Source organism: Mesorhizobium sp. WSM3868, from assembly GCF_002294785.1.
GTDB lineage: Bacteria > Pseudomonadota > Alphaproteobacteria > Rhizobiales > Rhizobiaceae > Mesorhizobium.
Genome location: NZ_NSGB01000009.1, coordinates 112,622 through 226,311, shown reverse-complemented (window position 1 = coordinate 226,311; position 113,690 = coordinate 112,622). Strand labels below are relative to the sequence as shown.

The 113,690-nt window shown below is 62.8% G+C and carries 101 protein-coding genes, 1 tRNA gene and 1 riboswitch (2 of these 103 running past the window's edge); of the genes, 54 read left to right on the top strand and 48 right to left on the bottom strand.

Translation table 11 applies throughout. From position 1 onward, the window contains the following. From CK221_RS17010 to CK221_RS16995, 4 genes are all read left to right on the top strand, one after another. Positions 1 to 555 carry the 3' portion of an ABC transporter permease subunit gene (locus tag CK221_RS17010; protein ID WP_095778540.1) on the top strand. 294 nt of this gene lie to the left of the window's left edge, so 555 of the gene's 849 nt are visible here — the last part of the coding sequence; its start codon lies off the left edge, out of view; its stop codon occupies positions 553 to 555. A gap of 45 nt (positions 556 to 600) precedes the next feature. After that, positions 601 to 1,761, top strand: coding sequence for an FMNH2-dependent alkanesulfonate monooxygenase (ssuD, locus tag CK221_RS17005; RefSeq protein WP_095778539.1), 1,161 nt, complete (start codon positions 601 to 603; stop codon positions 1,759 to 1,761). Positions 1,762 to 1,862: 101 nt separating this feature from the next. Further along, positions 1,863 to 2,423 carry an FMN reductase gene (msuE, locus tag CK221_RS17000; protein ID WP_095778538.1) on the top strand — a complete coding sequence of 187 codons (561 nt, stop codon included), beginning with the start codon at positions 1,863 to 1,865 and terminating at the stop codon, positions 2,421 to 2,423. A gap of 1,057 nt (positions 2,424 to 3,480) precedes the next feature. Next, positions 3,481 to 3,551 (top strand) — tRNA-Thr (locus tag CK221_RS16995). 304 nt (positions 3,552 to 3,855) lie between these two features. On the opposite strand, the gene CK221_RS16990 is transcribed toward CK221_RS16995, so the two are convergent. The 3 genes from CK221_RS16990 to CK221_RS16970 all read right to left on the bottom strand — a co-directional run bounded on the left by CK221_RS16990 (position 3,856) and on the right by CK221_RS16970 (position 6,494). Next, positions 3,856 to 4,206, bottom strand: a complete 351-nt coding sequence (locus CK221_RS16990) for a hypothetical protein (protein WP_095778537.1) — start codon at positions 4,204 to 4,206, stop codon at positions 3,856 to 3,858. Between the two features lie 1,060 nt (positions 4,207 to 5,266). Further along, on the bottom strand, positions 5,267 to 6,082 hold the full coding sequence (locus CK221_RS16975) for a thermonuclease family protein (RefSeq protein ID WP_095778535.1): 816 nt from the start codon (positions 6,080 to 6,082) through the stop codon (positions 5,267 to 5,269). Positions 6,083 to 6,104: 22 nt separating this feature from the next. After that, on the bottom strand, positions 6,105 to 6,494 hold the full coding sequence (locus tag CK221_RS16970) for a calcium-binding protein (protein WP_095778534.1): 390 nt from the start codon (positions 6,492 to 6,494) through the stop codon (positions 6,105 to 6,107). 228 nt (positions 6,495 to 6,722) lie between these two features. Between CK221_RS16970 and CK221_RS16965 the strand changes: the two genes are divergently transcribed. From CK221_RS16965 to CK221_RS16945, 5 genes are all read left to right on the top strand, one after another. After that, complete coding sequence (locus tag CK221_RS16965; RefSeq protein ID WP_095778533.1) at positions 6,723 to 8,300, top strand: hypothetical protein; 1,578 nt, start codon at positions 6,723 to 6,725, stop codon at positions 8,298 to 8,300. After that, positions 8,284 to 9,465, top strand: a complete 1,182-nt coding sequence (locus CK221_RS16960) for a PAN domain-containing protein (RefSeq protein WP_095778532.1) — start codon at positions 8,284 to 8,286, stop codon at positions 9,463 to 9,465. The genes CK221_RS16965 and CK221_RS16960 overlap by 17 nt, the downstream gene beginning before the upstream one ends. A 475-nt stretch (positions 9,466 to 9,940) precedes the next feature. Next, positions 9,941 to 11,980: an AAA family ATPase gene (locus CK221_RS16955; protein WP_245430665.1), complete on the top strand. Its 2,040-nt coding sequence runs from the start codon at positions 9,941 to 9,943 to the stop codon at positions 11,978 to 11,980. After that, entirely contained in the window at positions 11,964 to 13,898 is a 1,935-nt protein-coding gene (locus CK221_RS16950) for a UvrD-helicase domain-containing protein (RefSeq protein ID WP_095778531.1), read from the top strand. The genes CK221_RS16955 and CK221_RS16950 overlap by 17 nt, the downstream gene beginning before the upstream one ends. Before the next feature lie 244 nt (positions 13,899 to 14,142). Next, complete coding sequence (locus tag CK221_RS16945) at positions 14,143 to 15,669, top strand: hypothetical protein (protein WP_179295157.1); 1,527 nt, start codon at positions 14,143 to 14,145, stop codon at positions 15,667 to 15,669. Positions 15,670 to 15,994: 325 nt separating this feature from the next. Here the strand turns inward: CK221_RS16945 and CK221_RS30300 are convergent, their stop codons facing one another. The 8 genes from CK221_RS30300 to CK221_RS16910 form a co-directional block, all read right to left on the bottom strand. Then, on the bottom strand, positions 15,995 to 16,171 hold the full coding sequence (locus CK221_RS30300) for a hypothetical protein (protein ID WP_179295156.1): 177 nt from the start codon (positions 16,169 to 16,171) through the stop codon (positions 15,995 to 15,997). Positions 16,172 to 16,629: 458 nt separating this feature from the next. Then, complete coding sequence (locus tag CK221_RS16940; RefSeq protein WP_095778530.1) at positions 16,630 to 19,314, bottom strand: phosphoenolpyruvate carboxylase; 2,685 nt, start codon at positions 19,312 to 19,314, stop codon at positions 16,630 to 16,632. Positions 19,315 to 19,380: 66 nt separating this feature from the next. Further along, positions 19,381 to 20,349 carry a D-glycerate dehydrogenase gene (locus tag CK221_RS16935; protein ID WP_095778529.1) on the bottom strand — a complete coding sequence of 323 codons (969 nt, stop codon included), beginning with the start codon at positions 20,347 to 20,349 and terminating at the stop codon, positions 19,381 to 19,383. 87 nt (positions 20,350 to 20,436) lie between these two features. Further along, positions 20,437 to 21,336, bottom strand: coding sequence for a succinate--CoA ligase subunit alpha (gene sucD, locus CK221_RS16930; RefSeq protein ID WP_067001220.1), 900 nt, complete (start codon positions 21,334 to 21,336; stop codon positions 20,437 to 20,439). 13 nt (positions 21,337 to 21,349) lie between these two features. Then, the gene (locus CK221_RS16925) at positions 21,350 to 22,537 is read right to left on the bottom strand and encodes a malate--CoA ligase subunit beta (protein WP_067001218.1); all 1,188 of its coding nucleotides are present in this window, start codon (positions 22,535 to 22,537) and stop codon (positions 21,350 to 21,352) included. Positions 22,538 to 22,554: 17 nt separating this feature from the next. After that, positions 22,555 to 23,517, bottom strand: coding sequence for a CoA ester lyase (locus CK221_RS16920; RefSeq protein ID WP_095778528.1), 963 nt, complete (start codon positions 23,515 to 23,517; stop codon positions 22,555 to 22,557). 10 nt (positions 23,518 to 23,527) lie between these two features. Continuing rightward, the gene (locus CK221_RS16915) at positions 23,528 to 24,718 is read right to left on the bottom strand and encodes an aminotransferase class V-fold PLP-dependent enzyme (RefSeq protein WP_095778527.1); all 1,191 of its coding nucleotides are present in this window, start codon (positions 24,716 to 24,718) and stop codon (positions 23,528 to 23,530) included. A gap of 121 nt (positions 24,719 to 24,839) precedes the next feature. After that, positions 24,840 to 25,511, bottom strand: coding sequence for a response regulator transcription factor (locus tag CK221_RS16910; RefSeq protein WP_245430664.1), 672 nt, complete (start codon positions 25,509 to 25,511; stop codon positions 24,840 to 24,842). 735 nt (positions 25,512 to 26,246) lie between these two features. Here CK221_RS16910 and CK221_RS16905 point away from each other — a divergent pair. The 6 genes from CK221_RS16905 (at position 26,247) to CK221_RS16880 (ending at position 31,028) form a co-directional block, all read left to right on the top strand. Next, the gene (locus CK221_RS16905; RefSeq protein ID WP_245430663.1) at positions 26,247 to 26,759 is read left to right on the top strand and encodes a nucleotide-binding protein; all 513 of its coding nucleotides are present in this window, start codon (positions 26,247 to 26,249) and stop codon (positions 26,757 to 26,759) included. A gap of 177 nt (positions 26,760 to 26,936) precedes the next feature. Continuing rightward, positions 26,937 to 27,233, top strand: coding sequence for a helix-turn-helix transcriptional regulator (locus CK221_RS16900; protein ID WP_095778526.1), 297 nt, complete (start codon positions 26,937 to 26,939; stop codon positions 27,231 to 27,233). Continuing rightward, complete coding sequence (locus CK221_RS16895) at positions 27,230 to 27,622, top strand: hypothetical protein (protein ID WP_095778525.1); 393 nt, start codon at positions 27,230 to 27,232, stop codon at positions 27,620 to 27,622. The genes CK221_RS16900 and CK221_RS16895 overlap by 4 nt, the downstream gene beginning before the upstream one ends. 563 nt (positions 27,623 to 28,185) lie before the next feature. Continuing rightward, positions 28,186 to 28,890, top strand: coding sequence for a hypothetical protein (locus CK221_RS16890; protein ID WP_095778524.1), 705 nt, complete (start codon positions 28,186 to 28,188; stop codon positions 28,888 to 28,890). A gap of 188 nt (positions 28,891 to 29,078) precedes the next feature. After that, positions 29,079 to 30,497 (top strand): magnesium transporter, encoded by a 1,419-nt coding sequence (gene mgtE / locus CK221_RS16885; protein ID WP_095778523.1) that lies wholly within the window; start codon positions 29,079 to 29,081, stop codon positions 30,495 to 30,497. Between the two features lie 144 nt (positions 30,498 to 30,641). Then, positions 30,642 to 31,028, top strand: a complete 387-nt coding sequence (locus tag CK221_RS16880) for a MerR family DNA-binding transcriptional regulator (RefSeq protein ID WP_040969921.1) — start codon at positions 30,642 to 30,644, stop codon at positions 31,026 to 31,028. A gap of 143 nt (positions 31,029 to 31,171) precedes the next feature. On the opposite strand, the gene CK221_RS16875 is transcribed toward CK221_RS16880, so the two are convergent. Both CK221_RS16875 and CK221_RS16870 read right to left on the bottom strand, forming a co-directional pair. Next, positions 31,172 to 31,651, bottom strand: coding sequence for an isoprenylcysteine carboxylmethyltransferase family protein (locus tag CK221_RS16875; protein WP_067329213.1), 480 nt, complete (start codon positions 31,649 to 31,651; stop codon positions 31,172 to 31,174). Beyond that, the gene (locus tag CK221_RS16870; RefSeq protein ID WP_095778522.1) at positions 31,648 to 32,649 is read right to left on the bottom strand and encodes a DUF1624 domain-containing protein; all 1,002 of its coding nucleotides are present in this window, start codon (positions 32,647 to 32,649) and stop codon (positions 31,648 to 31,650) included. Before CK221_RS16870 ends, CK221_RS16875 begins: the two co-directional genes overlap by 4 nt. Positions 32,650 to 32,875: 226 nt before the next feature. On the opposite strand from CK221_RS16870, the gene CK221_RS16865 reads away from it, so the two are divergent. Further along, positions 32,876 to 34,075 carry an MFS transporter gene (locus CK221_RS16865; RefSeq protein ID WP_095778521.1) on the top strand — a complete coding sequence of 400 codons (1,200 nt, stop codon included), beginning with the start codon at positions 32,876 to 32,878 and terminating at the stop codon, positions 34,073 to 34,075. On the opposite strand, the gene CK221_RS16860 is transcribed toward CK221_RS16865, so the two are convergent. Continuing rightward, positions 34,044 to 35,243, bottom strand: a complete 1,200-nt coding sequence (locus CK221_RS16860; protein ID WP_095778557.1) for an aromatic ring-hydroxylating dioxygenase subunit alpha — start codon at positions 35,241 to 35,243, stop codon at positions 34,044 to 34,046. The genes CK221_RS16865 and CK221_RS16860 overlap by 32 nt on opposite strands. 140 nt (positions 35,244 to 35,383) lie before the next feature. On the opposite strand from CK221_RS16860, the gene CK221_RS16855 reads away from it, so the two are divergent. The 5 genes from CK221_RS16855 to cobO all read left to right on the top strand — a co-directional run bounded on the left by CK221_RS16855 (position 35,384) and on the right by cobO (position 38,514). Then, positions 35,384 to 36,070: a gamma-glutamylcyclotransferase gene (locus CK221_RS16855; RefSeq protein WP_066999553.1), complete on the top strand. Its 687-nt coding sequence runs from the start codon at positions 35,384 to 35,386 to the stop codon at positions 36,068 to 36,070. Between the two features lie 70 nt (positions 36,071 to 36,140). Beyond that, a riboswitch (cobalamin riboswitch) is annotated at positions 36,141 to 36,339 on the top strand. A 36-nt stretch (positions 36,340 to 36,375) separates the two neighbouring features. Continuing rightward, entirely contained in the window at positions 36,376 to 36,555 is a 180-nt protein-coding gene (locus CK221_RS16850; RefSeq protein WP_066999556.1) for a CbtB domain-containing protein, read from the top strand. A 16-nt stretch (positions 36,556 to 36,571) separates the two neighbouring features. Further along, positions 36,572 to 37,369 (top strand): CbtA family protein, encoded by a 798-nt coding sequence (locus CK221_RS16845; RefSeq protein ID WP_095778520.1) that lies wholly within the window; start codon positions 36,572 to 36,574, stop codon positions 37,367 to 37,369. Next, entirely contained in the window at positions 37,362 to 37,883 is a 522-nt protein-coding gene (gene cobU / locus CK221_RS16840; RefSeq protein WP_095778519.1) for a bifunctional adenosylcobinamide kinase/adenosylcobinamide-phosphate guanylyltransferase, read from the top strand. Before CK221_RS16845 ends, cobU begins: the two co-directional genes overlap by 8 nt. A gap of 1 nt (position 37,884) precedes the next feature. Further along, entirely contained in the window at positions 37,885 to 38,514 is a 630-nt protein-coding gene (gene cobO, locus CK221_RS16835) for a cob(I)yrinic acid a,c-diamide adenosyltransferase (protein ID WP_095778518.1), read from the top strand. 6 nt (positions 38,515 to 38,520) lie between these two features. Here cobO and cbiB read toward each other — a convergent pair whose 3' ends face one another. After that, positions 38,521 to 39,510, bottom strand: a complete 990-nt coding sequence (gene cbiB / locus CK221_RS16830) for an adenosylcobinamide-phosphate synthase CbiB (protein WP_095778517.1) — start codon at positions 39,508 to 39,510, stop codon at positions 38,521 to 38,523. On the opposite strand from cbiB, the gene cobD reads away from it, so the two are divergent. Together cobD and CK221_RS16820 are read left to right on the top strand one after the other, a co-directional pair. Further along, positions 39,509 to 40,558 carry a threonine-phosphate decarboxylase CobD gene (gene cobD / locus CK221_RS16825; RefSeq protein WP_095778516.1) on the top strand — a complete coding sequence of 350 codons (1,050 nt, stop codon included), beginning with the start codon at positions 39,509 to 39,511 and terminating at the stop codon, positions 40,556 to 40,558. The two genes, cbiB and cobD, sit on opposite strands and share 2 nt — an antisense overlap. Before the next feature lie 2 nt (positions 40,559 to 40,560). Continuing rightward, positions 40,561 to 41,070, top strand: coding sequence for a tyrosine phosphatase family protein (locus CK221_RS16820; protein WP_095778515.1), 510 nt, complete (start codon positions 40,561 to 40,563; stop codon positions 41,068 to 41,070). Between the two features lie 15 nt (positions 41,071 to 41,085). Here the strand turns inward: CK221_RS16820 and CK221_RS16815 are convergent, their stop codons facing one another. Beyond that, on the bottom strand, positions 41,086 to 41,883 hold the full coding sequence (locus CK221_RS16815) for a creatininase family protein (protein WP_095778514.1): 798 nt from the start codon (positions 41,881 to 41,883) through the stop codon (positions 41,086 to 41,088). A gap of 66 nt (positions 41,884 to 41,949) precedes the next feature. Continuing rightward, positions 41,950 to 42,333 (bottom strand): RidA family protein, encoded by a 384-nt coding sequence (locus CK221_RS16810; protein WP_095778513.1) that lies wholly within the window; start codon positions 42,331 to 42,333, stop codon positions 41,950 to 41,952. Positions 42,334 to 42,586: 253 nt separating this feature from the next. Between CK221_RS16810 and CK221_RS16805 the strand changes: the two genes are divergently transcribed. The 7 genes from CK221_RS16805 to CK221_RS16775 all read left to right on the top strand — a co-directional run bounded on the left by CK221_RS16805 (position 42,587) and on the right by CK221_RS16775 (position 49,300). Then, positions 42,587 to 43,591 carry an ABC transporter substrate-binding protein gene (locus tag CK221_RS16805; protein WP_066999582.1) on the top strand — a complete coding sequence of 335 codons (1,005 nt, stop codon included), beginning with the start codon at positions 42,587 to 42,589 and terminating at the stop codon, positions 43,589 to 43,591. Between the two features lie 15 nt (positions 43,592 to 43,606). Beyond that, a complete protein-coding gene (locus CK221_RS16800; RefSeq protein ID WP_066999585.1) occupies positions 43,607 to 44,425 on the top strand; it encodes an ABC transporter ATP-binding protein in 819 nt (272 codons plus the stop codon). Continuing rightward, a complete protein-coding gene (locus CK221_RS16795) occupies positions 44,412 to 45,263 on the top strand; it encodes an ABC transporter permease (RefSeq protein WP_095778512.1) in 852 nt (283 codons plus the stop codon). Before CK221_RS16800 ends, CK221_RS16795 begins: the two co-directional genes overlap by 14 nt. Before the next feature lie 12 nt (positions 45,264 to 45,275). Next, positions 45,276 to 46,574 carry a cytosine deaminase gene (locus tag CK221_RS16790; protein ID WP_095778556.1) on the top strand — a complete coding sequence of 433 codons (1,299 nt, stop codon included), beginning with the start codon at positions 45,276 to 45,278 and terminating at the stop codon, positions 46,572 to 46,574. A gap of 2 nt (positions 46,575 to 46,576) precedes the next feature. After that, on the top strand, positions 46,577 to 47,974 hold the full coding sequence (locus CK221_RS16785) for an FAD-binding oxidoreductase (protein WP_095778511.1): 1,398 nt from the start codon (positions 46,577 to 46,579) through the stop codon (positions 47,972 to 47,974). A gap of 157 nt (positions 47,975 to 48,131) precedes the next feature. Next, on the top strand, positions 48,132 to 48,713 hold the full coding sequence (locus CK221_RS16780) for an NAD(P)H-dependent oxidoreductase (RefSeq protein ID WP_095778510.1): 582 nt from the start codon (positions 48,132 to 48,134) through the stop codon (positions 48,711 to 48,713). After that, positions 48,713 to 49,300 (top strand): NAD(P)H-dependent oxidoreductase, encoded by a 588-nt coding sequence (locus CK221_RS16775; protein ID WP_095778509.1) that lies wholly within the window; start codon positions 48,713 to 48,715, stop codon positions 49,298 to 49,300. Before CK221_RS16780 ends, CK221_RS16775 begins: the two co-directional genes overlap by 1 nt. Positions 49,301 to 49,445: 145 nt before the next feature. Here the strand turns inward: CK221_RS16775 and CK221_RS16770 are convergent, their stop codons facing one another. From CK221_RS16770 to CK221_RS16750, 5 genes are all read right to left on the bottom strand, one after another. After that, positions 49,446 to 51,893 carry an FAD-dependent oxidoreductase gene (locus tag CK221_RS16770; protein ID WP_095778508.1) on the bottom strand — a complete coding sequence of 816 codons (2,448 nt, stop codon included), beginning with the start codon at positions 51,891 to 51,893 and terminating at the stop codon, positions 49,446 to 49,448. Beyond that, positions 51,890 to 53,071: a pyridoxal phosphate-dependent aminotransferase gene (locus tag CK221_RS16765; RefSeq protein ID WP_095778507.1), complete on the bottom strand. Its 1,182-nt coding sequence runs from the start codon at positions 53,069 to 53,071 to the stop codon at positions 51,890 to 51,892. Before CK221_RS16765 ends, CK221_RS16770 begins: the two co-directional genes overlap by 4 nt. Further along, positions 53,071 to 53,970 (bottom strand): homocysteine S-methyltransferase family protein, encoded by a 900-nt coding sequence (locus CK221_RS16760; RefSeq protein ID WP_095778506.1) that lies wholly within the window; start codon positions 53,968 to 53,970, stop codon positions 53,071 to 53,073. The genes CK221_RS16765 and CK221_RS16760 overlap by 1 nt, the downstream gene beginning before the upstream one ends. Next, on the bottom strand, positions 53,967 to 56,420 hold the full coding sequence (locus tag CK221_RS16755) for an FAD-dependent oxidoreductase (protein WP_095778505.1): 2,454 nt from the start codon (positions 56,418 to 56,420) through the stop codon (positions 53,967 to 53,969). The genes CK221_RS16760 and CK221_RS16755 overlap by 4 nt, the downstream gene beginning before the upstream one ends. 107 nt (positions 56,421 to 56,527) lie before the next feature. Continuing rightward, positions 56,528 to 57,115, bottom strand: a complete 588-nt coding sequence (locus CK221_RS16750; RefSeq protein WP_179294566.1) for an XRE family transcriptional regulator — start codon at positions 57,113 to 57,115, stop codon at positions 56,528 to 56,530. 235 nt (positions 57,116 to 57,350) lie between these two features. Here CK221_RS16750 and CK221_RS16745 point away from each other — a divergent pair, with 235 nt between their 5' ends. Continuing rightward, the gene (locus tag CK221_RS16745; RefSeq protein WP_066999610.1) at positions 57,351 to 58,055 is read left to right on the top strand and encodes a nitroreductase; all 705 of its coding nucleotides are present in this window, start codon (positions 57,351 to 57,353) and stop codon (positions 58,053 to 58,055) included. Between the two features lie 29 nt (positions 58,056 to 58,084). Here the strand turns inward: CK221_RS16745 and CK221_RS16740 are convergent, their stop codons facing one another. The 5 genes from CK221_RS16740 to CK221_RS16720 form a co-directional block, all read right to left on the bottom strand. Then, on the bottom strand, positions 58,085 to 59,527 hold the full coding sequence (locus CK221_RS16740) for an MFS transporter (RefSeq protein WP_095778504.1): 1,443 nt from the start codon (positions 59,525 to 59,527) through the stop codon (positions 58,085 to 58,087). A 197-nt stretch (positions 59,528 to 59,724) separates the two neighbouring features. Continuing rightward, positions 59,725 to 60,312 carry a sarcosine oxidase subunit gamma gene (locus tag CK221_RS16735; RefSeq protein WP_095778555.1) on the bottom strand — a complete coding sequence of 196 codons (588 nt, stop codon included), beginning with the start codon at positions 60,310 to 60,312 and terminating at the stop codon, positions 59,725 to 59,727. 22 nt (positions 60,313 to 60,334) lie between these two features. Continuing rightward, positions 60,335 to 63,328, bottom strand: coding sequence for a sarcosine oxidase subunit alpha (locus CK221_RS16730; protein WP_095778503.1), 2,994 nt, complete (start codon positions 63,326 to 63,328; stop codon positions 60,335 to 60,337). Further along, positions 63,325 to 63,618, bottom strand: coding sequence for a sarcosine oxidase subunit delta (locus tag CK221_RS16725; protein WP_067329272.1), 294 nt, complete (start codon positions 63,616 to 63,618; stop codon positions 63,325 to 63,327). The genes CK221_RS16730 and CK221_RS16725 overlap by 4 nt, the downstream gene beginning before the upstream one ends. A gap of 12 nt (positions 63,619 to 63,630) precedes the next feature. Then, positions 63,631 to 64,890: a sarcosine oxidase subunit beta gene (locus CK221_RS16720; protein ID WP_066999623.1), complete on the bottom strand. Its 1,260-nt coding sequence runs from the start codon at positions 64,888 to 64,890 to the stop codon at positions 63,631 to 63,633. Positions 64,891 to 65,095: 205 nt separating this feature from the next. Between CK221_RS16720 and CK221_RS16715 the strand changes: the two genes are divergently transcribed. The 5 genes from CK221_RS16715 to CK221_RS16695 all read left to right on the top strand — a co-directional run bounded on the left by CK221_RS16715 (position 65,096) and on the right by CK221_RS16695 (position 72,271). Then, the gene (locus CK221_RS16715; protein WP_095778502.1) at positions 65,096 to 67,585 is read left to right on the top strand and encodes a mechanosensitive ion channel family protein; all 2,490 of its coding nucleotides are present in this window, start codon (positions 65,096 to 65,098) and stop codon (positions 67,583 to 67,585) included. Positions 67,586 to 67,727: 142 nt separating this feature from the next. Next, positions 67,728 to 67,991, top strand: coding sequence for a hypothetical protein (locus CK221_RS16710; protein ID WP_059187066.1), 264 nt, complete (start codon positions 67,728 to 67,730; stop codon positions 67,989 to 67,991). 321 nt (positions 67,992 to 68,312) lie between these two features. Next, positions 68,313 to 70,874 carry an FAD-dependent oxidoreductase gene (locus CK221_RS16705; RefSeq protein ID WP_095778500.1) on the top strand — a complete coding sequence of 854 codons (2,562 nt, stop codon included), beginning with the start codon at positions 68,313 to 68,315 and terminating at the stop codon, positions 70,872 to 70,874. 92 nt (positions 70,875 to 70,966) lie between these two features. Further along, on the top strand, positions 70,967 to 71,815 hold the full coding sequence (locus tag CK221_RS16700) for a DUF1194 domain-containing protein (RefSeq protein ID WP_067329284.1): 849 nt from the start codon (positions 70,967 to 70,969) through the stop codon (positions 71,813 to 71,815). Between the two features lie 114 nt (positions 71,816 to 71,929). Further along, the gene (locus CK221_RS16695) at positions 71,930 to 72,271 is read left to right on the top strand and encodes a peptidase inhibitor family I36 protein (RefSeq protein WP_095778554.1); all 342 of its coding nucleotides are present in this window, start codon (positions 71,930 to 71,932) and stop codon (positions 72,269 to 72,271) included. Between the two features lie 143 nt (positions 72,272 to 72,414). Here the strand turns inward: CK221_RS16695 and CK221_RS16690 are convergent, their stop codons facing one another. Further along, a complete protein-coding gene (locus CK221_RS16690) occupies positions 72,415 to 73,353 on the bottom strand; it encodes a GlxA family transcriptional regulator (protein WP_348626470.1) in 939 nt (312 codons plus the stop codon). 288 nt (positions 73,354 to 73,641) lie between these two features. Between CK221_RS16690 and CK221_RS30295 the strand changes: the two genes are divergently transcribed. Further along, positions 73,642 to 73,908, top strand: coding sequence for a hypothetical protein (locus CK221_RS30295; protein WP_170950188.1), 267 nt, complete (start codon positions 73,642 to 73,644; stop codon positions 73,906 to 73,908). Positions 73,909 to 74,163: 255 nt separating this feature from the next. Here the strand turns inward: CK221_RS30295 and CK221_RS16680 are convergent, their stop codons facing one another. After that, positions 74,164 to 74,349 (bottom strand): hypothetical protein, encoded by a 186-nt coding sequence (locus CK221_RS16680; RefSeq protein ID WP_066999640.1) that lies wholly within the window; start codon positions 74,347 to 74,349, stop codon positions 74,164 to 74,166. Between the two features lie 220 nt (positions 74,350 to 74,569). On the opposite strand from CK221_RS16680, the gene CK221_RS16675 reads away from it, so the two are divergent. Next, the gene (locus CK221_RS16675; protein WP_066999645.1) at positions 74,570 to 75,469 is read left to right on the top strand and encodes a LysR substrate-binding domain-containing protein; all 900 of its coding nucleotides are present in this window, start codon (positions 74,570 to 74,572) and stop codon (positions 75,467 to 75,469) included. A gap of 1 nt (position 75,470) precedes the next feature. Here CK221_RS16675 and CK221_RS16670 read toward each other — a convergent pair whose 3' ends face one another. The 3 genes from CK221_RS16670 to CK221_RS16660 form a co-directional block, all read right to left on the bottom strand. After that, entirely contained in the window at positions 75,471 to 76,430 is a 960-nt protein-coding gene (locus CK221_RS16670; protein ID WP_066999648.1) for an alpha/beta hydrolase, read from the bottom strand. 231 nt (positions 76,431 to 76,661) lie between these two features. Beyond that, complete coding sequence (locus CK221_RS16665; RefSeq protein WP_067329623.1) at positions 76,662 to 76,847, bottom strand: hypothetical protein; 186 nt, start codon at positions 76,845 to 76,847, stop codon at positions 76,662 to 76,664. 186 nt (positions 76,848 to 77,033) lie between these two features. Continuing rightward, a complete protein-coding gene (locus tag CK221_RS16660) occupies positions 77,034 to 79,103 on the bottom strand; it encodes an ASKHA domain-containing protein (RefSeq protein ID WP_095778499.1) in 2,070 nt (689 codons plus the stop codon). 89 nt (positions 79,104 to 79,192) lie between these two features. Here CK221_RS16660 and CK221_RS16655 point away from each other — a divergent pair, with 89 nt between their 5' ends. Continuing rightward, positions 79,193 to 79,435 (top strand): hypothetical protein, encoded by a 243-nt coding sequence (locus CK221_RS16655; protein ID WP_245299687.1) that lies wholly within the window; start codon positions 79,193 to 79,195, stop codon positions 79,433 to 79,435. A 79-nt stretch (positions 79,436 to 79,514) separates the two neighbouring features. On the opposite strand, the gene CK221_RS16650 is transcribed toward CK221_RS16655, so the two are convergent. The 7 genes from CK221_RS16650 to CK221_RS16620 form a co-directional block, all read right to left on the bottom strand. Then, a complete protein-coding gene (locus CK221_RS16650) occupies positions 79,515 to 80,492 on the bottom strand; it encodes a methyltetrahydrofolate cobalamin methyltransferase (protein ID WP_095778498.1) in 978 nt (325 codons plus the stop codon). Positions 80,493 to 80,630: 138 nt separating this feature from the next. Further along, complete coding sequence (locus CK221_RS16645) at positions 80,631 to 81,725, bottom strand: methylenetetrahydrofolate reductase (RefSeq protein WP_066999665.1); 1,095 nt, start codon at positions 81,723 to 81,725, stop codon at positions 80,631 to 80,633. After that, positions 81,722 to 82,321: a methylenetetrahydrofolate reductase C-terminal domain-containing protein gene (locus CK221_RS16640; RefSeq protein ID WP_066999668.1), complete on the bottom strand. Its 600-nt coding sequence runs from the start codon at positions 82,319 to 82,321 to the stop codon at positions 81,722 to 81,724. The genes CK221_RS16645 and CK221_RS16640 overlap by 4 nt, the downstream gene beginning before the upstream one ends. Next, complete coding sequence (locus tag CK221_RS16635) at positions 82,314 to 82,616, bottom strand: virulence factor (protein WP_066999671.1); 303 nt, start codon at positions 82,614 to 82,616, stop codon at positions 82,314 to 82,316. Before CK221_RS16635 ends, CK221_RS16640 begins: the two co-directional genes overlap by 8 nt. Positions 82,617 to 82,750: 134 nt before the next feature. Beyond that, positions 82,751 to 83,533, bottom strand: a complete 783-nt coding sequence (locus tag CK221_RS16630) for a formyl transferase (RefSeq protein ID WP_066999675.1) — start codon at positions 83,531 to 83,533, stop codon at positions 82,751 to 82,753. 105 nt (positions 83,534 to 83,638) lie between these two features. Beyond that, on the bottom strand, positions 83,639 to 84,214 hold the full coding sequence (locus CK221_RS16625) for a DUF4893 domain-containing protein (protein WP_066999678.1): 576 nt from the start codon (positions 84,212 to 84,214) through the stop codon (positions 83,639 to 83,641). 167 nt (positions 84,215 to 84,381) lie between these two features. Continuing rightward, positions 84,382 to 85,011: a DUF1638 domain-containing protein gene (locus CK221_RS16620; RefSeq protein WP_066999681.1), complete on the bottom strand. Its 630-nt coding sequence runs from the start codon at positions 85,009 to 85,011 to the stop codon at positions 84,382 to 84,384. A gap of 56 nt (positions 85,012 to 85,067) precedes the next feature. Here CK221_RS16620 and CK221_RS16615 point away from each other — a divergent pair, with 56 nt between their 5' ends. Next, positions 85,068 to 85,205, top strand: a complete 138-nt coding sequence (locus tag CK221_RS16615; RefSeq protein ID WP_095778497.1) for an EncA/B family entericidin — start codon at positions 85,068 to 85,070, stop codon at positions 85,203 to 85,205. A gap of 86 nt (positions 85,206 to 85,291) precedes the next feature. Here CK221_RS16615 and CK221_RS16610 read toward each other — a convergent pair whose 3' ends face one another. Beyond that, complete coding sequence (locus CK221_RS16610; protein WP_066999684.1) at positions 85,292 to 85,990, bottom strand: B12-binding domain-containing protein; 699 nt, start codon at positions 85,988 to 85,990, stop codon at positions 85,292 to 85,294. 281 nt (positions 85,991 to 86,271) lie between these two features. On the opposite strand from CK221_RS16610, the gene CK221_RS16605 reads away from it, so the two are divergent. From CK221_RS16605 to CK221_RS16580, 6 genes are all read left to right on the top strand, one after another. Further along, positions 86,272 to 87,846, top strand: coding sequence for a trimethylamine methyltransferase family protein (locus tag CK221_RS16605; RefSeq protein WP_095778496.1), 1,575 nt, complete (start codon positions 86,272 to 86,274; stop codon positions 87,844 to 87,846). Positions 87,847 to 87,935: 89 nt separating this feature from the next. After that, on the top strand, positions 87,936 to 88,625 hold the full coding sequence (locus CK221_RS16600) for a hypothetical protein (RefSeq protein ID WP_095778495.1): 690 nt from the start codon (positions 87,936 to 87,938) through the stop codon (positions 88,623 to 88,625). A 104-nt stretch (positions 88,626 to 88,729) separates the two neighbouring features. Continuing rightward, the gene (locus CK221_RS16595) at positions 88,730 to 89,461 is read left to right on the top strand and encodes a dienelactone hydrolase family protein (protein WP_095778494.1); all 732 of its coding nucleotides are present in this window, start codon (positions 88,730 to 88,732) and stop codon (positions 89,459 to 89,461) included. A 73-nt stretch (positions 89,462 to 89,534) separates the two neighbouring features. After that, a complete protein-coding gene (locus CK221_RS16590) occupies positions 89,535 to 90,098 on the top strand; it encodes an RNA polymerase sigma factor (RefSeq protein ID WP_067329326.1) in 564 nt (187 codons plus the stop codon). A 2-nt stretch (positions 90,099 to 90,100) separates the two neighbouring features. Further along, positions 90,101 to 92,269 (top strand): VWA domain-containing protein, encoded by a 2,169-nt coding sequence (locus tag CK221_RS16585; protein ID WP_095778493.1) that lies wholly within the window; start codon positions 90,101 to 90,103, stop codon positions 92,267 to 92,269. Between the two features lie 14 nt (positions 92,270 to 92,283). After that, positions 92,284 to 92,685 carry a hypothetical protein gene (locus CK221_RS16580; protein ID WP_245299688.1) on the top strand — a complete coding sequence of 134 codons (402 nt, stop codon included), beginning with the start codon at positions 92,284 to 92,286 and terminating at the stop codon, positions 92,683 to 92,685. A gap of 12 nt (positions 92,686 to 92,697) precedes the next feature. On the opposite strand, the gene bmt is transcribed toward CK221_RS16580, so the two are convergent. Together bmt and CK221_RS16570 are read right to left on the bottom strand one after the other, a co-directional pair. After that, positions 92,698 to 93,714 (bottom strand): betaine--homocysteine S-methyltransferase, encoded by a 1,017-nt coding sequence (gene bmt, locus CK221_RS16575; protein WP_095778491.1) that lies wholly within the window; start codon positions 93,712 to 93,714, stop codon positions 92,698 to 92,700. Between the two features lie 155 nt (positions 93,715 to 93,869). Then, the gene (locus tag CK221_RS16570; protein WP_095778490.1) at positions 93,870 to 94,727 is read right to left on the bottom strand and encodes a helix-turn-helix transcriptional regulator; all 858 of its coding nucleotides are present in this window, start codon (positions 94,725 to 94,727) and stop codon (positions 93,870 to 93,872) included. A 228-nt stretch (positions 94,728 to 94,955) separates the two neighbouring features. On the opposite strand from CK221_RS16570, the gene CK221_RS16565 reads away from it, so the two are divergent. Next, positions 94,956 to 95,966: a fatty acid desaturase gene (locus CK221_RS16565; RefSeq protein ID WP_066999712.1), complete on the top strand. Its 1,011-nt coding sequence runs from the start codon at positions 94,956 to 94,958 to the stop codon at positions 95,964 to 95,966. Positions 95,967 to 96,041: 75 nt separating this feature from the next. Further along, the gene (locus CK221_RS16560; protein ID WP_066999715.1) at positions 96,042 to 96,887 is read left to right on the top strand and encodes a PhnD/SsuA/transferrin family substrate-binding protein; all 846 of its coding nucleotides are present in this window, start codon (positions 96,042 to 96,044) and stop codon (positions 96,885 to 96,887) included. On the opposite strand, the gene CK221_RS16555 is transcribed toward CK221_RS16560, so the two are convergent. The 4 genes from CK221_RS16555 to CK221_RS16540 form a co-directional block, all read right to left on the bottom strand. After that, on the bottom strand, positions 96,849 to 98,195 hold the full coding sequence (locus CK221_RS16555) for a Xaa-Pro peptidase family protein (protein WP_095778489.1): 1,347 nt from the start codon (positions 98,193 to 98,195) through the stop codon (positions 96,849 to 96,851). The two genes, CK221_RS16560 and CK221_RS16555, sit on opposite strands and share 39 nt — an antisense overlap. A gap of 17 nt (positions 98,196 to 98,212) precedes the next feature. Next, positions 98,213 to 99,721 carry a glycosyltransferase family 39 protein gene (locus CK221_RS16550; RefSeq protein ID WP_179295155.1) on the bottom strand — a complete coding sequence of 503 codons (1,509 nt, stop codon included), beginning with the start codon at positions 99,719 to 99,721 and terminating at the stop codon, positions 98,213 to 98,215. 92 nt (positions 99,722 to 99,813) lie between these two features. Next, complete coding sequence (locus tag CK221_RS16545; protein WP_095778487.1) at positions 99,814 to 102,384, bottom strand: FAD-dependent oxidoreductase; 2,571 nt, start codon at positions 102,382 to 102,384, stop codon at positions 99,814 to 99,816. 53 nt (positions 102,385 to 102,437) lie between these two features. Next, positions 102,438 to 104,015, bottom strand: a complete 1,578-nt coding sequence (locus CK221_RS16540; protein WP_095778486.1) for a trimethylamine methyltransferase family protein — start codon at positions 104,013 to 104,015, stop codon at positions 102,438 to 102,440. A 255-nt stretch (positions 104,016 to 104,270) separates the two neighbouring features. On the opposite strand from CK221_RS16540, the gene CK221_RS16535 reads away from it, so the two are divergent. The 4 genes from CK221_RS16535 to CK221_RS16520 all read left to right on the top strand — a co-directional run bounded on the left by CK221_RS16535 (position 104,271) and on the right by CK221_RS16520 (position 109,175). Beyond that, positions 104,271 to 105,431: an MFS transporter gene (locus tag CK221_RS16535; protein ID WP_095778553.1), complete on the top strand. Its 1,161-nt coding sequence runs from the start codon at positions 104,271 to 104,273 to the stop codon at positions 105,429 to 105,431. 89 nt (positions 105,432 to 105,520) lie between these two features. Then, a complete protein-coding gene (locus CK221_RS16530) occupies positions 105,521 to 107,590 on the top strand; it encodes a prolyl oligopeptidase family protein (RefSeq protein WP_095778485.1) in 2,070 nt (689 codons plus the stop codon). 32 nt (positions 107,591 to 107,622) lie between these two features. Next, a complete protein-coding gene (locus CK221_RS16525; protein WP_066999731.1) occupies positions 107,623 to 107,745 on the top strand; it encodes a capsid protein in 123 nt (40 codons plus the stop codon). 50 nt (positions 107,746 to 107,795) lie between these two features. Then, positions 107,796 to 109,175: an aspartate aminotransferase family protein gene (locus CK221_RS16520; protein ID WP_066999742.1), complete on the top strand. Its 1,380-nt coding sequence runs from the start codon at positions 107,796 to 107,798 to the stop codon at positions 109,173 to 109,175. 321 nt (positions 109,176 to 109,496) lie between these two features. Here CK221_RS16520 and mmsB read toward each other — a convergent pair whose 3' ends face one another. Then, complete coding sequence (gene mmsB, locus CK221_RS16515) at positions 109,497 to 110,381, bottom strand: 3-hydroxyisobutyrate dehydrogenase (RefSeq protein ID WP_095778484.1); 885 nt, start codon at positions 110,379 to 110,381, stop codon at positions 109,497 to 109,499. Positions 110,382 to 110,405: 24 nt separating this feature from the next. After that, positions 110,406 to 111,572, bottom strand: a complete 1,167-nt coding sequence (locus CK221_RS16510; RefSeq protein ID WP_095778483.1) for an isobutyryl-CoA dehydrogenase — start codon at positions 111,570 to 111,572, stop codon at positions 110,406 to 110,408. A gap of 138 nt (positions 111,573 to 111,710) precedes the next feature. On the opposite strand from CK221_RS16510, the gene CK221_RS16505 reads away from it, so the two are divergent. Beyond that, the gene (locus CK221_RS16505; protein ID WP_066999751.1) at positions 111,711 to 112,316 is read left to right on the top strand and encodes a dimethylsulfonioproprionate lyase family protein; all 606 of its coding nucleotides are present in this window, start codon (positions 111,711 to 111,713) and stop codon (positions 112,314 to 112,316) included. After that, on the top strand, positions 112,316 to 113,690 hold the 5' portion of the coding sequence (locus CK221_RS16500; RefSeq protein ID WP_095778482.1) for a cobyric acid synthase. The gene runs 101 nt beyond the window's last position; only the first 1,375 of its 1,476 coding nucleotides appear in the window; the start codon lies at positions 112,316 to 112,318; the stop codon falls past the right edge of the window. The genes CK221_RS16505 and CK221_RS16500 overlap by 1 nt, the downstream gene beginning before the upstream one ends.

Below are 113,690 nucleotides of genomic sequence, written 5' to 3'. Positions count from 1 at the left end.
CTCGGCGTCGGCATTTTCGTCGGCATTCCGCTTGGCCTGCTCATGGGGCTCAATCGTTGGGTCAAGGGCATCTTCAGCGTGCCGATCGATCTCTATTGGGGCTTGCCGCCGCTGGCCTACCTGCCGCTGCTGATCATCTGGCTCGGTATCGGCGAAACCTCCAAGATCGTTCTGCTGTCGCTGTCGACGTTCGCCCCGATCTGCTTTGCGGCACAGGCGGGCGTGCGATCGGTGCCCGTCGAACGCCTCAACGCCGCGCTGTCCCTCGGCGCCAGCCGGCTGCAACTCTTCACCAGCATCATCCTGCCGTCCGCTCTGCCGGAAATCCTGACCGGCCTGAAGATCGCCATCGGCGCCGGACTGTCGACGCTGGTCGCGGCCGAGCTGATCGCAGCCCAGTCCGGGCTCGGCTACATGATCATGTCGGCGGCCAATTTCCTGGCGACCGACGTCGTGTTCGTCGGCCTCATCGTCATCGCCGTGCTCGCCTTCGCCTTCACCAGCGGCATGCGCTGGCTGGAACATCGCCTGATCCCCTGGAAAGGCAAGCTCTGAGGCTTGCCTCCCATAGATTCCACAATCATTGAAGGAAACAATCCGATGTCCGGCAACAGCACCCGCCCGCTCGATATCTACTGGTACCTGCCGACCCATGGCGACGGCCCCTATCTCGCCACCGACGAGCGTCACCGGCCGGCAACCTTCGGCTATCTCAAGGAGATCGCGCAGGCCGCCGACCGGCTTGGCTTCAAGGGCGTGCTCCTGCCAACCGGAACACGGTGTGAGGACGCCTGGATCGTGGCCGCCGGGCTGATCCCGCTCACCGAACGGCTGAAATTCCTGGTGGCGCTGCGGCCGGGCAGTGGGACGCCGGCACTGTTCGCGCGCCATGCCGCCACGCTGGACCGCATTTCCGGCGGCCGGGTGCTGCTCAACGTCGTCACCGGCGCTGATCCGGCCGACCTTGCCGGCGACGGCAACAAGCTCGGTCATGACGAGCGCTATGCCCAGACTGATGAATTCCTCACGATCTGGCGCCGTATCCTGTCCGGAGAGCCGGCCGACTTTGAGGGCAAGTATCTATCTGCTCACGGCACCGACATTTCTTTCCCGCCGGTCCAGCAACCCTATCCGCCACTTTGGTTCGGCGGGTCTTCGGAGGCGGGCATCGAGGTCGCCGCCAAACACACCGATGTCTATCTGAGTTGGGGTGAACCCGTCGAGCAGGTGAAGGAGAAGTTCGATAGAGTCAGGGCACGAGCGGCGGCTCAAGGTCGCAAAATCCGTTTTGGACTGCGCATAAATCTGATCGTGCGTGAAACGGAGGAGGAGGCCTGGGCGGCGGCGGATCGACTGATCAGCCGCGTCACTGACGACGTGATCGCTGAAGCCCAGCATCAATTTACCAAAGTTTCGGAGTCGGTCGGGCAAAAGCGCATCTCCGCTCTGCACCAGGGACGCCGCGACAAGCTGGTTATAGCCCCCAATCTATGGGCTGGGCTGGGTCTCGTCCGAGGAGGTGCCGGCACCGCGCTTGTCGGGAGTGCGGAAAGCGTTGCCACCCGTATCCGTGAATATCAGGAAATAGGCGTGGAGACGGTTATTGCCTCCGCCTATCCGCATCTGGAGGAAGCTTTCAATGTTGCCGAACTGCTGTTTCCGCGGCTCGGACTGCAGGGTGAATTGCCCCTCAAGGAACGCGGCTGGGATCTGGAGTTTGGGCGCGGCCGGGGCGCCGGTGTCCGAGTAGCGGCGTCTTAGGCAGGTCGATTTCTTGCCTAGAGGAGAGAAGTGGTCCACGCAGCATCGCTGGTGCCGTGCAAGCCCGCTTACGTCTGAGTTTGACCATCGGAGTTCGGCTTATGTCAAATCCATCAATCGTCGGTTTTTCGGGGAACTTCAGCCGACCCTCGAAGACCCGCGCTTTCGTCGACCTCGTCGTTCAGAACATCGCAGGCCGCCACCACCTTTCCCATCGAACCTATGATATCGAGGATGTTGGTCCGTCGCTGGGGGCCGCCAAATGGCAGCGCGACCTCGACGCGCAAGCCCAAACCGTAGTCGCAGATGTTGTCGCCGCGGACGTGCTCGTCGTCGGCTCTCCGACATACAAGGGTAGCTATACCGGACTGTTCAAGCACTTTTTCGACTTGCTTGATCCAACGGCCTTGAGAGGTAAGCCCGTGCTTCTCACAGCCACCGGGGGCGGCGAGCGCCATGCCCTTGTCGTTGAGCATCAACTCAGGCCGCTATTTGGCTTCTTCGAGGCTTTCGCGCTGCCCACAGCCGTGTACGCGACCGACAAAGACTTCACCGATGGTGTGCTTCGGTCCGAACTGATCCTGAAGCGAGCGGCGCAGGCGGTTGATGAAATCGCGGTTCTGCTAGCCAGTAAGTGCGCTCCAAGAATAGCCGCGGAATAATGCGGCGCTCCAGCGCAAGTCATGGTCCTAGCACGGGTCGCCGATGAACGGCGGTTGATCGACCTATCTTGGCCCGTTAGGGATCACGCACCCATTTCAAGAGGCGGGACCTGTGCCCGTGGATTCATAGCTGCAGGTCTTCGAGCAGGAAATTCCCGAACCGCTCGGCCTGAGCATCGCGCGCCGCCGCGGATTTGACTATCCTTCCGGCGAGGCCGCCTTGCGTCAGGCCCTTTATTGCCCGCGTTGTCGCGAGGCGGGCGGGACGACAAGAATCTTGGCTTCATCCGTCACACCTTGACCGACCCGGTCTCGAAATGGCCGCGCGAGCGGAATGACTATGCGAAGGCGAAGGGCGGCTGAAAGAGGCTACCAGTCGCGCGCATGGCGAGCGGCTGGCTTCCCCGTTCTCGGCCGCGCCAATGCTTCGCCACGCATGTCCGTGGCCACGTCAATCTGCAGCTGCTCCATGATGGCGTCGCGCGCCAAATTGGCGAGTTCATCGGTGACGCAGCGGATAAGTCCGGCCTCATCCTGGTGCCGGAAAATATGAACCGGAAAGCCCGGGCGAGGATCTTCTGGCTCGAAGATCGCGAGGACATCTGCTTAAACAGGCATATTGAAACCGCACCGCTGTCTTCATGCTCTCGCTCGATCGCCGCTGTCACGTGCTTGGAGCGCCAGGCGAGCCACTCGGGCAGCTTAGCGCCGCCATCGGTCATAGCGCAAAGTCGATTTCGGGGTCAGGCCCGAGGTCCGAACGGCATCCATTCGCCCCGGGGACAGGGCAAGGACGCGCGCGAAGGCCTTCGTAGGCAGTGAGTGAAGGACGGGGGTGCGAGAAACCTCTGTACGGGACTCTATTCCAATTCGCGTCCAGACTGGCAACGTTCCGGCAACAAAAACGGTGTAGCTCTCGCCAGACCGGTGTAGGCCGGGGCACGTGCCGAGCCAGTTTGTAATCACTTTGGCAACATCGAGCCAAAACGGCGCAGGGTGTTAAAGGCGGCCGCAACGCCTTGCAATTCAAGGCGGCAGCGGCTATTGAGGCGCGCGTCGCTGCGGTAGCTCAGTGGTAGAGCACTCCCTTGGTAAGGGAGAGGTCGAGGCTACAACTCTCTCGCGCATCATTGGCAGCCATTCGATCTTCGATCGCCGAGAAGCGAACGTCTAGAAAACGGCCCCTTTCCGGACAATGGGGATGGGGCGCAGTTTTTCAGCTCACGATGCGCCCTAGGCCGGATTGATTGTGATTGATGGTCGTCAGCCAAGTCACCCCAAGCGCAGTTCGCGATCGATCAATGCCAACTCAGCATGCAATTCGTGGAGAGACTTGGGCACGCTTGTTGTCAACGTCGTCCTCGAAGGATTGACGCAGCAAAGATATACTCCGCGGCCGGTGATCAAACTCGTCCTTGTTTTTTCAGAACCTCTACCGCATCAAACGCACCTTGCGCTCCTGGCCTTGGCACGAGAACAATTTCGGCCGCCACTGCCGCAGACCCAGCCCAGCGAACATGACAAAAACTACTTTGCCGGAATATCCGCGCAGGACCGTGTCGCATGCCTTTCTAGCGGCAATCATGCCAATCACAGACCCGATCACCATGGCGAAAAATGCGATGATGCCCGGGCGAACAACGGTAAGCAGAGTCTGGCTGAAATAGATCACCATGCATGCAATTGTGGCGACGACCATATAGACGACGAACGCTAGCACCATCGCCACAAGCGTCTGGAGCAAAAGCGAACCCTTGGAGTTGTTGGTCTGCGCTGCTTCCATTTTCAGCCTTCAGTCTTAGTAGCGCGGTATGCCGCGAAACCAAACAGGCAAGCAGCGGCGAGATTGAACACCGCCCAAATTTCCCTCGGCAGATGAACGGGAAGGAACGGATTGAAAGTCAACGCCGCCGCGAAAAGCGCCAACTGATTCGATGGTTCGGCCCCCGTAGAGCGAAGGAAAATTCCGCAGTAGATCCCTGCGAAAAAGACGATCACTCTCAGCAACTGGTAGTAGCCATATGGCCATGGCATCACGGCCAAAAGCGATAGTACAACTGCAGAAATACAGACCAACCGAAACACGCCGGCTGGCGTCGACACCATCGTCTAAGCAAGGGACCCCCTCCAGATTCGCAGGTATAAACAAACATCATTGATGGGGCGGTGCAAGCGGTAGCTGACTGGCTTTCACACGATGCGGTTAAGCATATTGAAAACCGCGTTCCAACTGCTATGCGGAACCGCCTGTGACGCTGTCCTCATCTATGCCCTGTTGCAACGGCAGAAAGGCATTTGCCACCAGCCACTCGCCGATTTTTTCCACCAGGTCCGGCTTGGCCTTCCCATCTCGGCCCCCGGGCTGGTCGGCTGGTCAGCGCCTCGTCGGTGCGCGGATCGGGATTCAGACCGCCGGCGTTCCCGATCGGCAATGCCGCCCGGCGCAGCTGCACCTGTAGATCAGCTCGGGATCCGTCAGCGATGTGGTCGGCGGTGCTTTCCAGTACGTGCACGAATTGGTGGCAGACATCAGGTGCTCCTCCAGCAATCGTTCGCCTCTCCGCGGTGCTCGAAGCAGAACCAACGTGGTGCCTGCTTGGGCTGGCGGAGTCCCAACCGGCGTCTTTGCTGCAGCCGTCGTGCTCACAGGAGTGATGCCTGAACGCCTGGCGGCGTGCGTATTCGGGTTTGGGCAATCTGATTTCGCCGCTCATGAGCAACAGTGAACGAAATGAGAGCACCAACCGGGGCAGGGCAGGCCTACAAGTAGCGCCGGTTCCGGCGTATAGCACTGTTGTTTCCTATGTAGGCCGCACAGCCGCGAAAAGTGGGCCGGCGAGGGCCTAGCAAGTGCCTTCGCACGGAATGCCGTCGTTATCTCGGTCCAATGCTCCTCCCCAAGAGCAGTTTTGCATGTACCAGTTTGCTTCCGCACACGATCTGATCTGCTTGCAATATCGCCTCGGCTGGCACGAATAACCCTCTGTCTGCGGCTGCGATGTAATGGCGGAGAATTGCTGCTTTTGTTGGATGCGCGCCTGCTCCTTCTCACGCCATAGGGATGGGATTTCGAACGTGCCGCTCCAGATGCCGCGCTTAGCTTTCTGAGCTTTGGATTGCAGGTCAGCATACGCACCACCGCTATATCGCGGCCAATCAAGTGCTAAGCCGCTGCTGACTAGCCAGGCGCCTAGATCGACCCCTTTTCGGCTCGTGCAACTCCCTACGTACCGTCCGTACTGATCCCACGAAACGAATTCGCAGCGAACGATCTTCGCGCTGTTCAGAAATTTTTGGAGCGCAGCGGTGATCTGCCATCCGCACGAGTACGTGAAGTTTTTCGCATCATCGCACTGCTGGTTGAATTCTGGAGCGTCGATGCCGTGAATCCGAACGCGTTTGCCGCTAACTTCAATGGTATCGCCATCCACGGCCTTTGCCGGTCCGTCAAGCGGTGTAGGTTCGCCGACAGGCGGTCTAGCAGTTCCCGGCTCAGCCACCTTCTGGTCGAGATGTGCTACAATCGGCTGCTCGGCCAGTGGCGCCGGTTCGACCTTGGGCGTTGGTAAGGGCGGTGCGTCGTGTTTGACGGGTCCATGCCAAGCCACAGCCGCGAGGATAGTGAGCCATGCTAAGCCTGCTGCGCGCCTTTTTGCCATCGATCCCCCCTAGGCTCTGGCTTCAGCTCTCACAGCCAATACCATTGTGGTTGCGATCGAGGCCGTTGGGGTCGGAAGGTCCTACTGCCACCGGTCCCTGAACAACCGGGTTGTCGCCTCTGCCACCTGCACAATCCAGGTCAACGTCACTTCTCGGAACTCTCCCAAGCGCTGCGGTGGGTGGGGCAACGCCCCGGTAGCGCTGGACCACTGCGGTCAATCGCTGTCCATCATCCTCGATATGGGTATTGTTGCTTTGCGGGTTGAATGGATCGATTGTCTGTAAAATACGATTGGTGTCGTTGGCATCGCCAGATGCCAAAGTCATCGTGTCGTAGTTGTTCAGGTAATCGGCAGCGCAGCCCGATACTGCGAGCGCCGCGCCGAGGTACAACAGTCTTAGCCGATACATTGCCCATCCCCGCAGTGACAATGACACGGAGCAACACGCTTATCAATTGCGAATAAGCTAGTCGTCACATTGAGCCAGAACAGAGGCATTCGACCGACTCCGAAAGTAACGATATTTGCAGATTGTGAGTTGGGGTCTTCCTGCCTCGAAAATTCTTGATGCAATCCCCTTAGCTAAATGGCAGGGTGAATTGGGGAAATAAGGCGGGGGTGCCTAGTGAATGCAAGCATGAGCCAAAAGCTGGCAAGCTACGGTCAATGGACGTACCGTGGCGCTTGGGCACTCGAGATCACAGCGTCAATCATCGGTCTGGCTACAGGCTTGATGCTGGGCGTGCAGGCATTCGAAGCAAGCCAGTCCGCCACCGCAATGGATCTGGTTCTGGCGAGCGCTCCGTTCTTCATCGTCTCGATCGCCGAGCTTACAAAAATCCCGATAGCGACCCTTTTGTATAGCGCCTCCTGGTTTTGGAAGCCGGTACTTCTGGTGTTCCTTTTGCTCCTTGCTGGGATCACTTTCGAAACTGTGTTGCTTGGGCTGGAGCGCGCCGGCACCCTTCGAGAGCTGCAGTACGAGGAGATAGCCGATCAAATCGATACGCTCACCCGCGAAAATGCAAAGCTGACTGCTTCGGACGAAGCGGCAAAGCAGACGGATCAGGTTGCCAAGGCGAAAGCTGATCTTGAAGAGGTTGGCGCCCTTGCCGACAAGGCACGCAAGGAAATTCAGGTCCGTATCGGGGATGTCGACGGGGAACTTCAGGCGACAACTGCTCTGACACCCGACGCATCCAAGGCGAGAGAACAACTGAAGGAACAGGACCAACGACGTGCCGACCTGGTTGCAGAAAGGGATAACAGGGTAAAACAAGCCGTTCAGGAATTCGAACGCCAGAGAAACAGCTACGTCGAGCGGATCAAAGATGCGCGGGAAGGCGGGGATGCCGCGTCCGCAAAGCGTTGGGAAGACGAGATTGGAAAACTTGCCAATCCACGTTCGAAAACTGAGGCAAAATACGACGCGCATCTCCAAGAGCTTGATCAGCAGATCGCGGCTGCCCGAGCTGAATTCGACCGCCTAAGGCTGCAAAGTCCAACAATGACGGATCAGCAGAGGCAGGTGCTGCAGAATCGACGCGCTGATCTTGAGAAATCACTGGATGAGGTTTCGGCCGATTGGGAACGGCGCCTCGCTCAGGCGCGAGAGGATCTATCGGAGGCCCAATCAGCTGAAGCGGCTGAGGGAAAGGTGATTTCGGCTAACCAATCCAGACGCGACGAGATAGCAAAGCAGCTCAGCGACCTCGAGAAAAAGCGAGTACCTCTGGCACGCACGGATCAGATCCGGCGAATTGCAGCCCGTTGGTATGGTGAAAAGCCGGAACAGGTAAGCGAGCCGGAGGCCGGGAAAGTAGCGGCAATCTGGTTCGGGTCACTGGCGGTTATCGCGGGGCTTGCCGGACCCATCACGGCAATGGTGGCATTAGGCTTGCAGCGAATCGCGGCCCAGGCGGAATCACGCTCGGAAAATCGATTGTCGCGACTGGTCCGACGTATGCTTTTGAGATGGCGCTGGCGTCGAGTACGAACAGTCAAGATGCCCGTAGAAGTGCCTGTGGATAGGGAGGTGGAAAAGCGGGTCGAGGTACCGGTCGAAAAGGTGGTGAAGGAAATCCTCTATGTTCCGGTCCTGACTGACGATCCCGATGCACTACGGAGGGCTCTGAGTGAGGACCTTCCTGCCGAAGTCGTCGATCTGGTTCAGGTAGCAGCCAAGGGCGGTCGCAAGCGTGCTGGTCCGGCATAACACAGCGCTTCTCGAAAAGGCGGTCGACCTCGTCGTTAAGCAAGCGGCTATTCCTACCCTGGAGGCTGAAGCCGCGGCCTATGACAGGATGGCCCGCGCAAATGCTTTTCGTAGGATAATGACGGGCCTGGCTGTGGCGGTCGCTGCAGTCGGCATCGGCTACGGGGCATCCTTGTTCTTTGGCAGAGAAGCCAAGCTGCCGCCTGTGTATGTGGACAAACCGCAGGACAAGCGCACAGACAGGATAGAACCGCCCGAAACGACGACCCAACCGAAGTCGGACAGGCCCGTTCCGATCCCGGAAGCAAAGCCAACCAATCCTCCGCCCGCTCCACTGCCTGGCGGCAATGACAAGACGACGGTGGATTTCAATAAGTTCCTGACGAAAGAAGTCGACTTCGAGGGCGCCCACTGGACGCTCACGTCTGGGCATTATTTCAGCCAAGAGAACGACCCTACTTGGGATCGGGCCTGGTGTTATACCCGTAAGCTCATGAATGGTGTCGATGTGAACGCTGACCTTGTGACCAGACCTACACCGACCGCTGTGCCACAGGCCCCCATTGCGTCGCCTGCGACGCTGGCGTCCGTTGGGTTGAATGAGAGTTCCGCGATGGAGCTCGCTTCGAAATGTGCCTGGCTTGACGGCAAAACGTTCAGCGCTACTGAGTATGAGGTGCCGGCCGGCAGAGCTGAAGCCGCCAAAAAGCTGATCGTCCAGGATGGCTGGGATGCGATGGGGTTTGATCTACCTGGAATGCCACTCATGAACATCTCATTCGACCAATGCCAAACCAGGTGCGAAGGCGACGATCAATGTCAGGCCATCACCTACGACAAGAAACATTCCGCCTGCTTTATGAAAGCCGATGCGTCGATTTTGGTAAGAGCTTCCGATGCCGCGGCGGGGGCAAAACCGTCGGTGGCCAGCAAAGTCCAGCTTTCCAGTCTCGTCTTTTATAAGAACTCTGTTGTTGTGGGAGACTCGTATTCGAACGAGCCAAGCAGCTATGCCAATTGCGTGTTGGCCTGTGCGGCCGATCAAAAATGCCAAGGCTTCAATTTCGATAGTCCAAACAACATGTGCTCTATGTTGGATCAGGTGTCCTCGTTGTCAGTCTTTAAGGGCGTGCTGTCCGGATCGAAAGCAACTGGAAACCAATGACCTATTGGTACGTACCCCTATGTCGGTCTTTGAGGATGCGTGGGACGATTTCGGCTGGAGATGCAGAGATTGCTACTCTGCACCATAGCAAGAAGATTTTGTCGATCTCAGCACCATACGTATTGCCGCAAGTGAGGGGGTTTTCGACGCAAAATCTGCCTGAAATGTCGAAAAGTTGCCCGCGAACGCTGGCTCTTAGGAGAGAGTATTGCTCATATCGGCGTGTCGGGCCGGCTGGACTTCGGCTATTGGGAACCGTCCCCAGCGTCGGTGTAAGCTGGACAAATCGGGTGCAGCGCGTGGAACACGCGCGTGGAGATCAGGACTTTCGGCCACTCTGGCCGCGCCATCTTAAGCGCCAGGGATCGTAACCCGCATGGGCCGAAAGCGCGAAACGCAAATTCGGTCGAGCATCTCGCGAGATAGAGCCCGGCCGGCTTGCCGGGGCGGATGAATGTATTTCCAGAATACAGTAATGAGCTTTGATCAGCGCGAAATCCGTGGCGCGATGCAAGCGTGGCGGGTAACCTCACCCCGAGGGGAGATCATGTTTTTATCCAATGTAGCGATCACGAATTTCCGACTGTTTCAGGATTTCACCGTCCGTCTGAACAGCGGAATCAATGTAATCGTGGGCGAGAATAACAGCGGAAAGACGTGCCTCGTGGATGCGCTGCGATACGCGCTGTCCGTCAACTCCGGAGAGTGGGTTCGTATTCAAGACCGCGATTTCCGCAAAGGGACAAACGCTTTCTCCATCCAGCTAAAGTTCGAGGACATCAATACCAGACAAGCTGGCGCCTTTGTTGAGCACTTGACGCATGAAAGGAAGGCGGACGGCACAGGTCGAACCCCCGTTCTCTATCTGAATCTTCTGGCTCAGCAGACCTCTCACTTGGTGCGCGGGACGAGACAGATTCGGACCGACATACGCTCGGGTGCAAATGCGGACGGACCGGCGATCGAACGCGAAGCGAGGGAATTTCTGGCGGCCACTTATCTGAGACCGCTACGCGACGCTGAGGCTGAACTGATGGGCGGAAGAGGCTCGCGGCTTGCTCAGATATTGGAGTCATCCGAGCAATTCAACGAGCCCGCCATCGCGCAACTTCTCGCCGCCATTGTCACGGCAAACCAGTCAATCATGGAGAATGAGGGCGTCCTGTCTTCCAAGGGACGCGTTCAGACGCAACTGCGAGATTTGGATTTCAAATCGAACACGTTGAGCCCGCTCATCAGCATTATGGGGGGAACCGATCTTGCGGAGCTAACAGGCGTTGAGCGCCGGCAGATGTTCCGCGCGATATTGGAAAGGCTTCAGCTTTTGATAGACGCTCAGGAGCGCCATCAGGGATTGGGATATAGCAATCTTCTTTTTATGGCGACCGAGTTGCTCCTTCTCGAACAGGAACAACAAGACTTTCCGCTCTTGCTTATCGAGGAGCCTGAAGCGCATCTTCACCCTCAACTCCAGATGAAATTCCTGAAGGCTTTGCGTGAAGGCTTCAGCGGGCGCAACGCATCGCTGCAGAGCATTCTCACGACCCACAGCCCCAACCTGGCTTCCAAGGCCCCCTTGGAGCACTTGATAATCATGTCGGGCGGGAAGGCGTTCTCCCTTCGCGCGAGCGAAACCCAGCTTGAGCCGGAGAACTACGTCTTCCTGGAAAAATTCTTGGACGTCACAAAATCCAATCTGTTCTTCGCGAAAGGCGTCCTACTGGTCGAAGGGGACGGCGAGAATATTCTGCTGCCTACGATTGCTGAGCTGCTAGGCGTGGCGTTCGAGGATTACGGCGTATCGGTGGTCAATGTCGGGAGTCTGGCGTTCGGGCATTTTGCACGCATATTTCAGCGCAAGGGAAAAGATGCGCTGCCGGCGGAATGGCTCAACACACGTGTCGCATGCGTGCGCGATCTCGACCTGCGGCCAGAGCGCGCGAAGATTGCAGAGGGAAACGTCTACGGTTTCAAAAAGGCGGTACCGCGCAACCGGGCCTATTGGGAATCCCACTACGCCGAGAATCCCGGTGGCAGGACCCAATGGATTACGACGCGAAAAAGTGCGGCCGGGCAGAATGTCAGGGTGGAGATTTCCGACCACTGGACGTTTGAGTACTCGCTTATTCGTGCCGGACTGTCAGCGGAAGTCTTTGAAGCGCTGAAAGGAAATAGCGAAGGCTACGACGCGCTTCCGAACGACGACGATGAGCTGCGCGCGATCGCAATCTTCAAAGACATCGCGGAATCTAGCGGTGGCAAGACGGAGGTCGCCTATAAGCTCTCCGCACTTCTCGCAAAGCGTTTCGGCCCGGTGGTTACGCAGCCACCAGCAGGCGAAAACGCCGAACATGCTGAAGCACGACGAAACGCCGATGCGGAAGCGACACTCGCTCGCCGCGATGCCCTGAAAGCAAAGCTGCCCACCTACATCGTGAACGCTTTGGAACATGTTACCGGCGTGACGCTCAATCCCCTCGCGCAGGAAGATGCAGAAAATGCTGCCGCAGCTTGATGATGCTGCAATCGAAGCCTTACTTGCAAGGCTCAATGGCGCTGGGCAGCACCAGCTTGTCCTCGACGAGGCGCGTCGCAGCGCGATCCGGAACTACCAAAGCGTGCACGCATGCCCTGGTGCCGGCAAGACGACGGTCATAGGTCTGAAGCTTATTCTGCTCGCAGAGAAATGGTCTGCGCGTCATCAAGGCATAAGCGTACTCACCCACACGAACACCGCCAAGAACGAAATTGTGGAGCGCATAGGCACCGACCCTGCGGGCCGGGTCCTGCTTTCTTATCCTCATTTCATAGGCACTATCCAGGATTTCACGCACACGTTCTTGGCGCTTCCTGCATGCCGTTCCAAAGGGGTCACTGTGCGCCGGATAGATGATACGGCTACGGCGAATTTTATGGAGGCCCGACTGTCTCCGCCGGCGCGCACATTTCTCGCGATGAGCCAACAGCGGAAGATTTCGGATCTTCGATACAAATTTGAACATGGCGCGCTGACGCTCACCATTCCCGGCAATCCGGGCGAACAAACAGACTCGTACAAAAGTATGGCAGCAGCCAAGAAGACCGCTATTAACAACGGCTTCCTTTTCTATTCCGAGATGTATGCGATTGCGGATCAACTGCTAGCGTCAAATCCGGCCGTGGCAGACGCGCTTAGGTATCGCTTTCCGGTCGTGCTGGTTGACGAGATGCAGGACACGTCGCGGTTTCAAGATGAGTTCTTAAGCCGTATTTTTCCCGCCGGTTCCGGCGTGAACTTTCAAAAGGTCGGCGACCCCGATCAGGCGATTTTCGATGGCATGGGCGACAAGCCGAACGATAGTTTTAACGGCGCGGCCGTCGAACTCCAGCCGATCGCGGACAGCGGACGATTTACCAACTCAATTGCCTCGAAGGTACGCGGCCTTAGCACCCGGCGCATAGATTTGACGGGCTCGCGCGAGGAGCTGGCCGCGGGACCGGCATGTTCGTTCATCGTTTTCGACAACGATACGATCGGCGATGTGCTGCCCAAATTTGCCGAGATTGTCGCAGGCCTCCCGGCTCAGCACCGGCGAACGATCAAGGTCGTAGGTGCAAGAGCGGATAGCGAGGGCGCGGCCAATGCGCTGACAATTCAAAATTATTGGCCGGCGTTCGATCGCGTGCACTCAAATCGTACCCATGTGCCAACGACATTTTGTGCCGGAGCACGGCGATGCACTGAATTGGCCGAAGGCTCTGTCCAGACTCACATCCACCTGCTTCGACAATGTGTCGTCGAGATGCTTCGGCTTGCGGGGAAGACGCATGTGGGACCGAACGGAAAGGAGGGTCCGATCACGCTCTCAAACCTCGCTAAGTACATTTCGGACCTTGGCCATGCCGTCCGTTTCAATCGCCTGATGGCTGAAGTTCTGATGTTGGATGGGTTGGCTGCTCCACGATGGGCTGACATTGCCAACGAGCTGGGAGAAGTCTGCGACGTAAATGTCGGCGTTGGTGATGTCGCTCCCTTTATGGCGTTTTCCGAAGTTGCGGCCGAGATGGACGATGAAGCCGTCCTGCCTGGCAACGTCTTTGCGGGGCCCAATGGCGTTCTCCTGGAGGTGTCGACAATTCACGGGGTGAAAGGAGAAACCCACGATGCGACCCTCGTCCTGGAGACAAAATACAGCACGCTTTTCGACGTCAGAGAGATGCTGCCGTTTCTGATTGACGATGGACTGGAAAGGCCCGTTTTCGACCCTGATCACCCAACCAACCACGCTTCAATCCGTGCAGGTTTCATGAAGAAGCTGTACGTGGGAACGAGCCGGGCAAAATACTTGGTTTGCATGGCAGTTCATAAGCACCGGCTCACAGAAGCCCATCGACAGGCTCTTGAGCAGAAGGGCTGGGCGTTCGTCGATCTTCAGCCAGCTCAGGCGCCCTAGATTTATCAGTTGCCAGACGGTTCGGCGGCTTCGAAACCGAGCCGGTGGTAGAGCGGATCAACCTGACGATGTCTCGACAATCCGGCGCGTGACGCGGTTGACTGTGACCGGCGCAAGAAAATTGCTCAAAAAAGACCGATTTTATCCTTTGGAATCAACGCGCTTTTGTCGCATGCAAAAAAGGAGCCCCGACCCATGTATTCATGGTATTAATAGCGCTGTGTGACATTGCAGAAAAGGGCCGATGGCTGACGCGATTGAGATGTTTCTGGAGCAACACGGTCCTTGCCTCACAAGCAAGGTAAGTGAGCATCTCGTCAAAGTACTGAGGCTATCCCCTACAACCGCGAGAAAAAGGGTTTCACGCGCCGGGGGCGAGGTGAAGCGTCTCGCCTATCTCACTTTTCCGCGCAAGGCGCGCTTCATCTATCTGCAGAATGATTTCGGATCGCCGCTCTATTGGGAGCGCCTCATAGAGGCGCTTCTAGAAACGAACTCGGCTTACGGGCTGACGATTGCCGCCATCAGGCAGCGCGGCGGGCTGATCCCGGCTGGGCATTTTCCAATCGCCTGCGGAGCACCCTTAAAGCAGTTGAAGCATCTCTCTCCTGCAACGATCTTTGAGCGCCTCGATCAGGCCAAGCTCCTGACCAAGGTCCAAGTGCCGGGGCTTGGTGAATGTATCACGCTCACGCAGGCGGAAGGCTATTTCGATGGCAGCACGCTCGACACAAAAGCGCGTCTCATAACCGAAGCAATACTGCTTGCCGCTGTTCGGGACTGGGTCCGCAATCTCGGGCTCGGAAGTTACGACCGTGTCGCCACGCGCGAAGGAAATGCGGTCCCGACCGTAGGCACATTCGCGTGGGATTTGACCGCACCATCATACCTGGGGCCGATGCTGAAATACGATAAAGCGGGCGCTGCCAAACCCGGCTTTATCGCCTGCGATGTTCTGCTCGGTGCCAGAATGAGCGAAGCAGGAATGCGCCCGTTCATCAACAAGTGCATTACCCTGCGCCGCCTACGGAATGTCGGTCCTTGCATACAGATTTTTGTGGCCAGTTCCTACGACGGGAAAGCATTCGAACTCGCCAAACGGCACGGCATTGTACCGGCGACTCCCAGCAATCTTTTCGGCCAGGACGTGGCCGAAGGTCTTAACGAGCTGACGTCGATCCTTCGCAACGCGGCTGGCTCCGTACTCAATGCCGATGCCTTCGACAGCCTGTTCAAGAAGCTAGGGAAGATTGAAGGCGCCTCGATCCAGTTGAGGGGGACTCTCTTTGAGTATCTCGCGGCGGACATCGCGCGCAAAACGATCTCGCCTGACGTGCGCAGGAACCGACTATTCAAAACGCCTGAGGGCCTGGAGGCAGAGGCCGATGTGATCGCGGTGAAGGGCCAATCATCGATCCATTTCGTCGAATGCAAGGGCTACAGCCCCTATGCTCTAATTCCCGACAAATACATGACCCGCTGGCTCACGCACAACGTGCCCGTGTTTTTCAAGGAGACAAAGAGACATCCGGATTGGCGAAATCTGGAGGTGAAGTTTGAGTTTTGGGCGACGGGTCAACTTTCCGAGCAAGCGTTCGATGAGTTTTACGCCGCGAAGGCCGCGATCAAAGCCTCGCGTTACACGATCGAGCTGCGCCAGTCCTCAGCGATCCTGGATTTGTGCGAGGAAACCAAAGACCAGGATTTGATCGGGATTTTCCGTAAGCACTATATGAGAACGTTAGGGGTCGGGCCTGCCGGTAAGCGGTAGGCTGTGACCGCAGCTAATGGTTTTCCGGATACGGCTTGCCAAATCTGCGGCTCATAAAGAAGTTCTCATGGTTCAAGACGGCTCGTTTGTGCGTGCCGGAGTGCTCGAACGTCATTCACCACGCTGGGATTGAGTCTTCCGGCCGCTGCGTCTGAAGGAACAGAAGGCGAACCGACGTTCCACAAGAGTATGGTTTATGGACGCCAAAAATCGGATGGCGCTCCCCAAAACCCAATCAATTCAATGGCCATGGAGTTCCGCGCGGGGCCTCCATAGCGCCCGACGCCTGCTATCTGCGATGGAACGCTTTGACGCTTGTGGCGTGCTACTTGCCAGCTTCTGCCCGCGCGACAATCGCTTCAAGCGTCGCAATCATCCTGAGATTGTCAGCGAAAATCTCGTCGGCTAGTTCGTGCGGATGGGTTCGCTCGAATTCGACCTCTTCGCTCAGCCGCACAATCTCGGCCTTGTGGTTCGCAATGAGCTTGCCGCGCCTATCCATGCCCGGCAGTCTAGGCACAATTCCTCCAAGGTCTAGCGCCGTGGCGTCCTATTGACGTGGCGACGATCTTCTATGCCGCGATTTTGAGGCGCCGGCATAGGCAAGTGCTGACAAAAGCTCCGTTGGCCGGCGAGCCTTGCGCACCGGTTTGGACTGATCGCACGTGGAAAAGAAGCTACTATTGAAGCTGGATCTCGTCGATGGGGGTGCGGGCACGGAAAGGAATTCCGTAAAGATCGTAATGGGCCTTTCGCCAGGTGCGGGCGGCTAAGTGCTTATGCCATCAGGGGTTGGCACTATTCTCGACCGCACCATTCTCCCCCAAAAAGGCATTGCTTTGACGAGCCCGTGAGGCGGCGCGCTCGACGTTCTGCGGGCCAAACAAAAGCCGCGCCAGATCCTGAGGACCGCGCCGCCGCTTTGGGTTTCAAGCCCTTCAGTTCTGAAAAAAACCGGGCCTATCCCGTCCAGCCAAGGCCGGCCGAGATGCAATTGATCGAGACGAGCAGAGCGTCGGCCGTCCGCCTTCGATCCGCCGTGCCGGGACTGGTCCGAACCTCGCGCAGCAGATCGACCTGCAGGCGGTGGATGTCGTCCATCTGTCGCCGCAGATTGTCGAAGCGCCGCTTGAACATCGGAAAGCGCGCGGAAAGATCGCCGCCGGTGAGGTCACCGATCAGGCGTCGCGTCAGCTCGTATTCGGCTCCGATGCGGCCGTAGATTCGCCAAGCTGCATCGGCGTCGGCTACCAGGCCGGCGTAGAGCTGCGCGATCTCCATGTCGGACTGGTAGAGCGTCTTCTCGGCCTCGTCGACGATCAGACGGAAGAAGCGCGAGCGCTCGAACATGCGGGCCAGAAGCTCGCGCCCGGCCTCGCCGCGCACCGTGACAAAGGCGTTCAGCGCGCTGCCGATGCCATACCAGCCGGTCAACAGATGACGGTTCTGGCTCCAGGCGAACACCCATGGAATGGCGCGCAGGTCGGCAATGCCGCTGGCGCCGAAACGGCGATCCGGCCGTGAGCCCATCTTCAGCAGCGCCAGTTCCGCAACGGGGCTCGCCTGGTTGAAATAATCGAGGAAGCCGGGCTCGGCCATCAACCGGGCATAGGATGCCTGCGACATGCCCGCCAGAGCCTCGAGCGCTTCGTCGAACTCCGGCGTTTCCTTCGGCCCGACATCAGCGGGCGATCCGACACTGTGGGCCAGAACGCCGGCGGCGAGAACCTCGAGCTGGTTGAGGCCGGTGCCGCGATTGGCGAATTTCGAAGAAACGACCTCGCCCTGCTCGGTTACCCGCATCCTGCCGGCGACAGTGCCCGCCGGCTGCGCCGCGATCGCCCGGCCGGTCGGCGCGCCGCCACGGCTGACGGAGCCGCCGCGACCGTGAAAGAAACTGATCCTGACCTTGTGCTTGCGCCCGATTGCGGCAAGGCGCTTTTGTGCTTTCGCCAGTTCCCAATTGGAGGCGAGGAAGCCGCCGTCCTTGTTGGAATCCGAATAGCCAAGCATGATTTCCTGGCGCGCGCCAAAATCGCGCACAGTCCGCCGCACCAGCGAAACACCGAGCAAATCATTCAGGACGGCAGGAGCGGCCTGCAGATCGGCGATGGTCTCGAACAATGGCACGATGCGCAGCCTGATCGTGCCGCTACTACCAGGGGCGGTCGAAAGTCCGCAATATTGCGCCAGCAGATAGACCGCGAGCAGGTCGTCGGCCGAGCGGGTCATGCTGAGCACGAACGAGCCAACGGCGTCGGCATCCGCGCCCGAATTGTGCCTGGCGATGACAGAGAATGTCGAAAGCAGTTCGGCCGCCTCAGGCGACAGCCGGCCTGCGTCGATCTCCGGTTGCTCGCCCTGGCTGAGGCTTGAGCGGAGGTGCGCCGACCATCGCGGCGTGCCGGGTGAGACCGGGTCGGCCGGATCTGTCAGCGCAAACAGCTCGGCCAGCACCCGGTTGACGACCGCGGAGTTCTGCCGGATGTCGAGCGAGACCGTACGGAAGCCGAAGCTTCCGGCTTGCCAGATGAGAGGCTGGACGAAGCGCCTGGCGACCGCGCGCCCACCGATCGATTCGAGAACGGAAGACAGTGCGTTGAGATCGGCACGAAACGCTTCCGCCGAGAGATATGCCGCCGTGCCGCCGTCGCGCGTCGCCGCCAGCCGGGCAAGCATGGCCGAAGCGAATTGGCGAAGCGGTTCATCGGGGTTGCGGGCGGCAATCGCTTGCGCCTGCCCGCTTTTGTCAAGCGCGGCTTGCAGCACCGGCTTGAAGCTCGGCGGCAGGTCGATGACGTTGGAGCTGGCGCTGAGCACCGTCACCAGCCGCTGCACCTGCGTCAGATACCAGCTTATGGCGGTATTGCGGTATTCGGCCAGGGCATGAGCGGTGACTGCGGCCGTCACATTTGGATTGCCGTCGCGGTCGCCGCCGATCCACGAGGCATAGCGCATGAAGGAGGGGATTCTGATCGGCTCTCCCGGATAGTGACGCTCGAACGCGCCTTGAAGCTTGCCGTAGAGCTGCGGCGTTGCCTCGAAGATGACTTCGCGAAAGAAGTGCAGGCCCCAGGCGATTTCGCCCTCGACCGTCGGGCGCTCAAGTCGCAGCTCGCCCGTCATCCACAGAAGCTCGATCTCGCTTTCCAGATCGGCGACCAACAGGTCGCGTTCGCGCGGCGCCCAGCGCGGCTGGTCGAGCTCGGTCAACTTGCGATAGATGCGGCGATGGATCTCCAGCACCGTGACGCGCTTGGCCTCCGTGGGGTGCGCGGTCATGGTCGGCCCGACACATAGCTCATCGAGCGTGGCCTGGACTTCCCCCGCCGAGCGGCCGTTCGCCGCCATCTGCGCGACCACGCTGGCGAAGGACCCGGTCACCTCGTCGGCGCCCGCGCCTTGTTCGAGTTCGCGCCGCGCCCGCATGGCAAGCAACTCGTCGGCAATCGTCAACAACTGGAACCACACGCCGCTCGCCTGAAGCGCCGGGATGCGTTGTTCCGCGGCAAGCGAGACAAGCGACCGACGCCCGCTCAGTACGGCGGCGACCTCGGGCTCACGAGCGCTTGCGACCTGAAGCAGCAGGCGCAACAGGAGGCTGCGCTCGTCCTCGCGAAATTTGATGCGTCTGCTCCGTTCCAAACCGCTTTCCTCGGCTGCATCGATTGCAACTGCAGCAGCGCCTTGAATGGAGGGCGGCGCCGGCTGTCAGGCGACCCGATCGGGGACGGGGCGGCCTTCGAAGAAGGCGGTCAGGTTCTCCACCACCTTCATGCCCATCGCCACCCGCGTTTCCTCGGTCGCGCTGCCGAGATGCGGCAACAGCACGACGTTCTCCAACTGCTTCAGCGCTTCCGGAACGGCGGGCTCGTCGGCAAAGACGTCGAGACCTGCACCTGCGATCTCGCGCCGTTGCAGTGCACCGATCAGGGCATCCTGGTCGACGACGTCGCCGCGCGCGGTGTTGATCAGGAAGGCGCCGCGTTTCATCAACCCCAGGCTTCGAGCATCGATGAGATGGCGGTTTTCCAAGCCGCCCGGACAGTGCAGCGAGACGAAATCGGATGCCGTAAGCACATCGTCCAAAGTCGGCAACTGCTCCGCGCCCATAGCGCGCGTCTCGTCATCATCGACCGGCGACCGGTTGAAGAATACGATCTTCATGCCGAAGCCGAAATGCGCGCGCCTGGCCGTCGCTTTGCCGATGCGCCCCATGCCGACAATACCCAAGGTCTTGCCCGACACTTTTGCCCCGGCCATGTGGGTCGGCGACCAGCCTCGCCACTCTCCGGCTCGCAGCTGCCGCTCGCCTTCGCCGGTGCGGCGCGCGACGGCCAGCATCAGGCTAAGCGCAAGGTCGGCGGTGCAATCCGTCAGCACGCCAGGCGTGTTGGTCACCACGATGTCGCGGTCGCGGGCTGCCGCGACATCGATATGGCTGAAGCCGACGCCGAAATTGGCGATGATGCGGGTGCGGGCGGCGTTCTCGGGAAATACCGCAACCGGCAAGCGGTCGCTGACCGTCGCCAGGATCGCGTCGAAATGCGCGAAGGCGGACGTCATCGCGGCAGGGCTCAGCGGCGTATCGCTGGGGTTGAACGTCGTGTCGAAGCGCTCGGCGAGGATCGCTTCGACGGCGGCCGGCCATCTGCGGGTGACAATCAAACGCGGTTTCATCGAGTTTCCTGCTGGTCGATGGGCCGCCGCGACGTTTGCGGCCGGCCCAGACTTCACCTTTTGTGGACTGTGCGGCCGTGGGGGCCGTCACGCCGCCTTCTTGGTCCGCGCCAGCGTATCAGCCACGACCTCGCCGAAGGAGGCAGGCGTCGGCACGATGACGACGCCTGCGTCTTTCAGGATCTCGACCTTTTCCTGCGCCGACTCGCCGAAGGCGGAGATGATGGCGCCGGCATGGCCCATGCGGCGGCCCTTCGGCGCCGAAAGTCCGGCGATGTAGGCGATCAGCGGCTTTCGCATGTTGTCGCGCGCCCAGATCGCGGCCTCGGCTTCCTGTGGTCCGCCGATCTCGCCGATCATCACCACGGCGTCGGTGTCCTCGTCGCGCTCGAAGAGCTGAAGAATATCCTTGAAGGACGAACCATTGATCGGATCGCCGCCGATGCCGACGCTGGTCGAGACACCGATGCCCAACGCCTTCATTTGCGAGGCGGCCTCGTAGCCCAGCGTGCCCGAGCGCCCGACGATGCCAACGCGTCCGGGGAGATAGATGCTGCCGGGCATGATGCCCATCAACGCCTGTCCGGGCGTGATGACGCCGGCGCAGTTCGGGCCGACGAGCCGCATGCGGTCCTCGAAGCGGTAGCGGCGCATGTAGCGCTTCACCTGCATCATGTCCTGGGAGGGGATGCCGTCGGTGATGCAGACGCAAAGCTTAATGCCGGCGTCCGCCGCCTCCATGATCGAATCGGCGGCGAAGGGCGGCGGCACGAAGACGATGCTCGCCTCGGCGCGGGTCTCGCGTACAGCGCCCTTGACGGTGTTGAAGACGGGCAGGCCGAGATGCGTCTGGCCGCCTTTGCCGGGGGTGACGCCGCCGACCAGCTTTGTGCCGTAGCGCTTCATGTCGTCGGCGTGGAAGCTGCCGATCTTGCCGGTGAAACCCTGGACGATGACGCGCGTGCTGCGGTTGAGCAGGATTGCCATTTCTCGACCTCCCTCAGGCTGCTTTCTTGTTCTTGGTGGCTTCGCGCCAGGCGGCGACGGCCTTTTCGGCGGCTTCGGCCAGCGTATCGGCGACGATCACCGCCTCGCCGGAATCGGCCAGGATCTTGCGTCCTTCCTCGACCTTGGTGCCGGAGAGGCGCACCACCAGCGGCACGTCGACGCCGACCTCGCGAATCGCCTTGATGACGCCTTCGGCGACCCAGTCACAGCGGTTGATGCCGGCGAAGATGTTGACCAGGATGGTCTCGACATTCTTGTCGCCGAGCACGGCGCGGAAGGATTTCGCCACCCGCTCGGGCGAAGCGCCGCCGCCGATGTCGAGGAAATTGGCCGGTTCGCCGCCGGCGATCTTGATCATGTCCATCGTCGCCATGGCGAGGCCTGCGCCGTTGATGATGCACCCGATATTGCCGTCCAGCCCGACATAGGAGAGACCGCGATCGCTCGCAAAAGTCTCACGCGGGTCTTCCTGGCTCTTGTCGCGCAGTTCCGAGATTTCCGGGCGGCGGAACAGCGCGTTCTCGTCGAACGACATTTTGGCGTCGAGCGCGACGAGGCTGCCGTCGCGGGTCACCACCAGCGGATTGATCTCCAGCATCGAGGCGTCGTAGTCGCGGAACACCTGGTAGCAGCCGAGGATGGTCTCGGTCGCCTTGCCGATCAGGTTGCTTTCAAGTCCGAGGCCGAAGGCGATCTCGCGCGCCTGGAAGCCCTGCATGCCGACGCCCGGATCGACGGTGGCGCGGATGATGGAATCGGGCTTCTTTTCGGAGATGTCCTCGATCTCCATGCCGCCGGCGGCCGATGCCACGATCATGACGCGCTCTTCCTTCCGGTCGAGCACGAAGCCGAGATAGAGCTCCTGCGCGATGTCGACGGCTTCCTCGAGATAGAGGCGCGAGATCAGTTTGCCGCGCGGGCCGGTCTGCTGGGTGACCAGCTTGCGGCCGAGCATTCCCTCGGCGGCGTTGGAGATCTCCTCGTCGTTGGAGCAGAGCTTGATGCCGCCGGCTTTGCCGCGCGCGCCGGAATGGACCTGCGCCTTCAGCACCCATTTCGAGCCGCCGATCTCGCGCGCCCGGTAGGTCGCCTGCTCGGGGCTGTAGGCAAGGCCGCCGCGCGGGACATGCACGCCGTGGCGGGCGAGCAGTTCCTTGGCCTGGTATTCGTGAATGTCCATCTTGTCCTCCCGGTAATCTAATGCGCTGCGCTATGCGCCCGGCTGGCGCGCTCGATCGCCTCGCTCACCACCAGAACATTGCGTGCCATGCGTTCCGAGGCAGCGTCGATCATCTTGCCGTCGAGCGCCGCCGCGCCCTTGCCGAGCGCCTCCGCTTCCTTGAGCACTTCAAGGATGCGGCGAGCGCGGGTGACCTCCTTTTCCGGCGGCGAGAACACGTCGTTGGCCAGAGCGATTTGCGACGGATGGATCGCCCATTTGCCTTCGATGCCGAGTGCGGCGGCGCGCCTGGCGGCTGCTGTGTAACCTTCGGGGTCGGAGAAATCGCCGAACGGTCCGTCGATGGCGCGCAAGCCATAGGCGCGGCAGGCGACAGTCATGCGCGACAGGGCGAAATGCCACTGATCGCCGGGATAGTCAGGGTTGAGGCCGCCGATGTTGACGGTGCGCGCCTTGTTGCTGGCGGCGTAATCGGCGACGCCGAAATGCATCGCTTCGAGCCGGCCGGGCGTGGCGGCGATCGCCTCGACATTGGCCATGCCGAGCGCGGTTTCGATCAGCGCTTCGAGGCCGACCCGGGTCTTGAAACCCTTGGCCATCTCGATCTGGTTGACCATGGCCTCGACCATATAGAGGTCCGCCGGCACGCCGACCTTCGGCACTAGGATAGTGTCCAGCCGGTCGCCGGCCTGTTCCATGACGTCGACCACGTCGCGGTACATGTAGTGGGTGTCGAGGCCGTTGATGCGCACCGACACGGTCTTGCCCTTGGCGCGCCAATCGATGTCGTTCAGCGCCTGGATGATGTTCTTGCGCGCGCGCTCCTTGTCGGGCGGCGCCACCGCGTCCTCGATGTCGAGGAAGACGAAGTCGGCGGCGCTGTTCGCCGCCTTGTCGATCATTTCCGGGCTGGAGCCGGGAACCGCCAGCTCGCTGCGCTGGAGCCTGAGCTTCTTGAGGTGGTTGATGGTGTGGCTCATCGTCCCTTCCTCACGCCGCCTCGGCGACCGGCATTGCGGCCGTGCGCCGGAAATGCTCGATCGCAGCCGCCACGCCCGAGCCCGGCGCCAGGCGCACGCCGCAATCAAGCAGCGCCATTTCGGCCGCCGACAGCGAGGCGCAGACCATCACCTCGTTCAGCCAGCCGAGATGGCCGATGCGGAAGACCTTGCCGAAGACCTTGTTGAGGCCGCCGCCGAGCGATGTCTGATAGGTGCGGTAGGCGCGCTTGACGACGTCGCCGCTGTCGATGCCTTCCGGCACCAGGATCGCGCTCACCGTATCGGAGTGCCATTGCGGCGCCTTGGCGCACAGCTTCAGCCCCCAAGCGTCGACCGCCTTGCGCACGCCTTCGGCCAGGCGATGGTGGCGCGCGAAGATGTTCTCAAGCCCTTCCTCGGCGATCAGGTCGAGCGAGGCGCGCAGGCCGCGCAGCAGCTGCGTGGCGGGCGTGTAGGGGAAATAGCCGGCGTCGTTGGCGCGGATCATGTCATCGAAGGAAAAGTAGCAGCGCCGGTGGGTCGCGACTCGCGACGCCGCCAGCGCCTTCTTGCTGACCGACAGGAAGCCGAGGCCGGCGGGAAGCATGAAACCTTTCTGTGAGCCGCTTACCGCGCAGTCGACGCGCCATTCCTCCTGACGGAAGTCGATCGAGCCGATCGACGAGACCCCGTCGACGAAGAGGAGCGCTGGGTGGTTCACCGCATCGAGCACCGCTCGGCAGCCCGCGACGTCGCTGGTAACGCCGGTCGCGGTCTCGTTTTGCGTGCAGAAGACCGCCTTGATCTGGTGCGACTTGTCCGCCCGCAGCCTTTCGGCATAGAGGTCGAGCGGGACGCCGGTTCCCCATTCGCAATCGATGACGTCGACGTCGAAGCCGAGGCGCTCGGCCATATCGACCCACAGATGCGAGAACTGGCCGAAGCGCGACATCAGCACCCGGTCGCCCGGGTTGAGCACGTTCGTCATCGCCGCTTCCCAGGCGCCGGTGCCGGACGACGGATAGATGAAGACGCGGCCGGTCTCGTTCTTGAAAACCTTCTTGATGTCCTCGAACAGCGGCAGCGTCAGATTGGGGAAAGAGGCGGCGCGCATGTCTTCCATCGGCAGGTTCATCGCCTGCCGGACCTCTTCAGGAATGTTGGTGGGTCCAGGGATGAAAAGATGGGTAAACCCGGCCATGCGCAAACTCCTCCTACGTTTTGGGATGCTGGAGGAAGTTTCGTGTCGATGGCGCCGAGCAACAACACCTTGCCGGGTAAGTTGTCGCCACGCGCGGGTAGGTCGAGCCTACCCGATCCGCCTACCCGAAAGGCGATTTGGAGCCGCGTCGCTTCTCGTTGGCATAGAGCGCGACAGCCATGGCGCGGTTGCGCACGTCGAGCTTGTCGTAAAGATTTTTGAGATGGTACTTCACCGTGTTCTCGGAGATCCCGGTGCGGGTCGCGATCTGGAGATTGGTCCAGCCGTCGGAAAGCACCGCAAGCAATTCGCGCTCACGCACGGTGAGTTGCGACAGCGGCGTATCGTTGACCTTGTTGATGTCGATGTAAGGGATGCAGATGCGCCCATGCGCGACCGCCAGGATCGTCTCGAATATGATCGAGGGATCGTCGAACTGAAAGCAATAGCCCTGGGCGCCGAGCCGCACGCACTGCTTCAGGATGCCGATGTCATGATCATTGGAAAAGACCGTGATGCGCAGGTCGAGCTTGCGGTTCTGGACTTCCGACAGGACATCGGCGCCATCCATGTCGGCGAGCTTCCAGCCGATGACGGCGACGTCGAACCCGGTGTTCGCCGCCAATTCCAGGAATTGCTTGCCACTCGGCACGGAGCTCAACAGCTCGAAACGCCCGTCGCATTCCAGCATCTCGCGAAGGGCCGAGATGACGAGCGGATTGCGTTCGGCGACGATCACGCGAACGCGCCGCTCTGCAATTGCCCCGTTTCCTCTCTCCGGTTCTGTCTTCAAGGGTTTCCGGTTTTTCTCGTTGCGGCCTGGGCGTACCCCGCCGTGGTCCTCCATCATGACAATTCTGCCGCAACCACTTGGGGGTGCTCTTTCCCCAGCGACATGCGCTGTCGCGCCGCCTGAAGCCGGACCGGCATCCCTTTTTGATGGTATTGGCATTCCCGGTGGCTCACCGGACGATGTCTCCTGCCAATGGAATTGACCGGTGAAGCCGCGGCTGCGAAGTTCCGCGACTAGGGCCGCGGTGACGGCAGAGGCGACGTGATCTTCCATAGTCGCCCAACCCGAAGCCGGGCTCCACCTAACGCCTGATCGGCGCGACCAGCAGGAGAAATAAATGACGGCAGCAGGTGCGGACCGCCGTTTAAATTCCCAGCGGGAGATGATACCTATCCGACATGGCTAAGACTCCTCCGACCTCTACCCGCTCAACCAACAAACCCAGCACTGGCGGCTGGGCTCAGCGCTCCGCTGACGACGGACGCTACATCGTTCAGCGCTCTTCCAAGATGCCTAGCAAGGTTGCCTCCAAGGTTTTGTCGCAAAAGCCGGTCACGAAGCCGGCGCGCGTTTCCGATAAGAAGGCTGTGGAAATCGTTTCGGACTACGTTGCTAGACACAAGCCGTAAAAATGGCAGCGCGCGACGTCTTTATCAATTGTCCTTTCGATGATGCTTTCGCCTCCAGTTTCCAGGCGCTGGTGTTCGCAGTTCTGACGTGCGGATTTCGTGTTCGATGCGCACGAGAGATGGCGCAGAGACCCGGATAGATAAGCTCTATCGCATAATTGAGCAGAGCCGGTACAGCGTACATGATCTGTCCAGAACTGAGCTCGACCCCATAAACAATTTACCGCGATTCAACATGCCTTTGGAGCTTGGGATATTCCTAGGTGCCAAACGGTTCGGAAACGAAGTTCAGAAAAAAAAGCGATGTCTAATTTTGGATATCGCTCAGTTTCGGTATCAGATGTTCATCTCCGATTTGGCTGGAATGGATATCACTGCGCATGGCGGCGATCCGGCCACAATGGTGTCACGCCTACGGAACTGGCTGGCTACGGTGTCCAAGAGGAAAACTATTCCGTCACCAGCTTTGGCGGCTGATAGCTACCAGAGGTTTACGCTGGCTCTGCCTGACCTATGCGAGCAAGCTGGCATAGATGCTGCAAACATCCTGTTTGCTGACTACGAGCGCTTGGTGTTGGCTTGGGTCCAAGCTGACCATGGCCGGGCAGTTCCGGCATAGGCACATCCTGGCATCGTGACAGACCATCATATTTTGAATTGGAAAATGCGTACCTTGGTGCCCGCCGATCCTAAAGGGTAGGCGTCATAGATATCCCCCTTACGGCCGCGTTGGGGTACCTTGAATTTCAGTCTTACACTATGTATCTATGGGTCTTACATATCGAAGGACTCGGTCATGATTGAAATTCCCCGCCTCTCAACCGTCGAGTACGAAATCCTCAACCTGCTGCGGGCTCGTGAAATGTACGGCTTGGAGATGGTGAAAGAGTCATCTCGCCTTAAACGAGGCACGGTCTACGTCACGCTAGAGCGCATGACCGACAAGGGCTACGTGACGTCTCGGGAAGCTGAACGCTTGCCTCATGAAAGCGGCATGGCGAGGCGCATTTACGCGATCTCCGGCTTGGGCCGGAAGGCGCTCGCAGCCTCGAACGCTGCAACCGACGCTTTCAAGTCGTGGGGTGTCGCATGAGCACGTTGTTGGAATTTATCGCAACTGCCAGCACTGCGGCAACTGCGGTCGGAGCCGCTATCCTTGGATATTTCACGAAGTCGGAACTTAAGAATCTCTCCAAAACAATGGCGAAGTTGGCGTCCGAAAGGCCGACGATAAAGAAGGCGCCAGCATCACGGCTGCTCTTGGCTCTGAAGTTCATTTTTCCGGGCCGCGCCTATGAAAGGATCTTCAAGCAGATCGTAGCCGACTTCCGCGAGGAGTATTTCGAAGCCTTGAGCGCTGGTGAAAACGCTCGCGCCCGTTGGCTGACGATCTGCTTCTACTTGAATTTGATGTGGACCACGGTTTTTTGGGTGGGAACGGCAATCGCGAAGAAGCTGTACGACCTCTACAAGCTCGGTTGACCCAATCTGATGCGGTCAATTCCCCGCCGCCGTCCGGTTCACCTTCCTTCCAAACGTTGCAGCCGGTGGCGTACGAATCCGTACCGCCGGTGTTTCGCCAGGATTTCAGGTAAACTAGCCGGCCGGCGGCGACCCTGCCTGGTCGCCGATCTAGGCCGTGACAAGGAAGGGATCATCGCTTGGGGTCACCTGTCGAGCGTTGCCGTCACGCTGGTCAGGATCGGCAGTCGACCAGACGCAAGCGCTCGCAACCGCGATCAGCACGGCGCGCGGCCAAGCCACGACTGTCGCCGCGGTCGACACTATCGCCACCGGCCCGCCAGCAACAGTCAGTTTACCGCGGGCAAGACTATCGAGGACGGCGCCTATGTTCCAAAGGTTCCGCTTTTGGGCGGGGTAGTTTGTGTTAGTTGCGTAGGTGGGATCATGGCCATGGAGGCCTCCTTTAATAGTAGGCGGCGCCGCCGCGCCTGGGTTGGTGTTGCTGGCGGTAGGGCGAACAGGAGAAAGTTGTTGGTTCACCATTGGTCATGCATGTTGTGGGTTGCGTTAGGGGGAAGCCAATGAACGCAGCCGAGCGCTATGCTGCACTCGCCCGAATTATCGAGGAGCAGCCCGATTCAGGTGATATACACAGCGTCCTACGATGGATGGGTCGCGCCCAGGCGCTGGTGCAGGGGATCTCGTCACGAGAATCGGCAGGCATCACTGCAGTTGCGACCTTCATGCAAGCGAAGGGCACTAGGCAAACAATTCAAGACGTCAACATGCACCTCTACACAGCGCTCGCTATCGCTGAACTCGAAGCGCCTCACAGTTCGCAGGGGTCGTTCGTAGTCGCTGGTAAGCCATTCGACGCGATGATTGCCTTTGGAAAGGTTCTTGCCAAAGCCAACTCCACGGTTCGAATCGTCGATCCTTATATGGACGAGAAGGCACTTACAGAATTCGCCCTTTTAGCAAACGAAGGTGTCATCATCGAATTGCTCGGTAGTCCTATGTACAAGGCTGTCCTCGTTCCCGCCGCCAAGAAATTCGCGCAGCAATATGGAGCTAAGAGGCCGTTAGAGGTCAGGCTTGCCGGCAAGCACGATCTCCACGATCGGCTTATCTTCGTCGACAGTGCTGAAGTCTTCACCTTGAGTCAGTCCCTGAAGAATTTCGCAGAGCGTTCACCCGCGCTCATAAGTAAGATCAATGATCCTGATATCTTTCCCTTAAAGATTGCCGCCTACGACGCTTTCTGGAATGCCGCCACGTTGGTCTGATCGGGCGGGAAGGGCGTATTTCGTTTGATATTCCTGGCGTTAGAGCGATAGGTTCGCAAATCGAATCGTGCTGCCGAACCATCATTCCTTCGAGCTTCGGATTTTCCCAAATGCGGTTTCCCCTTTGGGTTTCGATGCTCTAGACCTGAACTCTAGCTTTTCCGGAATCCTGACGGCGGGAGGCGCTGGTGGAAGGCCAGGACAATCAGACGACCGGCGCCAGGACCGTCGAGGAAGGCGGCGCCGACATCTATGGCGAGGACGGCGCCGTCCGTTCTGCCTTCCTTGCGCAGATCGGCGCGGCCATCGCCGATCGCGACACGCTCATCTTAAAACGCGAAGTCGACGACTTGCATCAGTCGGAACTCGGCGATCTGCTGGAAGCACTCCATCCCGAGCAGCGCCGCGCGCTGGTCGAGTTGCTTGGCTCGGATTTCGACTTTTCGGCGCTGACCGAGGTGGATGAGGCGATCCGGCTCGACATCGTCGACAATTTGCCCAACGAGCAGATCGCGCAGGCGGTGCAGGAACTCGATTCCGACGACGCCGTCTACATCCTGGAAGACCTCGACCAGGAGGACCAGGACGAGATCCTGTCGCAATTGCCGTTCACCGAGCGCATCCGGCTGCGGCGCGCGCTCGACTATCCGGAAGAGACGGCCGGCCGGCGCATGCAGACCGAGTTCGTCGCCGTGCCGCCGTTCTGGACCATCGGCCAGACGATCGACTACATGCGCGAGGACAAGAACCTTCCCGATCGCTTCAGCCAGATCTTCGTCATCGATCCGAGCTTCAAACTGCTCGGTGCCATCGATCTCGACCAGATCCTGCGCACCAAGCGCGCGGTGAAGGTCGAGGAGGTGATGCATGAGACGCGCCATGCAATCCCCGCCACCATGGACCAGGAAGAGGCGGCGCGGGAATTCGAGCAGTACGACCTGCTCTCGGCCGCCGTGGTCGACGAGAACGAGCGTCTGGTCGGCGTGCTCACCATCGACGACGTGGTCGACGTCATCCAGCAGGAGGCAGAGGAGGACCTTCTGCGCATGGGCGGCGTCGGCGACGAAGAGCTATCCGACACCGTGCTTGCGACCTCGCGATCGCGTGTGCCGTGGCTGCTCGTCAATCTGGTCACGGCGTTTCTCGCGGCCTCGGTGATTGGCCTGTTCGACCAGACCATCGAGCATATCGTGGCGCTCGCTGTGCTGATGCCGATCGTTGCCGGCATGGGCGGCAATGCCGGCTCGCAGACAATGACCGTCACGGTGCGGGCGCTGGCGACCAGGGATCTGGACATCTACAACGCCGCCCGGATCATCCGCCGTGAGGTGGGAGTGGGCTTCATCAACGGCATCGTCTTTGCGGTGCTGATCGGCATGGTTGCTGGACTGTGGTTCCACGACCCCAACCTGGGCGGCATTATCGCGGCGGCGATGATCATCAACATGTTCGCGGCGGCCCTGGCAGGCATTCTCATCCCGCTGCTGCTCGACCGCTTCAAGATCGACCCGGCGGTAGCCTCCGCCGTCTTCGTCACGACGGTCACCGACTGCGTCGGCTTCTTTGCCTTCCTCGGATTGGCCACCTGGTGGTTTGGCGTTCCTTAAGACAGTGCTATAATTGACTTTTACGTAAATGCCGTGCGACGTTGCCCTAGGGTCAGATGCCGATTCCGGCACAGACGGGGTTGATTGGAGAAAGGGCGACGCTTCTGCGTGGCGATGCTTGGACGTTTGGGCGTGGGAGCGAGAATGCGGGAATATTACACGATCACCGAGCTGACGCGCGAATTCGACGTGTCGACCCGGACGTTGCGGTTCTATGAGGACGAGGGGCTGGTGCAGCCGATCCGGCGCGGGCGCACGCGGCTGTTTCGCCCGTCCGACCGGCATCTGATCCGCCAGATCATGCGCGGCAAGCGGCTCGGCTTCTCGATCGCCGAAATCCGCGAAATCATCCAGATGTACAAGGAACCGCCCGGCGAGGTCGGCCAGCTCAAGCTGATGATCAAGCGCATCGAGGAAAAGCGCGAGGACCTGCGCCAGAAACGGCGCGACCTCGAGGAGACGCTTGCCGAGCTCGACCAGGCCGAGGAGTCCTGCGTGGAGCGGTTGGCGGAGCTGGGTGTCAACACGTAGCCCGCGGACAGCCAAAGAATTCAGCTAGGCTAACTGTCGCAGACGTTCGAGGTGGCCGGAGCTTTCGAACTTCGTCGCGGATGCTTCTGCTAAAGAGGTGCGGGGCCTGCTCGCACCCAGCAACCTTCATTGTCGATACAGCCTCAGATCCAGCGCCGGACCCGCTTGGCGTAATCGCGGTATTTCTTGCCGAACTTTGCCGCCAGTATCTTTTCCTCCTTCTCGATCGCCATTTTCTGCGTGGCGAAGGCGGCGAGGAAGGCGAACAGCAGGAACCAGACGATGCCGGTGATGAAGGAGACGCCGATCAACAGCAGCGTGTTGGCGAGATACATTGGGTTGCGGGTGATGCCGAAGGGCCCCGATGTCACCAGATGGTCGGGCTCGGCATTGGGATTGAGCGTTGTCCTGGCGCGCACCATGGCGCGGATCGCGGTAACCCAGAGCGCCGCCACGCCAAAGAGCGCTACCCAGCCGGCGCCGACGAGGATAGCGCCGAATATGTCCCCGATCCAGGGCAGCGGGTAGAGCATGCCGAGCACGACGCTCAGTGCGATCGCGACGACATAGATCACAGGCGGCCAGGGGATGATCCCGTGTCCGGGCTTTGCGATGCCGGTCATTGCTGCCCTCCCTCCATTTCGTCCTCGGTCGCGGCGGTGCAAGTGCTCGCCAGATCGGCCAGATGCGCTTTCCAGGCGCTGGACTGGTCGTTGCTGTAGAGCTTGTCGAGAGACCCTTCGCCCTTCAGCGTGTCCAGCATGCAGCCACAATAGCTGGAACAGAACTTGCTGTCCCGCTGCTGTTCGCACTGCGCCTGGCAAGCCGACAGGAAACCAGCGTCCTTGTCTTGTGGCGCCGCCGGCATGACCTGCGAGAACAGCCACACCGAGCCGAACAGAAGCGGCTGGTGGATGAGATAGAAGGCGAGGCTGTGCCGGCCGATGAAAGTCAGCGGGTTCGACCAGCGGCCGGGCATCCAGGTCGCCAGCCGGGCGAGAAGCCCGGATGCCGAAGCGAGCTTGACGACCGCAATGCCGGCAAGCACTGCGCCGAACCATGGAAACAGCGGCACATAGTCGTTCGAGCGCGGGTTGGTCGGCGACAGCCCGACCCACCACAGCGCCGGATGGTCGAAGACTTCCGACCGCAGATAATAGGGCGCCGCAATCACGGCCACGGCGACGATCGCCGTCAGCAATGTCGGCAGCCTGAGAAAAGCCAGGCCGAGCAGGCTTGCCAGCGCGATCTCGTGCAGGATGCCGAAGAAGATGAAGCCGTCCGGCGTGGCGATATAGGTGACGACCGAGATGGCGATCGCCGCAATCGCAACCATCGCAAAGCGCTTCCAGAAGCCAGGCCAACGGATATGGCGGCCATGTGCGAGGAACAGGCTGACACCGACCAGGAACAGAAAAGTCGAGGCGATGCAGCGGGCGTAGAGCTTCCACCAACCAAAGGCGGTGAGGCCCGGCGAGGTGTAGCCGAAGTTTTCGAGATCCCAGGTGAAATGATAGCTCGCCATCGCGATCAGCGCGATGCCGCGCAGGACGTCGATGGCGACGATGCGGCCGTGTTTCGGCGCATCCTGAACAGCGTCGCCGGTCGTCTGAAGGCTCATTGATCTCGCAATCCGATTCAGTCGTGCCAAACGACTATCACGCTTCGGGCGTACAACAGAGGGTGGATCGGCTGCTGCCATTCCGGCGGCATGGCAAGCCGCTTTAGGCCAGCGGCGGAAAGCCTTTGGCCGGCTTCGCTTTTCGGCCTCTCGGAGTCGGTTTCCTGCTACCGGTCCGCTACTGGTCCGGCCAGATTTGGCGAGCGATTCACTTTTCGGAGGGCCGATGTCCACCCATGTGCGCCATCCGATCTGGCTTCCGGCTCTCAGGCCCGCGGATGCGCGCACCTTCGCTTCGCTCTATGCGGTCGAATCCTTTGCTCGCGCCACCATCTCCAGCGTCATCCCGATCCAAGCCTACGAGATCCTGCACAATGAGCAGATCGTCTCGATCCTCTACACCATCGTGTCGCTGCTCGGGCTGTCGGTGACGCTGTTCATGCCGATGCTGATCCGCCGCTTCGCGCGGCGCTGGATCTACACGGGCGGCTGCCTGATGCTGGCGATCGGCTCGGTGTTCTTCGTTACCCACACGCTGCCGGGACAACTCGCCGGGATGCTGTGCCGTGTCATGGGGGCGAGCGCGCTGTCCATCACACTTAACCTCTACATCATGGACCACATCCGCAAGACCGACTTCATGCAGGCGGAATCGCTGCGCATGGCTTGGTCGATGTTCGCCTGGACCGGCGGGCCGACGCTCGGCATTTTCCTCTATACGCGCTTCGGGATTTATGCCGCGCACGGCGCGGTCGTGGCCTTCGCGCTGGCGCTGCTGGCGTTGTTCTGGACCTATCGGCTGGGCGACAACCCTTCGATCCGTCCCGGCAAGAGCCGTCCGATCAACCCGCTCGCCAATATCGGCCGCTTCGTCGCGCAGCCGCGGTTGCGCCTCGCGTGGCTGATCGCCTTCGGCCGCTCGTGTTTCTGGACGACCTTCTTCGTCTATGGCCCGCTGTTCATGGTGATCACGGGCGAGGGCAAGCTTGCCGGCGGGCTGCTGGTTTCGGCAGGCAATGCGCTTCTGTTCATGGCGATCTTCTGGGGCAGGGCGGGAAAGCGCTTCGGCGGCCGTCGGACCATGGCTTTCGCCTATTTCGCCATGGCGGCGATGCTTTTCGCGGCCGGCGGCGTCGGCGCCGCCGCGCCGCTGCTCACCGCCGCCTTCCTGCTCGGCGGCGCCTTGTTCACCATCGCGCTCGACGCGCTGGGCTCGACCGCCTTCATGCGGTCGGTGCGTTCCTATGAAAGGGCGCAGATGGCAGCTGTCTATCGAACCTATCTCGATTTTTCCGAGCTGACGCCGCCGCTGGTCTATTCGGTGGTGCTGACCTTCTTCGGTCTCGGCTCGGTGTTCGCCACGCTCGGCCTGTTGGCCGCCTTCTGCGGCTTCTTCACTTGGCGCTATCTGCCGAAGTCGTTTTGACCGGCTGCAACGCCGCATGGCGCCCACGCACCCACTCGTGGAAGCGGCGCAAATCGTACTCCTCGGGCATCAGCACGCCGGCCTGGTGGCGGATCGAGTGCAGGCCCTTCTGGTTGATCTCGCAGATCGCGGCGTCCTCCTCCAGCACCTGCGCGCCGAAGGCGACGATGTTGTCGATATCGGTTTGTGCCAGGGCATCGGGCGCGAACAGCCATTCGGCGGTGAGCTCCGTTTGCTCGGGCCCGAGCGGGGCGAGACGCATCGTGCGGACATAGTCGACATGGCCGACGACGAACATCGAGGGCAGCGAGGTAGCGTAGGTCTGGCCGGCGGCTCGCTCGGCCGGCGTCAGCCCAGCAAAGACCGGTCCATGGACGCGTCCGTCGCGCGACCAGGTCTCGGCGCCGGCGCGCAGGCCGCCGGAAAACTCCGGCGCATCATTATCCGCATAGCGCGCCCATTCCGGATCGTCATGCCTCGCCATCAGGCCGCGGCCATAGATCGGCACCAGCCGCGACAGGTCCTTGTGGACGCCAGGGCAATGCAGGCATTCGTTGAAGTTCTCCCAGAAGATTTTCCAGTTGCAGTTCATCACCTTGGTGAGCCGGTGCCCGGGGACGAGCGTCTCCAGCGGCCAATTCGAAAGATCGCGGGAGGCGGAGTCGAAGGAGGCTTCCGCCGAGCCATCGGGATCCTCTGCGAGATTGATGAAGACGAGGCCGCGCCACACTGACAGCGCCACCCGGTAGAGCGGATAATTGTCCTTGTTGAAGCCTTCGGGCAGCGATTTCGATGGGATACGGACGAGATCGCCGCGCAGCGAATAGGTCCAGGCGTGGTAGGGGCAGGTGAGCAGCCTTGCCTTCAGCCGCCCTTCGCTTTCCTGGCAGAGCTGCGAGCCGCGATGCCGGCAGGTGTTGTGGAAGGCGCGCAAGCTCCCGGTCTCGTCGCGCAGCACGACGACCTCCTGCGAGCCGATACGCGCGGTTCGAAAGGCAAGAGGTTCCGCGAGATCGGCTTCGCGGCAAACCATGAGCCAGCTCCGATACCAGATCGCTTCGAGATCGAGCCGGTAAGCGTCGGCTTCCCGATAGGCGCTTGCAGGCAATGTCGGCTCGAGGCTGGTGAGGCCATTGTAGCGGCTGTGTTCCCTAGGATTTGGCTGCATGAGCGGCTCCCCTTGGCTGATGACAGCCGACACCCGGGCAGGACCGTTGTCAATTGCGCGGCCATTGTCGCTTCCGGATGCTGCCCTTAAGGTCACTTCGTAATCGCCTGCGGTTCCGCCGGCTGCCCAGGATTGCAAGCATGCCTGCAAGAACGATGTCGCTGACCGTGGAACTGGTCGCCCGCTGTTTTCGCGCGGTCGATGACCCGGGGCCCGACCCGGATGCCGAGCATCTCGTGGACAGCGACTATGAAGCCATGCTGGATGCATTCGAGGCCGAGCTACCTGCAACCGAGCCTCTCTGGCTGTTCGGCTACGGCTCGCTGATCTGGAAGCCCGAGATTGAGCATGTCGAGGAGCGCGTCGCCGTGGCACGCGGCTGGCATCGCTCCTTCTGCATGAAGATGACGCGCTGGCGCGGCACCAAGCAAAGCCCCGGCCTGATGATGGCGCTGGATCGTGGCGGCCAATGCAAGGGCGTTGCTTTCCGCCTGAACGGTGGTGACCGCCGGCAGGCCTTGGACAGGCTTTTTCGCCGCGAGATGACGCTGAAGCCGACCAGCTACCGACCTCGCCTGCTGCAACTCGCAACCGACAAGGGACCGTTGAGAGCGCTTGCCTTCGTTATCAATCGCAAAGGCACGACCTATGCCGGCCCACTCAACGAAGACGAGGTGGTCGACAGGCTGGCGACCTCGTGCGGCCACTGGGGTTCAGGCGCCGACTATCTCTACAACACCGTGAAGAACCTCGAACAGCGCGGTATTCACGACCGCCATTTGTGGCGATTGCAGCAGCTCGTCGCCGAGCGGATCGCCGGATCTTAGTCCGAAACCGGTGCCGCAATCACGCTGCGGCGTGACGGAATTTGGTTTGCCGGTCGCGACGATTCTGCCTATAGTCGATGGCGTCGTCGGTTCCGTTTTTGGAGCCAAGAGGGAATGCGGTGAGGGTGGAGTCTTTGCCCTAAGCCGTGGCTGCCCCCGCAACTGTGTGCGGTAGTCCTCTCCATAGACCACTGAGGTTTGTCCTCGGGAAGGTGGGGAAGGGTGCGAATCCGCGAGCCAGGAGACCTGCCGGCGACAGGAAAGTTGACTTCGATGCCCTCGGGTGGAGGGCGAAAGGACAAGACATGAATACCGCTTCCGTCGCCCTCGGCGCCTCCGTCTCCTCGCAGTCGCGCATCATGCAGCTGGCTCTCGCCGCGCTGCTCGGCATTTTCGTCGTCGGTTTTGTCGGCTTCTCGCACATCGATGCGGTCCACAACGCTGCCCACGACTATCGTCACTCGATGGCTTTTCCCTGCCACTGACGAAGGCCCCGATATCATGAATCTGTTTCGCAACGTCGTGTTCGTCGCGGCGATCGCAGGGCTCGTGGCGGGCATCGCGCTTGCCTGCATGCAGGCCTATGCGACCGTGCCGCTGATCCTCAAAGCGGAAGTCTATGAAAAGGCGGGCGGCGGTCATCACCACGACCATGCCGCCAACACTGGAACTAGCACTGCCATGAGCTCGGCCGAACCGGCGGGCAATGCGATGAGCAGCGCCGTTCCTGCGTCGACGGAAGCGGCCGCTCCGACCGAGGACGAGGGCTGGGCTCCGGCCGACGGCTTCGAGCGCTTCGCCTTCAACGTTGTCGCCAACATCGTCACCGGCATCGGCTTCGCGCTGATCCTGGTCGCGGTGTCGGAATTCGCCGGTGGCATCGGCAGCTGGCGCCAGGGCGCGTTCTGGGGCCTTGCCGGTTTTGCGGTTTTCACGCTCGCGCCCGGCCTCGGCCTGCCGCCGGAACTGCCGGCCATGCCGGCGGCAGAACTTCTGCCGCGCCAGATCTGGTGGATTTCGACGGTGGCCGCAACCGCGGTCGGCCTTGGATTGATCGCCCTTCGCAAGTCGCTGCCCTTGGCAATTCTGGCGGTCGTGCTGATCGTCGCTCCGCACGTAGTCGGCGCGCCGCAGCCCGTCAGCTTCGAGACGGCGATTCCCGAGGGGCTGCACCATCAGTTCGTGGTGGCGGTGACCCTCACCGATCTGGTCTTCTGGCTGGTGCTCGGTGCGGCCGTCGGTGTGGTGCGCGGGCGCTTCACCGGTACATCGACCAGCCTGCGCGACAGCTTTGCCTGATCGCGCGGAGGGCCATCTGACCTTCATCTTAGGCGGTGCGCGCTCCGGCAAGAGCGCGCATGCCGAGTGCCTGGTGGCGGCAAGCCCGTCGCCTTGGGCCTATATCGCAACCGCGCAGGCCTATGACGAGGAGATGCGCGAGCGCATCGCGCTGCATCGCTCGCGCCGTGGCGAAAGTTGGGTCACCGTCGATGCGCCGCTCGACTTGGTCGGCGCGATCGGGGCTTTGCCCGATCACCAGCCGGTGCTGATCGATTGCCTGACATTGTGGCTGAGCAATCATATGCTGGCGGACCACGATATCGCGGCCGAGTGCCGGCGGCTCACGGATGTGCTTTCGCAGCCGCGCGGACCGTGGTTTGTGGTCTCCAACGAAGTCGGGCTCGGCATCGTGCCGGACAATGCGCTGGCGCGCCGGTTCCGCGACGCCGCAGGGCGGCTCAACCAGCAGGTCGCGGCTGTCGCCGACAGCGTGCTGATTATGGTGGCGGGGCTGCCGCTCAAGGTGAAGTGACATGGGCGAGATCAAAGACACGATCATCGACGACAAGGATGCCGAGCGCCATCGCGCGAAGATGGCCAAGCGCAAGGCGGTGCAGGATGCCGAGGTGGCCGGCAAGACGATCGAGAAGGGACTGCTCATCGTCAACACGGGGCCGGGCAAGGGCAAGACCACGGCTGCGTTCGGCCTGGCGCTGAGGATGCTCGGCTACGGCAAGCGCGTCGGCGTCATCCAATTCATCAAGGGCAAATGGCACACGGGCGAGAAGGATGCCTTCGCCGCTTTCGGCGATCGCGTCGTCTGGCACGCGATGGGCGAGGGCTTCACCTGGGAGACGCAGGACCTGAAGCGCGACATTGCCGCCGCCGAGGCTGCCTGGGCGAGGGCGCTCGAGCTGATTGCCGACCCGTCAATCAGCCTCGTGGTCCTCGACGAGCTCAACATCGCTCTGCGCTACGACTATCTCGAGCTGGAAAAGGTGGTCGCGGCGCTGAAGGCGCGTCGCGAGGGCTTGCATGTCGTCGTCACCGGCCGCAATGCCAAGCCGCTGCTGGTCGAGGCGGCCGATCTCGTCACCGAGATGGGGCAGACCAAGCACCATTTTGCGGCCGGCGTGAAGGCGCAGCAGGGGATTGAATTCTGAGGCGCCTTAGCCGCCGATCAAAATGGTCAGGTAGATCACCGTCGCCGACAGAATCGCGAACAGGCCGATCAGCAGCCCGTCGGCGACACGATAGAGTTCCAGCGCCTGCCTTATGTCGGTGCTTTCGGCCTCGCGCCGGCCGCCTTCGCCCATGAAGGCATCCTCGACGACCTCGCCGCCATAACTGCGCGGTCCGGCCAGGGCGAGCCCCAGCGCGCCGGCCATGGCGGCTTCCGGCCAGCCGGCATTGGGCGAACGGTGCTTCTTCGCGTCACGCCGCATGACCTGCCAGGCGTTGCGGGGGTCGGCGCCCTTGACGATGAAGGCCGCCAGCACAATCAGCAGGCCGGTGAGCCGCGATGCCGGCAGGTTGACCAGGTCGTCGAAGCGAGCGGCCGCCCGGCCGAAGGCCTGGTATTTCGGCGTGCGGTGGCCGATCATCGAATCGGCAGTGTTGGCGGCCTTGTACGCAGCACCCCCGGCCAAACCACCGACACCGGTCCATATGGCGGGCGCGACGATGCCATCGGAGAAATTCTCGGCCAGGCTTTCGATCGCGGCGCGGGCAACGCCCGCCCTGTCGAGCTTGTCCGGATCGCGGCCGACGATGCGCGAAACGGCGATGCGGCCGAGCGTCAGGCCACCGGTCTCCAGCGCATCGGCGACATCCTCGACATGCTCGGCGAGGCTCTTCTGCGACAGAAGCGAGGAGCTGAGAATGGCCGCGATGACCAGGCCGGACGGAAAGATCAGCCAGAGCAGGACATGCAGCGTCAGGCCGATGGCCGCCGGCACCAGCAGGATGACCAGAAGCGCCTGGACGCCGCGGCGGCGACGCAATTCGTCGGAATCGGTGGCGTGGTTGAGCCTGCGATCGAGAAAGGATATCAGCCTGCCGATCCAGGTTACCGGATGACCGATGGCGTTGAACAGCCAGTCCGGATAGCCAAGGGCACGTTCGATGGCGAGTGACAGGAAAGCGATCAGGATCGACATGAAGCTTCTAAGCGGAGCGGTTGCAGCGGTTGATCACGGCGGCAGCCTTGGCCGGGCAAGCGCTCTCTTTCCTCATGCGCCGCAGCCTTTCCTTGACCTCTCGACAGGTATCAATCCGCACTCCTATCCGCTTTTCGATCTGCCCGCCACCGCCCTGTCACGATTGCCCGAGCCAGGACGACTGCGCGAATTGGCCGAAATTGCGGCCAAGGCGTATGGCGCGCGGTCGGCGGCGCATGTCGTGTCCGCGCCCGGCACGCAGATCCTGTTGCCGCGGGTCGCTTCGCTGGTGAGGCCCGGCAAGGCACTGGTGCTGGGTCCAACCTATGCCGAGCATGCCAGGGTGGCCGCGATTGCAGGCCATGCGGTTGTGGAGGTGGGCGACTTCGACGCCTTGGCGGACGCTGACCTTGCGGTGCTGGTCAACCCGAACAATCCGGATGGGCGAGTGATCGAAAGGCACCGCCTGGTCGGCCTTGCTGCGCGGCTTCGCGCGAAGGGCGGCCTGCTGGTGGTCGACGAAGCCTTCATGGATGTCGGCCCGATTGAACACAGCCTGGCCGGCGATGTGGGCGAAGGCGGCATCGTAGTGCTGCGCTCCTTCGGCAAATTCTTCGGCCTTGCCGGCGTCAGGCTTGGTTTCGCGCTGGCCGACCAACTGACCGCCGAGCGGCTGGAGGCGCAGCTTGGACCATGGGCTGTCGCCGGTCCTGCACTTGAATACGGAATCCGCGCATTGGCGGACGCCGAGTGGCAGGATGACATGCGACAGGGCCTGGCAGCCGATGCCAAGCGCCTCGACGCGCTGCTCAGCCGATTCGGTATCGCGGTCGCCGGCGGCACCAGTTTGTTCCGCTATTTGTCTTTCTCCGATGCTGCCTCCCTGTTCTCCGCTCTTGGCGAACGCGGTATCCTGGTCCGTCATTTTGCCGATCGACCGCAGGTCTTGCGCGTCGGTCTGCCCGGCAGCGAAGAGGAGTGGCAGCGGCTGGAGAGCGCGCTTGCAGCGTGGGCCTCGCGGCGCGACGATGCGCCGAAGGAGTGCTGACGATGATCCATGTCTGTTCGCTGTCGAAGGTGGAGGAGACCGTTGCGAGAACCGGCGCGGAGCGCTTGCTGTCGCTGCTCGCCGACGGTACCGAGATGATCCGTCCGGCCTCGATACTGGCCGAAAACCATCTGCATCTCGTCATGCACGACATCGTCGCCGCGCAGGAAGGCATGACTATACCGGGCGAGGAGCATGTGCGCGCGCTGCTCGACTTCGCCTATCGCTGGGACAGGGCCAAACCGATGGTCGTGCACTGCTATGCCGGTATCAGCCGCTCGACGGCATCGGCCTATATTATCGCGGCGGCACTGGCGCCTAAACGCGACGAGGCGGAGCTGGCGAAGACGCTGCGCTTTCTCTCGCCGTCAGCGACGCCCAATCCAAGGCTGATTGCCGTTGCGGACATGTTGCTTGGACGAGAAGGCCGGATGATCGCGGCAGTCGAAGCAATCGGGCGCGGTGCAGACGCTTTTGAAGGGATTCCCTTCGAACTCAGCATTGGAGATTGAGCTCGCACTGTTCCGCTACGCCAGCCAGTCGGCAAGCCTCGCCTTACGCACATCCCTGGCCAGGGTGATGAAGCCATCGGCCTGATGCTCGGCCGTGAGCCGGCCTTTTTCGGCGGTGGCGATGCTGGCGTCGCCGACCACGCCGTTCGGATTGAGGTCGCTGGCGATCCAGGCGAAGGCGTGCGTTCCGGTGTGCCGCAGCAGGGCGAATTCCTTTTCGGCGCGACCGACATTGGAGACGAAATTGTCGGCCTTGCCCATATCGACGAGATCTGGCCGGAAATGCAGCATCAGCGAGGTCTCGACATCGCCGCCATGGATGCCGTGACGGTCCTCGAGCTCGGTATACATGCCGGAGGGACGGCCGAAGCGCTGCCAGCTCGTCTTCACCGCCAGCATCTTTGCGCGCACGCGCAATTCGCGCGTGACAATGCCCATGATCTCCTCGTTGCCGCCATGCGAGTTGACGACGATCAACTTTCTGACCCCAGCGCGGGCGACCGAGAGGCCAAGCTCGGTCCAGGCGTCGACCAAGGTGGTGGCCGGCAAGGTAAGCGTTCCCGGCGCATGCAGATGCTCGTTCGACTTGCCCACCGCCTGCACCGGCAGGATGCGGATGTCGATGTCCTCGGGCAGGCGCGCAATCACCGTCTCCAGCATGCCCGTCATGATCGAGGTGTCGGTCGAGACCGGAAGGTGAGGGCCATGCTGCTCGACCGCCGCCACCGGCAGAACGGCAATCGTCGCTTCCGCGTCGATCGAGGCGTATTCGGTCGTCCGATAGTCGCCCCACCACACACGTCTTGTCGTCACTGTCGTCTCCCGATGGTCTGCTGTTCGGCCCGAAGGTCTAAAGCGCCTGGCCATTCCGGGCAACAGCTAGCCTGCTGCCAGGACCTCCACCTCGACCTTGAATTCCGTGCGGGCAAAACCTGAAACGATCATCAGTGTCGAAGCCGGCGCCGGATCGGAAAACAGGCGATTGCGAACGTCCATATAGGCCTGCAGGTGCGCGCGATCGGTGACGAAGGCGTTGATGCGCACGACATCGTTCAGCGTCAGCCCGGCCTCGCTTAATATTGCGGCAATATTCTTGAAGCAAAGCTCGGTTTGCGCGCCGGCATCATCCGGGACGGCGTCATCCGGCGCGATGCCCAACTGACCCGAACATAGCACAAGGCGCTTTCCCGCTGGAATTTCAACGCCATGGCTATAACGGGCAAAGGGCGGCTTGATCGACTTGGGGGCGAGATAATTGAGCATGGCATTCTCCTGTCGGCAGGCAGACTAAGGCCGGATTCATGAAAGCTTCAAGATGCGGTGCATGCCGCCGGGCGATTATGGACAGGCGTCCAAAAAATGGGCACGATGCCATTTGTACAGCATGACCCGTCCGGTCTCGGCAATGACTGCCGCGCAAGCAGGCGGCCCAAGGCGGTGGCATGTGTCTTGCTTCTTGAACCAATGGAGTGGAGCCCAGCGCGCAGCGCGCCGGAGCCAAGAGAGGGTGATGTTTATGTACGGAAAAGAAAAAATCCTGGCGGGTGCGATCGCGCTGCTTGCTGCCAGCACGCTGGGCGCTGCGGCCAACGAGAAGGTCATCTTTGGCACCAACTGGCTGGCCGAGCCGGAACATGGCGGCTACTACCAGGCGATCGCCGACGGCACCTACGCCGCCTGCGGCCTCGACGTCACCATCATGCAGGGCGGCCCGCAGGTCAGCGGCCGGCCGATGCTGCTGGCCGGCAAGATCGATTTCTACATGGGCGGCAACCTGCTCTCGGCCTTCGACGCCGTGCAGCAGGGCATTCCGATGCGCGTCGTCGCCGCCGACTTCCAGAAGGACCCGCAGGTCATCATGTCCCATCCGGGCGAAGGGCTGGACAAGTGGGAGGACCTGAAGAACGCCGACCAGTATATCCTCGGCGACGAGGGCGCGCAGACCTTCTTCCAGTGGATGGTGACCGATCTCGGCTTCGATGCCGCCAAGCGCGTGCCATACACCTTCAATCCGGCGCCCTTCATCGCCAACAAGAAGTCGATCCAGCAGGGCTATGTCACGTCGGAGCCCTTCGCGGTGCAGAAACAGGGCGGCTTCGTGCCGAACCAGTTCCTGCTCGCCGACAATGGCTGGGATACTTATGCCACGACCATCGAGGTGATGCAGGACACCATCGACAAGCGGCCGGAGGTGGTGCAGTGCTTCGTCGATGGCTCGGCCAAGGGCTGGTACAACTACCTCTACGGCGACAACAAGGCCGCCAACGAGATGATCAAGAAGGACAATCCGGACATGACGGATGAGCAGATCGCCTTCTCGATCGAACAGCTGAAGAAGTTCGGCATTGTCGATTCCGGCGATACGGAAAAGCTCGGCATCGGCGGCATGACGGAAGCGCGCATCCAGAGCTTCTACGACAAGATGGTCAAGGCCAAGGTCGCGCAGCCGGGCATCGACATCAAGAAGGCCTATACGCTCGCCTTCATCAACAAGGGGGTCGGGCGGGAGCTGAAGAAGTAAGGCGGCCTGCCTGAGATGATCCAGGAGAAAGTGGCGCAGGCAACGGCATCGGGTGAGAGCCCGATGCTGCTTTCCTTACGCAATGTCGGCAAGGTCTTTTCCAACGGCGTCACGGCGCTGAGCAAGGTCGACCTGGCGATCCGCGAAGGCGATTTCCTAAGCCTGCTCGGGCCCTCGGGCTGCGGCAAGTCGACGGCGCTCAGGTTGATCGCCGGCCTGTCGACGCCGACCTCCGGTCAACTCGACTGGCGCGGCTCGATCGACCGCTTGAATATCGGCTTCGTCTTCCAGGAGCCGACGCTGCTGCCATGGGCCAGCGTCTTCGACAATGTCTGGCTGCCGCTCAGGCTGAAAGGCGTATCGCGCCCGGAGGCCAAGCCCGCGGTGATGGAAATGCTGTCGCGCGTGCACCTCACCGGTTTCGAGAATGCCGTGCCGCGCGAGCTTTCCGGCGGCATGAAGATGCGTGTCTCGATCGCACGGGCTATGGTGACCAAACCGCGCATTCTTCTGATGGACGAGCCCTTCGCGGCGCTCGACGAGATTACCCGCTTCAAGCTCAACAACGATCTTCTCGAGCTTTGGCAGGACGAGCGGTTTACCGTCGTCTTCGTCACCCACAGCGTCTTCGAAAGCGTGTTCCTCTCCAGCCGTGTCGTCGTCATGGCGGCACGACCGGGCCGCGTTCACGGCGAGCTTGCAATCGAAGCGCCTTATCCGCGCGACGAGGCATTCCGGACTTCGCCCGACTATGCGGCGCTCTGCCGGCAGGCCTCGGACGTGCTGGTCAATGCCATCAACTCAACCGCCGGACCTCATCATGACGGCCATTGAAGACAATGCCCTGAAGCTCGACCCCGAAGAGGCGCGCCGCGTCCGCCAGGAGCGGCTGGAGCGGATCGGCAAATGGGTTCTGCCGCTGGCAATCATGGTGCTTGCGATCTGGCTGTGGGATCGCATCTGCGTCTGGAACGGGATCCCGCAATACATCCTGCCGCGCCCGGGCGTGGTTCTGCAGACGCTGCATGACGATGCCGGGCTGTTGTTCTCTTCGCTGCTGGTGACGCTCAGGATCACCTTCCTCAGTCTGCTGCTTGCCGTCATCGGCGGCGTCGGGCTGGCGGTGCTGTTCGCGCAGTCGAAATGGGTGGAGATGTCGTTCTTCCCCTTCGCCATCGTGCTGCAGGTGACGCCGATCGTGGCGATCTTTCCGCTGATCAACATCTACATCAACAACCAAACGACCAAGCTCCTGCTCTGTGCCTGGATCGTCGCCTTCTTCCCGATCCTCTCCAACACCACGCTCGGGCTGAACTCGGTCGACCGCAACCTGCGCGATTTGTTCAAGCTCAACGGAGCAACCCGCTGGCAGCAATTGCGCTATCTGCGCCTGCCGGCGGCGATGCCCTATTTCCTCGGTGGGCTGAAGATCGCCGGCGGCCTGTCGCTGATCGGCGCCGTGGTGGCCGAGTTCGTCGCCGGCGCGCAGGGGCAATCGTCCGGGCTCGCCTCGCGCATCATCGAGGCGGGCTACCGGCTCAATGCTCCCAGGCTGTTCGCGGCGCTGATCCTGATCTCGCTCACCGGCATCCTGATCTTCCTGGTGCTGTCGCTGGTGTCGCATCTCATCCTGCGCCGCTGGCACGAGAGCGCGCTGAAGCAGGAGCGCTAGGGTGCCTGAATGTTGATCCCAGCCTCTGGTCGTTACCAGCTCGCCAACGTCCGCGTTCATCAATCGCTGACGCCGGGCCTTGCCGCAAGCTTCGATGCCGATGGTTTTGCGCTTGCCGACATTGCCGTCGCCGACGGCAAGATTGCTAGCATCATTGCGCACGGCAAAGCCGAGCCGCCATTCGACGCAATCGACCTTGGCGGCCGCATCGTGCTGCCCTGCTTCGTCGACTGCCATACGCATATCGACAAGGGCCATATCTGGCCGCGCAAGCCAAATCCCGACGGCACATTCATGGGCGCGCTCAACGCAACTGGCGCCGACCGCACCGCTCGCTGGAGCGCGGAGGACGTGGCGAGGCGCATGGATTTCTCGCTGAGCTCAGCTTACGCGCACGGCACCAAGGCCTTGCGCACGCATCTCGACAGCGTGGCGCCGCAAGAGGAAATTTCCTGGCCGGTGTTCGAGACGATGCGGGAAAAATGGCGAGGCCGGATCGAGCTGCAGGCCGCCTGTCTGCTTGGCATCGAAGGCGTGCGCGACAAGGCCTGGTTCGAGCGTCTGGCAAAACGCGTCGCCGCGGCCAAGGGCGTGCTCGGCGTTGTCACTTACATGGTGCCCGACCTCGAGGAACTGCTCGACAAGGTGTTCGCTGAAGCCATCAAGCATGGGCTCGACCTCGATTTCCATGCCGACGAGACCGACGATGTCGCGGCCGTCTCGCTGAAGAAGATCGCCGAAGCTTCGCTGTGGAACGGTTTTGACGGCAATATCCTGATCGGCCATTGCTGCTCGCTGGCGCGCCAGCCCGACCTCGAGGTTCTCGACACGCTGGATAAGGTCGCAAAGGCCGGATTGGCCGTAGTGTCGCTGCCGATGTGCAACCTCTATCTGCAGGACCGGCGCAACAACCACACCACGCCGCGCTGGCGCGGCGTGACGCTGCTGCACGAGATGAAGGCGCGCGGCATCAAGGTGGCGGTCGCTTCCGACAACACGCGCGACCCGTTCTACGCCTATGGCGACCTCGATATGCTGGAGGTCTACCGCAACGCGACACGGATCCTGCACCTCGACCACCCTGTCGGTGACTGGCCGAAAGCGATAGCGGCGACGCCGGCCGAGGTGATGCGGCTGGAAGGCGTCGGCGCTCTCGCCGCCGGCGGCAGCGCCGACTTCGTCGTCTTCAAGGGACGCAGCTGGACCGAATTGCTGTCGCGGCCCGAATCGGATCGCATCGTGGTGCGCGAGGGCAGGGCGATCGAGCGCCGGCTGCCCGACTATGCTGAACTCGACGAATTGATGGTGTGATGATGGATATCGCAGCGCTGAAGCGCGATCTCGAAGGCCTCAAGATCGACGACCATCCGGCCATCGTCCAGCAGAAGAGCCGCGACTTCTACTGGTACAGCCCCGTCCTCAAACAACAGCTCGACCATGTCACCGGCGACCTGATCGTGACGCCGAAGAACGAGGACGAGGTGATCCGCGTTTTGGCTGCCTGCCACCGGCACGGCGTTCCAGTCACACCGCGCGGCAGCGGCACCGGGAATTACGGACAGGCGATGCCGCTGTCAGGAGGCGTGGTGCTCAACCTCGCCGAAATGAATGAAGTGAAGGCGATCGCGCCGGGCCGCGTGGTGACCGGGCCCGGAGCGGTTCTGGCCAACATCGATCGCGCCGCGCGGGCGCATTCCGCGCAGGAACTGCGCATGTCGCCCTCCACCTACAACACCGCCTCCATCGGCGGCTTCGTCGCAGGCGGCTCTGGCGGCGTCGGCTCGATCCGCTGGGGCGGATTGCGCGATCTCGGCAATGTCATCCGGCTGCGGACCGTGACGATGGAGGCGGAGCCGCGCGTCATGGACCTCTCGGGCGAGGACGTGCTCAAGGTGATGCATGCCTATGGCACCAACGGCATCATCACCGAGGTTGAGATGCCGCTGACGGCGTCCTACGATTGGGTCGATGTCATCGTCGGCTTCGACGATTTCATGGGTGCAGCGGGCTTCGGCAACGACCTCGCCGAGCAGGACGGCATATTGGCGAAGCTGATCGCGCCGATCGCGGCACCCATTCCTTACGATTATTTCAAGCGACACCAGAAGTTCTTCCGGCGCGAGCAGAGCATCGTGGTGTGCATGATCGCGCCGCACGCGATGGATGGGTTCCTCGCGTTCGTCCGGGCCAGCAAAGGCGAAATCGTCTTCCGGACCGACCAGGAGACCGACCTCAAGGGATTGCCGCCGGCCTACGAGCTGACCTGGAACCACACGACGCTGCGCGCCATCAGGGTCGATCCGACGATCACCTATCTGCAGGCGCGCTATCCGTCGCCGGACCATCTCGCATACGTCAAGGCGATGGTCGACCGCTTCGGCGACGAGGTGCCGGCGCATCTCGAATTTATCCGCTTCGACGGCGCGATCGGCGCCGCCGGGCTGCCGCTGGTCCGCTTCACTACGGAAGAAAGGCTCGACGAGATCATCCGTATCCACGAGGACAATGGCTGCTGGATCTTCAACCCGCATCGCTACACGCTGGAAGAGGGCGGCATGAAGCAGACCGACGAGGTTCAGCTTGCCTTCAAGCGCGAGACCGACCCGCAAGGGCTGCTCAACCCCGGCAAGATGATTGCCTGGGAGAATCCGGGCTATGACTATCGCTCCGGCAAGCCGTTCCTGTTCAAGGGGCTGCAAAAGGCGAGGTGATCGCGATGAGCGTCCGGCGCTGTACCCTCCTCTGGCCTGCCGGCCACGTTGGCGATTGGCGAAAGCCGCGGCGCCCTTGGATGATCTCCCCCTCTAGGGGAGAGATTTGGCACAGGACCACAGGGGCGCCTCGCGCTGATCTTCGGGGTCCACTCCCGTGAACATCCTCGTGCTCTACGCACATCCGGTGGAGACCAGCTTCAACGCCGGACTGCATCGGACGATCGTCGAGCGGCTCGGCGCGGCCGGCCACACGATCGACGACTGCGACCTCTATGCCGAGGACTTTGATCCGCGGATGACGCGCGCAGAGCGGCTCGGCTACCACGATCAGCGCGGGCCGAACGACACGGTCGCCGGTTACATCGCAAGGCTTCGGGAGGCGGAAGCGTTGGTGCTGTCGTTTCCGGTCTGGAATTACGGCTATCCGGCGATCCTGAAGGGCTTCTTCGACCGCGTCTTCCTGCCCGGCGTATCGTTCAAGCTGGTCGATGGCAAGGTTCGGCCGACGCTGCACAACATCCGCAAGCTCACCGCCATCACCACCTATGGCGGCAGCCGTTTTCGCGCCATGCTGATGGGCGATCCGCCGCGCAGAATGGTGAAGCGCACGCTGCGGGCCACCATCAAGCCAGGCGCCCCCGTCTCTTACCTCGCACACTATTCGATGAACCTTTCGACGGATCAGACGCGCAAGGCCTTCATGGCGAAGGTGGCCGCCAGCATGGATCGATTCTGATGCGCGTGCTGGTGGTCTATTGCCATCCGGTGCCGGAGAGCTATTGCGCCGCGATCCGCGACATGGCGATAGAAGTGCTGACGCGACGAGGCTGGGACGTAAGGCTGCTCGATCTTTATGCCGAGAAGTTCAATCCGGTGATGAGCTGCGAAGAGCGGCGCTCCTATAACGAGCGCGCGCCTGAGGATCCGGCGCTCCGGCCGCATTTCGAGCATCTGCAATGGGCCGAGGCGATCCTCTTCATCTACCCCACCTGGTGGTACGGATTGCCGGCGATGCTGAAGGGCTGGTTCGATCGCGTGTGGGCGACCGACATCGCCTTCAAGCTGCCGCGCGGCAGAGGCCGGATCCAATCGCTGATGACCCATGTGACCAAGGTCGGCGTCATCACCACCTGTGGCGCGCCGACGTGGTGGAGCGTCGTTGTCGGCCAGCCCGGCCGCAAGACGATCCTGCGCGGCATGCGCGCCATCTGCGCCCCCCGCTGCAAGACATTCTTCCTGGCGCACTACCTGATGGATTCCTCAACGCCGAAGAGCCGGACGGCGTTTCTGGCGAAAGTAAGGGCGAGGCTGGAAAGTTTTTGAGGATAGCTCTCTTCTCGCCGTTCAACGGGGAGAAGATGGCGGCAGCCAGATGAGGGGCGGCGCCAACTTGCAAAGGCGTGGCTCTGCCCCTCATCCGCCCTTCGGGCACCTTCTCTCCGTTGAACGGGGAGAAGGGAACACTGTGCTACATGCGCACCCGTTCAGCCTTCGGGTCGTACATCGGCCTCAACGATGCTTCCGCGGCGAAGCGTTCGCCAGCGATCTCGACCTCGTAGGATGAGCCCAGCACATCCGCCTCGCTCTCGCCCTCGCAGGGCACATAACCGAGCCCGATCGCGCCGCCGAGATGATGGCCGTAATTGCCCGAGGTGATCGGACCGACGATCATGCCGTCGCGCAGAATCGCCTCGTTGTGCAATAACAGCGGCTGCGGGTCCTTGAGGCGGAACTGCACCAGCCTGCGGTTGAGACCTGCTTCCTTCTTCCTGAGCACCGCGTCACGGCCGATGAAGTCGCTCTTGGCCGTCTTCACCGCGAAGCCAAGGCCTGCCTCCAGCACATGGTCCTCGTCGGTGATGTCGTGGCCGAAATGGCGGAAGGCCTTTTCGATGCGGCAGGAATCCAGAGTATGCAGGCCGCAGAGCTTCAGCCCGACATCGGCGCCGGCTTCAATGATCGCCTCGAAGACATGGGCGGCCTGATCGGTCGAGACATAGAGTTCCCAGCCGAGCTCGCCGACATAGGTGACGCGATGGGCACGGGCCAGCCCCATGCCGATCTCGATTTCCTGGCAAGTGCCGAACGGATTGGCCTGGTTGGAAAAATCGTTGGGGCTCACCTTCTGGATCAGCTTTCGCGAATCGGGGCCCATCAGGCAGATGACCGCTTCGGCAGCGGTTACATCGGTAATCACGACGAATTCGTCGGCGACGTGCCGCCTCAGCCAGGCGAGGTCACGCTGCAAGGTGGCGCCGGGCACGACGAGGAAATAGGCCGTCTCCGAGAGCCGCGTCACGGTGAGGTCGCTCTCGATGCCGCCTTTGGCGTTGAGCATCTGCGTGTAGACGATCTTGCCCGGTTCCACGTCCATGTCATTGGCGCAGAGCCGCTGCAGGAACGCATAGGCGTCGCGGCCCTCGACGCGGATCTTGCCGAACGAGGTCATGTCGAACAGGCCGACGCCGTTGCGCACGGCGAGGTGTTCCTCGCGCTGGTTGTCGAACCAGTTCTGCCGCTTCCAGGAATAGCGGTATTCGCGCTCCTGTCCTTCGCGGGCAAACCAGTTGGCGCGCTCCCAGCCGGCCACCTCGCCGAAGACGGCGCCGCGCGCCTTCAAGTGCTCATGCAAGGGCGAGCGGCGCACGCCGCGCGATGTCGCCATCTGGCGGTAGGGGAAATGATCGGCGTAGAGCAGGCCGAGCGTTTCGGAGACGCGTTCTTTGAGGTAGCGACGGTTCTTCTGGAAGGGCTGGGCGCGGCGGATGTCGACCTCCCAGAGGTCGAAAGGCGCCTCGCCGTCATTGATCCACTGCGCCAGGGCCATGCCGGCCCCGCCGGAGGAAACGATGCCGATCGAATTGTAGCCGGTCGCCATCCAGTAGCCGAAGAGTTCCGGCGCCTCGCCGAGATAGTAGCGGTCGTCGGGAGTAAAACTCTCGGGGCCGTTGAAGAAGGTGTGGATGCCGGCCGTGCCCAGCATCGGCATACGGTTGACGCCCATTTCGAGGATCGGCTCGAAATGGTCCATGTCCTCGGGCAACTGGTCGAAGCAGAAATCCTCGCGGATGCCGTCCATGCCCCAGGGTTTCGCCACCGGCTCGAAGGCGCCGAGCATCATCTTGCCGGCGTCTTCCTTGTAGTAGGCGCACTCGTCCGGCACGCGCAGCACCGGCAGGCGGGTGAGGCCGGGGATCGGCTCGGTGACGAGGTAGAAATGCTCGCAGGCGTGCAGCGGGATGGTGACGCCGTTCTGCCGGCCGAGCTCGCGCGCCCACATACCGGCGCAGTTGACGACGATGTCGGTCTCGATCGTGCCCTGGTCCTCGCCCTGCGCCCAGGAGACAGCGGAGACGCGGCCGTTCCGGGTGTGGACCTTGGTGACCTTCACGTTTTCGATAACCGTCGCGCCGCGTTGCCGCGCGCCCTTGGCCAGCGCCATGGCGATGTTGGCCGGGTCGCACTGGCCGTCGAGAGGCAAATGTACCGCGCCGACCACATCGGAGACGTTGAGATGCGGGTACATCTCCTTGACTTCGGTTGGCGAAATCTCGCGCACGTCGACATCGAAGGCGCGGGCGAGCGAGGCCTGCCTATAAATTTCATGCTTGCGTTCCTCGGTCAGCGCCACCGTGATCGAGCCGACCTGGCGCATGCCGGTGCCGACGTCGGTCTCCGCCTCGAGCTTGACGTAGAGGTCGGCCGAGTATTTCGCCAGCCGGGTCATGTTCTGCGAGGCGCGCAACTGGCCGATCAGGCCGGCGGCGTGCCAGGTCGTGCCCGAGGTGAGCTGCTTGCGCTCAAGCAGCACAATGTCGGTCCAGCCGAGCTTGGCCAGATGATAGGCGACCGAGCAGCCGGAGACGCCGCCGCCGATAATGACCGCGCGAGCTTTGGTTGGAATGGTTTTGGTCATGCGGCCTCGCGGCGGTAGTCGGAAGCGAAGCGGCGCACGCGAAGCGCTGCTTCCTGAAGGACAGGTTCAGGCTGGCAGAGGCTGATGCGGATGTGGCCGGCGGCGGCCTCGCCGAAGCTCGAGCCAGGCATGACGCCGATCTTCTCCTTGTCGAGCAGCGCCCAGGCGAATTTCTCGTCGTCGGGCTCGATGGCCGATATGTCGAGCATGACATACATGCCGCCTTCGGAGCCGCGCACGGTGACTTCATTTGCGCCGCGAATGGCGTCGAGGAACACGGCGCGGCGCCCGGCGTAACGCTCGGCTATTTCGTCCACGCCGTAGTGGTTTTCAAGCGCCTCGGCGCAAGCGATCGAGATGAAGGCCGGCAGGCCGTAGGTGGTCACCAGGTTGAGATCGGTCATCAGCGCGATCATCGCCTTCGGGCCGGTGAGCCAGCCCATGCGCCAGCCGGTCATGCCGTGGCTTTTCGACATGGAATTGATGACCAGCGTGCGCTCGGACATGCCGGGCAGCGAGCGCGGCGAGATGTGCTCGCCGCCGCCGAGCGTCCAGTAGACCTCGTCGGATAGCAGCCAGAGATCGTGCTCCTTGCAGATTTCGGCCAATTGCTCGAGCCGTTCGCGCGAATAGACTGCGCCTGTCGGGTTGTTCGGGGTGTTGATCAGGATGGCGCGCGTGTTGGGCCTGAGCGCCGCGCGGATCCTGTCGGCGCGCGGCTGGAAGCCGTCCTCGGCCGGCGTCTCGACCACGGTGAAGCTGGCGCCGGCGGCGCTGAAGGTGTTGGGGTAGGTGGCATAATAAGGCGCGACGACGATCGCGTGATCGCCGGGGTCGAGCACGCCCTGCACGGCGGCGTAGAGCGCGCCCTGACCGCCGGCCGTGGCGATGACCTCGTCGGGCTCCGTCAGGACGCCGGTGCAGGCGGAGGAGGCCGCCGCCATCGCCTTGCGCAGGCGCGGCAGGCCGGGAAGCGGCGTGTAGTGGTGGTTGCTGCCGCGGACGGCGTTGACGCAGGCCTCGATCGTTTGCGACGGCGTGTCGAAATCATGGTCGCCGACCGAGAGCACGATGATGTCCTCGCCGGCTGCCCTGCGGGTCCAGGCGGCGAAATGGACCTCCCAGCCGTCTTTGCCCGATGGCACGATGCCGGCAATGCGCTTTGATGGTTTTGGCATCAGGCTACTCCCGAGATGTGATGGCCGGCCTGGATGAGCCGGTCGCGTAGCGCAGCGATGTGAGCCGGCCCGACTTCACAACAGCCGCCCACAATGCTGGCGCCAGCCTCGACCCAGCCCATCGCCTGGTCGGCATAGGCGTGCGGATCGAGATCATGGCGCGCGTGCAGCACGTTGACCGTGCCGCCATGCTTGAGCGCCTCGACCGAGGTGAAGCCATTGGCATAGGCGCCAACCGGACCGCCGAGGGCCAGCAGCTCCGGCAATGCGGCGGCAATGGCTTCGGGCCGGCAGCAGTTGAGCAGCCGTGCCGCCACCGGCAGATCGCCGAGGGCGCTAGCCGCGGCGGCAATGCTCTCGCCGCTGCGCAGGCGGGGCGTGCCGTGGTCGGCGAGCGTCCAGGAAACCCAGACCGGCTTGCCGCTCTCGCATGCCGCGGTGACCGCCGCGCGAGCCTCGTCGGCGGAAGCCATGGTCTCGCACAGGAACAAATCGACGCCTTCTGCCTGTTCGGCGACGATGCGGCGGTAGATGCCGAGCGTCTCCTCGAAGGAGATGGTCAGCGCCGGCGCGTAGCTGCCGAACAGAGGCGAGAGGCAGCCGGCGATGGCGGCTTCACCCGCTTCGTCGCGCGCCTGCCGGGCGAGCTCGATGCCGCGCTTCTGCAGAGGCTTAAACAGCTCTTCCGCGCCCTCGCGCGCCAGGCGCTCGGGCGTGGCCGAATAGGTGTTGATGGTGATGACGCGAGCGCCGGCACGGATGAATTCCGCATGCAGGTCGCGCACCAGTTCCGGTTCGTCGATCAGCACTCTGGCCGACCACAAAGGCGTCGGTTCGGACTGACTGCGACGGACCAACTCCTGGCCCATGCCGCCATCGGTAAGAATGACGGATGTCATGCTCTCAACCTTTCGTTCTTCGGATCCCACAGCGGCTCGTCCTTCTGCACCACCGCCTTGAAACGGTCGCCGAAGATTTCGACCTCGACCGCCGTGCCGGGCTCGGTCAGGTCGGAACGCAGCATGCCGAGCGCGATCGACTTGTCGACGCGATGGCCCCAGCCGCCCGACGTCGTCTCGCCGACAATCTTGCCGTCATGCCAGAGCGTCGACATATAGGGCGCGTCGCAATCGCCGGGGTTTTCTACGACCAGCGTGACGAAGCGCTTCTTCACGCCCTGCTGCCTTTCGTTGAGCAGCGCCGCCTTGCCGCGGAAGTCGGGCTTGTCCCATTTGACGAAGCGTTCGAGCCCGCCCTGCAGGATCGAATAGTCGGTCGAGAGGTCGCCTTTCCAGGCGCGGTAGCCTTTTTCCAGCCGAAGCGAATCCAGCGCGTACATGCCGAAGGGCTTTAGGCCATGCCTCTGGCCGGCGGCCCAGACCGCGTCGAAGACGGTAGCCGTGTCCGCGACCTTGGTGTGGATCTCCCAACCGAGCTCGCCGGCGAAGGAGACGCGCACCAGCTTCGCCCAGCGGCCGGCGATGGTCGTCTCCTGATGCGTCAGCCAAGGCAGGGAGAGATCGGCGTCGCAGACGTCAGCAAGGATAGCGCGCGAGTTCGGGCCGGCGAGAATCTGGGTTGAGTATTCCTCCGTGCGATCGGTCAGCCTGAAGGCCGCATCGGCCGGCATGCGCGACTTCAACCATTCGAAGTCATGCCACTGCGCGACGGCCGCGGTGATTAGCGTCATCTGGTCCTCGCCATGGCGCACGACCGACATTTCGGTAACGATGCGGCCCTTATCGTCCGCGAAATAAACCAGGCCGATGCGGCCGGGCTTCGGCACGAGGCCGGTGACCTGCAGGGCCAGCCATTCGGCGGCGCCCGGACCTTCGAGGTTGAAACGCGAGAAGCCGGGCAGGTCGAGGATGCCGGCTGCGTCGCGCACAGCCAGGCATTCCTCGCGAACGCGCTGCTGCCATGGCCCGTCGCGGCGGAAAGTCAGCGTTGATTCTTCCGAAATGTCGTCGCCCGGTTGCGCATACCAAGTGGCGCGTTCCCAGCCATTATAAGCGTCGAACTGGCCACCCTGCGCTTTGACGCGCTCATGCAGCGGCGAGTGCTTGCGGTCGCGGCCGGCCGGCCAGGCGTGGCGCGGGAACTGGATGGCGTATTCGTTGCCGTAGATCTCCATGCCTTTGGCAACGCAATAGTCGGGTGCCGAAGCAAAGGCGGTGAAGCGGCGCGGATCGCAGGACCACATGTCCCATTCGGTCTGGCCCTCGGTCACCCATTCGGCCAGCACCTTGCCGGCGCCGCCACCTTGCGCAATGCCGAAGGTGAAGACGCAGGCCTCGAAAGCGTTCGGCACGCCGGGCATCGGACCGATCAGTGGATTGCCGTCCGGCGCATAAGGGATCGGCCCGTTGATCACCTTGGAAAGGCCTGCGGTGCCGAGGATCGGCACACGGGCAACGGCGTCGGCAAGGTAATGCTCGAGACGGTCGAGATCGTCCGGGAAAAGCTGGAAGGAAAAATCCTCCGGCATCGGATCGTTGTGGCCGACCCAATGCGCGCGGCAATTGCGCTCATAGGGACCGAGATTCATGCCGGTCTTTTCCTGGCGCAGGTAGTAGGAGGTGTCGACGTCGCGCAGCAGCGGCAGTTTCTTGCCCTGTTCCTTGGTCCATGCGGCCAGCTCGGGGATTTCCTCGAACAGGATATATTGATGGCTCATCACCATCATCGGCACTTCGCGGCCGAACATTTTTCCAACTTCGGCGGCGCGATAGCCGGCGGCATTGATCACGATCTCGCAGCGGATCTCGCCCTGCGGCGTCGCCACCACCCATTCGCCGTTTTCGCGGCGAACGCCGGTGACCGGGCAGAAGCGGATGATTTTCGCGCCCATGTCGCGCGCACCCTTGGCAAGCGCCTGCGTCAATTGCGCGGGATCGATGTCGCCGTCGCTCGGGTCGTAGAGCGCGCCTTTCAGCTCATGCGTCTCGATGAAGGGGTAACGGCGCTTGATCTCGTCGAGGCCGACGACGTCGATGTCCATGCCTTGATAGCGGCCCATGCCTTTGGCGCGCTGGAACTCCTGCATGCGCTCCTTGGTGTGGGCGAGCCGCAACGAGCCGGTGACATGGTAGTTCATCGGATAGTCGACCGCGTCGGCGAGGCCCCGGTAGAGCTCGGTAGAATAGCGCTGCATGTTCATCAGCGACCAGGACGACGAGAAGGTCGGCACGTTGCCGGCCGCGTGCCAAGTCGAGCCGGAGGTCAGCTCGTTCTTTTCCAAGAGCACGCAGTCGGTCCAGCCCGCCTTGCAAAGGTGGTAAAGTGAGGAGGCGCCAACGACACCGCCTCCGATGATCACCACGCGTGCCGTGGTCGGCAAACCGGCCATGTTCTCCTCCAACGTCCAAAGCGCGTCGGGACGCGCTTTTGATTCTTTGTTTCACGCAGGCCCTGTCCCAAAGACCGCTGCACAGTTTTGGGCGCCATGCATTTGGTTCAGTACACCGGTGGCGAAACCACCCAGATGACGACCGCCGGCTCGGCGCCAGGATTGCGCCAGCGGAACGGCTTGCCTTCGAAGCGGAACGAGTCGCCTTCGCTGAGCCGATGCCAGACGCCACCGATCTCGAGTTCGAAAGTGCCCGACGCGACGTAGCCCGCTTCCTCGGTCGGACGCCGTGCTTCGGTGTTCAGTTCCGCGCCCGGCGCGAAGACCGAGCGCAGCATCTCGAAGCTACCGCCAAGATCGGGCGACAGAAGCTCCTCCACGAGGCCCGATTCGCTTGTGCCAAGCGAGCGGCGGCTGCCGGCGCGCACAACCACGCCGCGCTCCTCTTCGGCAGGCACATCATGGCTAAAGAACAGGCTAAGCGGCACTCCGAACAGTTCGGCGAAGGCCCGCAGATCACCAAGCGAAGGGACCGACAGGCCGCGCTCGACCTGGCTGACCCAACCTACCGAGCGGTCGAGCTTCAGAGCGATCTCGGCAAGCGTCAACCCGCGGGCCTTGCGCAGTGCACGGATGTCGCCGGCCAGCAGCCGCTCGCCATTGTCCTGCTCCGATCTGATGGCGGTCGAGGTCACCCGCTCCTCGTGAAAAAATCTGCTCAAATTTCATGAAAAAGCAAGCGCATGAAAAAATCAAGTGAATTTTCATGCTACGCAAGATTTGCTTGCGCCATTTTGGCGGTTGATGCAAAGCCTCGCCATCGAATGGCGAGTGGGGCGTCCGGTCGAGGACCAGTTAGTTATTTGTGTCTGCCTATGGTCGCTGCGGGAATCGGGTTGCCGGGTCCAGCCATGCGTGAAGGGACGGCCCATGCTGGAGAAGAATAACCGGAGCGCGCTCGACGCAGCGATCGTCGACGAGGCGATCATGTCGCGCCGGTCGGTACGCGCGTTTTTGCCCGACATGGTCGACGACAGCACAATCCGCGCCATCCTGACGGTCGCGGCAAGGGCACCCTCGGGCACCAACATGCAGCCCTGGCGTGTCTATGTGACCAAGGGCGAGGTGAAGCGGCGCATCAGCGACGCCATCCTCAATTCGGGCATCCGCGCCGAAAAGGCCGAATGGGACGAGTACCGTTACTATCCCGACCAGTTCTTCGAGCCCTATCTCAGCCGGCGTCGCGCCAACGGTTTCGGCCTCTACGGCGCGATCGGCATCGGCCGGCGCGAAGTCGACAGGATGCGGGCGCAGCACGACCGCAACTTCGTCTTCTTCGACGCGCCCGTCGGCCTGATCTTCACGGTCGACCGGCGGCTGAACAAGGGCTCGTGGATCGACTACGGCATGTTTCTGCAGAACATCATGGTCGCGGCACGGGGCAGGGGCCTGCATACCTGCCCGCAGGCGGCTTTCGCGCCCTATCACCGGCAGATCCGCCCGGTGCTCGACATACCAGACGAGGAGATCGTGGTCTGCGGTATGGCGCTTGGCTATGAGGACACGTCCAAGCCCGAGAACGAATTCCGTACCGACCGCGCGCCGCTCGAAGACTGGGTGACGTTCGCGAAGTAGCTCTCCGGCGCGGATCGCAGCCCGATAGGCTAATCCGTGCTGATATGCCCGCCATGGCCGCTGACATGGGCACCGTCCTGCGGCGTGAGCCTGAAATAGGCGAGCAGCGCGCAAAGCGTGATCAAGCCTTCGACAACGAACAGGAGCCGGTAGTCGTTGACGCTCGCCTGGCCGCCGCCGGCGAGCAGCGAGAGCATCGCAGCGGCCAGACCGACGCTGATCGCCACCGCCAGCTGCCAAAGGATGTAGTACAGGGCGCTGAAGCGCGAGAGCTGCTCGGGCGCGATGTCCGAGTAGGCGAGGTTGCCGGTCGAGGCCCACTGCACCGAACGGAAAAGGCCGAAGGCGAAGATGTAGGCAAGCACGATCCAGGTAGGCGTGCTTTCCTGCATCAAGGCAAAACCGGCGACCAGCAGGGCGGCGATCGGCGTGTTGACGATCAGAACCCGCTTGAAGCCGAAGCGGTTCAAGATGCGCGGCATGAAGAAGCGCATCAGCAGCGAGCCGATCGCCGCGACGAAGGTCAGCGATCCGGCCTGCACCGCGCTCATGCCGAAGCCGAGCTGGAACATCAGCGGCAGCAGGAAGACAACGGAGCTTAGCCCTATCGTGTCGAGCCCGCCGCCGGTCAGAAAGCTGATGCGGAAGGTGCGGATACGCAGCAGATTGAGGTCGAGCAAAGGGTTTCGGGCCCGCAGACAATAGAAGGCGGCGACGGTGAGGATGGCGATTGCCAGGCCAAGCTCGACGCCGATAATGCTGGCGGCGGCGTCCTTCGCGGCAAGCGAATCCATGCCGAAGACGAGCAGCGCCATGCCGCCGCCGACTAGCAGGAAGCCGGGAAAATCGAAGGGCGTGCGGACCGGCTTGGTGGTCGTGGGGAACAGCGAGGCCGCGAGCAACGCGGCCGTCAGCGCGATCGGTATGTTGATGTAGAAGATCCAGCGCCACGAGACGTAAGTGGTCAGCGCGCCACCGACGAGGGGCCCGACCAGCGGGCCGGACTGGCCGGCGAGCGAAATATACATGTTGATCCTGAGCGTGCGGTCGCGCGGAAAGCTCGACAGGATCACGACCTGCCCGAGGGTGCCCATCAGCGCACCGCCGAAGCCCTGCAGCGCGCGAGAGCCGACCAGCATCCAGATGTTTTCCGACAGGCCGCAGAGGGCCGAGGCGCTGGCGAAGACCAGCAGCGCAAAGCAATAGACGTTGCGCAGGCCGAAGCGGTCGGCCAGCCAGCCGCCGAGAGGCATCGTGACGATGAGGCTCGCGACATAGACGGTGATCAAAAGCCCGAGCTGGCTCGGCGGGCGGCTCAGGCTTTCGCCGATGCCGGGCAGCGCGGTCACAATGACATTCTGGTCGAGGCTGGTCATGAACACGCCGCAGGCGACGGTCGCCGGCAACAGCAGCGACGGGTCGCCCGCCGGAGCAAAGCGGGTCGTGGCTGTCGCCGTAGTCTCTGCGGTCATGGAAGGATGTTGTCGAACCGGTTGCCTGAGGCTCCGAGAGCCCGCGTTTCCTTATCTATCGTCTTCGCTGGCCCAAGGCTCAAGCGGCAGTTGTGGCCGTCGATAGTGCCACGCGCCGGCTGAACCAATCCCCGAGTGCGGCCTGCTCAGAGGCAAGTCGGCAGGGAAAACCGCCACGCAGTTTCCTGCAATTGCGCTCAGTGCACCTCGTAGCCGACTTCCTCGCTCGCGTGGCACAAGGCCTTCCAAAAGGAGCGCGCGAAGGAGCGGAACACATAGATGTCGAATTGGTCGCCACCGGTGCGCTGGATCTGTGCAAAGATATCGTGGTGGTTGGTCGAGCGGCCGGCTCCGAGCGGGAAGGCCGGCAAGGCGAAGTCGATAGCGAAGAATTTCGCCATCACCCACTCCGCTTTGGGCCCAGAAATGCGAATCGCGGTACGGCCATGCGAGAGATCGGTAATCGTGCCGATGGAGGGCGTGATGAGGCCCGTGAACGCGGAAGCCAAGCCCTCGGCCTCGTCAACCACCGTGAATTTGCCCGGCGCGAATCCGAACGCGGCTTTCGCGCCGTTGACGACGCCGCCGCCGGCTCCATCCGGCAGGGCAAGGCCTGTCACCTTGTATATGCCGGACATCAGCCGCTTCTCCTCGCCCGGCCATGCTGCGAGCTGCAGGATCGAGCCCGGCCGCGTTTCGGACAGGATAACGTCAACGCCATGCTCGAAATTGCCGTGCGAGCCTGGATGATAGACCGGTTCAAGCGGCGACAGGCGCTCAGGCAATTGCCGCTCGGGAAGTTGTCGTTCAACCATGCATGCGGCTCCCGTCCGGATCGTAGAAATGGTTGGAGACGATCTCGACCGGCCCGAACCGGTTGCGCAGCGGATCGGAGACGAAGGCGCGCGTGCCGTGGCGCCCCTTGCCGCCTTTGACCAGCGCAAGCGCTATGTATTTGCCGAGCGCCGGCGAATAGCAGCAGGCGGTGATATGGCCGATCGAATCGTGCGGGTTCTCTGCGTCCAGTTCCTCGACGATATGTCCGCCACCGTTGAGCGCGCGGTTGTCGAGAGCGATCAAGCCGACCAGTTCCAGCCGGTCCGGAGCGATCAGCCCTTCGCGGTCCATCATGGCGGAACCGATGAAGGGCTTCTTCTTCGACAGCATCCAGTCGAGATGCAGGTCGCGCGCCGTGGTGCGGCCGTCGATCTCCGCGCCGGTGACGTGGCCCTTCTCGATGCGCATGGTGCCAAGCGCCTCGAGCCCGTAGGCGACCAGGCCGAAAGGCTTGCCGGCCTCGATGAGAGCCTCCCAAACGCGCATTCCATAGCCGGCGCCGGAATAGACCTCGAAGGCCATCTCGCCGGAGAAGGAGAGGCGGCAAATCATCACCGGCACGCCGGCGATCTCACCGTGCACAATGCCCATGAACGGAAGCGCGGCGTTGTCGACGGCCGTGCCCTTCACGCAGGCAGCAAGGATCGCCCTGGCTTTCGGTCCCCCGATCGCGGCCCCCGCCCACTCGTCGGTGACGGAGGTGACGGTGACCTTCAGTTCCGGCCAGATCACGTCGAGGAAATATTCCAGATGCTGCATCACCTTGCCGGCATTGGCGGTGGTGGTGGTCATCAGGAAATCCTGTTCGCCAAGCCGCCATGTGGTGCCGTCGTCGAAGGCAAGCCCATCCTCGCGCAGCATCAGGCCGTAGCGGGCCTTGCCGACCGTGAGGGTGGAAAACATGTTCGTGTAAACGCGGTCGAGGAATTCCGCCGCATCCGGGCCCTGAACGGCGATCTTCCCAAGCGTCGAGACATCGACGATGCCGGCGCTCTCACGCGTTGCCGCGGCCTCGCGGACATAGGCCTGCTCGACCGTCTCGCCGGCGAGGCCGTAGATCATCGGGCGGTACCAGAGACCGGCCGCATACACGGTTGCGCCGTTGTCGATGTGCCAGTCATGCATCGGCGTGAGCCGCTCGGGCTTCAGGTCGCCGAAACGCTCGGCCGCCAGCGAGCCGATCGACACGGCCGTGTAGGGCGGCCGGAACCGCGTCGTACCGACTTCGGGGATCGGCTTGCCCAGCGCCTCGGCCATGATGGCGAGGCCAGGCACGTTCGAGTTTTTGCCCTGGTCGGTCGCCATGCCGAGCGTGGTGTAGCGCTTCAGATGCTCGACCGAGACGAAGCCCTCGCGGTGCGCGAGCCGCACATCCTCGGCGGTCACGTCGTGCTGGAAATCGACGAAGCTTTTGCCCTTGGCCTTGATCTCGAAGACGGGTGCCGGATCCGGTTCGCCGGGGACGGCCTCCACGACGGGTAGCGGAGCGGAGGACGCGCTTCCGCCGGCGGCCTGAATGCCAGCCGCGCGGCCTTCGGCAATGGCTTCCGCGGTCGAGAAACTGCCGGTGAAGGCGCCGGCGCCGATCCAGCGCTGCGTCGGCTGCGGGGGCAGGAAGGCCTGCCTGGCAGGGTTCCATATGGCCCTGGCTCCAGCCTGGCTGGCGAGATGGATCGTCGGCGACCAGCCACCCGACATCAACAGGCAGTCCGCATGGATGCTGCGCTCGTCGCCGCTCAGCGCGCCGCTCATCAATTCGAAGCGCCGGACGTTGAGACCGGTCTGCGCCTTGCCGCCTTCGGTTGCAACCACGGCATGGCCGGCAAGCAGCTCTGCTTCGGCCTGGCTCGCCAGCCTGCTCATCTCGTTCGACACGTCGCTGCGGACATCGACGATGGCGACGACGGCGGCCCCGGCCTTCTTCAGTGCAACGGCGGAGCGATAGGCGCTGTCATTGTTGGTGAACAGTGCGATGCGTTCGCCGGGCAGCACGCCATATTCATTGGCGTAACGTTCGGCCGCATGCGCCAGCATGACGCCCGGACGATCGTTGCCGGGGAATACCAGCGGACGCTCGAAGGAGCCGGTGGCGAGAACCACCGTTTTGGCGCGGATCGCCCAGTAGCGCTGGCGCGGCTCGCCCTTGGCCGGAACTTCCTTGTGGTCCGTCACCCGTTCGAGCGCGGCCAGCGTGTTGCCGTCGTAATAGCCCCACACCGTCGTGCGCGGCAGAAGGCGGACATTGTCATTGCCTTCGAGCTGGCCGACGATGCGCGCCGCCCAGTCGGCTGCCGACGCCCCGTCGATGGTTTCGCCCGACCAGTTGGCGGAGCCGCCGAACTTTGCTTCGAGCTCGGCCAGGATCACGCGGGCGCCTTGGTCGGCCGCGGCCTTCGCCGCCATCAGCCCGGCCGGGCCGGAACCGACGACCAGCACGTCGCAGAAGGCGTTCATGCGCTCGTAGCGCGAGGTATCGGGCGCGGTGCCGGCTCTGCCGAGGCCGGCGGCGCGGCGGATGAAATGCTCGCAGAACATCCAGAAGCGCGTGCCTTTCAACGGGCCGATCACCGGTCCCATGAAGGTCTTGTAATAGAAGCCGGCCGACAGGAGCTTGCCGCCGAGCTGGTTGAGCGCGCCGATATCCCAGGCGAGCGAGGGGGAGCGGTTCTGGCTGACCGCGACGAGCCCGTCATAGATCTCGACCATGGTGGCGGGAATGTTGGGCTCGCGCACCTCGCCGCGCAGCACCGTCACCAGAGCGTTCGGTTCCTCGACGCCGGCGGCGAGCAGGCCGCGCGGGCGATGGTATTTGAACGAACGGCCGAACAGCGTCACGCCATTGGCGAGCAGCGCCGAAGCCAGCGTGTCGCCGGCGTGTCCGGTATAGCGCGCGCCGTCGAAGGTGAAGCGGATGGTGCGCAGCCGGTCGATGCGGCCGCCGGTTTCTGTGCGGCGAGGGCTCACTGGTGGCCTCCCGCTTTGTGGCCCGCGGACTTGTGTCCGCCACGGGCAAAGGCAGTGCTCAAGATTTCATGGGTTAAGGTGTTTCGCACCACCCGCAGATGCGCGCGGCAGCCGCCGGAATGCTGCCAGATCTCATTGTGGTCGCCGGCCGGGTTCAGCCGGTCGTAGACATAGGCATTCCAGGCGTCGAGATCCTGCGAGGCCGGCTGCGGCCGCTCGCGGTTGCCGTCGCCCTGGTAGGTGAACTCAATGACATCGCGCGGGCCGCAATAGGGACAAGTGATCAGCATATGATTCGAAACCTAATGCAGCCGCGGCGTCGCGCCCTGGCCTTTGTCGTCGATGATGAGGCCCCGATAGAAACGGTCGAGCGTGAAGGGCGCGTTGAACTCGTGCGGCTCGTCCTTGGCGATGGTCCAGGCAAAGCACCAGCCTGAGGCTGGTGTCGCCTTGAAGCCGCCATAACACCAGCCGCAATTGAGATACATGCCGGGCAGCGGGCCGGTGGTGATGATCGGCGAACCGTCCATCGTCATGTCACAAAGCCCGCCCCAGGAGCGCAGCATGCGCACCCGCGCCAGGCCCGGGAACAGTGCCAGCATCTCGCTCATCACCTCGTCGACGACGGGCAGGCTGCCGCGCTGGGCATAGCTGTTGTAGCCGTCGAGGTCCCCGCCATAGACGAGGCCGCCCTTGTCGGATTGCGAGATGTAGAAGTGGCCCATGCCGAAGGTGAGAACGGTGCCGATGATCGGCTTCAGCGATTCCGAGACGAAGGCCTGCAGAACGTGGCTTTCGATCGGCATATGCGAAATGCCGGCAAGCTGCATGACTTGGCCGGTGCTGCCGGCCACCGCAAGCGCCACCTTCTTGGCGCGGATATCGCCGCGCGTCGTCGTCACACCGGTGATGCGGTCGCCGTCGCGCAGGAAGCCGGTGACCTCGCAATTCTCGATGATGTCGACGCCGCGCCGGTCGGCGCCGCGCGCATAGCCCCAGGCGACGGCGTCGTGGCGCGCGGTTCCGGCACGCGGCTGCATCAGCCCGCCAAGGATTGGAAATCGCGCCGAGCCCGAAACGTCCAGGGCCGGAACAAGCCGCTTGATCTCATTGACGCTCATCAGCTCGGCGTCGACGCCGAGATGGCGCATGGCATTGCCGCGCCTTGCATAGTCGTCGAGCTGAGCCGGTGTGTGCGCGAGGTTCAGGCAGCCCCGCTGCGAAAACATGACGTTGTAGTTGAGGTCATGCGACAGGTTCTCCCACAGCTTCATCGAATGCTCGTAGAAGCGGGTGTTCTGCGGCAAAAGATAGTTGGAGCGCACTGCCGTGGTGTTGCGGCCGACATTGCCCGAGCCCAGCCAGCCTTTTTCCAGCACAGCGACATTGGTGATGCCGTGCTCCTTGGCGAGGTAATAGGCGGTCGAGAGCCCATGGCCGCCGCCGCCGATGACGATCACATCATAGGACGCCTTGGGGTCCGGCTTGCGCCAGGCCGGTTTCCAGTCCTGGTTGCCGTTGAGCGCGTTCTTGAGCAGCGAAAAGGCTGAGTATTCCGCCATTCTTCCTGTCGTCCTTTTGGTGCGAGCCGGCAGATTATAGAGCAGGCGAGAAGCGCAAAGCCAAGATTGCGCCATCGCTTTTCGACAGGCCGACTTCGATCCGCGCCGAGGCCCGCGGATGGAGACGTCTTGCCGCCTGATAGGCCGGTCTTTATCAAGGGCAGGATTTTCGAAGATTTTTCGGCCGTGAGTCGCCCGTCACGTCATGATTTTCCGACTGCTCCGCCTGATCCTGATCGCCATTGTCGCCGTCGCGGCGCAGCCCTCGCCCGGCGCGATGGCGCAGGCGATCGGCCAGGGCTCCACGCAGCTCATCGCCGACCAGACCAAGGCCATCCAGGATCTGACGGCCAAGACCGACGGACTGGAGAAGAAGTTAAGCGCCCCAGACCAGGACGACGCCGGCCTTGTCGATATCCGCTTGCAGCTCGAGGATATTTCACGGGCGGCGCTGAACAGCGCGCTCGCGTTCCGATCACGCCTCAACGACATCAATGCGCGCATCCAGGTATTGGGGCCGCCGCCGGCCCAGGGGCAGCCGCCGGAGCCGGCGATCGTCGCCAACGAGCGCGCGGCGCTTACGGCCGAGAAGGCCGAGATCAACGCCGTGGTCGCCGGCGCGCAGAACCTGTCCATCCGCATCAGCGGGCTGGTCGACAGGATCGCCACGCTACGCAGTCAGCTTTTCCGCAGCGTTCTGACGAAACGCTACGAATTGAGCGATGCGCTGAGCCCGCAGGCCTTTTCCGACGCGCACGACCAGTTCACCGGCCTCTATAAGGCGGTGGCGTCCTGGCTCACCTTCGCATTGAAGTTCAAGTTCCAGGCGATGCTTGCGGCGACGCTGATGGCGCTGGCGCTGGCGGCCGTGCTGCTGATCGGCGGCAGGCGTCTCTTCGGCCGCATCTTCGAGGCCGATGCTTCGGTGGAAGAGCCGTCGTACCTGAGCCGGCTTTCGGTGGCGTTCTGGTCGACGCTGCTGCCGACCGTGGCGCTCGGCGCGTTCCTCGCCTCGACCGTGTTCTTCTTCAACTATTACAACGTCCTGCGCGGCGACATCGGCGAATTCCTCAACGCGCTGCTCTCGGTCGTCGCGGTGGCGTTCTGCGTCAACCGGCTGACCAATGCCGCCCTTGAGCCGCGGCTGCCGAACTGGCGGCTTATTCCAGTCGCAAACGGACCGGCGCGTTGGCTGGTGCGGCTGGCCACCGCCATGGCCGTGGTCCTCGGCTTCAACTACTTCCTGTCCGTCGTCAACGAGAAGATGGGCTCGCCGCTTTCGCTGACGATCGCCAGGAGCTTCGTTGCCACCGTCATCGTGGGCGTCATCCTGATCCTGATGGGAGTGCTGAAGCCTTTCAGGGCGAAGGACGGCTCGTGGCGCCCGTGGCCGGCCTGGCTTCGCTTCATTGCCATCGGGCTCGGCGTCTCCACAATCGCCGCGGCACTGCTCGGCTATATCGGTCTTGCGCTTTTCGTCTCTATTCAGGTCGTCGTCACCGGCACCACGCTGATCACCGCCTATATCGGCTTTCTGTCGGCGCGGGCGATCGGCGAGGAGGGCGGCTTCGCCGACACTTCGGTCGGGCGCTGGCTGTCAGCCAATTCCAGCTATGAGGACACCGCGCTCGACCAGCTCGGTCTGGTGGTCAGCATCGCCATCAACCTGATGATCGTGCTGGTGTTCCTGCCGCTGATCCTCTTGATGTGGGGCTTCCAGCCCGGCGATATCGAAACCTGGGCCTTTAAGCTTGCAACGGGCGTGACCATCGGGTCGGTGACCATCTCGGTGCTCGGCATCCTCACCGGCATCGTCGTCTTCGCCATCGGCTATTTTCTCACGCGCTGGTTCCAGGGCTGGCTCGACGGCTCGGTCATGGCGCGCGGCAAGGTCGACACCGGCGTGCGCAATTCGATCCGGCTGGCGGTTGGCTATGCCGGCGTCGCGCTTGCAGCGCTGGTCGGCATATCGGCGGCGGGCATCGATCTTTCCAATCTGGCGCTGGTCGCCGGCGCACTTTCGCTGGGTATCGGCTTCGGCTTGCAGAACGTCGTCTCGAACTTCGTCTCCGGGCTGATCCTGCTTGCCGAGCGACCGTTCAAGGTCGGGGACTGGATCGTCGCCGGCGACATCAGCGGCACGGTCAGAAAGATAAGCGTGCGCGCCACCGAGATCGAGACGTTCCAGCGCCAGTCGGTGATCCTGCCGAACTCGAACCTCATCAACAATGCGGTCGGCAACTGGACGCACCGCAACAAGCTTGGCCGCGTCGACATCAAGGTGGGCGTCGCCTATGGCAGCGACGTCAAGCGCGTCCACGCCGTCCTGCTCGGCATTGCCCGCGCCCATCCGATGGTGCTCAAGAACCCCGAGCCCTTTGTGCTGTTTGCCAATTTCGGCCCGGCTGCACTGGAATTCGAGATCCGCGTGTTCGTGGCCGACGTGTTGAACGGCAGCATCGTCCAGAACGACATCCGATTCGCGATCTTCGACATCTTCGAAGACGAGCACATCGAGATCCCGTCGGCGCCCCGCGCCGTGGTCGAGAGCAAGAAGCATGAGCCATGGCCGATCGACGACGACAAGATCGAGGCCGAATTCGCCGAACGCGAGCGGCTGGAAGCGGAGGCCGCGGCCGAGCAGGCGCGTCTGGCTAAAACCAAGAGAAGAGGCCGCAAGCCCGACCCCGACTAGCTTTGGCGGCCGCCGAAGCCGATTGTGGCATGAATGCGGCATTCAGTTGCGGTTCACGTTACATCTCATATAAGCTCTCACGCAAAGGGCGAGAATGCCTTGCGAAATTGAACAGAGGCGGTGTGGAAACACCGGAATTGCAATGTGGAAGTCTGTCGTTGCCGCCATCGCTTTCCTGGCCCTGGGCGGTTCGGCTTTTGCCGCCAGCGCGGTCAACAAGGACGCCCAGACGCGGACGTTGATCGTGACCGAAGGCGGCGGCAAGACCGAGCTGGCGCTGGCCGCCGGCGAGACGGTGGAGTTCTGCCCGAATGGCTGCTTCGTCACCCTGCCCAATGGTGATCTCGAAGCGCTGACCGGTTCGGAAACGGTCGAGATCTCCGGCGGCGTCGCGCGGATCAAGTAAGAACTCCTTGAATATATCGGCAAGGCCGGGCGTTCGTCCGGCCTTTGTCGTTTCCGGTAGCCGCTCCTTAACGATGACGCCGGAAATGTCCCCTGTCGTGGTCAAGCTTTAAGACCGCCGGCTACCAGGTCGGCCTCCAGGCCGACAACATCTGGGCTTTCGCCGAGCGAAATCGCATCCCGAGCCGGGCCGGCGCGCCGGGTCGCGCGGCATCCGCGACGTGTCGCAAACAGGCGGTAGCTCAATCCGCGTCCTCTGCATATTGTGGCGCAATTCGAACGGGCGCCGGCGCGCCCGCTTTAGCACTTTGGAGTCGCGGGCATGGCAGAGTTTCCGAAAAAGGCGAAGGTCGTCATCGTCGGTCTTGGCGGTATTGTCGGCGCGTCGGTCGCCCATCACCTGATCGAGCGCGGTTGGGACGACATCGTGGGCATCGACAAGTCGGGCATCCCGACCGATATCGGCTCGACCGCGCATGCCTCGGATTTCTGCTACACGACCAGCCACGATTTTCTCTCCTGCTGGACGACGCTTTATTCCATCGATTTCTACGAGAAGATGGGGCATTACGCGCGCATCGGCGGCCTCGAAGTCGCGCGCGTGGGCGACGACGGCCGCATGGACGAGATCAAGCGCAAGATTGCTTCCGCCAAGGCATTCGGCACCCGCGCGCGCCTGATCGAGCCGGCCGAGATCAAGCAGAAGTTCCCGCTGATCGAGGAGCATCTTGTGCAGGGCGGGTTGTGGGACCCCGACGCCGGTCTCGTCATCCCGCGCTCGCAGACGGTGGCCGGCAAGCTCGTCGACCAGGGTGTCGCTTCCGGCAAACTCCAGGCTTTCGCCAACACCTCGGCCAAGGACCTGATCGTCGAGAACGGCCGCATCAAGGGCGTCGCGACCGAGCGCGGCACGATCGAAGCCGATTATGTGGTCGTCTGCACCGGCATTTGGGGCCGGCTGACCGCGGCACTGGTCGGCGAAGACCTGCCGGTCATGCCGATCGACCACCCGCTGACCTTCTTCGGCCCGTATAACGAGTTCGCCGGCACCGGCAAGGAGATCGGCTGGCCGCTGCTGCGCGACCAGGGCAACTCGGCCTATATGCGCGACACCGGGGATCCCAAGACCGCGGAGGGCGGGCAGATCGAATGGGGCTATTACGAGGAGACCAATCCGCGCCTTTGCCATCCGCGCGACCTGCTGGAAAAAGACCAGGCGCGGCTCTCGCCCTCGCAGCGTGACCTCGACATGGAGCAGATCATGGCGCCGCTGGAGCGCGCCATGGAACTGACGCCGATTCTCGGCGAGCTCGGTTACAATGAAGGCCATTCCTTCAACGGCCTGCTGCAGGTCACCACGGACGGCGGCCCGTCCATGGGCGAAAGCCAGAAGGTGAGGGGCCTCTGGTACGCCGTCGCCATCTGGGTCAAGGACGGCCCGGGCATGGGCAAGCTGATCGCCGACTGGATGACCGACGGCCGCACCTCGATCGACCATCATGCCATCGACTATGCGCGCTTCTACCCGCACCAGACGAAGGAAGAGTTCATCTGGGATCGCTGCACCGAGACGGCGATGAAGGTCTACAATCCGGCGGTGCATCCGCGCGAGCCGTTCTCCAAGGGCCGCAACATCCGCCGTTCGCCCTTCTGGGAGCGCGAGAAGGAACTCGGCGGCTACTTCATGGAACTGGGCGGCTGGGAGCGCGCCCACGGCTATGCCGCCAACGAGCATCTCCTGGAAAAATACGCCAACCGCGTGCCGGTGCGCGAGAACGAGTGGGACAACCGCCATTTCTGGCGCGTCTCCAATGCCGAGCATCTGGCGATGAGCGAGGATTGCGGCATCGTCAACCTGTCGCATTTCTCGATGTACGACGTCGAAGGCCCTGACCATGTCGCGCTGTTGGAATGGCTGTGCGCGGCCAAGATCGGCGGCGACAACAATATTGGCAAGGGCATCTACACCCACTTCCTCGACGAGGAGGGCATGGTGCGCGCCGACTTCACCGTGATCCGCATGGCCGATCGCTGCCGCGTCATCGACGGCGCCGACGCCGGGCCGCGCGACTTCCGCTACATGCAGCGCACCGCGCAGGACAAAGGTTTCGATGTCACTGTCACCGATGTCACCGAAAAATACGTCACTATCGGCATCTGGGGACCGAATGCGCGCACGACGCTGCAGAAGGTGGTCGAGGACCCGAACGGGCTGACGCCGGAGAATTTCCCGTTCGCGGCGATCAAGCCGATCAGGATCGGCGGAAAGGACGTCACGGCCTTCCGCATCTCCTATGTCGGCGAGCAGGGCTGGGAACTGCATATGCGCTACGAGGACGGGCTCGCCGTCTGGGACGCGCTGCGCTCGACCGGTGTCATGCCGTTCGGCGTCGAGACCTACGCCAACACGCGCCGCATGGAGAAGAGCCTGCGGCTGCAGAACGCCGACCTCTTGACCGAATACAATCTGCTCGAGGCAGATCTTGCCCGCCCGAAGGTCAAGGAGAACGACTTCTGCGGCAAGGCCAAGCACCTGGAATATCGCGCCCGCGAGCATCAGCCGGCTATGCTCTGCACGCTGGTGATGACCGAGAACACCGATTCCAAGGGCGTCGCGCGCTATCCGGTCGGCATCATGCCGGTGCAGGATCCCGCGACCGGCGAGACGCTGGTCGACGAGCTCGGCCGGCGCTCCTTCACCACGTCGGTCGCCTACGGCCCGACCATCGGCAAGAACATCGCGCTCGCCTATCTGCCCTGGGCCTACTGCCAGGAAGGTCGCAAGCTGCAGGTGGAGTATTTCGGCGAGACCTATCCGGTCGAGGTGGCCGGCGTCGGCTACAAGCCGCTTTACGACCCGGAGAATCTCAAGCCGCGCAGCTAAGCGAGCGCGCGTTCGTCCGGATTGGTGGAAGGCCCGGTCGACGCCGGGCCTTTTTGCTTTGTTCATGCGCGATTATCGCTTACCGTTGCGTCATGTCCGCTTTGGGCCGAACAAGGCATTGGCTTTCCGGCGCCGCCGCGCTGGCGCTGCTCCTCGGCCCGCCCACGCGATCGAGTGCGATAGAGCCGGTCGATGTCGAGCTGGTGCTCGCAGTCGATGTTTCGCTCTCCATGTCGCCGGCCGAACTCGAGATCCAGCGCCGTGGCTATGCGGCGGCACTGACGGATGACAACGTGCTCAAGGCCATCGCCGACGGCGTCCACGGCAAGATCGCGGTCACCTATGTCGAGTGGGCCGGCACCAGATGGCAGCGGGTCGTCGTACCGTGGACAGCGATTGCCAATCGCGCCGACGCCGAACGGGTGGTTGCGCAGATGAACGCGCGTCCGCCGGACAGCGCGCGACGTACTTCGATCTCCGGCGCACTGGCCTTCGGCAGCGACCTTTTCGCCGAAAGCGGCTTTCAGGGGACCAAGCGCGTCATCGACGTTTCGGGCGACGGACCCAACAACCAGGGCGCGCCGGTCGACATCACGCGCGACGAGGTGGTGAGGCAGGGCATCACCATCAACGGACTGCCGCTGATGACAAGGGGCGGGTACGGCGGCGCCTTCGACGTCGCCAATCTCGACCGCTACTACAGCGACTGCGTGATCGGCGGGCCGGGCGCCTTCATGATCCCGGTCAACGACTGGACGCAATTCCCGGAAGCGATCCGCCGCAAGCTGGTGCTCGAGCTCGCCGGCCCGGCTTCGCGGCAATGGGCGGCAGAAGAGGCGGCTCACCCGCCGGTCGTGCTTGCCGACGACAGGCCGGCCGCCGATTGCCTGGCCGGTGAGAAGATGTGGCGCAACCGCGGCTGGATGATGGATAGCCGGTGACGGTCGGCAAGCTCCGCCGGAGCGGGGTTCGGACTTGCTTCCTCGTGTGGCACAATGGCAAAATGTGATCGGGCCGGCGCCATCGCGCAACGCGATGAAATGAGGAAATATTACATGAAACGTTTGGTCATCCTGGCGGCACTTGCGTCGACAATATCTGCCGTAAGCGCCAGCGCCCAATTTTACGGCGAGGCCGCCTGCGTGCTGTTCGAGAATGCGAACTTCCGCGGACGCTCGCTTGCAATGGGTCCTGACGACGCCGTCAATTTCCGGGGCGGCTTCTGGAACGACCGCGTTTCCTCGGTGCTGGTGCGGCGGGGCTGTACGCTCGTCGCCTATGAGAATGCAGGAAGGCGCGGCCGCTCGATCGAGCTCAACCGCAGGGTCCGCGATTTCGGAGGTTCCGGCTGGAACGACCGCATCTCGTCCGCGGAGTGCTATTGCGACCGATATTGAGCTGGTCGAACCTGCCAGCGGTCATAACGCAACGCTCAAAAACAGCCCGGAATTCTCGGCGCTGAAGGCGCAGTTGACCGAAGACATCCGCATTGAGGCGATACGGACCGCACAGCCGCCGTAGGTTTTCGTAGCCTTGTCGCTTAGGCGGCCAGCAACTGCTTGCGGTCGACGCGCTCCTGCTGCGGCGAGCGGGCATAGAGCTCGCGGTAGCATTTGGAGAAGTGCGAGGCCGAGACGAAACCGCAGGCGACAGCCACTTCCACCACGGGCAGCGACGACTGGATGAGCAAATGCCTGGCGCGGTCGAGCCGGATCTCGAGATAGTAGCGGGCAGGCGAGCGGCCCATCTCGGTGCGGAAGAGGCGCTCGATCTGCCGGCGCGATAGATCGACATGGTCGGCGATCTCGATCAGCGACAGCGGCTCGGAGAGGTTCGCCTCCATCAATTCAATGATGGTCAGCACCTTGGAATTCTGCACACCGAGACGGGCGCGCAGCGGCAGGCGCTGGCGATCCGTCGGGCTGCGCACGCGGTCGGTCAGCACCTGCTCGCAGACGCGGTTGACGAGGCTTTCGTCGAAGTCGTCGCCGATCAGCTTCAGCATCATGTCGAGCGCCGCGGTGCCGCCTGCGCAGGTGTAGACATTCTGGTCGATCTCGAAGAGGTCGGCGAAGACGTTGGCCTTGGGAAAGGCCTCCGAGAAGCCCGGCAGGTTTTCCCAATGGATGGCGCAGCGCTTGTTGGAGAGCAGGCCCGCGGCCGCCAGGATGTGCGCGCCGGTGCACAGGCCGCCCACGGCGACGCCGCGGTTGTATTCCTCGCGCAGCCAGGCGAAGGCCGACTTGTTATGATAGCGCTCGACATTCATGCCGCTGCAGACGATCGCCATGTTCGGGCGGTCCGGCCCGGCCATCTTCCTGCGCTCTTCCTCGAGCGAGGTGTTGACGGCGCATTCGACGCCGTTCGAGGCGCGCACGGGCTTGCCGTCGATACTGGCCAGGCGCCAGCTATAAGCCTCGTAGCCGAGCATCCGGTTGGCCGAGCGGAGCGGGTCGAGCGCCGTTGCGAAGGCGATCATAGTAAAGTCGGGGATGAGGAAGAACACAAACGATCTCTTGATCGGGTGCTTGACGGCATTCACGGGAAACCTCACGCGGCCATGACGCGAACAGAATGTCGCTAATAGCATAGCGACATCAGGAAAAATCATTCCTGTCAATCGGCTAGACGGCTAAGCGACGATTAAATTTGCGACACGGGTCGCAAACGGGCAATCGTCGATGGCGCGAGACCGAAGGCTGCTACTTCAGGTTCCAACGAATGCGCCGTCAGAAGAAAAACGCCGCCACGGCGGAGCCGGGCGACGTTGAATTTCATTCAGCGCGACGGCAACCAGGTGCCGTTCGAAACTGCTGTCTCAGGCAACGAAGCCGAGGCGAGCGGCAGCCATGGCGCCGGTCTGGCCGGGCATGGTCTTGGCAAGACGCTGACGCTCAAGAGCGGTCGTCAGGTTCATTTCGCGACGGGGGAACAGGCGGGCAAAGAGCTTCATCATCATCTCCATTTGGTTGCTCAGACGGGTCGCCTTCGCTTAATGGAGTGGGGCAGCTCGTTTTTGCTGGCGGTGATATAGGCCTGCTCCAAGCCAAAACTAAATCGCAAAAACGAAGCGCTTGTTATGAAAAGCGACATCCCATGCGACATTTTTGAGCTCTGCGCTCGAAATTTACTATTAGTTACAGCGCTTTAATTCGAAACGGACGTCGCTATGCGAGTGCTTCATATGCGTCATGCGACGGCCGCATGGCTGGAAAAGTCATTTGAGTACAAACAAAAGGGCCTGCCGGTCTGACACGCGGCAAGCCCTTAGCACGTGATGCACACTTATTTACTTGGCTCCGGCCCAGGTTCCCACGCCGTAGCGCAATCCAGTCTTGGCATCGGCGGCTTCCGGCCAGCCGATATCCTTCTGCAGTTCGATCGGCAGCGCATGGATTGCGCGTTCGGTCTGGTAGCGAGCGCGGGCGGCGCTGAATTCGGTCGCGAGCCGACCAATAGACGACAAGATAGACATTTTCTTTCTCCTCGATTCGGGCAGGGAGGCGCCCGGCAATGGGTTACGTCAGGTCTGTTTCAGCTTCATTTCATGTCGAGTGCAGGCCTGTATCATGGTCGTTCGATGGCTGCTTTTGGCAGCATCCTGCATCGATCGAGTTGACTATGCGCTCGAAGTGATGTTCAATCAAACGAAATGGAATGATCATTTGCATCAGAAAAATTGAAAGCAAGCTCCGATGAACGCCCCACTCAACCATCCTTTGCCGCTGCTCGATCTCGACGTGCTGCGCACCTTCGTGGCGATCGCCGAGACCGGCAGCTTCACCACCGCCGCGAATGCGGTCTTCCGCACCCCCTCGGCGGTCTCCATGCAGATCAAGAAGCTCGAAGACATTCTCGGCCGTTCCGTCTTCGCGCGCGACGCGCGCTCGGTGACGCTGACCACGGACGGCGAGATGCTTCTCGGCTATGCCCGGCGGCTTTTGTCGATCAACCGCGAAGTGGTGTCGAAGTTCATCATTCCCGACATTGTCGGTGTGGTCAGGCTTGGCTCTCCGGACGACTATGGCGAGCGCGTGCTGCCTCACGTGTTGAAGCGCTTCGCGCAATCGCATCCGTCGATCGCCGTCGACGTCACCATCGACCAGAGCGTCAATCTGCGCCGCCGCATGGACGACCGTGCGCTCGACATCACGTTGCTCACCAATTCCTACAAGACCAGCGCGGTCGGCGCCGAGGTGCTGCTAACCGAGCCGATCGTCTGGGCCGGCGCCAAGGGCGGCTGCGCGCATCTGCGCGAACCGCTGCCGGTTTCGCTTTGGGAAGAAGGCTGCGCCTGGCGGGCCGGCGCCCTGGAAGCGCTCGGCCGGGAAGGTCGCAACTACCGCATCGCCTATATGAGCGCTCATACCGCCGGCCAGCGCGCCGCCATCATGGCTGACCTTGCCGTCGCGCCGCTGCCGAAGTCCTTCCTCGGCGACGAGATGGTTTCGCTGGGCGCGAAGGACGGCATGCCCGATATCGGCACCTACAATCTCGCCATGGTGGTGGCACCCGATGCCAGTGCGCCGGTGAAGGCGGTTGCCGACCACATCCGCGCGACCTTCGAACTGTTCCGGGAAACCGGCAAGTTCTGAGCTATTCGGCCGCCGGCGCAGGTCGCGCCGCATAAGTGGTTCGGCGCGATGCATGGGCTCGCTGCGGTACGATCTCGGCTGTGAGGAAGTCGACGATGCTGTCACGTGCGCGCCGCGCTTCCGGCATATCGATCAGCGGCCAGACGTGGAACATGCCTTCCTCGTATACGACATCGACCTCGACGCCTGCGGCGCGCGCCCGTTCGGCGAAGATCAGATTGTCGGGGCTGAGCAGGTCGCGCGAGCCGGTGAGCAGCAGCGTCTTCGGCAGCACCGAGAGATCGCCGTAGAGCGGGCTGATGTGCCAGTCGGAGCGGTCGATGCCGGCGCTGTAGAGCCGGATCGCCTCGAGCCCGCCGGGGATGCCCAGCCAGGGGTCGTTGCGTTCGGCTTCGAACACTTCCGGATTGGACAGGGACATATCGAGGCCGGGCGAGATCAGCACGTGGCGCGCCGGCGAGGGCAGGCCTTCCTCGGCGGCCATCATGGTGAGCACGACTGCCATGTTGCCGCCGGCGGAATCGCCCATGAAGACGATGTTCTCGGCATTGGTCTCTTGCAGCATGCGCCGGTAGACGTCGCCGACCATGCCGAACATGTCATGGAAATTGTGCTCCGGCGCGATCGGATAGATCGGCACGGTGATGCCGAAGCCCAGCCGCTCCGCCATCTCGGCAATCAGCACCCAGTGATAGGACGTGATCTGAAAGACGAAGGCGCCGCCATGCAAATAGAGGATACGCCGGCGCTCGCCCGATTTCGGTGCGATCTCATAGACGGGGAAACCATCGACGCTGGTCTCGGCGATATCCAGCCGCGCCTTCAGAAGAGCCGGCGGATGATAGTCTTCGGTCTTGCGGGCGTAGGCGATCCAGCGCTGCAGATTCTCGGGACTGGAAAAGGCCTTCTTGCGGCTGTGCCTGAGAATGAACGAAACGACGTGGCTTTTCAAACTGGGCATACGGAACACGGATCGGTCGAGCCGACTAAGAGAAATTCCCCCTGCTATGCGAAGATTGTAGTTAGGTTGAAAATGTCAAGGTTCGCAGCGGGCACATCGGCGTGATGCGACGCCGGTCGCGTCAACGGCGCCCTGGCAGCAGCGCGGCGCGCAACTTGTTGTCGCCGATCGCCGAGGCCGCTTGCCGGCCTCGGCGCTTGCCGAGCAGCTTACATTTGTCGGCGAAGGTCATCAGCGGGCGGTTCCCAGGAGCAGCGCGTGCAGGGCTGCCTGCGGGTCGCTCGGCGGCGAAGCCGGCCAGCCGATATCCTTCTGCACATGCACGGGCAGGTCGTTGAGCGCGCGGATCGCCTTGCTCCGGGCATGAGCCTGCCTGATGGTCACGCCGAAGCGGCCGAGGTTATCGAACATCGACATAGTGAGTTCCTCCGGAAGGTCGCGCCGGCTCGAAGACATTTCGCGCCAGCCCTTCGATGGCGGGCTAAATGCGCCCGGCATGTTTCCGGCGGATTTCACGAAAACAGCGTTCCGGTTTCCGGATCGATGGATCCGGAAACATTTGCATGCATACGAACTAAAGAGAGGCGTCGGGCGAAGGGGACCCTATTCGCGCCCACGCCGCGCCGCCCGTTCCTCGCGCGAGCGCCGGCGCGGGGTGGCGTCGCCTGCGGTGCCGTCCTCGCCGACCGTCTTGCGCGGCGGCAGCTTCACTGCGGCCGCGAGCTTCGGGAAAGGGTCGACCTTGTTCGGCAGGGCCATGGCGTAGACGAAGTGCTCCTGGAATTTTGGTTCCAGCGCGGTTTCGATCTTTTCGATCCTGCTCACCGTCTCCTCGATCTCACGGCGGTAGCCGCGATTGAGGAGCGCCATGCGCGCGCCGGCGCCGGCGGCGTTGCCGACGGCCGAGACCTTGTCGAGATCGCAATCGGGAATGAGCCCCAGCACCATGGCGTATTTCGGGTCGATGAAAGAACCGAAGGCACCGGCGAAATGGATGCGGTCGACATGGTCGGCGTGCTGCTTTTCCATCAACAGCTTGGTGCCGGCGTAGAGCGCCGCCTTGGCGAGCTGGATGGCGCGCACGTCGTTCTGGGTGATGGTGATCTTCGGCTCGCCGTCCTTCAGCACATAGGAGAAGGTGCGGCCGTTGGCGACGATGCGCGGCGAGCGCGCGCCAAGCGATCCGTCGACGACGCCGTCCTCGGAGATTATACCGGCGAGATACATCTCGGCCACCACTTCGATGATGCCGGAGCCGCAAATGCCAGTGACGCCGGTCGTCTGCACGCTTTCGGCAAAGCCCGGCTGATCCGACCAGAGTTCCGAACCGATGACCCGGTAGCGCGGCTCAAGCGTGTCGGGATCGATGCGCACGCGCTCGATGGCGCCGGGCGCCGCGCGCTGGCCGCCGGAAATCTCGGCGCCCTCGAAGGCCGGGCCGGTGGGAGAGGAGGCCGCAACGACGCGCGTGCTGTTGCCGAGCACGATCTCGGCATTGGTGCCGACGTCGACGATCAGCATCATCTCGTCCTGGCGGTGCGGACCCTCGGAGAGCGTGACCGCGGCTGCGTCGGCGCCGACATGGCCGGCGATACAAGGGAGCATATAAAGGCGAGCGCCCTGGTTCAGTTTCAAGCCGAGATCGGAGGCCTTGATGCGCACGGCGCCGGAAACGGCGAGCGCGAACGGCGCGCCGCCGAGTTCGGTCGGATCGATGCCGAGAAACAGATGATGCATGATCGGATTGCCGACGAACACCGCGTCGAGGATGTCGTTGCGCTGGACATTGCCTTCCGCACAGACCTTGTCGACCAGGCCGGAAACGGCCTCGCGCACGGCGACCGTCATGCCCTCGCGGCCGTCCGGGTTCATCATCACATAGGAGACGCGGCTCATCAGATCCTCGCCGAAGCGGATCTGCGGATTGGAGGTGCCGGAAGAGGCGGCGACGCGGCCCGACAGCAGCGACACGAGATGCATGGCAATGGTCGTCGAGCCGATGTCGCAGGCGAGCCCGTAGGCCTCGTTCTTCAGGCCCGGCCACAGCGCGATGACGCGCGCGATGTCGCTGTCCGCATCCTTGTGGATGGCGGCGGTGGCGGTCCAATTGCCCTTGCGCAGAATGCCCTGCACCTGCGGCATGAGATAGAAGTCGAACTCGACATTCTTGAACCCCCAGTCCTTCATCAAGGCGATCTTGAGTCGGTCGAGGTCGCCGAGCGGCTTGTGCATGTCGGGCTCTTCAATCTCGACATAGCACATGCGGATTGCCGTATCGCGAGCGATCACCCTGGTGTCGGCTGCCTTGCGGATGGTCTGGGCGTTGATGACCGTGTCCTGCGGCACGTCAATGACGAGGTCGCCGAGTATCTGCGCTGAGCAGGAGAGGCGGCGGCGCTCGGGCAGGCCGCGCACGCGCTCGTAGCGCTCTTCCTTGGCGCCCTTGGGCGAGATGTGGTCGTTGGCAGAGACGATCTTGTGCTTGGCGAAATTGCCTTCCTGCACCTCGATCTGGCAGCGCCCGCAAGTGGCGCGGCCGCCGCACACGCTCTCGACATAGACGCCGAGCTGGCGCGCGGCGTCCAGCACCGGCGTGCCAACGGGAAACCGCCCGCGCTTGCCTGACGGCATGAACAGCACAAGCGGATCGGTGATGTTGGGCGGGGGATTCATGCTGGCACGCGTCTCGATGGCAATTGCCGATACCGTTTAACGGATCGTTTTACTGTTGGGTGGAGTGTACGTTGGTCCAGGGGCCAAACATGTCGGATATTCTGCTGCCCGCCATCTTCACCGCTTTCACCATGGTGCGCGTGCTCAAAGGCCCATGGCTGCGCAATCCGCAATATCTGGCCTCCGGAATTCTCGGCGCGATCGTCGGAGCGCTCCTGCTCCACGCATTCTGGCCCGCCTACGACGATGATGTCATCGTCGGCGGCGGCACAGGCATCTTCGGATCCTGGGCTGGAATGGCGTTGTTCGACGCCATATTGGGCGTCGCCTGACCGCAAAGCAGACTTCTCCGACCGCATCGACGATGCGACCGGATCAGGGCTGTTTGCAATGCGGCTCACGATTGCGCGCTTACCCCCTGGCCATGCGGGCTTCACGACCGCCGCGGCGACGCCCGCCGGCAGCGGCGGCGCCATCGCCGGGGGCGGTGACCGCGACCGGAGCCGCGACCGCATGGCCGCCTTCGGCCGGCTTGTAGTCCTTGTAGGTGCGGATCCAGTTGGTGCAGTTCTCGTCGGTGCCGTTGAGCACGTTGGCGCCGCGCACGGCCTCCATCTCCTGCGGGCGGACCGGGTTCATGATGGCGCTCGTCATGCCGGCGCCGATCACCATCGGGATGAAGGCGGCGTTGATGCCGTGGCGATGCGGCAAGCCGAACGAGATGTTGGAAAGGCCGCAAGTGGTGTTGACCTTGAGTTCCTCGCGCAGCCGGCGCAGCAGTGCGAACACCTGGCGGCCGGCATCGCCCAGCGCGCCGATCGGCATCACCAGCGGATCGACGACGACGTCATGCGCGGGAATGCCGTGATCGGCGCAGCGCTCGACGATCTTCTTGGCGACCGCGAAGCGGACGTCCGGATCCATCGAGATGCCGGTCTCGTCATTGGAGATGGCGACGACCGGAACGTTGTATTTCTTGACCAGCGGCAGGATGGCTTCGAGCTTCTCTTCCTCGCCGGTGACGGAGTTGACCAGCGGGCGCCCCTTGGCGACCTTCAGCGCCGCCTCGATCGCGGCGGTCACCGAAGAGTCGATAGACAGCGGCAGATCGACCAAGTTCTGCACGATCTCCAGCGTCTGCACCAAAAGCGCCGGCTCGGTCGCATTGGGGTCGACGGCGGTGACGCCGGCATTGACGTCGAGCATGGTGGCGCCGCAGGCGGCCTGTTCCAGCGCATCCTTGATGACGGTCTCGAAGTTGCCGGCCACCATCTCGGCGGCCAGCTTCTTGCGGCCGGTCGGGTTGATGCGCTCGCCGATCACGCAGAAGGGCTGATCGAAGCCGATGACGATTTCTCGGGTCGCCGAGGCGACGATGGTGCGGGTCATGCAATCTCTCCGTCGGGATATAAAGAGTTCTTTATATCGTTATCTGGTCTTGATCAAGCGGACGGGTGCCGGCCGCGCCTTGGACTTTAAGTTCATGTATGTCGCCCAAAACCGGTTCCCAATTTTGGGCGACATACATCAATGCGCGGTCTTCACCATGTCGACCTGGGTTTCGGTAATCTCGTCGTGCAGTATGTGGTCGAGCCGCTCGGCGACGATCTGATCGTCGCGGCGGATCTCCCGCTTCCAGGGTTGGCGGCCTTTCAGCACGCCGGATTCATCGACGATCTCGGCGACATACTCTTCCTGGCGGTAGGCCATCACATGGACGCCGGCGACGCCCGGAATTTCCTTCACCTCGTTGATGATGTCGATGCAGAGCTGCTTGCCTTCCTTCTTCTGGTCCTGCGCGCCTTCGAGCCGCTTGATCACCGCATCGGGGATATGGATGCCCGGCACGTTGGAGCGGATCCATTTGGCGGTCTTGGCAGAGGCGAGCGGCCCGACGCCGCACAGGATGAACACTTTTTCGGTGTGGCCGAGGTCGCGCGCCTTTTGCATGAAGGTTCGGAACATCGGCACATCGAAGCAGTATTGCGTCTGCACGAATTGCGCGCCGGCGGCGATCTTCTTGCCGAGATGGATGGGACGGAAATCGTAAGGCGGCGCGAAGGGGTTTACGGCAGCACCGAGGAAGATCTGCGGCGGCGTCGTCAGCTTGCGGCCGGACAGGAACTTGCCGTTGTCGCGCATGATGCGGATGGTTTCGAGCAGCGACATGGAATCGAGGTCGAAGACCGGCTTGGCGCCCGGCTGATCGCCGGCCTGCACGCCGTCGCCGGTGAGGCAGAGCATGTTGGCGACGCCCATTGCCGCCCCGCCCAGCACGTCGCCCTGAATGGCGATGCGGTTCTTGTCGCGGCAGGCGATCTGCATGATCGGGGCGTAGCCCATGCGGGTCAAAAGCGCGCAGATGCCGACCGACGACATGTGGCAGTTGGCGCCGGAGGCGTCGACCGCGTTGATGGCGTCGACCCAACCGTCGAAGATCTTGGCGCGGTTGTAGACGTCTTCAGGGTCGGCGCTGTCGGGCGGGTTGAGCTCGGTCGTCACCGCGAACTCGCCGCGGCGCAGCACGCGCTCCAACCGACCGCGCGACGAATGGCCGGGCAGGGGATCGAGCGGCAGGTGAACGCCGGCCGGGTTCTCGTCGCGCTGGTGGCGGATGCTCATGCTGAAGCTCCGGGGTTCTGCGGATTCTGGGCGGCTTCACGCGCCGCGGCCGCCTGCGCGGTCACCCTGAGCCAGGCCGAGGTTTCGCGCAGCGACTGATCGACCGGCTTCTGCACGGTGAGGATCTTGTCGCCATGCTTCATGTTGCGGGAGCCTTCCCAGGCCTTGACCCAGACACAGGGCATGTCCGGCTCGACCTCGCAATTGCCGTTGGCGCGCACGCCGCCGCACGGGCCGTTGCGCAGCTGCTTCGGGCAGTTCATCGGACACGACATGCCGGTGGAGGAGAGCACGCACTGGCCGCACATGCGGCAGTCGAACATGAAGCCCTTGACGCGTTTTTCGACGAATTTCACAGGCGCTTCGACGCGGCCGTAGCCGATGCCCTTCCACAAAGGATGCAAGAGCAGGAAGACATCGGCGAACCTGCCATAGAACCATTCGAGCAGTCGCGAATGGCGGATGGACCACAACCTCACGGCAAAAGTGCGCTGGACGCGGCGTTGCGGCGACACGTCCGCGGGCTTGTAGTCGGACTTCGGCGCCGCCTTCTTGACCAGGGTGGCCTGGGTGACCGCCGGCTGCTTCTCAGACATTTTCTTTCCCGCCAGCCTTGACCAGAGCGACCAGCCGCTCGCGGTCATATTTCGTATCGAGTTCCTGGTAGGCCTTCTCAACCTCGGCTTCGATGTCGTCGCCGACCGGAACCGGATCGGCCTTACGCCATTCGGCGAGGTAATCGTCGGTGCCGCCGGCGCCGGTGCGCATGGCGCACATGTCGATCGCCTCGGTGAAGCGCAGCGGCAGCTCGCGCTTGGCGTTCTGCCGGCCTTTCTTGACGATGACCTGCGCAGGGATATCGCGCCAATAGACGACGATCAGATCGGCCATGAATTCTCACTCCTCGATGTTGGGAGCATTGCCGCATGCGCCCTTGTGCCGCTTGTTATGGGACGACGCGCGCGCCTTCAAAAGCGACGCTGGCGATGACGCAAAGCGAGTGCTGAATTTCCGACGCTGGCAGATTACCAGACGCGCTTCGTCAGGCCGGTCCAGAGGTAGAACCAAATCGTCGGGTGAAACCACTGTTTCGAGGGCAGGCCGGGATCGATCATCGTAAGTTTTCCCGCCAGCGTCTCGGCCACTGCCTGGACGCAGATGTCGCGGGAAAATGCCGCCTGCCGCAGCGCGTAGCTGGCGATGGTGTCGCCGCGTTTCGACTTGCCGCGCGCCTGCTTCAGCACTCCGCCGGTGTCGACGCCGGCATCGACCAGATGTACGGTGGTGCCGAAATTCACTCGATCGCCGGAGGCCAGCGCCCAGTAGCCGCCATTCATTCCACGATATTTCGGGGCAATGCCGGCGTGATAGTTAAGCACCGGGCAAGGCATCTTCGCGAGCGTATCCCTCGACAGCAGCCGGCAGCCGGCGAGGAGCACGACGCCCGGCCCGATCTTCTCAATCGCCTGAAGGCATTCCGGACCGTTGGCGGAAGGCACATGAATGATCGTCTGGGTCGGGCGAGGTTCTGTCTCGAGCTTTTCCTCGGCAATCAGCCGTGCAGCATGGCCGGCAAAGAACCGCTTGCCAAGCCTGGTCAGCAGCATCGTGCCGAGCTGGCCGATGGCCGAGATCCAGCCCTGGCGGCGGGCGCGGCCGAGCAGCAAACGCTTTTTTGATTCAGGGGTTTCGAGGATGACACTGACAGGGCCGACGCGATCGGCGATGGCGTTGACGATGGCCCAGATATGCGGACCGCCTTCGGTGACGACCACAATCCGTCGCGGACTGGATTCCGACGTTGCCATGGCAAGCACCCGCTCTCAAAGTCGGGCGCATGCTAGGGCGAGCGGGTTAACCCTTGGTGAGACGCATGATCCTGGTCCGAAAAGTCTGCAACTTTTCGGGCTCAGTCAGCGCTTGAATTCCATGATGTCGAGCTTCGATTCGTAATAGGGCGCGGGGAATTCGATGCGCCACTCGGTGGCGCTGTTGCGGAAGGCATAGCCCACTTGGTCGCTTTCGGCGCCGCTGCCATAGGGCTTGGCCTTGTCGTCATTGACCGAAAACGAGCCGAGATAGATGGCGCGCTTCTCACCGTCGTCGAAGAACCGACCGGTGGTGCGCTGGGAGCCGCTGATCTTCTGCAGCCGCCAGCCCGAGCCGTCCTCGGTGACCTTGCATTTGAACCAGCCATAGATGACGAGCGGGCTCAAGCCGCCGGCCTTGATGGTGCGACATTTCCAGTTGCCGGTCAGATCCTTGTCGGAGAAAGCGACCAGCGGCTTCGCGAGCAGCGCATCGAGTTGCTTGACCTCAGCCGGATCGCCGGCCTTTGCCTCTTCGAGAGCCGCCTTGCGCGTTTCGCCATATTTGTCGAGCCGCGCCTTGTCGGCGGCGGTGATCAGCTTCTGCACCTCGCCATCGGCATAGGCCGGCAGGGCAAAGCCAATAAGGCAAAGGGCGGCAAGCAGCAGGCGAGGGATCATGGACGTTCCCCGAATCGGTGGCTGGAACAGCTGTTTGGTTTGCTGGGGCACAACTTACCCGTTCGCAGGCCGCTGTCATCCGGCTTAACAGCGGCGGCGAGGGGGCTTCGTCTGCAAGTCGATCGTCCGTTCCGCTGGCCGCCGTTTGAAGCAGCCCTGCGAGAGCCTCAAGCGTTGGCTGCCGCCCGTGCCAGTTCACCCGTGAGATCGCCATAGCCGGTCGAGCGGCGCTCGTAGGCGAGGTCGAGCATGGCGGCGGCTTTCTCGGCAACCTTGTCGAGTTCCGGATCGTCGGTTTGCGCGAGATAGATCAGCTTCTCGTAATTGCCGAAATAGTCCTTGATAAGCTCGGGATGCCTGTCGAGCCCGAGCGGCTTGATGAAGAAGGCGTCGAATTGGCGGCAGAGGAAGTCGGTCATGTAGAACGACATCATGTCGCCGTCGGCGACCTTCGCGTAGGCGTCCATGCCCTGGTAGAAGGCGAAGCAATGGGGGCCGGCCATGCGCTCCACGCCATGCTTCTCGATCACGCGGTCGAGCATGCCGCCGGTGCCGCAATCGGCATAGCCGACGAAGATGTGGTTGTAGCCTTCCGCCTTGGCCTTTTCGATGGCCTTGTCCATGGCCGGCGCGATGCGGTCCGGATAGAAGTGGAACTCGGCCGGCAGGCAGGTCAACTCAAGGTGATCGAGCTTTAGCTGTTGCTTGACGGCCAAAACTTCGCGCGCAATCATCCCGCAGGCGATGACGAGCAGCCTGTCTGTTTGATTCGGTTTCGTTTTTTGCGTTTTGACCATGAACCAGTCGAGCCGGTTTTCGCTGCGGGGCTAATTGTCTGTTGAGGGAGACACCCATGAAACTGCTACGCATCGCGCCGATTGCCATCCTTGCCTGCGCGCTTGCACTCACCGCCTGCGCCAACGCCATTCGAGGCGTCGGCAAGGACGTCAAATCGACGGCGAGGGCGGTCAAAGACACTGTCGCCAACTGATCGTTCAGCCTGATCATCATCATCTGGGAACAAAAAAGCCGCGCTGCAAGGCGCGGCTTTTTTCGATCCATCCTGATGCCCTGGGATCAGGCGGAAGCGCGAACGTTGTGCTTGCGCTTCATGAAATCCTTGGCGGTCTCGACCGCCACCGCGGCATCGCGGCAATAGGCGTCGGCGCCGACGGCCTTGCCGAATTCCTCGTTGAGCGGCGCACCGCCGACCAGCACGACGTAATCGTCGCGAATGCCCTTTTCCTTCATCGTGTCGATAACGACCTTCATATAGGGCATGGTCGTCGTGAGCAGCGCCGACATGCCGATGATGTCGGGCTGATGCTGCTCGATCGCTTCCAGATATTTCTCGACCGCGTTGTTGATGCCGAGGTCGATGACATCGAAGCCGGCGCCCTCCATCATCATGCCGACGAGGTTCTTGCCGATGTCGTGGATGTCGCCCTTGACGGTGCCGATCACCATCTTGCCCTGCTTGGGCGCGCCGGTGGCGGCAAGCAGCGGGCGCAGGATGGCCATGCCGGCCTTCATGGCGTTGGCCGAGAGCAGCACTTCCGGCACGAACAGGATGCCATCGCGGAAATCTTCGCCGACGATGCGCATGCCTTCGACCAGCGCCTCGGTCAGCACCGTGTAGGGCTGCCAGCCGCGCTCAAGAAGGATATGCGTGCCTTCCTCGATCTCTTCCTTCAGCCCGTCATAAAGGTCGTCATGCATCTGCTGCACGAGTTCCTCGTCGGAAAGCTCGGAAAGGATGATCTCGTCGTCGGACATTTTTTCCTCGGGCTCCTTGCTGCTCGGAATGCTTGCTGCAGCTCAAAAATCGATGCGCCAATACCTAACCCGCGAGGGCAAGGTAGCCATAGCTGATTTGCGACTTCCCGCAAAAGGAAAGCGACTGAAAAGTTGGCGGTTTTCTTGTCGATTTTGCGACAGGCGTTGGCGCTGGCGGGCCGTTTCCAATAGGGTGCATGGCTACGATCCGGAAAGAAGCGGCGGCGAACCGGCCGCGAGCCAATTCAGGCCCAAATCTAAAATCTATAGGAAGAACGATCATGAGCGATAACGCGGCAGTCGAGCAGGAAGCGTCGGGCGGACGACGCGGACGCGGCGCCAGCGGCGGCGCGGCGGCCAGGCGTGCGGCGCGCGCAGGCGGCGGTCCGGGCACCCAGCTCACCTATATCAAGCGCAAGATCAACGTCTACGAGGTCCTCGACGAGGAAGGCCTGGCGTTGATCGAGAAAAACACAGACACGGTGCTGGAAGAGATCGGCATCATCTTCCGCGACGACGCCGAGGCGCTCGCGCTGTGGAAAGAGGCCGGCGCCGATGTGAAAGGCGAGCGCGTGCATTTTCCCAAGGGGCTTTGCCGCTCGCTGCTCAAGACCGCGCCTTCGATCTACACCCAGCATGCGCGCAATCCGGAGCGTTCGGTGCAGATCGGGGGCAAGGGAACGGTGTTCGCGCCGGTCTACGGCCCGCCCTTCGTGCGCGACCTCGACGGCAACCGCCGCTACGCAACGCTTGAGGATTTCCAGAATTTCGTGAAGCTCGCCTATATGGCGCCGTCGATCCACCATTCGGGCGGCACGGTATGCGAGCCGGTCGACGTGCCGGTCAATAAGCGCCATCTGGACATGGTCTATTCGCATATCCGCTATTCGGACAAACCGTTCATGGGCTCGGTGACGGCGCCGGAGCGGGCCGAGGATACGGTGGCGATGGCCAAGATCGTGTTCGGCGAGGATTTCGTCGAGAACAACACGGTGCTGACCAGCCTGATCAACGCCAACTCGCCGATGGTGTTCGACGAGACCATGCTCGGCGCGCTGAAAGTCTATTCGCGCCACAACCAGGCCTGCATTGTCACGCCGTTCATCCTGGCCGGCGCGATGAGCCCGGTGACGGTTGCCGGAACGCTGACGCAGATCCTGGCCGAGGTGCTTGCCGGCGCCTCTTTCACGCAGCTGATCAGGCCCGGCGCGCCGGTGCTGTTCGGCACTTTCGCCTCGTCGATCTCGATGCAGTCGGGCGCGCCGACTTTCGGCACGCCGGAACCATCGCTGGTTTCCTATGGCGCAGCGCAGCTCGCGCGCCGGCTAGGCCTGCCGTTCCGCACCGGCGGCTCGCTCTGCGCCTCGAAGGTCCCGGATGCGCAGGCGGCCTATGAGAGCGCCAACACGCTGAACTCGACCATCCTTGCCGGCACCAACTTCGTGCTGCATTCGGCCGGCTGGCTCGAGGGCGGTCTCGCCTCCTGCTACGAGAAATTCATGATGGACATCGACCAGCTCGGCATGACGCAGAAATTCGCCGAGGGCGTCGACCTGTCGGAGAACGGCCAGGCGATGGACGCCATCCGCCGGGTCGGTCCGGGCAGCCACTATCTCGGCTGCGACCACACGCAGGCGAATTTCCAGACCGCCTTCTACCGCTCCAACATCGCCGACAACAATTCCTATGAGCAGTGGCTGGCCGAAGGCGAAAAGACAGCGCCGCAGCGCGCCAACGAGCTCGCCCGCCGCTGGCTGGAAAGCTACGAGGCACCGCATCTCGATCCGGCGATCGACGAGGCACTGAAGGATTTCATCGACAGGAAGAAGGCCTCGATGGCCGACGCCTTCACTTGAAAGGAGCCCGAGTCAGGCCGGGCTAAAGTCGCCAACATCATCCATAAGGAAGTCTGGCGGAGCGCGTTCTCCGACCCGGACAAGAAGGGATGACTTTTTCGCGCGGCACGATCGAAGGGACCGCGGCCGCGCTTGCCGCCCACGGCCTGATCCTTCGGGGCGGCTTTCGCTTCGCTAGTGATGAAGCCGTGCCTGCGGGGCTTTCAGGCGCGCCTGCGAAGTCCGCCCTCCTGGTCGGGCAGGCCGGCGCCGCACCCTGGCCGCACTTCCAGCGCTGGCTCGGGCAGCGGGCCAGCGGGATCGTCAACCCGCTCGACACCTGGTCGCGGGAGGTGATCGGCGCGGTGGCGCAAGCGTTCGGCGCTCGCGCCGTGTCGCCCTCCGACAGGCCCTATCTGCCGTTCCAGCAATGGGCGATGCGGGCGGAAGGGTTGAAGCCGTCGCCGCTCGGCATCCTCATGCATCCGCAGTATGGGTTGTGGCATGCCTATCGCGGCGCGCTGCTGTTCGAGGAAGAGATTTTCCTCCCCGAACCTCGAGAAGCGATTCATCTCTGCGACACATGCGTCGAAAAACCCTGCATGAATTCCTGTCCGGTCGATGCCTATTCCGAGCAGGGTTTTGCCCATGAAGCCTGTCTTGGGCATGTGCGCGGCCCCGGAGGCGGCCTGTGCCGCACGAGCGGCTGCCTCGACCGCAACGCATGTCCCTACGGGGCGGACTATCGCTATCCGCCAGAGGTGCAGGCCTTTCATATGGCGGCCTTTGCTCGGCTGTAAGATGAAGGCCAACCGCACGAAATCTTGAACGCCAGGCTCCGGGATTGTCTTGCCGGGCCGCTCCAGCCGGATATCTATCGCGCGGACAGACGACGGAGAGCAGCATGGCCAAGCAAGAGATCGAGATCGAAACCCGGGACGGGAAGGCCAAGGCCGGGCTGTTCCGACCGGCGGCGGCGGCCAGGGCCGGCGTCATCCTCTACATGGATATTTTCGGCCCGCGGCCGACGCTCGACCAGATGGCCGAACGCCTCGCAGGGCATGGCTATGCCGTGCTGGTGCCCGATCTGTTCTATCGCAGCGTGCCCTATGGACCGTTCGACCCTAAGACTGCGTTTGCTGAGGATAAGACCAGGGCTCAACTGACGGCGCTGAGCGGTGGCACCACGCAAGAGATGACCATCCGCGATAGCGTGGCCTTCCTCGATGCGCTCACTGCCGAAGGCCTAGACGGGCCGGTCGGCGTCGTCGGCTATTGCATGGGCGGCGCACGGGCTCTTAATGCCGCCACGGCCTATCCCGACCGCATTGCTGCCGCCGCCAGCTTCCACGGCGGCAATCTGGCAAGCGACGCGCCCGACAGCCCGCACCGGAAGGCGGCGTCGATCAAGGCACGCATCTACGTCGGGGTCGCCGGCGTGGACCGCAGCTTTCCGCCGGAGCAATCGGCCCGGCTGGCAGAGGCGCTCAGGGTCGCCGAAGTCGACCACACGATCGAGAACTATGTCGGCGTCGGTCATGGCTGGTGCGTCAAGGACCACAGCGTCTATGACGAAGCGGGCGCCGAGCGCCATTGGAAGCGGCTCATCACGCTGTTCGCCGAGACCTTAGGGTAGGGTGCGGAGGCTGCCGCAAAAAAATCTTTCCATCGCCCCAAGGAATCGCCATTAGCCTTCGTCCAACAGGCAAATGACGGCGATGATGCTGGACGACAGCGAAGCCTCCGATGCCGAATTGATCGGGCGGGCGAGGGGCGGAGACAGGGGGGCTTTCGGCAAACTGCTCGAAAGGCACTATGGTTTCGTCTATCGCGCCGCCTATCGCTGGTGCGGCCGCAAGGCCGATGCCGAAGACATCGCCCAGGATGTCTGCGTGCGGCTCGGCCGGGCAATCCGCGACTATCAGGGCAACGGCGCGTTCACGACTTGGCTCTACGCCATGACACTGAACGCTTCGCGCGACATGATGCGCAAGCGCGCCCGCGACAGCGCCAAGACCGAGGCCTTCGGCACGTATGCGCTGATCGCGGGGGAGGGCTCGGCGGAAGCCCAGGACCCGGCCGAGGCGCTGTGGGCGGCGGTGCGCATGCTGCCGGACAAGCAGCGCGACGCGGTGCTGCTCGTCTATGGCGAAGGGTTGAGCCACGCGGCTGCGGCCGAGGTGATGGCGATCTCGGAGGCGACGGTTTCCTGGCACATCCATGAGGCGAAGAAACGGCTGAAGCTGCTCATGCGCTCAGCCGGGGAAGTGTGACCATGGTCGACGACAACGAACTCGAAAGGCTGCGCAATCTGGCAGTTCCGGCGCCGGACAGCGAAGCGCAAACGCGTGCGTTGGCCGCCGCGATGCAGGCCTTCGACTTGAACGAAAAAATTTCGACCGCCCCCCAAGGATCGCCGGCAGGTCTTCGTCTCACGGAGCGAGCACAAAGGCTCTGGAGAGAGATCATGCAACGGAAACTCATTGCCACCCCGGCCCTGACCGCGCTGGTCGCGCTGCCTATCGCCGGCTATGCCGCTTTGGAGATGCTGAGGGAGCAGCCGCCCGTTATTTCAAACGGGAAGGTCACCGAATCGGTGGCCGACAAGCCGGTTGCGCAGAAGCCGATACCGAACCAGCCCGCGATCAGCGAGCCGCTGGCGGCCGCGCCTGCCAAGGAGAAGAAGACCGGCGCCGACAGCGAGAGGCGTGTCGAAGACGAGGCGCAGGTCGCACCGGCATCGCCGCCGAAAACTGAATTGAGCCGATCCGATGATCGGACCAGGCAGGATTACGGGGCGTTGAAGGACTTTGCCAAGCAAGCACCACAGGCGCTGCCTGTGCCGCCGCCTGCACCTGCGGAGGTTGACCAGCTGGCCGCCGGCGGACGCGCGGATGCCCAGGCGCCGGCAACCGCCATGCAGCCTGCAGAGATGCCGGCTGGCGCCGTCGCTGGTTCCAGGCCGATGGTTCAGCCGGCGCCCATGCCGGCCGATCAAATGCAGCCGCAAGAGCAAAACCGCGACCGCATCGAGACCTTCAAGACCAATCCGGTTCACCAAGCCGCCCAGGATCCGGTGTCGACCTTCTCGATCGATGTCGACACGGCGTCCTATTCCTTCGTCCGCCGCTCGCTGAAGGAAGGTATTCTGCCCGACCCAGGTACGGTGCGGGTCGAAGAGATGATCAACTACTTCCCCTATGACTGGAAGGGGCCGGACTCGGCCGCGACGCCGTTCAATTCGACCGTCACCGTCATGCCGACGCCCTGGAACGAGCGCACCAAGCTGATGCATGTTGCGATCAAGGGTTTTGACGTGAAGCCGGTCGAGGCGCCGAAGGCCAACCTGGTGTTCCTGATCGACGTTTCGGGTTCGATGGACGAGCCGGACAAGCTGCCGCTGTTGAAGTCGGCGTTCCGGTTGCTGGTCAGCAAGCTCAAGGCCGACGACACCGTCTCCATCGTCACCTATGCCGGCAATGCCGGCACGGTGCTGATGCCGACAAAGGCCGCGGAAAGGCAGAAGATTCTTGCAGCGATAGACAATCTGGAGCCAGGCGGTTCGACCGCCGGCGAGGCAGGCATCAAGGAAGCCTACAAACTTGCGCAGCAGTCTTTCGTCAAGGACGGCATCAACCGCGTGATGCTTGCCACCGACGGCGATTTCAACGTCGGCCAGACCGATGACGACGAACTCAAACGGTTGATCGAGAAGGAGCGCAAGACCGGCGTGTTTCTCTCGGTGTTCGGCTTCGGCCGCGGCAACCTCAACGACCAGATGATGCAGACCATCGCCCAGAACGGCAATGGCACGGCCGCCTATATCGACACGCTTGCCGAGGCCGAGAAGGTGCTGGTCGAGGACGCGTCCTCGACGCTGTTCACCATTGCCAAGGACGTGAAAATCCAAGTCGAGTTCAACCCGGCCAAGGTCTCGGAATACCGCCTGGTCGGCTATGAGACGCGGGCGCTCAAGCGCGAGGATTTCAATAATGACCGCGTCGACGCCGGCGATATCGGTTCCGGCCATTCGGTGACTGCGATCTACGAGGTCACGCCCAAGGGAAGCGGCGCCGAACAGGTCGATCCGTTGCGCTATGGCGAGGCGAAGGTCGACAATGGCGGCGTTGCCAATGCGGGCGAATATGCCTTCGTAAAAATCCGCTACAAGCTGCCGAACGAGAATGTCTCGAAACTGATCACGACACCGGTGACCGCGGCCAACGAGGTGCCGTCCTTCGATGAAGCCGGCGTCGACCAGCGCTTTTCGGTCGCGGTCGCGGCTTTCGGGCAGAAGCTGCGCGACGCGGATCAGACGGCGAATTTCGGCTACGACCGGATCCTGGAGATCGCCAACGCCGCGCGCGGCGCTGATCCGTTCGGCTACAGGGCGGAATTCCTGTCGCTGGTGCGGCTAGCCTCGTCGCTGGGCACCAACAGATAGGGCGGGTGCCGTCCATGGAACAAAAAGCCGGCGGAGGACCTGCCGGCTTTTGCCGATCGTTAAATTGCGCGGCTTTTCCGGAACTTGATCGCAATGCCCTCCTGTTAGTCAAAGCTGATAGAAGTGAGGGGCTGGAATTGCATATCACCGGGAACGTGACGCCGACTGCGGGCAATCTTCAGACGCGAGCACCGTCCGCTCCGTCGGCGGAATCCGCGCGGATCAGGAATAATGTCGATGCGGCCCGCGACACGGCGCTCTCTGCGCTCAACAACGACCGCTTTCGCGTGATGCTGGAACAGATCAGCGACCCGCGCGCGTCCGGCGCGTTGATGACGATGGGCGCCGACGGCAAGAACAGCGCCGCCACCGATCTCGGTACGGCGCTGTCGCGCTACGCTGAAAACAGCGAATAGAGCAGGCCAACTTCAGGCGCGGCTGCGCCGGCGTTCGCGACGGCCTTCGCCTGCCTCGGCAGCGCTCGCTATCTTGTTGCGCATCGGCCCGATGCGCTCGACGATGGTCTCGACCGTCGGACGCGCCGACTTGGTGTGCGCGTCGAGCGCCTTGCGCATCGCGGCAAGGTGAGCGAACGAGGTGCCGCAGCAGCCGCCGACGATCTTGGCGCCCGCATCGACTGCCAGCCGGACATAGTCGGCCATCAGTTCCGGCGTGCCGGAATAGTGGATCTCGCTGCCGCGGAATTCCGGAATGCCGCAATTGCCCTTGACGATCACGGTGGCTTCCGGCTTCGCGTCGGTCATGTCGAGCAGTGAGGCCAGGATGTCGGCTGCGCCGACGCCGCAATTGGCGCCCACCCCAAGCGGAGCCTGCGATAGTCCGTCCGCAACGCCGTGGATATCCTTGGGCAACAGCCCCATCATGGTGCGGCCGGCCGTATCGAAGGAACCGGTATAGGTGTAGGGCAGGCCGACGCGGATCGCGGCTTCGGCCGCGGCGCGGATCTCATCCGGCGCCGACATGGTCTCGATCCAGGCGACTTCGGCTCCGCCGGCCTTCAAGCCCTCGATCTGCTCGGCGAAGGCATCCACCGCTTCCTCATAGGACATAGCGCCGAGCGGCACCAAAAGCTCGCCGGTCGGGCCGACGGAGCCGGCAACGATCACCTTGCGGCCTGCCTTGTCGGACACCGAACGGGCGATTTCGGCGGCGCGCTTGTTCAAGTCATGCACGCGGTCCTGAGCGTGATGCAGCTTCAGCCGATGACGGGTGCCGCCGAAGGAATTGGTCAGGATGATGTCAGCGCCGGCATCGACGAAATTCTGATGCAGCGCGGCGATGGTGTCGGGCGCCGTCTCGTTGAGCAGCTCGGGGGCTTCGCCGGCCTCAAGTCCCATCGCGAATAAATTGGTGCCGGTGGCGCCGTCGGCCAGCAGCACGCCTTTTTCGGCAAGCAATGCGTCGATCGGATTGGTGGCGGTCATGGCTCTGGCTTTCGCATCTTGAATTCAAATAACGATATAAAGAAGTCTTTATATCTAGTCAATGAATTTGCGCCCCCGCTCTTGCATGAGTTTCCTAAAACGGACGGGTCGGCCAGGTTGGTCGCCGCATGCCAGCATGGCGATAGCGGCCGCGTTCAGACAGAGCCTGAGGTGAAGGAGATGCCGGCCAGTTTCTGCGTGAAGCTCGCAGCCTCATGCGCGTTGACATCGGCGGCTCGGATCAGATTGTCGAAGTGGCTGGTCAGGGTACGGACCGGCTGGGTGGCGTTCAACACCAGATACATATCGCCGACATAGATTGCGGCGCGGTACGGCCCGAAGATCGTATAAGGGATCGAATAGCGCATGCGGCCGTCATAGAGGAACAGGCGGAAGGTCGGGTAAAGGTCGTCGAGGAGCGTTGCCATGTGCAGCAATTGCCGGCGGCGCTCGGCTTCCGGGAACCGGTCCCAGACGCCGAGCCCGCGTGCGAAAATCTCCAGCGTATGGCGCGGCATGCAGACCTCCATGTCGGTCTCGGGCCGCCTGTTGTAGTCGATGCGGTATTGCGTTTCGCCGGCCTGCGCCTCGCGGCTCTTGTTGGTAATGCCGGCCTCGTATTCGACAAGGGCCTCGGTGCGCAGGAGGTCCGGAATGCCCGCCGGCACGTAGCGGATCTTGGTGCCGACCGCCTCGGCGTGCCATTTGGCAAGTAGCGTGCGGTCAAAGCCGTCCGGCGCCTCCTCGATCTCGAGGCTTTCGCGAATCTCGCCGGTGACGCCTTCGTCCTGGCTAAGGCCCAGCAGCCAGTCGAGCGATACCTTGAACTCGGCGGCAATGTTGAGAAGCGTCTCGGCGCGGGGCAGGCGCGTCGAGGCGCCCGACAGGAGTTGCGACAGCGCCGAACGATCGATGCCGACGGCGCTCGCGAAGGCCGACTGGTTCAAGTCCGAGCGTGTCAAGAGCAATTTCAGGCGCTCTCGGAAGACCGTCGACAGATCACGCTTGTCCATCACGCCGCTCCTTTCCAGTGGAGGAAAAATTTGCGCCCAGGCCTGCTGGGTAGGTGCTCAGGCGCAAATGAATCCCCAAATCTGTTTACAATATATAACATCTGCAGCCAAAAATGCGCATTCGCAACAGGTTGTTCACTTTGTCGCGTTGCGACAACGACAGGCTCCTGACACAATGCTGTCAGGAATCAAAGTGGTTCCGGCGACTGGAAGGCAGTGGTCGATAGCATGACTGGCATACGCAAGAGACACAGCAGCACACCGGCCGTGGAATGGCCGACAGTATTCCTCACACTGTTCTGTTATGGCGCCTGGCTTGCCACCGGCTTCCTGCTTTGGCCTTCCTATTCGCTGCTGGCCCTTGTCGCCTTGGCCTTGATACTGGCCCTGCAATCCTCGCTGATGCACGAAGTGCTGCATGGCCATCCGACCCGCAACGCCAGCATCAACGAAGCCTTCGTCGTCCTGCCGATCGGGCTGGTCTGGCCGTTCCGCCGTTTCAAGGCGATCCATCTTCGCCACCACGCCGACGAGCGGCTGACCGACCCGCTCGACGATCCGGAAAGCTATTACCAGGCGCTCTGGATGCATGCGGAAATGCCGCCGGCGATGAAGTTCCTGCTCAAGATCAACAACACAATGGTCGGCCGCTTCGTTCTCGGACCTTGGCTGTCGTCGATCGGCTTCTTCCTCGACGACGCCAGACAGATGGCCGCCGGCGACAAGGCGATCCGCAAAGCCTGGCTGCTGCATGCCGTCGGACTTGCAGTGGTCGTGCCGATCGTGACCTTCGGCTTCGGCATCCCGCTCTGGCTCTACATCCTGGGGCCGGTGTGGCTTGGCCAGTCCCTGATTTCGGTGCGCACTTATGCCGAGCATCAGTGGTCGGAACACCCGGAGGGCCGCACGATCATCGTCGAGCGGTCGCCGCTCTCCTTCCTGTTCCTCAACAACAACCTGCATTTCGTGCACCACAAGAGCCCGACCGTCGCCTGGTACAGACTGCCGAAGATGTTTCGCGATCGCCGCGAAGAATGGCTGCGGATGAACAACGGCTACGTCTATCCGAACTATTTCGCGCTGATCAAATCATTTGCCTTCAAAGCCAAGGAGCCAGTGGTGCATCCGGTGCTGCGCCGCGCGCCCGAACCCGGCCGCGCCTTCAAACCGCGTATCAGAGCGCGTAATGTGAGTGGACTTGGCACGGCTCCGGTGCCGGCTGAGCCGCCCAAAGAGTAATTTCGAACTTTCGCGACTGCTTTATCGCCGCGGAATTCAGGCGCCGATGACCGCCTGTTTTGAAAGCTGTTCGTCATGAGCAAGTTGATTGCGGCTCTGCCGATGTATGACTGGCCGGAAGTTCGTGGCGAGATCGACGCGCAATGGGCGCAGCTCCGCGACGCTTTTCGACGGAGAGGTATCGACGCGCCGGAAAGAATGGCGCGCAGCAATCGCGACCTGCCGCCGGTGTCCGGCGGCATCCAAGACGGCGCCGGAAAGCTGATAGCGCCCGACCCCGCGACATTGCCCCCGGACGAGTTCGATTTTCACCAGCTCTGGCTGAGCCCGGCGCTGCTTTTCGGCCAGACCTGCTGGGGGCCGATGGAGCTCGGCCTGGCCAGGCATGTGCAGGTGGTCGCTCAGCCAAGCTATGACGCGTTCGAGGGCGGGCAGGGCGAGCTCTATTCCAGCGCGCTGGTGATGCCGGCTGATGGCGGGCGGTCGGTTGGCTCGCCCGAGGATGGCAAGGCCGTCATCCCGCTCGATCTCATCCGCGGCAAGCGCTTCATCTTCAACAATCCGGATTCGATGTCCGGGCTGCTCGGGCTGACGCGCGACCTGGAGGCGATCGGCGAAAGTCTGGGCGTCTTCGCCTCGTGCGGCGAAAGCGGCGGCCACCGGTCGTCGATCGTCGCCATCGCCGAGGGCAGGGCCGATATCGCCGCCATCGACTGCCAGAGCTGGGCATTGGCGCAGCGATTCGAGCCGGCGGCGCGGCGCGTGAAAGTGGTCGGCTGGACGACTAGGCGGAAGGGATTGCCATTTATTTCGGCCAGGGCCACATCGGCGGACGTCGTTGCGTCCATGCGCGAGGCCATCGCCGAGTTTGGCTTGGACGGGTCAGCTGCCAAGCAGCTTTTCGTCGAGCGGGTAGGCTGAGAGTTTTTCGTTGCCGGTCTCGGTGATGAGGATCTGCTCCTCGATCTTGACGCCCTCGCGGCCGCCGAGCCTGCCGATATAGCTTTCCACGCACAGCACCATGCCGGGTTCCAGGACGCCATCCGGCGTGTCGTCCGTCCAGTCGCTGGCATGCGGCAGGGTCGGATATTCGTCCGCCAGACCGACGCCGTGGTAGAGCACGCCGTAGCGCGCCGGGAAGCAGTCTCCAGGCGGCACGGCGGAGCGTTCGACGAGATCGCGGAAGGAAATGCCCGGCCGCATCAATGCCGTGTTGTGGGCGATCTGGTCGGCGGCGATGCGGAACAGGTCACGCTGCTCGTCGGACGGCCGGCCATCGCCGCAGAGCCAGGTGCGCGATAGGTCGGCGCAAAATCCATAGGGACCGATGAGGTCGGTGTCGAAGGCGACGAGATCGCCGTCCTCGACGATGCGCGACGAGCATTCCTGGAACCAGGGGTTGGTGCGCGGCCCGGACGACAGAAGCCGGGTCTCGATCCATTCGCCGCCGCGCGCGATGTTGCCGCGATGCAGTTCCGCCCAGAGTTCGTTCTCGGAAATGCCCGGCTTCAGCCCCGCTTCCATCTCGCCCATCGCCGCCTCGCAGGCGACAATGGCGCGGCGCATGGCGAGGATCTCGTCGGGCGACTTTATGAGGCGCGCATTCTCCATCACCGCCTCGCCATTGCCGACCGTGATGCCGCGGCGGGCAAGCTCTTCGACGCCTTCCGGGTTGATGTGGTCGACGGCGATCCGCCGATTGCCGCCGCCGTGCTCGGCAAGGAGCTCGGCGATGCCGGCTGCCCAGCGGCGGACCTTCTTGTCGGTCAGCTCGCCGCTATAAAGGTACATCCACGACACCGCCGGCCGCACCTCGTCGACGACGCCGGCGTGATCCGACAAATGCTCGCAGGAGAAATAGTCGAACAGCACCACAGGACCTTCTGTGGCGACGAAACAGTGGCGGGTCGGATTGTGCGCGACCCAGAGCTGCATGTTGGTCGAATCCGTCGCGTAGCGGATGTTGACCGGGTCGTAGAGCAGGGCGCCGGCATAGTCGCGGCGCCTGAGTTCGGCGCGGATGCGCTCGAGCCGATAGGTTCGCATGGCAGGCAGGTCGGGAGCGGCAATGCCTGCCGCCGCCCATTCGGCTTCGGCTACCGCGCCATAGCCCAGAGCGTGCTGGTTGAGCGCGCCAGCCTTCTCGCGGGAGGCGGCGCGGAGCGCCTCGACGGAACCGGGTTCGAACGGCATGATCTTGCGGTGGCGGCCGAAACGTTGTGTGTCCATGCGGTCCCCCTGTCTGTCTATTGCGGCTTCATCTTGTGCAGCCTGGTGATCGTGACCTGGCGCGGTGCGCTCCCCAACTGCGGCACCGCGATGCGCCGATGGACGGTATCCATCACATAGCCGGCCTCGGTGATCCTTTTGAAGATGACGGAGGCCGGTTCCTCGTCATCCGCGAGCACAAGCACCGCGGGCTCGCGGATCGATCTGGCGAAATCGGGTATCTCGTCGTCGAGCACGATGAGATCGGGATCGACGAGGCGGAGATTGCCGATCCAGAACCAACTCGAGACCACAGTGCCGACCGGTCCGTCGGCTGTCAGCTGACGATGGAGCGAAGCGTAGTCCATGCGCACGATGCTGCCGCGGTTATCGCCGCCGTGGACCTGCATGTACCAGCTTACCGGAAGCACGAGGATGGCCATCACGGCGCCGACGAAGACGATTGTCGCCTGCGTCTTCCTGCCCCTTTCCCCCATCGCGTCCAGCCGCATGGCAATGGCGACCGGCAACAGCACGAATACGGGCAGCATCCAGCGATCGCGAAACTGTGTGATGCCGCCCGCCAGCACCACCACGAGCGTGATCAGCAAGGCGAAGGCTATCGCCCGCCAGACCAGCGTCTCTGGCCACGGTGCGGCCTCGGGCGGTGGAGCGGATTGCTTGCGCGCCAGGAAAAACGCGACGGCAAAGATCGTGGCCGGCAGCCCGGCGAAATTGAGCATCGCATTGCCCAAGCCGCGGACGCCGCGAGACAGGGTCTTTGCCGCGCTGCCCCCTTCGGCGACGCCCAGGCCACCGCTGTGCGCCAGCAGGTCTCCGAGATGCGTGAGGCTCCAGTAGAATGTGGGGAGGCAGGCAAGGATCGCCACAACCACACTGATCAGGAAACGGCGATCGAAGATCGCCTCACGTGTTTCGCGGACGGACAGCGCCGCAAGGAACAGCGCAGCGAGAAAGATCACCTCATTGTATTTCGACAGCATTGCGGCGGCCGTCGCCAAGCCAAGCAGCACATACGCGGTAGTCGAGCGCCGTTTCTGCAACTCGGCGACTGCCAGGAGCAGCAGCGATGAAAAGCAAAAAACCGCGACCGAGTGGGTGAGGGCATGCTGCATCTCCCATACGATCTGTGGAAACAGCAGCAGGCCGAACATGGCGGTGGTCGCCGCGCGGGCTGAATAGCCCAGGCGGCGCACTGTGGCGAAGGACGCGACCAATCCACCGGCCAGCAGCGTGTATTTGACGATCTTGAGCGCGAGAATGCTGGTTCCAACCAGCGAGGCCGTGAGGATGCCGAACCAGGTGTATAAAGGCGGCTGCGAGCCGCCATAGCCGGCCGCGAGGAAGCGCATCGCCATCAACTGTTCGGAATCGTCGACGCCGACGCCGGTGCCCACGAAATGGGACGAAAGCGGCATCACCACGATCTGGACCAGGCAATAGGCAAGTGCAAACGCGATTGCGGCACTGAAAGGGCCGACCCGTTCATCGCAGAGCCAGTCGGTCCATTTCTCCAGCTGCCGCAAGGGTCGTCTTCTCATCTGATGCGTTGGTGGCCGGTTGCTATATAGCCGGCCACCAACACGATCCGAAAGCGGTACATTACGGCTTCCTGGAATCAGGTGCGCATCTTCTCGCCGCTCGGGTCGAAGGGCGGCTCGACGTTGATGCGGGCCGGGCGGCGGTGGCCGAGGATCTCGATTTCGAACAGGCCGGCGCTCTCGTCCTCGGCAAGGGCCGCCGGCACATAGCCCTGCGCCATCGACTTTTGCACGTAATGCGCATAGCCGCCCGAAGTCACCCAGCCGACAACGCGCCACTCGCCATCGACGATACCGCGCACGGCCGAAGCGCCTTCGGCGGCTTCGGAGCCGCGCACTTCCTTGCCCGTCTCGTCGAAGCGCGGCGCGCCGTAGCCATGCGGCTTCTCCACCGTGCCGTAATCCTTGCTGACCTTGGCCCAGATCGGCTCGTCGCCCATCACGTCGGCGTCGGCAGCATCGACGATGAAGGAGACGCGGCGCAGCTTCGGCCCTTGCGCCTGCTCCCTGGCAGCCGCCTCGCGGCCAATGAAGTCGTTCTTCTCCAGCTTGATGAAGCGGTCCATCGAGCCTTCGAACGGCCCGTAGATCGGACGCAACTCGCGGAACCAGGTTGGGAAGTTCTTTTCGAGACGCATCGACAGCAGCGCGCGCATGCCGAAATCGACGAGGCCGAATTCCTCGCCTGCTTCCTTGATCGCCTTGTAGACGAGGCGCTGATAGGCGGGGGCCATCCAGATCTCGTAGCCGAGGTCGCCGGTATAGGTGATGCGGTTGACCATGCAGGGCGCGCCGCCGACCGCCATCTCGCGGAAGTCCATGAAGCGGAAGGCCTTGGTCGAGACGTCGACGTCCGCAAGTTTCTGCAGCAAATTCCGCGCGCTCGGTCCGGCGATCGACAGGCCGACCAGCGTCTGGTCAAAGCGGTGGATGCGCACAGAACCATCCTTGGGCAGGTGCTTCTCGAACCAGCGCATATGGTATTTCTGCGCGGCCGAAGAGCCCCAGATCATGAAACGGTCCTCACCGGTCTTGGCGATGGTGAAGTCGCCGATCAGCCTGCCGAACTCGTTGACCATCGGGGTGAGCACAATGCGGCCGGTCTTCGGCATCCGGTTGGTCATCAGCCGGTTGAGGAAATCCTCGGCGCCCGGCCCGGAAACTTCGTACTTGGCAAAGTTGGCGATCTCGGTGACGCCGACCCGTTCGCGCGTCGCGCGAACTTCCTCGCCGATCGGGCCGAAATCGTTCGAGCGGTGGAAGGAGACGATGTCCTTTGGCTCGGTGCCCTTGGGCGCGAACCAGAGCGGGGTTTCCAGTCCCCACGAGTCGCCCATGACCGCATTGTTGGCGAGCATCGTGTCGTAGAGCGGCGTCGTCTGCGCCGGCCGGGCGGCCGGCAGTTCCTCGTTCGGGAAGCGGATCGAGAAGCGCCGCGAATAATTCTCGCGCACCTTGGCGTTGGTGTAGCGCAGCGTCGCCCATTCGCCGAAGCGGGCGACATCCATGCCCCAGACGTCGAAGCCCGGATCGCCGTGCACCATCCAGTTGGACAGCGCCAGGCCGACGCCGCCGCCCTGGCTGAAGCCGGCCATGACGGCGCAGGCGCACCAGAAGTTGGTCAGGCCCTGGACTGGGCCGACCAGCGGGTTGCCGTCGAGCGCGAAGGTGAAGGGGCCGTTGATGATCTGCTTGATGCCGGCCTTCTCGATGCCGGGGAAATGCTTGAAGCCGATCTCCAGCGACGGCGCGATGCGGTCGATGTCGGGTGGCAAGAGTTCATGACCGAAATCCCAGGGCGTGTTGACCGGCGACCATGGCTTGCAGGCTTTTTCATAGGTGCCGAGCAGGATGCCGTTGCGCTCCTGGCGGGTGTAGATCTCGCCCTTGAAGTCAAGCACGCCGATCATCTCGCGGCCGGTCGACCTGTTGAATTCCTCGACCTCCGGCATCGGCTCGGTGAGCAGGTACATGTGCTCCATCGCCAGCACCGGCAGCTCGACGCCGACCATGCGGCCGATCTCGCGCGCCCACAGGCCGCCGCAATTGACGACATGCTCGGCTTTCACGGTGCCTTGCTCGGTGACGACGTTCCAGGTGCCGTCGGCTTCTTGCGTCAGCTCGACGACGCGGTTGCGCAGCACGATCTCGGCGCCGAGTTTTCGCGCGGCCTTGGCGTAGGCGTGGGTCGTGCCGGAGGGGTCGAGATGGCCTTCGACGGGATCCCACATGGCGCCGACGAAATTCTTCTCGTCCATCAGCGGGAACATCGCCTTGGCTTCCGACGGCGTGATCAGCTCGGTATCCATGCCGAGATAGCGGCCCTTGGCGTGGGCGAGCCGCAGGAAGTCCATGCGCTCGGGGGTATCGGCCATCATCACGCCGCCGGTCAGATGCAGCGAGCAGGACTGGCCGGAAAGCTCCTCGATCTCCTTGTAGAGCTGGACGGTATAGGCCTGCAGCTTGGCGACGTTCGGGTCGCCGTTCAGCGTGTGGAAGCCGCCCGCCGCGTGCCAGGACGAGCCGGAGGTCAGCTCCGAGCGCTCGATCAGCATGATGTCGGTCCAGCCGGCCTTGGCGAGGTGGTAGAGCACCGAGCAGCCGACGACACCGCCGCCGATGACAACCGCTTTAACGTGGGATTTCATGAAGATAGGTCCGTTTTTGCAGAGACTGAATCGAGTGAGCGGGGCGTGAAAGATCAAAAATCGGTCGGCGCGCCGCCTTCGGCGCGGCGCTTCTCGACGAAGTCGTTGAGCTCCTCGCGGATGGCCGGGTCCATATAAGGCTCTTCGTAGGCCGCGAGGCGCTCCTTCCACACCTTGTTGGTGCGTTCCAGCGCCGTCGGCGAGCCCGCCTCGGTCCAGGTCTCGAAATTGCGCCAGTCGGAGACGATCGGCGAGTAGAAGGCGGTCTTGTAGCGCTCCTGCGTGTGCTGGGTGCCGAAGAAATGGCCGCCCGGGCCGACCGACTGGATGGCGTCGAAGCCGAGCGCGTCTTCGGAGAGATCAAGCGGGGTGAGAAATTCGGCCACCATCTGCAGGAGGTCGATGTCGAGGATGGTCTTTTCGTAGGAGCAGCGCAGGCCGCCTTCCAGCCAGCCGGCGCCGTGCATCATCAGATTGCCGCCGCCCTGGATGGCGCCCCAGAGCGAAAAGACGCTTTCATAGGCGGCCTGAGCGTCGACCGCGTTGGCGGCGCAGGTGTTGGAGGTCCGGTAAGGGATATTGTAACGGCGGGCGAGCTGGCCGCCGGCGAGCTGCGCCTTCATGTATTCGGGCGTGCCGAAGGCCGGTGCGCCCGACTTCATGTCGACATTGGAGGTGAAGCCGCCATAGCCGACCGGCGCGCCTTTCTTCACCATCTGGGCAAAGGCGATGCCGGAAAGCGCCTCGGCATTCTGCTGCACCAGCGCGCCGGCGATGGTGACGGGCGCCATGGCGCCGGAGAGTGTGAACGGCGTGACGATCACCGCCTGGCCCATGCTGGCCATTTGGATGATGCCTTCCATCATCGGCACGTCGAGCTTGAGCGGCGAATTGGTGTTGATGATGGTGAAGACCGACGGCTCCTCCATCAGCTGCTCGCGGCTGACGCCGCGCGCGATGCGGGCGATCTCGATGCCGTCGACATTGCGTTCCTTGCCGAGCGAATAGATGTGGAAGACCTTGTCGGTCAGCGTGGCGAGGTCGCGGATGCATTCGAGATGCCGGACCGAGGGATGGATATCGATCGGCTCGACCGGATAGCCGCCGGTGCACTGCAGGATGTTGTGCATCTGCGCCAGGCGCAGGAAATTGCGGTAGTCGACCTGGTTGCCGGGGCGGCGGCCGCGGTCGAGGTCGGAGCAGTTCGGCGCCGAGGCCATCATCGACAGGATGACGTTGTTGCCGCCAAAGCGCAGATTGTGCGCCGGGTTGCGGGCGTGCAGCGTGAACTCCGGCGGACAGTGCGCGATGAGCTCGAGGATCATGTCGCTATCGAAGCGAACGCGCTCGCTGCCTTCGCGAACGTCGGCGCCATGCGCCTTCATGATGCGGCGGGCTTCGTCATGCAGCACGTCGACGCCGATCTCCTTCAAAACGCGCAGCGAGGCGAGGTGGATCGATTCCAGTTCGTCGTCGGACACCAGCCTGGTGGGCACCAGCGGGTTCTTAAGCTGCCGGAACGGCGGCTGCTCGAAGGCTGCCGATCCGCCGGCGCGTTTGCCAGCACGGCCGCCGCGGCGGGCGCGATCGGATGCCAATGCCGGTTCGGCGGGATGAATGGCGGCAGTCATGAGAGGCCTCGTGGGGATGCGAAAGTGGTCGGCATAATGGACCGGCGGCAATGCTGCCGGTAAGGAGGCGGCGACCACTAGGGCGAGGGAAGCGACATGACGGAAGGGCAGATTGGCCCGCCGAATTGCCGCCGCCAAAGCATTCCCTGCCGGCGTTCCTGACAAGGATTGGCTGGAACATGCGCCCTTGCCGTCAGTTGGCCGTTACGGCTGTCGCCGGCAGCGGCTAAGCCTCCGTTGAATGGAGCAGGAATGATGGCTCTGGCGAAATCAGAGACCGGCGAGACGGTGCAGTGGGCCGCGATTACCGGCGTGATCGCGACCGTGTCGGTGTTCGCCATCGCGCAGGGGCTTTCCTATCCGCTGCTGAGCTTCATCCTGCAGCGTCAGGGTGTGTCGCCGGCGGTGATCGGCCTGTCGGCGGCAATGACGCCGGTCGGCTTCATCCTATCCTCGCCACTGATCCCGGGGCTGGCGCGCCGGTTCGGAGCAGGGCGCACTGCGCTCACCTGCGCCGGGCTCTCGGCACTGGTGCTGGCGCTGATCGGCTGGACGCAGGACGTCTATTTGTGGTTCCCACTGCGCTTCCTGGTCGGCGTGGTCACCAACCCGCTTTATGTGCTCAGCGAAATCTGGGTGATCGCGCTGGCGCCGCCGTCGCGGCGCGGGCGCGTCATGGGCATCTATTCGACCATCATCTCGGCTGGGTTCGCGGCCGGGCCGCTCTGCCTGCTGGCGGTCGGCACGGAGGGTTGGCCGCCTTTTCTGGTCGGCATCTTTGCTTTTCTTTTCTGCGGCGCCTGCCTGGCGGTCGTGGTGAAACGCCTGCCCAAGGTCGACGAGGCAGGCGAAAAAGTTTCGGTGCTCGGCTTCATGCCGCTCGCCTGGCTGCTCCTGTCGGCGGTCGTCGCCGCCGCCGGTTTCGAGCAGTCGGTGCTGGCGCTGCTTCCCGTCTATGGCACCCACTTCGGCATTCCCGAGACGCGCATGTCGGCGCTGCTGTCGACGATGATCGCCGGCAACATCGCCATGCAGGTGCCGCTCGGCCTGCTCGCCGAAAGACTGACAGCGCGCCTCGTGCGCTTCGGCTGTGTCTCGGTGACGGTTCTTGGCTGCGCGCTCTTGCCGGCGCTCATCGAGACGCCGCTGATCTGGCCTTGCGTCTTCATCTGGGGCGCGGTGTCCTACGGGATCTACACGATGTCGATCATCGAGCTCGGCGAGCGTTTTACCGGCTCGGCGCTGGTCGCGGGCAATGCGGCCTTCTCCTTGATGTGGGGCGTCGGTGGCATCCTCGTGCCGCCGCTGACCGGCGGCGTGATGGACCTGATCGGCGCCGCGGGGCTTCCGGTGACGCTCGGCGCGATCTGCGCGGCGCTGGCTGTCGCCACCATCATTCGCCGGCAGGTGGTGTAGGGCCGGCTGGCTGAGCGCAGGCAGCGCTGCCCTTGAATGTTGGCGCGGCGAACGCGATGTAGGCAGGACCGCGAGACCCGGAGACCCGCATGACCAGCCCGATGACCCAAACCCAGCCTGAATTGCCGGTCGAGGATCCTTTCCTGTGGCTGGAGGATCGCAACGGCAAGGAAGCGCTCGACTGGGTCCATCGCCAGAATGCGACGACTGTCGCCGAACTGCAGGGCGATCCATCCTATCAGGCGGCATTCGAGACCGCGCTCGACCTGATGACGGCCGAGGACAATATCCCGGTCGGTTCGGCGCTCGCCGGTTACGTCTACAATTTTTGGCAGGACAAGACCAACGCGCTGGGCTTGTGGCGCCGCACGACGGTCGCCTCCTACAAGACCGACAAGCCGGAATGGGAAACGATTCTCGATTTCGATCAGCTCTCGGCCAAGGAAGGCGTGAAATGGGTGTTCGGCGGCGCGAGCCGGCTCTATCCCGATTTCGACCGCTGCCTGCTGTTCATGTCGCCGGACGGCGGCGACGCCAGCGAGATGCGCGAGTTCGACATTGCGACCAAATCCTTCGTCGAGGACGGGTTTCGGGCACCGGCTTCGAAGTCGGGCTTTTCCTGGCTGGACAGGGTTACGGTGATCGTCTCGGCGGCTTTCGAGGACGAGGACAAAACTCAGTCAGGCTATCCGCGGGTGATCAAGCTCTGGCGGCGCGGCACGAAGCTGGAGAAGGCAACGTCGATCTTCGAGGGCGAAAAAAATCATCTCGCGGTCGGCGGCGGCGTGGAGTTCGATGGCGACAAGAAACATGTCATGCTCGGCAAGACCATCGACTTCTTCACCTCGCACAGTTTCCTTCGGCTGGCTTCGGGCGAGAACCGGCGCATCCCGCTGCCCGACGACGCGACCGACACCGCGATCTTCAAGGGACAGCTGGTCTTTGGCGTCCGCAGTCCGTGGACGGCGCCGGACGGCACGCGCTGCCTGCCGGATGGGCTCTATTCCGTGGATTTCGACCGCTGGATTGAAACCGGTTCGTTCGAACCGGTCGAGACGCTGCTCAAACCGGAGCCCCGCGTTTCAATCGCAGGTCTCGCGAGGACGCAGGACCGGCTGTTCATCAACCTGATGGACAATGTGCGCGGCAAGGTCGTCGTTTACGACCGCACCGGCAATGGCTGGTCGGTGAAGCCGGTCGACCTGCCCGACAAGGGCAATGTCGGCATCAGCCATGCCGAGCATTTCGGCTCCAGCGTCTCCTTCTCCTTCACCGATTTCCTGACGCCGAGCTCGATCATTTGGTCGGACGACAATGGCGACTCGCTTCAAACCGTGAAATCGCAGCCGGCGCGCTTCGATGCATCGCCCTATGTTTCGGAGCAGTTCGAGGCGCGCTCGAAGGACGGTACGATGATCCCGTATTTCGTCGTCAGGCGGCGCGACCAGACGGGACCGGTGCCGGCGCTGCTCTATGGCTATGGCGGCTTCGAAGTACCGCTCTTGCCCGGCTATGCCGGTATCCGCGGCAGGCTCTGGCTGGACAAGGGCAATGCCTATGTGCAGGCCAATATCCGCGGCGGCGGCGAGTTCGGCCCGGCGTGGCATCAGGCGGCGCTCAAGGGCAAGCGCCAGAAAGCGTTCGATGATTTCGCCGCGGTCGCCGAGGATGTGGTCAGGCGCGGCATCACCACGGCGGCACAACTCGGCATCCAGGGCGGCTCGAATGGCGGCCTGCTGACCGGCGTCTCGCTGACGCAGCGTCCGGAACTGTTCGGCGCCGTCATCATCGACGTGCCGCTGCTCGACATGCTGCGCTACACCGAACTGCCGCCCGGTGCCTCGTGGATGGCGGAATATGGCGATCCGTCAAAGCCGGAGGAGGCTGCATGGCTCGCCGCCTATTCACCCTATCAGCGTGTGGCGACCAGTGCCGTTTATCCGCCGGTGCTGCTGATGACCTCGACCGCGGACGACCGCGTCCATCCGGGGCATGCGCGCAAGATGGCGGCGCGGCTCCAGGCCGCCGGTCACGGCAAGACGCTGTTCTTCGAGGAGACCGAAGGCGGCCATGGCGGGCGCGGCGATCGCCGGCCCCAGGCCGCGCAAACGGCGATGCGCTACGTCTTTCTGCAGCGCACGCTTGCCGGTCCAGCTTGAATTGCTGGCCGTTGGCGGCTTAAGGTGCCGCCATGGTCCGCATCAGCACATCAGGCGCCTTTGGGGTCGCGGTGACGCCGTCACCGCGCACGCTGCGCGCCGAGCTTTTGCGGCTGTGCGCCCGCATCGGCTATTCGCCGCCCCGTTTCCTCTGACGAATCCGCCCCGGCCACCGCCGGATTGATTCAAGAGGAAAGACAAACCCATGACTTATCAGAACTATTCGCTGAAGCAGCTTCAGCAGATCGATGCCGCGCATCACCTCCATCCCTTCACCGACCATAAGGAACTGCGTGAAGCGGGCTCTCGCATCATCACCCACGCCAAAGGGCCGTTCATCTATGATTCCGACGGAACGGAAATCCTCGACGGCATGGCGGGCCTCTGGTGCGTCAATGTCGGCTACGGCCGCGACGAACTCGCGGAGGCCGCCTACGCCCAGATGAAGGAGCTGCCCTACTACAACTCCTTCTTCAAGTGTTCGACGCCTACACCGGTGCTGCTGTCGCAGAAGCTGGCGGAACTGGCGCCGGAGCATGTCGGTCAGGTCTTCTACGGCTCGTCCGGCTCCGAGGCCAACGACACAGCGCTGCGGCTCGTGCGCCACTATTGGGCGCTCGAAGGCAAGCCTGAGAAGAACCGGATCATCTCGCGCAAGATGGCCTATCACGGCTCGACGATCGCCGGCACCTCGCTCGGCGGCATGGAGCCGATGCACAAGCAACTCGGCGGCGCGGTGCCGAACATCGTCCATGTGATGATGCCCTATGCCTATGAGGTCGCGCTGCCCGGCGAAAGCGACCATGATTTCGGCCTGCGCGCCGCCAAGGCCGTCGAGGACGCCATCCTCGAAGCCGGCGCCGACAAGGTCGCCGCCTTTATCGGCGAGCCGGTGATGGGTGCGGGCGGTGTGAAAATCCCGCCGATCAGCTACTGGCCGGAGGTGCAGCGCATCTGCCGCAAATACGACGTGCTCTTGATGCTCGACGAGGTGATTACCGGCTATGGCCGCACCGGCGAATGGTTCGCGGCGCAGACCTTCGACGTTGAGCCCGACACCATCACCACCGCCAAGGCGCTGACCTCCGGCTACCAGCCGCTGTCGGCGCTCCTGGTCGGCGACCGCATCAGCAGGACGCTCGTCGAAAAGGGCGGCGAGTTCTACCACGGCTACACCTATTCCGGTCACCCGGTCGCGTGCGCGGTGGCCCTGAAGAACCTCGAGATCATTGAACGGGAAGGTCTGGTCGAGCGCGTCAGGACCGACACCGGTCCCTATTTCGCGCAGGCGCTGCAGGAGCGCATCGCCGGCCACAGGCTGGTCGGCGAGGTGCGCTCGATCGGTCTTATGGGTGCGATAGAGATCGTCAAGGACAAGGCGACCAAGGAACGATACCTGCCGTCGGGAAGTGCGGCGGTCGTCGTGCGCGATCACGCGATCTCGCAGGGCATGATGCTGCGCGCCACCGGCGACACGATGATACTGTCGCCGCCGCTGATCTGGACGCGCGACACCATCGACATGGCCTGCGAGCGCATCGCCAAGGCGCTCGACCTTGCGGAGGCGGATTTGCGGAAGCGCTGAGAAAACACAGCCGGGCGCCCTTGCTGGAGGGTGCCCGGCGACCCGAATCTGCAGCGAAGCCTTGCCCAGACGCAAAAACCGCGTCCCAGAAGGGAACGCGGCTTTGCCAGATACGCATGGCGTTTCGCTACTCGAGACCTGCGAAACTTACGGGCTCCGGTACGCGAGACCTGATCCGGAGCGCCGGGCGGTTGCGATGTCCGCCTCGCAGTCCGTTTTAAAGGCACATCGTTACCGGTGAGTTAGCGAGACCTTAAGCAAATCTAAATTTGCCGGATTTCTGTCGAAAAAATTTGCTAATAACCCTTTGCAAGCAGCTGCTTAGGTTTGATCGCCGCGCAGGAAATTTATGATGCCGGAAAAGTCGGCGCCTGCGTTGCCCTGCGCATTGAACAGCGCGTAGAGCTGCGTCGCCTCGGCGCCCAGAGGCGTCACCGCGCCGGCGCTTTGCGCGGCTTCCTGCGACAATTTCAGGTCCTTGAGCATGAGGGCGGCAGCAAAACCCGGCTTGTAGTCGCGGTTGGCGGGCGACGCCGGAACAGGGCCGGGCACCGGGCAGTAAGTGGTCAGTGACCAGCACTGGCCGGAGGAGGTGGAGGCGACGTCGAACAGCGCCTGGTGCGACAGGCCGAGTTTCTCGGCGAGCACAAAGGCTTCGGCGACGCCGATCATCGAAATGCCGAGAATCATGTTGTTGCAGATCTTGGCGGCCTGGCCGGCGCCGTCACCGCCGCAATGAACGATGCGGCCGGCCATCGGCTTCAGGATCGGTTCGGCAGAGGCGAATGCTGCATCCGACCCGCCGGCCATGAAAGTGAGCGTGCCGGCGGTGGCGCCGCCGGTGCCGCCGGACACAGGCGCGTCGATCGAAGGCAAGCCGTGCCTGGCGGCAATGGCGTGAGCCTTGCGTGCCGATTCGACATCGATGGTCGAGGAATCGATCAGCAAGGCGCCTTTCTTCGCCTTGGGCGCGATGTCCTCGTAGACCGACAACACATGCTTGCCGGCGGGAAGCATGGTGATCACCACGTCGGCGTCCTTCACCGCGGCGACGGCATTGGCCATGACGGTGACGCCATGCTCTTTTGCGATCGTGAGGTTCTCCGGCACGAGGTCGAAGCCTTGCACCGCATACCCCGCCTTTACGAGGTTGGCAGCCATTGGGTTGCCCATATTGCCAAGGCCGATGAACGCGATCGTTGCCATCGTTGTCTCCCGAAATTTGCTGCTTCAGCGGCCGATCAGCGTTCGCGCGATGATGACACGCATGATCTCGTTGGTGCCTTCGAGGATCTGGTGGACGCGCAGATCACGCACCAGCTTCTCGATGCCGTAATCGTGCAGATAGCCGTAGCCGCCATGCAACTGCAGCGCCTCGTTGGCGATGTCGAAGCCGATGTCGGTGACGAAGCGCTTGGCCATCGCCGACCATTTGCCGGCATCCGGCGCCTTGCGATCGAGCTTCGAGGCGGCGGCATAGAGGAAGATGCGGGCCGCCTGCAGCTCCGTTTCCATGTCGGCCAGCCTGAACTGCAGGGCCTGGAACTGGTTGATCTTCGATCCGAAGGCCTTGCGCTCGCTCGTGTAGGCGAGCGACTTGTCGAGCGCCGACTGCGCGCCGCCCAGCGAGCAGGCGGCGATGTTGAGCCGGCCGCCGTCGAGCCCGGCCATGGCGATGCCGAAGCCCGCGCCTTCGGTGGCAAGCAGGTTCTCGACCGGCACCTTGCAATCCTCGAAGATGACCTGGCGGGTCGACTGCATATGCCAACCCATCTTATGCTCATTGGCGCCGAAGGAGAGGCCGGGCGCATCCTTGGGCACCACCAGGGTCGAAATGCCTTTGGGCCCGTCGCCGCCGGTGCGCGCCATGACGACATAGAGGTCGCTGTCGCCAGCCCCCGAGATGAACTGCTTGGCGCCGTTCAAGACATAGTCGCCGCCGCTCCTCACCGCTCTCGTCTTCAAGGCGGCGGCATCCGAGCCGGAGCCGGGCTCGGTCAGGCAATAGCTCGCCAGCCATTCCATCGTGGTCAGCTTCGGCAGGAAGCGCCGGCGCTGCTCGTCGCTGCCGAAGCGGTCAATCATCGAGGCCGCCATATTGTGGATGGAGATGAAGGAGGAGAAGGCCGGATCGGCATGCGCCAGCGCCTCGAAGATCAGCACCGCATCGAGCCGACCGAGCGCCGAGCCGCCGACATCGTCGCGGACATAGATGCCGCCCAGGCCGAGCGGCCCTGTCTCGCGGATCACGTCGGCCGGAAAGTGCTTTGCCCGGTCCCAGTCGAGCGCGTTCGGCGCGACCCGATCGGCCGCGAAGGCCTCAGCCATCTCCTTTATGGCGCGCTGTTGCTCGGTGAGTTCGAATTGGCCAGTGCCCGCATCGACTGCCGCGTCCATGGCGTGCTCCCTGTCGTTTCAGGCCTTGTGGCCTGTCGTTTTTGGCTTTGCGCAGCGATCAATCTAGACCAATGATGCCGCCGCGCAACCCAGCCCGCCGCGGACCGGCTGTGCATGGATTGATCAACGGAGTCTTGCGTGCCGACAATTTTCGATCAGCTGCTGGACCGGTTCCACTTCTATCTCGCCGGCATCGACAGCGATCTGGTTGCGGACGCCGTCGCGCGCATCGATTGGCACATGCCCTCTCGTTCGCGCGAACCACGTGCGCTTCGTTGCCTTCGCCATCTCGATCGGATTGCGGAGCTTGCGCCGCGGGACGCCGGGCCGCTGACGCGGTTCATCGCGGACCATCGCAACGAGCTGTGCTGGGGGCAGACTTATACCGCTGCCGATTTCGGACAGCTCTTCATCGACAATTACGGCTGGCTGGAGGTGTTCGGCACGCGGGGGCATTTCGTCAATGACGAGGTCGCCGGCGGCCTGCTGATCCTCGGGCCCGACAGTGTCTACCCAGACCATCACCACACCGCCGAGGAGATCTACATTCCGCTGACCGGCGGCACCGAGTGGCGCATGGGCGAGGCCGGCTTTCGGGTTCGAGCGGCGGGCGAAATCATCCACCATGCGTCCAACGTCAATCACGCCATGCGTACCGGCAAGGAGCCATTGATGGCGCTCTATATCTGGCGAGGTGGACCGCTCGCGCAGAAATCGATCATCGGCTCGGAGGGCAGGGGCTGATGGCGAGGGCGATCATGCTGCAAGGCACTGGCTCGGATGTCGGCAAGACGGTGCTTGTGGCGGGGCTCTGCCGGGCAGCAAAAAAACGCGGACTGAAGGTCAGGCCGTTCAAGCCGCAGAACATGTCCAACAACGCCGCCGTCGCCGACATCCCCGGCAACAACAAGACCGGCGGCGGCGAGATCGGCCGCGGGCAGTGGCTGCAGGCGCTGGCCTGCGGGGTGAGGCCGACCGTGCACATGAACCCGGTGCTGCTCAAGCCGCAAAGCGACATCGGCTCGCAAGTGGTGGTGCAGGGCAAGGTTTTTGGCGAGGCGCGGGCGCGCGACTATCAGGCGATGAAGGCAAGGCTGATGGATGCGGTGCTCGATTCCTGGGCGAAGGTCGGCGAGGACGCCGACCTCGTCATCGTCGAGGGCGCCGGCTCGCCGGCCGAGATCAACCTTAGAAGCCGCGACATCGCCAATATGGGCTTTGCCACGCGTACCAACGTCCCGGTGGTGCTTATCGGCGACATCGACCGCGGCGGCGTCATTGCTTCCGTCGCCGGCACGCATCTGATCCTGCCGGAGGAAGACCGGCGCATGATCGCTGGCTATCTCATCAACAAGTTCCGCGGCGATGTCTCGCTATTCGACGATGGGGTCAGTGCCATCGGCAAGTTTACCGGCTGGCGCTGTTTCGGCGTCGTGCCCTGGCTGAAGTCCGCGGCAAGGCTGCCGTCCGAAGATTCGGTTGTGCTCGAGCGCCTTGCCTCGGGCGAAAGGCGGGCACTGAAGGTGGCGGTGCCGATGCTGGCGCGGATCGCCAATTTCGACGATCTCGATCCGCTCAAGGCCGAGCCGCAGGTCGAGGTGGTGTTCGTGCCGCCGGGAAAGCCGCTGCCGGAAGATGCCGGGCTGGTGGTCATTCCGGGCTCGAAATCGACCATCGGCGATCTGATAAAATTCCGCGAGAATGGCTGGGATCGCGACCTTGCCGCGCACCGCAAACGCGGCGGCCATGTCGTCGGCATCTGCGGCGGATATCAGATGATCGGCCGCAAGGTTCGCGACCCCAATGGCATCGAAGGCAGCGTCATCGAGACGGAGGGCCTTGGCCTGCTCGACATCGAGACGGTGATGGAACCGGAAAAAACGGTGCGCAACTCGAGCGCTCATTCGGTGCAGTTCGGCCTGCCGCTCGAAGGCTACGAGATCCATCTCGGCCGCACCACCGGCCCGGACACGGCGCGGCCTTCGGCGATCATCAACGGCTTCGAGGACGGCGCGGTCTCCGCCGATGGCAAGGTTATCGGCACCTATCTGCATGGGCTGTTTGCAGCGGACGCTTTTCGCGCGGCCTACCTTGCGAGCCTCGGGGTCAAGGATGGGG

What these genes read in the sequence shown, in the direction of transcription:
- CK221_RS16605 (WP_095778496.1), top strand. Translation starts at nt 86,272, where the DNA reads ATGAGCGATAACGCGGCAGTCGAGCAGGAAGCGTCGGGCGGACGACGC.
- CK221_RS16905 (WP_245430663.1), top strand. Translation starts at nt 26,247, where the DNA reads ATGCGCACGAGAGATGGCGCAGAGACCCGGATAGATAAGCTCTATCGC.
- bmt (WP_095778491.1), bottom strand. Translation starts at nt 93,714, where the DNA reads ATGACCGCCACCAATCCGATCGACGCATTGCTTGCCGAAAAAGGCGTG.
- CK221_RS16665 (WP_067329623.1), bottom strand. Translation starts at nt 76,847, where the DNA reads ATGTCGATGTTCGATAACCTCGGCCGCTTCGGCGTGACCATCAGGCAG.
- CK221_RS16850 (WP_066999556.1), top strand. Translation starts at nt 36,376, where the DNA reads ATGAATACCGCTTCCGTCGCCCTCGGCGCCTCCGTCTCCTCGCAGTCG.
- CK221_RS16870 (WP_095778522.1), bottom strand. Translation starts at nt 32,649, where the DNA reads ATGAGCCTTCAGACGACCGGCGACGCTGTTCAGGATGCGCCGAAACAC.
- CK221_RS16915 (WP_095778527.1), bottom strand. Translation starts at nt 24,718, where the DNA reads ATGGCCGGGTTTACCCATCTTTTCATCCCTGGACCCACCAACATTCCT.
- CK221_RS16725 (WP_067329272.1), bottom strand. Translation starts at nt 63,618, where the DNA reads ATGCTGATCACTTGTCCCTATTGCGGCCCGCGCGATGTCATTGAGTTC.
- CK221_RS16510 (WP_095778483.1), bottom strand. Translation starts at nt 111,572, where the DNA reads ATGGACGCGGCAGTCGATGCGGGCACTGGCCAATTCGAACTCACCGAG.
- CK221_RS16895 (WP_095778525.1), top strand. Translation starts at nt 27,230, where the DNA reads ATGAGCACGTTGTTGGAATTTATCGCAACTGCCAGCACTGCGGCAACT.
- CK221_RS30300 (WP_179295156.1), bottom strand. Translation starts at nt 16,171, where the DNA reads ATGGATAGGCGCGGCAAGCTCATTGCGAACCACAAGGCCGAGATTGTG.
- CK221_RS16580 (WP_245299688.1), top strand. Translation starts at nt 92,284, where the DNA reads ATGGAACAAAAAGCCGGCGGAGGACCTGCCGGCTTTTGCCGATCGTTA.
- CK221_RS16945 (WP_179295157.1), top strand. Translation starts at nt 14,143, where the DNA reads ATGGCTGACGCGATTGAGATGTTTCTGGAGCAACACGGTCCTTGCCTC.
- CK221_RS16760 (WP_095778506.1), bottom strand. Translation starts at nt 53,970, where the DNA reads ATGACATCCGTCATTCTTACCGATGGCGGCATGGGCCAGGAGTTGGTC.
- CK221_RS16800 (WP_066999585.1), top strand. Translation starts at nt 43,607, where the DNA reads ATGATCCAGGAGAAAGTGGCGCAGGCAACGGCATCGGGTGAGAGCCCG.
- CK221_RS16660 (WP_095778499.1), bottom strand. Translation starts at nt 79,103, where the DNA reads ATGAATCCCCCGCCCAACATCACCGATCCGCTTGTGCTGTTCATGCCG.
- CK221_RS16710 (WP_059187066.1), top strand. Translation starts at nt 67,728, where the DNA reads ATGTGGAAGTCTGTCGTTGCCGCCATCGCTTTCCTGGCCCTGGGCGGT.
- CK221_RS16925 (WP_067001218.1), bottom strand. Translation starts at nt 22,537, where the DNA reads ATGGACATTCACGAATACCAGGCCAAGGAACTGCTCGCCCGCCACGGC.
- CK221_RS16795 (WP_095778512.1), top strand. Translation starts at nt 44,412, where the DNA reads ATGACGGCCATTGAAGACAATGCCCTGAAGCTCGACCCCGAAGAGGCG.
- cbiB (WP_095778517.1), bottom strand. Translation starts at nt 39,510, where the DNA reads ATGTCGATCCTGATCGCTTTCCTGTCACTCGCCATCGAACGTGCCCTT.
- CK221_RS16855 (WP_066999553.1), top strand. Translation starts at nt 35,384, where the DNA reads ATGCCTGCAAGAACGATGTCGCTGACCGTGGAACTGGTCGCCCGCTGT.
- CK221_RS16865 (WP_095778521.1), top strand. Translation starts at nt 32,876, where the DNA reads ATGTCCACCCATGTGCGCCATCCGATCTGGCTTCCGGCTCTCAGGCCC.
- cobO (WP_095778518.1), top strand. Translation starts at nt 37,885, where the DNA reads ATGGGCGAGATCAAAGACACGATCATCGACGACAAGGATGCCGAGCGC.
- CK221_RS16875 (WP_067329213.1), bottom strand. Translation starts at nt 31,651, where the DNA reads ATGACCGGCATCGCAAAGCCCGGACACGGGATCATCCCCTGGCCGCCT.
- CK221_RS16645 (WP_066999665.1), bottom strand. Translation starts at nt 81,725, where the DNA reads ATGAGCATCCGCCACCAGCGCGACGAGAACCCGGCCGGCGTTCACCTG.
- CK221_RS16620 (WP_066999681.1), bottom strand. Translation starts at nt 85,011, where the DNA reads ATGGTCAAAACGCAAAAAACGAAACCGAATCAAACAGACAGGCTGCTC.
- CK221_RS16635 (WP_066999671.1), bottom strand. Translation starts at nt 82,616, where the DNA reads ATGGCCGATCTGATCGTCGTCTATTGGCGCGATATCCCTGCGCAGGTC.
- CK221_RS16625 (WP_066999678.1), bottom strand. Translation starts at nt 84,214, where the DNA reads ATGATCCCTCGCCTGCTGCTTGCCGCCCTTTGCCTTATTGGCTTTGCC.
- CK221_RS16570 (WP_095778490.1), bottom strand. Translation starts at nt 94,727, where the DNA reads ATGGACAAGCGTGATCTGTCGACGGTCTTCCGAGAGCGCCTGAAATTG.
- CK221_RS16920 (WP_095778528.1), bottom strand. Translation starts at nt 23,517, where the DNA reads ATGAGCCACACCATCAACCACCTCAAGAAGCTCAGGCTCCAGCGCAGC.
- CK221_RS16630 (WP_066999675.1), bottom strand. Translation starts at nt 83,533, where the DNA reads ATGGCAACGTCGGAATCCAGTCCGCGACGGATTGTGGTCGTCACCGAA.
- CK221_RS16520 (WP_066999742.1), top strand. Translation starts at nt 107,796, where the DNA reads ATGACTTATCAGAACTATTCGCTGAAGCAGCTTCAGCAGATCGATGCC.
- CK221_RS16990 (WP_095778537.1), bottom strand. Translation starts at nt 4,206, where the DNA reads ATGGAAGCAGCGCAGACCAACAACTCCAAGGGTTCGCTTTTGCTCCAG.
- CK221_RS16965 (WP_095778533.1), top strand. Translation starts at nt 6,723, where the DNA reads ATGAGCCAAAAGCTGGCAAGCTACGGTCAATGGACGTACCGTGGCGCT.
- CK221_RS16595 (WP_095778494.1), top strand. Translation starts at nt 88,730, where the DNA reads ATGGCCAAGCAAGAGATCGAGATCGAAACCCGGGACGGGAAGGCCAAG.
- CK221_RS16900 (WP_095778526.1), top strand. Translation starts at nt 26,937, where the DNA reads ATGATTGAAATTCCCCGCCTCTCAACCGTCGAGTACGAAATCCTCAAC.
- CK221_RS16740 (WP_095778504.1), bottom strand. Translation starts at nt 59,527, where the DNA reads ATGACCGCAGAGACTACGGCGACAGCCACGACCCGCTTTGCTCCGGCG.
- cobD (WP_095778516.1), top strand. Translation starts at nt 39,509, where the DNA reads ATGAAGCTTCTAAGCGGAGCGGTTGCAGCGGTTGATCACGGCGGCAGC.
- CK221_RS16810 (WP_095778513.1), bottom strand. Translation starts at nt 42,333, where the DNA reads ATGCTCAATTATCTCGCCCCCAAGTCGATCAAGCCGCCCTTTGCCCGT.
- CK221_RS16540 (WP_095778486.1), bottom strand. Translation starts at nt 104,015, where the DNA reads ATGACTGCCGCCATTCATCCCGCCGAACCGGCATTGGCATCCGATCGC.
- CK221_RS16555 (WP_095778489.1), bottom strand. Translation starts at nt 98,195, where the DNA reads ATGGACACACAACGTTTCGGCCGCCACCGCAAGATCATGCCGTTCGAA.
- sucD (WP_067001220.1), bottom strand. Translation starts at nt 21,336, where the DNA reads ATGGCAATCCTGCTCAACCGCAGCACGCGCGTCATCGTCCAGGGTTTC.
- CK221_RS16845 (WP_095778520.1), top strand. Translation starts at nt 36,572, where the DNA reads ATGAATCTGTTTCGCAACGTCGTGTTCGTCGCGGCGATCGCAGGGCTC.
- CK221_RS16655 (WP_245299687.1), top strand. Translation starts at nt 79,193, where the DNA reads ATGTCGGATATTCTGCTGCCCGCCATCTTCACCGCTTTCACCATGGTG.
- CK221_RS16975 (WP_095778535.1), bottom strand. Translation starts at nt 6,082, where the DNA reads ATGGCAAAAAGGCGCGCAGCAGGCTTAGCATGGCTCACTATCCTCGCG.
- CK221_RS16590 (WP_067329326.1), top strand. Translation starts at nt 89,535, where the DNA reads ATGACGGCGATGATGCTGGACGACAGCGAAGCCTCCGATGCCGAATTG.
- CK221_RS16530 (WP_095778485.1), top strand. Translation starts at nt 105,521, where the DNA reads ATGACCAGCCCGATGACCCAAACCCAGCCTGAATTGCCGGTCGAGGAT.
- CK221_RS16600 (WP_095778495.1), top strand. Translation starts at nt 87,936, where the DNA reads ATGACTTTTTCGCGCGGCACGATCGAAGGGACCGCGGCCGCGCTTGCC.
- CK221_RS16820 (WP_095778515.1), top strand. Translation starts at nt 40,561, where the DNA reads ATGATCCATGTCTGTTCGCTGTCGAAGGTGGAGGAGACCGTTGCGAGA.
- CK221_RS16695 (WP_095778554.1), top strand. Translation starts at nt 71,930, where the DNA reads ATGAAACGTTTGGTCATCCTGGCGGCACTTGCGTCGACAATATCTGCC.
- CK221_RS16675 (WP_066999645.1), top strand. Translation starts at nt 74,570, where the DNA reads ATGAACGCCCCACTCAACCATCCTTTGCCGCTGCTCGATCTCGACGTG.
- CK221_RS16640 (WP_066999668.1), bottom strand. Translation starts at nt 82,321, where the DNA reads ATGTCTGAGAAGCAGCCGGCGGTCACCCAGGCCACCCTGGTCAAGAAG.
- msuE (WP_095778538.1), top strand. Translation starts at nt 1,863, where the DNA reads ATGTCAAATCCATCAATCGTCGGTTTTTCGGGGAACTTCAGCCGACCC.
- CK221_RS16585 (WP_095778493.1), top strand. Translation starts at nt 90,101, where the DNA reads ATGGTCGACGACAACGAACTCGAAAGGCTGCGCAATCTGGCAGTTCCG.
- CK221_RS16755 (WP_095778505.1), bottom strand. Translation starts at nt 56,420, where the DNA reads ATGGCCGGTTTGCCGACCACGGCACGCGTGGTGATCATCGGAGGCGGT.
- CK221_RS16705 (WP_095778500.1), top strand. Translation starts at nt 68,313, where the DNA reads ATGGCAGAGTTTCCGAAAAAGGCGAAGGTCGTCATCGTCGGTCTTGGC.
- CK221_RS16935 (WP_095778529.1), bottom strand. Translation starts at nt 20,349, where the DNA reads ATGAAACCGCGTTTGATTGTCACCCGCAGATGGCCGGCCGCCGTCGAA.
- CK221_RS16670 (WP_066999648.1), bottom strand. Translation starts at nt 76,430, where the DNA reads ATGCCCAGTTTGAAAAGCCACGTCGTTTCGTTCATTCTCAGGCACAGC.
- CK221_RS16890 (WP_095778524.1), top strand. Translation starts at nt 28,186, where the DNA reads ATGAACGCAGCCGAGCGCTATGCTGCACTCGCCCGAATTATCGAGGAG.
- CK221_RS16720 (WP_066999623.1), bottom strand. Translation starts at nt 64,890, where the DNA reads ATGGCGGAATACTCAGCCTTTTCGCTGCTCAAGAACGCGCTCAACGGC.
- CK221_RS16955 (WP_245430665.1), top strand. Translation starts at nt 9,941, where the DNA reads ATGAGCTTTGATCAGCGCGAAATCCGTGGCGCGATGCAAGCGTGGCGG.
- CK221_RS16770 (WP_095778508.1), bottom strand. Translation starts at nt 51,893, where the DNA reads ATGACCAAAACCATTCCAACCAAAGCTCGCGCGGTCATTATCGGCGGC.
- CK221_RS16765 (WP_095778507.1), bottom strand. Translation starts at nt 53,071, where the DNA reads ATGCCAAAACCATCAAAGCGCATTGCCGGCATCGTGCCATCGGGCAAA.
- CK221_RS16545 (WP_095778487.1), bottom strand. Translation starts at nt 102,384, where the DNA reads ATGAAATCCCACGTTAAAGCGGTTGTCATCGGCGGCGGTGTCGTCGGC.
- CK221_RS16970 (WP_095778534.1), bottom strand. Translation starts at nt 6,494, where the DNA reads ATGTATCGGCTAAGACTGTTGTACCTCGGCGCGGCGCTCGCAGTATCG.
- CK221_RS16715 (WP_095778502.1), top strand. Translation starts at nt 65,096, where the DNA reads ATGATTTTCCGACTGCTCCGCCTGATCCTGATCGCCATTGTCGCCGTC.
- CK221_RS16565 (WP_066999712.1), top strand. Translation starts at nt 94,956, where the DNA reads ATGACTGGCATACGCAAGAGACACAGCAGCACACCGGCCGTGGAATGG.
- CK221_RS16775 (WP_095778509.1), top strand. Translation starts at nt 48,713, where the DNA reads ATGCGCGTGCTGGTGGTCTATTGCCATCCGGTGCCGGAGAGCTATTGC.
- CK221_RS16525 (WP_066999731.1), top strand. Translation starts at nt 107,623, where the DNA reads ATGGTCCGCATCAGCACATCAGGCGCCTTTGGGGTCGCGGTGACGCCG.
- CK221_RS16880 (WP_040969921.1), top strand. Translation starts at nt 30,642, where the DNA reads ATGCGGGAATATTACACGATCACCGAGCTGACGCGCGAATTCGACGTG.
- ssuD (WP_095778539.1), top strand. Translation starts at nt 601, where the DNA reads ATGTCCGGCAACAGCACCCGCCCGCTCGATATCTACTGGTACCTGCCG.
- CK221_RS16615 (WP_095778497.1), top strand. Translation starts at nt 85,068, where the DNA reads ATGAAACTGCTACGCATCGCGCCGATTGCCATCCTTGCCTGCGCGCTT.
- CK221_RS16650 (WP_095778498.1), bottom strand. Translation starts at nt 80,492, where the DNA reads ATGACCCGCACCATCGTCGCCTCGGCGACCCGAGAAATCGTCATCGGC.
- CK221_RS16700 (WP_067329284.1), top strand. Translation starts at nt 70,967, where the DNA reads ATGTCCGCTTTGGGCCGAACAAGGCATTGGCTTTCCGGCGCCGCCGCG.
- CK221_RS16560 (WP_066999715.1), top strand. Translation starts at nt 96,042, where the DNA reads ATGAGCAAGTTGATTGCGGCTCTGCCGATGTATGACTGGCCGGAAGTT.
- CK221_RS16535 (WP_095778553.1), top strand. Translation starts at nt 104,271, where the DNA reads ATGGCTCTGGCGAAATCAGAGACCGGCGAGACGGTGCAGTGGGCCGCG.
- CK221_RS16745 (WP_066999610.1), top strand. Translation starts at nt 57,351, where the DNA reads ATGCTGGAGAAGAATAACCGGAGCGCGCTCGACGCAGCGATCGTCGAC.
- CK221_RS16950 (WP_095778531.1), top strand. Translation starts at nt 11,964, where the DNA reads ATGCTGCCGCAGCTTGATGATGCTGCAATCGAAGCCTTACTTGCAAGG.
- CK221_RS16680 (WP_066999640.1), bottom strand. Translation starts at nt 74,349, where the DNA reads ATGTCTATCTTGTCGTCTATTGGTCGGCTCGCGACCGAATTCAGCGCC.
- mmsB (WP_095778484.1), bottom strand. Translation starts at nt 110,381, where the DNA reads ATGGCAACGATCGCGTTCATCGGCCTTGGCAATATGGGCAACCCAATG.
- CK221_RS16860 (WP_095778557.1), bottom strand. Translation starts at nt 35,243, where the DNA reads ATGCAGCCAAATCCTAGGGAACACAGCCGCTACAATGGCCTCACCAGC.
- CK221_RS16785 (WP_095778511.1), top strand. Translation starts at nt 46,577, where the DNA reads ATGGATATCGCAGCGCTGAAGCGCGATCTCGAAGGCCTCAAGATCGAC.
- CK221_RS16805 (WP_066999582.1), top strand. Translation starts at nt 42,587, where the DNA reads ATGTACGGAAAAGAAAAAATCCTGGCGGGTGCGATCGCGCTGCTTGCT.
- CK221_RS16610 (WP_066999684.1), bottom strand. Translation starts at nt 85,990, where the DNA reads ATGTCCGACGACGAGATCATCCTTTCCGAGCTTTCCGACGAGGAACTC.
- CK221_RS16690 (WP_348626470.1), bottom strand. Translation starts at nt 73,353, where the DNA reads ATGATCGCCTTCGCAACGGCGCTCGACCCGCTCCGCTCGGCCAACCGG.